At 67.5% G+C, this 113,414-nt stretch carries 109 protein-coding genes and 1 tRNA gene; 38 read left to right on the top strand and 72 right to left on the bottom strand.

The features are described 5' to 3' along the window. The first annotated feature begins 115 nt into the window (after positions 1–115). Both CH42_RS05220 and CH42_RS05215 read left to right on the top strand, forming a co-directional pair. Positions 116–1,972 carry a phospho-sugar mutase gene (locus CH42_RS05220; RefSeq protein ID WP_082309301.1) on the top strand — a complete coding sequence of 619 codons (1,857 nt, stop codon included), beginning with the start codon at positions 116–118 and terminating at the stop codon, positions 1,970–1,972. Next, complete coding sequence (locus CH42_RS05215; RefSeq protein ID WP_053352152.1) at positions 1,969–2,961, top strand: ADP-dependent NAD(P)H-hydrate dehydratase; 993 nt, start codon at positions 1,969–1,971, stop codon at positions 2,959–2,961. Before CH42_RS05220 ends, CH42_RS05215 begins: the two co-directional genes overlap by 4 nt. 32 nt (positions 2,962–2,993) lie before the next feature. On the opposite strand, the gene CH42_RS05210 is transcribed toward CH42_RS05215, so the two are convergent. Beyond that, positions 2,994–4,313, bottom strand: coding sequence for a thymidine phosphorylase (locus CH42_RS05210; protein WP_053352151.1), 1,320 nt, complete (start codon positions 4,311–4,313; stop codon positions 2,994–2,996). A 334-nt stretch (positions 4,314–4,647) separates the two neighbouring features. On the opposite strand from CH42_RS05210, the gene CH42_RS05205 reads away from it, so the two are divergent. Then, positions 4,648–6,798 carry an RNA polymerase sigma factor gene (locus tag CH42_RS05205; protein ID WP_053352150.1) on the top strand — a complete coding sequence of 717 codons (2,151 nt, stop codon included), beginning with the start codon at positions 4,648–4,650 and terminating at the stop codon, positions 6,796–6,798. A gap of 19 nt (positions 6,799–6,817) precedes the next feature. Here the strand turns inward: CH42_RS05205 and CH42_RS05200 are convergent, their stop codons facing one another. The 7 genes from CH42_RS05200 to kdgD all read right to left on the bottom strand — a co-directional run bounded on the left by CH42_RS05200 (position 6,818) and on the right by kdgD (position 13,168). Next, positions 6,818–7,327, bottom strand: coding sequence for a GNAT family N-acetyltransferase (locus CH42_RS05200; protein ID WP_156322471.1), 510 nt, complete (start codon positions 7,325–7,327; stop codon positions 6,818–6,820). Positions 7,328–7,403: 76 nt separating this feature from the next. Beyond that, on the bottom strand, positions 7,404–8,396 hold the full coding sequence (locus CH42_RS05195; RefSeq protein ID WP_053352148.1) for a YihY/virulence factor BrkB family protein: 993 nt from the start codon (positions 8,394–8,396) through the stop codon (positions 7,404–7,406). Between the two features lie 37 nt (positions 8,397–8,433). After that, the gene (locus CH42_RS05190; protein WP_053352147.1) at positions 8,434–9,207 is read right to left on the bottom strand and encodes a succinate dehydrogenase iron-sulfur subunit; all 774 of its coding nucleotides are present in this window, start codon (positions 9,205–9,207) and stop codon (positions 8,434–8,436) included. A gap of 3 nt (positions 9,208–9,210) precedes the next feature. Then, a complete protein-coding gene (gene sdhA / locus CH42_RS05185; RefSeq protein ID WP_053352146.1) occupies positions 9,211–11,043 on the bottom strand; it encodes a succinate dehydrogenase flavoprotein subunit in 1,833 nt (610 codons plus the stop codon). A gap of 43 nt (positions 11,044–11,086) precedes the next feature. Next, entirely contained in the window at positions 11,087–11,530 is a 444-nt protein-coding gene (locus CH42_RS05180; protein WP_053352145.1) for a succinate dehydrogenase hydrophobic membrane anchor subunit, read from the bottom strand. Between the two features lie 17 nt (positions 11,531–11,547). Next, on the bottom strand, positions 11,548–11,964 hold the full coding sequence (gene sdhC, locus CH42_RS05175) for a succinate dehydrogenase, cytochrome b556 subunit (protein WP_075205244.1): 417 nt from the start codon (positions 11,962–11,964) through the stop codon (positions 11,548–11,550). A 274-nt stretch (positions 11,965–12,238) separates the two neighbouring features. Next, entirely contained in the window at positions 12,239–13,168 is a 930-nt protein-coding gene (gene kdgD, locus CH42_RS05170) for a 5-dehydro-4-deoxyglucarate dehydratase (protein WP_053352144.1), read from the bottom strand. A gap of 189 nt (positions 13,169–13,357) precedes the next feature. Between kdgD and CH42_RS05165 the strand changes: the two genes are divergently transcribed. After that, entirely contained in the window at positions 13,358–14,251 is an 894-nt protein-coding gene (locus CH42_RS05165; RefSeq protein ID WP_053352143.1) for a LysR family transcriptional regulator, read from the top strand. A gap of 33 nt (positions 14,252–14,284) precedes the next feature. Here the strand turns inward: CH42_RS05165 and CH42_RS05160 are convergent, their stop codons facing one another. The 4 genes from CH42_RS05160 to CH42_RS05145 form a co-directional block, all read right to left on the bottom strand. Then, positions 14,285–15,937 carry a M24 family metallopeptidase gene (locus CH42_RS05160; RefSeq protein ID WP_053352142.1) on the bottom strand — a complete coding sequence of 551 codons (1,653 nt, stop codon included), beginning with the start codon at positions 15,935–15,937 and terminating at the stop codon, positions 14,285–14,287. Positions 15,938–16,011: 74 nt separating this feature from the next. Beyond that, a complete protein-coding gene (locus tag CH42_RS05155; protein WP_204374524.1) occupies positions 16,012–16,794 on the bottom strand; it encodes an ABC transporter ATP-binding protein in 783 nt (260 codons plus the stop codon). 26 nt (positions 16,795–16,820) lie between these two features. Then, the gene (locus CH42_RS05150; RefSeq protein WP_053352141.1) at positions 16,821–17,870 is read right to left on the bottom strand and encodes an ABC transporter substrate-binding protein; all 1,050 of its coding nucleotides are present in this window, start codon (positions 17,868–17,870) and stop codon (positions 16,821–16,823) included. 55 nt (positions 17,871–17,925) lie between these two features. Next, complete coding sequence (locus CH42_RS05145; RefSeq protein WP_204374523.1) at positions 17,926–18,795, bottom strand: ABC transporter permease; 870 nt, start codon at positions 18,793–18,795, stop codon at positions 17,926–17,928. Positions 18,796–19,126: 331 nt separating this feature from the next. Here CH42_RS05145 and CH42_RS05140 point away from each other — a divergent pair, with 331 nt between their 5' ends. Both CH42_RS05140 and CH42_RS05135 read left to right on the top strand, forming a co-directional pair. Beyond that, complete coding sequence (locus CH42_RS05140) at positions 19,127–21,166, top strand: aldehyde dehydrogenase family protein (RefSeq protein ID WP_162231062.1); 2,040 nt, start codon at positions 19,127–19,129, stop codon at positions 21,164–21,166. A gap of 5 nt (positions 21,167–21,171) precedes the next feature. Continuing rightward, positions 21,172–22,302: a mannose-1-phosphate guanylyltransferase gene (locus tag CH42_RS05135; protein WP_053352140.1), complete on the top strand. Its 1,131-nt coding sequence runs from the start codon at positions 21,172–21,174 to the stop codon at positions 22,300–22,302. A gap of 86 nt (positions 22,303–22,388) precedes the next feature. Here CH42_RS05135 and CH42_RS05130 read toward each other — a convergent pair whose 3' ends face one another. From CH42_RS05130 to CH42_RS05100, 7 genes are all read right to left on the bottom strand, one after another. After that, a complete protein-coding gene (locus CH42_RS05130; RefSeq protein ID WP_053352139.1) occupies positions 22,389–22,676 on the bottom strand; it encodes a WXG100 family type VII secretion target in 288 nt (95 codons plus the stop codon). 12 nt (positions 22,677–22,688) lie between these two features. After that, positions 22,689–23,093 (bottom strand): YbaB/EbfC family nucleoid-associated protein, encoded by a 405-nt coding sequence (locus tag CH42_RS05125; protein ID WP_053352138.1) that lies wholly within the window; start codon positions 23,091–23,093, stop codon positions 22,689–22,691. 3 nt (positions 23,094–23,096) lie between these two features. Continuing rightward, positions 23,097–23,729 (bottom strand): hypothetical protein, encoded by a 633-nt coding sequence (locus CH42_RS05120; RefSeq protein WP_156322470.1) that lies wholly within the window; start codon positions 23,727–23,729, stop codon positions 23,097–23,099. Between the two features lie 9 nt (positions 23,730–23,738). After that, entirely contained in the window at positions 23,739–25,037 is a 1,299-nt protein-coding gene (locus CH42_RS05115; RefSeq protein ID WP_053352136.1) for a hypothetical protein, read from the bottom strand. Continuing rightward, a complete protein-coding gene (locus CH42_RS05110) occupies positions 25,027–25,341 on the bottom strand; it encodes a hypothetical protein (protein ID WP_053352135.1) in 315 nt (104 codons plus the stop codon). Before CH42_RS05110 ends, CH42_RS05115 begins: the two co-directional genes overlap by 11 nt. Before the next feature lie 86 nt (positions 25,342–25,427). Next, positions 25,428–26,168 carry a PDC sensor domain-containing protein gene (locus CH42_RS05105; RefSeq protein WP_053352134.1) on the bottom strand — a complete coding sequence of 247 codons (741 nt, stop codon included), beginning with the start codon at positions 26,166–26,168 and terminating at the stop codon, positions 25,428–25,430. Between the two features lie 36 nt (positions 26,169–26,204). Next, positions 26,205–27,011, bottom strand: a complete 807-nt coding sequence (locus CH42_RS05100; RefSeq protein WP_053352133.1) for a FadR/GntR family transcriptional regulator — start codon at positions 27,009–27,011, stop codon at positions 26,205–26,207. Between the two features lie 196 nt (positions 27,012–27,207). On the opposite strand from CH42_RS05100, the gene CH42_RS05095 reads away from it, so the two are divergent. The 4 genes from CH42_RS05095 to CH42_RS05080 all read left to right on the top strand — a co-directional run bounded on the left by CH42_RS05095 (position 27,208) and on the right by CH42_RS05080 (position 31,331). Further along, positions 27,208–28,326: an ABC transporter ATP-binding protein gene (locus CH42_RS05095; protein WP_082309298.1), complete on the top strand. Its 1,119-nt coding sequence runs from the start codon at positions 27,208–27,210 to the stop codon at positions 28,324–28,326. Positions 28,327–28,359: 33 nt separating this feature from the next. Further along, the gene (locus CH42_RS05090) at positions 28,360–29,538 is read left to right on the top strand and encodes an extracellular solute-binding protein (protein ID WP_053352132.1); all 1,179 of its coding nucleotides are present in this window, start codon (positions 28,360–28,362) and stop codon (positions 29,536–29,538) included. A gap of 83 nt (positions 29,539–29,621) precedes the next feature. After that, positions 29,622–30,506, top strand: coding sequence for an ABC transporter permease (locus tag CH42_RS05085; RefSeq protein ID WP_053352131.1), 885 nt, complete (start codon positions 29,622–29,624; stop codon positions 30,504–30,506). A gap of 15 nt (positions 30,507–30,521) precedes the next feature. After that, on the top strand, positions 30,522–31,331 hold the full coding sequence (locus CH42_RS05080; RefSeq protein ID WP_053352130.1) for an ABC transporter permease: 810 nt from the start codon (positions 30,522–30,524) through the stop codon (positions 31,329–31,331). 51 nt (positions 31,332–31,382) lie between these two features. Here the strand turns inward: CH42_RS05080 and CH42_RS05075 are convergent, their stop codons facing one another. The 7 genes from CH42_RS05075 to CH42_RS05045 all read right to left on the bottom strand — a co-directional run bounded on the left by CH42_RS05075 (position 31,383) and on the right by CH42_RS05045 (position 38,760). Next, a complete protein-coding gene (locus CH42_RS05075) occupies positions 31,383–32,621 on the bottom strand; it encodes an iron-containing alcohol dehydrogenase family protein (protein WP_239683952.1) in 1,239 nt (412 codons plus the stop codon). Next, a complete protein-coding gene (locus CH42_RS05070) occupies positions 32,618–34,111 on the bottom strand; it encodes an aldehyde dehydrogenase family protein (RefSeq protein WP_053352129.1) in 1,494 nt (497 codons plus the stop codon). The genes CH42_RS05075 and CH42_RS05070 overlap by 4 nt, the downstream gene beginning before the upstream one ends. A 26-nt stretch (positions 34,112–34,137) precedes the next feature. Beyond that, complete coding sequence (locus tag CH42_RS05065; RefSeq protein ID WP_053352128.1) at positions 34,138–35,244, bottom strand: mandelate racemase/muconate lactonizing enzyme family protein; 1,107 nt, start codon at positions 35,242–35,244, stop codon at positions 34,138–34,140. A 9-nt stretch (positions 35,245–35,253) separates the two neighbouring features. After that, positions 35,254–36,195, bottom strand: a complete 942-nt coding sequence (locus CH42_RS05060) for a glycine betaine ABC transporter substrate-binding protein (RefSeq protein ID WP_053352127.1) — start codon at positions 36,193–36,195, stop codon at positions 35,254–35,256. 93 nt (positions 36,196–36,288) lie between these two features. Further along, positions 36,289–37,065, bottom strand: a complete 777-nt coding sequence (locus CH42_RS05055; RefSeq protein WP_053352126.1) for an ABC transporter permease — start codon at positions 37,063–37,065, stop codon at positions 36,289–36,291. Next, the gene (locus CH42_RS05050) at positions 37,062–38,102 is read right to left on the bottom strand and encodes an ABC transporter ATP-binding protein (RefSeq protein ID WP_239683951.1); all 1,041 of its coding nucleotides are present in this window, start codon (positions 38,100–38,102) and stop codon (positions 37,062–37,064) included. The genes CH42_RS05055 and CH42_RS05050 overlap by 4 nt, the downstream gene beginning before the upstream one ends. Continuing rightward, positions 38,095–38,760, bottom strand: coding sequence for an ABC transporter permease (locus tag CH42_RS05045; protein ID WP_239683950.1), 666 nt, complete (start codon positions 38,758–38,760; stop codon positions 38,095–38,097). The genes CH42_RS05050 and CH42_RS05045 overlap by 8 nt, the downstream gene beginning before the upstream one ends. 140 nt (positions 38,761–38,900) lie before the next feature. On the opposite strand from CH42_RS05045, the gene CH42_RS05040 reads away from it, so the two are divergent. Continuing rightward, positions 38,901–39,791 (top strand): IclR family transcriptional regulator, encoded by an 891-nt coding sequence (locus CH42_RS05040; RefSeq protein WP_053352125.1) that lies wholly within the window; start codon positions 38,901–38,903, stop codon positions 39,789–39,791. Between the two features lie 23 nt (positions 39,792–39,814). Here CH42_RS05040 and resB read toward each other — a convergent pair whose 3' ends face one another. The 6 genes from resB to CH42_RS05010 all read right to left on the bottom strand — a co-directional run bounded on the left by resB (position 39,815) and on the right by CH42_RS05010 (position 46,004). Continuing rightward, positions 39,815–41,479: a cytochrome c biogenesis protein ResB gene (resB, locus tag CH42_RS05035; RefSeq protein ID WP_053352124.1), complete on the bottom strand. Its 1,665-nt coding sequence runs from the start codon at positions 41,477–41,479 to the stop codon at positions 39,815–39,817. Continuing rightward, positions 41,463–42,206 (bottom strand): cytochrome c biogenesis CcdA family protein, encoded by a 744-nt coding sequence (locus CH42_RS05030; RefSeq protein WP_053352123.1) that lies wholly within the window; start codon positions 42,204–42,206, stop codon positions 41,463–41,465. Before CH42_RS05030 ends, resB begins: the two co-directional genes overlap by 17 nt. Positions 42,207–42,209: 3 nt before the next feature. Further along, positions 42,210–42,857 carry a TlpA family protein disulfide reductase gene (locus tag CH42_RS05025; protein WP_053352122.1) on the bottom strand — a complete coding sequence of 216 codons (648 nt, stop codon included), beginning with the start codon at positions 42,855–42,857 and terminating at the stop codon, positions 42,210–42,212. After that, positions 42,854–43,498: a histidine phosphatase family protein gene (locus CH42_RS05020; protein ID WP_053352121.1), complete on the bottom strand. Its 645-nt coding sequence runs from the start codon at positions 43,496–43,498 to the stop codon at positions 42,854–42,856. Before CH42_RS05020 ends, CH42_RS05025 begins: the two co-directional genes overlap by 4 nt. An 80-nt stretch (positions 43,499–43,578) precedes the next feature. Further along, the gene (locus CH42_RS05015) at positions 43,579–44,925 is read right to left on the bottom strand and encodes an LLM class flavin-dependent oxidoreductase (protein WP_053352120.1); all 1,347 of its coding nucleotides are present in this window, start codon (positions 44,923–44,925) and stop codon (positions 43,579–43,581) included. 2 nt (positions 44,926–44,927) lie between these two features. Then, on the bottom strand, positions 44,928–46,004 hold the full coding sequence (locus CH42_RS05010) for an LLM class flavin-dependent oxidoreductase (RefSeq protein ID WP_053352119.1): 1,077 nt from the start codon (positions 46,002–46,004) through the stop codon (positions 44,928–44,930). Positions 46,005–46,194: 190 nt separating this feature from the next. Here CH42_RS05010 and aspS point away from each other — a divergent pair, with 190 nt between their 5' ends. Beyond that, positions 46,195–47,538, top strand: coding sequence for an aspartate--tRNA(Asn) ligase (gene aspS / locus CH42_RS05005; RefSeq protein ID WP_075205243.1), 1,344 nt, complete (start codon positions 46,195–46,197; stop codon positions 47,536–47,538). 66 nt (positions 47,539–47,604) lie between these two features. Here aspS and CH42_RS05000 read toward each other — a convergent pair whose 3' ends face one another. From CH42_RS05000 to CH42_RS04970, 7 genes are all read right to left on the bottom strand, one after another. After that, positions 47,605–48,156 carry a hypothetical protein gene (locus CH42_RS05000; RefSeq protein WP_156322469.1) on the bottom strand — a complete coding sequence of 184 codons (552 nt, stop codon included), beginning with the start codon at positions 48,154–48,156 and terminating at the stop codon, positions 47,605–47,607. Then, a complete protein-coding gene (locus CH42_RS15915) occupies positions 48,153–49,421 on the bottom strand; it encodes a signal peptidase I (RefSeq protein ID WP_075205242.1) in 1,269 nt (422 codons plus the stop codon). Before CH42_RS15915 ends, CH42_RS05000 begins: the two co-directional genes overlap by 4 nt. A gap of 54 nt (positions 49,422–49,475) precedes the next feature. Then, on the bottom strand, positions 49,476–50,123 hold the full coding sequence (locus CH42_RS04990; protein WP_053352116.1) for a SipW-dependent-type signal peptide-containing protein: 648 nt from the start codon (positions 50,121–50,123) through the stop codon (positions 49,476–49,478). Positions 50,124–50,129: 6 nt separating this feature from the next. Continuing rightward, positions 50,130–50,711 (bottom strand): SipW-dependent-type signal peptide-containing protein, encoded by a 582-nt coding sequence (locus tag CH42_RS04985; protein ID WP_053352115.1) that lies wholly within the window; start codon positions 50,709–50,711, stop codon positions 50,130–50,132. Between the two features lie 176 nt (positions 50,712–50,887). Further along, positions 50,888–51,886, bottom strand: coding sequence for an NADP-dependent oxidoreductase (locus CH42_RS04980; protein ID WP_053352114.1), 999 nt, complete (start codon positions 51,884–51,886; stop codon positions 50,888–50,890). Positions 51,887–51,937: 51 nt separating this feature from the next. Then, positions 51,938–52,684, bottom strand: a complete 747-nt coding sequence (locus tag CH42_RS04975) for a class I SAM-dependent methyltransferase (RefSeq protein ID WP_239683948.1) — start codon at positions 52,682–52,684, stop codon at positions 51,938–51,940. Then, entirely contained in the window at positions 52,681–53,691 is a 1,011-nt protein-coding gene (locus CH42_RS04970; protein ID WP_053352113.1) for an NAD(P)/FAD-dependent oxidoreductase, read from the bottom strand. Before CH42_RS04970 ends, CH42_RS04975 begins: the two co-directional genes overlap by 4 nt. 66 nt (positions 53,692–53,757) lie before the next feature. On the opposite strand from CH42_RS04970, the gene CH42_RS04965 reads away from it, so the two are divergent. Further along, a complete protein-coding gene (locus tag CH42_RS04965) occupies positions 53,758–54,306 on the top strand; it encodes a helix-turn-helix domain-containing protein (RefSeq protein ID WP_053352112.1) in 549 nt (182 codons plus the stop codon). 53 nt (positions 54,307–54,359) lie between these two features. Here the strand turns inward: CH42_RS04965 and CH42_RS04960 are convergent, their stop codons facing one another. From CH42_RS04960 to CH42_RS04950, 3 genes are read right to left on the bottom strand one after another with little or no spacing between them, the layout of a single operon-like run. Then, a complete protein-coding gene (locus CH42_RS04960; RefSeq protein ID WP_053352111.1) occupies positions 54,360–54,701 on the bottom strand; it encodes a rhodanese-like domain-containing protein in 342 nt (113 codons plus the stop codon). Next, entirely contained in the window at positions 54,698–55,021 is a 324-nt protein-coding gene (locus tag CH42_RS04955; RefSeq protein ID WP_239683947.1) for a hypothetical protein, read from the bottom strand. The genes CH42_RS04960 and CH42_RS04955 overlap by 4 nt, the downstream gene beginning before the upstream one ends. Beyond that, positions 55,018–55,545, bottom strand: coding sequence for a DUF2269 family protein (locus tag CH42_RS04950; protein WP_239683946.1), 528 nt, complete (start codon positions 55,543–55,545; stop codon positions 55,018–55,020). The genes CH42_RS04955 and CH42_RS04950 overlap by 4 nt, the downstream gene beginning before the upstream one ends. A gap of 79 nt (positions 55,546–55,624) precedes the next feature. Here CH42_RS04950 and CH42_RS04945 point away from each other — a divergent pair, with 79 nt between their 5' ends. Continuing rightward, positions 55,625–56,569, top strand: a complete 945-nt coding sequence (locus tag CH42_RS04945) for a GlxA family transcriptional regulator (RefSeq protein ID WP_053352110.1) — start codon at positions 55,625–55,627, stop codon at positions 56,567–56,569. 151 nt (positions 56,570–56,720) lie between these two features. Here the strand turns inward: CH42_RS04945 and CH42_RS04940 are convergent, their stop codons facing one another. After that, positions 56,721–57,242, bottom strand: coding sequence for a VOC family protein (locus CH42_RS04940; protein ID WP_053352109.1), 522 nt, complete (start codon positions 57,240–57,242; stop codon positions 56,721–56,723). Between the two features lie 72 nt (positions 57,243–57,314). On the opposite strand from CH42_RS04940, the gene CH42_RS04935 reads away from it, so the two are divergent. Then, entirely contained in the window at positions 57,315–58,118 is an 804-nt protein-coding gene (locus CH42_RS04935) for a helix-turn-helix transcriptional regulator (protein WP_053352108.1), read from the top strand. Between the two features lie 154 nt (positions 58,119–58,272). On the opposite strand, the gene CH42_RS17065 is transcribed toward CH42_RS04935, so the two are convergent. From CH42_RS17065 to CH42_RS04910, 5 genes are read right to left on the bottom strand one after another with little or no spacing between them, the layout of a single operon-like run. Next, positions 58,273–59,583, bottom strand: coding sequence for an alkylhydroperoxidase domain protein (locus CH42_RS17065; RefSeq protein ID WP_053352107.1), 1,311 nt, complete (start codon positions 59,581–59,583; stop codon positions 58,273–58,275). Between the two features lie 17 nt (positions 59,584–59,600). Then, on the bottom strand, positions 59,601–61,313 hold the full coding sequence (locus CH42_RS04925) for a dipeptide ABC transporter ATP-binding protein (protein ID WP_053352106.1): 1,713 nt from the start codon (positions 61,311–61,313) through the stop codon (positions 59,601–59,603). Continuing rightward, positions 61,310–62,170 carry an ABC transporter permease gene (locus CH42_RS04920; RefSeq protein WP_053352105.1) on the bottom strand — a complete coding sequence of 287 codons (861 nt, stop codon included), beginning with the start codon at positions 62,168–62,170 and terminating at the stop codon, positions 61,310–61,312. The genes CH42_RS04925 and CH42_RS04920 overlap by 4 nt, the downstream gene beginning before the upstream one ends. Beyond that, entirely contained in the window at positions 62,167–63,129 is a 963-nt protein-coding gene (locus CH42_RS04915) for an ABC transporter permease (protein WP_053352104.1), read from the bottom strand. Before CH42_RS04915 ends, CH42_RS04920 begins: the two co-directional genes overlap by 4 nt. Continuing rightward, positions 63,126–64,769, bottom strand: coding sequence for a TIGR04028 family ABC transporter substrate-binding protein (locus CH42_RS04910; RefSeq protein ID WP_053352103.1), 1,644 nt, complete (start codon positions 64,767–64,769; stop codon positions 63,126–63,128). The genes CH42_RS04915 and CH42_RS04910 overlap by 4 nt, the downstream gene beginning before the upstream one ends. A gap of 112 nt (positions 64,770–64,881) precedes the next feature. Here CH42_RS04910 and CH42_RS04905 point away from each other — a divergent pair, with 112 nt between their 5' ends. Genes CH42_RS04905 through CH42_RS04895 form a run of 3 tightly spaced genes read left to right on the top strand, consistent with a single transcriptional unit; the run spans position 64,882 to position 68,856 of the window. Next, entirely contained in the window at positions 64,882–67,038 is a 2,157-nt protein-coding gene (locus CH42_RS04905) for an FAD/NAD(P)-binding protein (RefSeq protein WP_053352182.1), read from the top strand. After that, complete coding sequence (locus tag CH42_RS04900; protein ID WP_053352102.1) at positions 67,031–67,726, top strand: SDR family oxidoreductase; 696 nt, start codon at positions 67,031–67,033, stop codon at positions 67,724–67,726. The genes CH42_RS04905 and CH42_RS04900 overlap by 8 nt, the downstream gene beginning before the upstream one ends. Continuing rightward, positions 67,723–68,856: an FAD-dependent oxidoreductase gene (locus CH42_RS04895; RefSeq protein WP_075205241.1), complete on the top strand. Its 1,134-nt coding sequence runs from the start codon at positions 67,723–67,725 to the stop codon at positions 68,854–68,856. The genes CH42_RS04900 and CH42_RS04895 overlap by 4 nt, the downstream gene beginning before the upstream one ends. A gap of 69 nt (positions 68,857–68,925) precedes the next feature. Here the strand turns inward: CH42_RS04895 and CH42_RS04890 are convergent, their stop codons facing one another. The 4 genes from CH42_RS04890 to CH42_RS04880 all read right to left on the bottom strand — a co-directional run bounded on the left by CH42_RS04890 (position 68,926) and on the right by CH42_RS04880 (position 70,515). Next, positions 68,926–69,228, bottom strand: coding sequence for a Dabb family protein (locus tag CH42_RS04890; RefSeq protein ID WP_053352101.1), 303 nt, complete (start codon positions 69,226–69,228; stop codon positions 68,926–68,928). Positions 69,229–69,294: 66 nt separating this feature from the next. Continuing rightward, entirely contained in the window at positions 69,295–69,588 is a 294-nt protein-coding gene (locus tag CH42_RS04885; RefSeq protein ID WP_053352100.1) for a glutaredoxin family protein, read from the bottom strand. Between the two features lie 258 nt (positions 69,589–69,846). After that, entirely contained in the window at positions 69,847–69,945 is a 99-nt protein-coding gene (locus CH42_RS15910) for a 30S ribosomal protein bS22 (RefSeq protein WP_005504750.1), read from the bottom strand. A 105-nt stretch (positions 69,946–70,050) separates the two neighbouring features. After that, complete coding sequence (locus CH42_RS04880) at positions 70,051–70,515, bottom strand: ArsR/SmtB family transcription factor (RefSeq protein ID WP_053352099.1); 465 nt, start codon at positions 70,513–70,515, stop codon at positions 70,051–70,053. 226 nt (positions 70,516–70,741) lie between these two features. Between CH42_RS04880 and CH42_RS04875 the strand changes: the two genes are divergently transcribed. Continuing rightward, complete coding sequence (locus CH42_RS04875) at positions 70,742–72,115, top strand: TrkH family potassium uptake protein (RefSeq protein ID WP_053352180.1); 1,374 nt, start codon at positions 70,742–70,744, stop codon at positions 72,113–72,115. Then, positions 72,108–72,773 carry a potassium channel family protein gene (locus CH42_RS04870; protein ID WP_053352098.1) on the top strand — a complete coding sequence of 222 codons (666 nt, stop codon included), beginning with the start codon at positions 72,108–72,110 and terminating at the stop codon, positions 72,771–72,773. The genes CH42_RS04875 and CH42_RS04870 overlap by 8 nt, the downstream gene beginning before the upstream one ends. Before the next feature lie 49 nt (positions 72,774–72,822). Here CH42_RS04870 and proC read toward each other — a convergent pair whose 3' ends face one another. Further along, positions 72,823–73,686: a pyrroline-5-carboxylate reductase gene (gene proC / locus CH42_RS04865; protein ID WP_053352097.1), complete on the bottom strand. Its 864-nt coding sequence runs from the start codon at positions 73,684–73,686 to the stop codon at positions 72,823–72,825. 138 nt (positions 73,687–73,824) lie between these two features. Here proC and CH42_RS04860 point away from each other — a divergent pair, with 138 nt between their 5' ends. The 5 genes from CH42_RS04860 to CH42_RS04840 all read left to right on the top strand — a co-directional run bounded on the left by CH42_RS04860 (position 73,825) and on the right by CH42_RS04840 (position 79,012). Further along, positions 73,825–74,787, top strand: coding sequence for a cation diffusion facilitator family transporter (locus CH42_RS04860; protein WP_053352096.1), 963 nt, complete (start codon positions 73,825–73,827; stop codon positions 74,785–74,787). A gap of 199 nt (positions 74,788–74,986) precedes the next feature. Continuing rightward, a complete protein-coding gene (locus CH42_RS04855) occupies positions 74,987–76,123 on the top strand; it encodes an ABC transporter substrate-binding protein (RefSeq protein WP_193392072.1) in 1,137 nt (378 codons plus the stop codon). Between the two features lie 107 nt (positions 76,124–76,230). Next, on the top strand, positions 76,231–77,076 hold the full coding sequence (locus tag CH42_RS04850) for an ABC transporter permease (protein WP_053352095.1): 846 nt from the start codon (positions 76,231–76,233) through the stop codon (positions 77,074–77,076). After that, entirely contained in the window at positions 77,073–77,912 is an 840-nt protein-coding gene (locus CH42_RS04845; protein ID WP_053352178.1) for an ABC transporter permease, read from the top strand. The genes CH42_RS04850 and CH42_RS04845 overlap by 4 nt, the downstream gene beginning before the upstream one ends. Positions 77,913–77,914: 2 nt before the next feature. Beyond that, positions 77,915–79,012, top strand: a complete 1,098-nt coding sequence (locus CH42_RS04840) for an ABC transporter ATP-binding protein (protein ID WP_053352094.1) — start codon at positions 77,915–77,917, stop codon at positions 79,010–79,012. Positions 79,013–79,031: 19 nt separating this feature from the next. On the opposite strand, the gene CH42_RS04835 is transcribed toward CH42_RS04840, so the two are convergent. Next, a complete protein-coding gene (locus CH42_RS04835; protein WP_053352177.1) occupies positions 79,032–79,466 on the bottom strand; it encodes a nucleoside deaminase in 435 nt (144 codons plus the stop codon). Positions 79,467–79,522: 56 nt separating this feature from the next. Between CH42_RS04835 and upp the strand changes: the two genes are divergently transcribed. The 3 genes from upp (at position 79,523) to CH42_RS04820 (ending at position 82,172) form a co-directional block, all read left to right on the top strand. Then, a complete protein-coding gene (gene upp / locus CH42_RS04830; protein ID WP_053352093.1) occupies positions 79,523–80,161 on the top strand; it encodes a uracil phosphoribosyltransferase in 639 nt (212 codons plus the stop codon). Between the two features lie 454 nt (positions 80,162–80,615). Next, positions 80,616–81,311: a winged helix-turn-helix domain-containing protein gene (locus tag CH42_RS04825; protein WP_053352092.1), complete on the top strand. Its 696-nt coding sequence runs from the start codon at positions 80,616–80,618 to the stop codon at positions 81,309–81,311. Between the two features lie 174 nt (positions 81,312–81,485). Then, positions 81,486–82,172, top strand: coding sequence for a DUF4870 domain-containing protein (locus CH42_RS04820; RefSeq protein WP_053352091.1), 687 nt, complete (start codon positions 81,486–81,488; stop codon positions 82,170–82,172). 85 nt (positions 82,173–82,257) lie between these two features. On the opposite strand, the gene CH42_RS04815 is transcribed toward CH42_RS04820, so the two are convergent. The 4 genes from CH42_RS04815 to CH42_RS04800 form a co-directional block, all read right to left on the bottom strand. After that, positions 82,258–82,842 carry a 1,2-dihydroxy-3-keto-5-methylthiopentene dioxygenase gene (locus CH42_RS04815; RefSeq protein ID WP_053352090.1) on the bottom strand — a complete coding sequence of 195 codons (585 nt, stop codon included), beginning with the start codon at positions 82,840–82,842 and terminating at the stop codon, positions 82,258–82,260. 67 nt (positions 82,843–82,909) lie between these two features. Continuing rightward, positions 82,910–83,560: a methylthioribulose 1-phosphate dehydratase gene (gene mtnB / locus CH42_RS04810; protein ID WP_053352089.1), complete on the bottom strand. Its 651-nt coding sequence runs from the start codon at positions 83,558–83,560 to the stop codon at positions 82,910–82,912. Continuing rightward, positions 83,557–84,267: an acireductone synthase gene (gene mtnC / locus CH42_RS04805; RefSeq protein ID WP_053352088.1), complete on the bottom strand. Its 711-nt coding sequence runs from the start codon at positions 84,265–84,267 to the stop codon at positions 83,557–83,559. Before mtnC ends, mtnB begins: the two co-directional genes overlap by 4 nt. 103 nt (positions 84,268–84,370) lie before the next feature. Then, positions 84,371–84,712: a TIGR02611 family protein gene (locus CH42_RS04800; protein ID WP_053352087.1), complete on the bottom strand. Its 342-nt coding sequence runs from the start codon at positions 84,710–84,712 to the stop codon at positions 84,371–84,373. A gap of 69 nt (positions 84,713–84,781) precedes the next feature. On the opposite strand from CH42_RS04800, the gene CH42_RS04795 reads away from it, so the two are divergent. Beyond that, positions 84,782–86,032, top strand: coding sequence for an aminotransferase class I/II-fold pyridoxal phosphate-dependent enzyme (locus CH42_RS04795; RefSeq protein ID WP_053352086.1), 1,251 nt, complete (start codon positions 84,782–84,784; stop codon positions 86,030–86,032). Positions 86,033–86,296: 264 nt separating this feature from the next. Next, entirely contained in the window at positions 86,297–87,736 is a 1,440-nt protein-coding gene (locus CH42_RS04790) for an APC family permease (RefSeq protein ID WP_053352085.1), read from the top strand. A 26-nt stretch (positions 87,737–87,762) separates the two neighbouring features. Here the strand turns inward: CH42_RS04790 and CH42_RS04785 are convergent, their stop codons facing one another. Further along, on the bottom strand, positions 87,763–88,389 hold the full coding sequence (locus tag CH42_RS04785) for a TetR/AcrR family transcriptional regulator (RefSeq protein ID WP_162231061.1): 627 nt from the start codon (positions 88,387–88,389) through the stop codon (positions 87,763–87,765). A gap of 116 nt (positions 88,390–88,505) precedes the next feature. Between CH42_RS04785 and hisD the strand changes: the two genes are divergently transcribed. Beyond that, positions 88,506–89,816, top strand: a complete 1,311-nt coding sequence (gene hisD / locus CH42_RS04780) for a histidinol dehydrogenase (protein ID WP_156322467.1) — start codon at positions 88,506–88,508, stop codon at positions 89,814–89,816. A 316-nt stretch (positions 89,817–90,132) separates the two neighbouring features. On the opposite strand, the gene aceB is transcribed toward hisD, so the two are convergent. After that, on the bottom strand, positions 90,133–91,755 hold the full coding sequence (aceB, locus tag CH42_RS04775; RefSeq protein WP_053352082.1) for a malate synthase A: 1,623 nt from the start codon (positions 91,753–91,755) through the stop codon (positions 90,133–90,135). A gap of 325 nt (positions 91,756–92,080) precedes the next feature. Between aceB and CH42_RS04770 the strand changes: the two genes are divergently transcribed. After that, on the top strand, positions 92,081–93,676 hold the full coding sequence (locus CH42_RS04770) for an isocitrate lyase (RefSeq protein WP_053352081.1): 1,596 nt from the start codon (positions 92,081–92,083) through the stop codon (positions 93,674–93,676). A gap of 270 nt (positions 93,677–93,946) precedes the next feature. Here the strand turns inward: CH42_RS04770 and CH42_RS04765 are convergent, their stop codons facing one another. The 3 genes from CH42_RS04765 to CH42_RS04755 form a co-directional block, all read right to left on the bottom strand. After that, on the bottom strand, positions 93,947–98,200 hold the full coding sequence (locus CH42_RS04765) for an SdrD B-like domain-containing protein (RefSeq protein ID WP_204374522.1): 4,254 nt from the start codon (positions 98,198–98,200) through the stop codon (positions 93,947–93,949). Between the two features lie 147 nt (positions 98,201–98,347). After that, positions 98,348–98,572, bottom strand: a complete 225-nt coding sequence (locus tag CH42_RS04760) for a hypothetical protein (protein WP_053352079.1) — start codon at positions 98,570–98,572, stop codon at positions 98,348–98,350. A 154-nt stretch (positions 98,573–98,726) separates the two neighbouring features. Continuing rightward, a tRNA-Ser gene (locus CH42_RS04755) sits at positions 98,727–98,814 on the bottom strand. 257 nt (positions 98,815–99,071) lie between these two features. Here CH42_RS04755 and CH42_RS04750 point away from each other — a divergent pair. After that, a complete protein-coding gene (locus tag CH42_RS04750) occupies positions 99,072–99,710 on the top strand; it encodes a hypothetical protein (RefSeq protein ID WP_053352078.1) in 639 nt (212 codons plus the stop codon). Between the two features lie 110 nt (positions 99,711–99,820). On the opposite strand, the gene CH42_RS04745 is transcribed toward CH42_RS04750, so the two are convergent. From CH42_RS04745 to CH42_RS04735, 3 genes are all read right to left on the bottom strand, one after another. Beyond that, positions 99,821–101,041, bottom strand: coding sequence for a glycosyltransferase (locus CH42_RS04745; protein ID WP_053352077.1), 1,221 nt, complete (start codon positions 101,039–101,041; stop codon positions 99,821–99,823). A 2-nt stretch (positions 101,042–101,043) separates the two neighbouring features. Beyond that, positions 101,044–102,228, bottom strand: a complete 1,185-nt coding sequence (locus tag CH42_RS04740) for a glycosyltransferase (RefSeq protein WP_053352076.1) — start codon at positions 102,226–102,228, stop codon at positions 101,044–101,046. Positions 102,229–102,388: 160 nt separating this feature from the next. Beyond that, complete coding sequence (locus CH42_RS04735; protein WP_053352075.1) at positions 102,389–103,651, bottom strand: MFS transporter; 1,263 nt, start codon at positions 103,649–103,651, stop codon at positions 102,389–102,391. 122 nt (positions 103,652–103,773) lie between these two features. Between CH42_RS04735 and CH42_RS04730 the strand changes: the two genes are divergently transcribed. After that, positions 103,774–104,088, top strand: coding sequence for a helix-turn-helix domain-containing protein (locus tag CH42_RS04730; RefSeq protein WP_053352176.1), 315 nt, complete (start codon positions 103,774–103,776; stop codon positions 104,086–104,088). A 9-nt stretch (positions 104,089–104,097) separates the two neighbouring features. Here CH42_RS04730 and CH42_RS04725 read toward each other — a convergent pair whose 3' ends face one another. The 6 genes from CH42_RS04725 to CH42_RS04700 all read right to left on the bottom strand — a co-directional run bounded on the left by CH42_RS04725 (position 104,098) and on the right by CH42_RS04700 (position 109,731). Then, positions 104,098–105,249: a class I SAM-dependent methyltransferase gene (locus CH42_RS04725; RefSeq protein ID WP_053352175.1), complete on the bottom strand. Its 1,152-nt coding sequence runs from the start codon at positions 105,247–105,249 to the stop codon at positions 104,098–104,100. Positions 105,250–105,317: 68 nt separating this feature from the next. Then, on the bottom strand, positions 105,318–105,740 hold the full coding sequence (locus tag CH42_RS04720) for a heat shock protein transcriptional repressor HspR (RefSeq protein ID WP_239683945.1): 423 nt from the start codon (positions 105,738–105,740) through the stop codon (positions 105,318–105,320). 99 nt (positions 105,741–105,839) lie between these two features. Next, the gene (locus tag CH42_RS04715) at positions 105,840–106,793 is read right to left on the bottom strand and encodes a DnaJ C-terminal domain-containing protein (protein WP_053352073.1); all 954 of its coding nucleotides are present in this window, start codon (positions 106,791–106,793) and stop codon (positions 105,840–105,842) included. After that, positions 106,786–107,391 (bottom strand): nucleotide exchange factor GrpE, encoded by a 606-nt coding sequence (locus tag CH42_RS04710; RefSeq protein ID WP_053352072.1) that lies wholly within the window; start codon positions 107,389–107,391, stop codon positions 106,786–106,788. The genes CH42_RS04715 and CH42_RS04710 overlap by 8 nt, the downstream gene beginning before the upstream one ends. A gap of 2 nt (positions 107,392–107,393) precedes the next feature. Next, complete coding sequence (gene dnaK / locus CH42_RS04705; protein WP_053352071.1) at positions 107,394–109,244, bottom strand: molecular chaperone DnaK; 1,851 nt, start codon at positions 109,242–109,244, stop codon at positions 107,394–107,396. 166 nt (positions 109,245–109,410) lie between these two features. Then, complete coding sequence (locus CH42_RS04700) at positions 109,411–109,731, bottom strand: Dabb family protein (protein WP_053352070.1); 321 nt, start codon at positions 109,729–109,731, stop codon at positions 109,411–109,413. Between the two features lie 161 nt (positions 109,732–109,892). Between CH42_RS04700 and CH42_RS04695 the strand changes: the two genes are divergently transcribed. The 4 genes from CH42_RS04695 to CH42_RS04680 all read left to right on the top strand — a co-directional run. Then, positions 109,893–111,212, top strand: a complete 1,320-nt coding sequence (locus tag CH42_RS04695) for an MFS transporter (protein ID WP_053352069.1) — start codon at positions 109,893–109,895, stop codon at positions 111,210–111,212. A gap of 43 nt (positions 111,213–111,255) precedes the next feature. Then, on the top strand, positions 111,256–112,455 hold the full coding sequence (locus tag CH42_RS04690; RefSeq protein WP_053352068.1) for a sensor histidine kinase: 1,200 nt from the start codon (positions 111,256–111,258) through the stop codon (positions 112,453–112,455). Continuing rightward, a complete protein-coding gene (locus tag CH42_RS04685) occupies positions 112,452–113,072 on the top strand; it encodes a response regulator (RefSeq protein ID WP_053352067.1) in 621 nt (206 codons plus the stop codon). Before CH42_RS04690 ends, CH42_RS04685 begins: the two co-directional genes overlap by 4 nt. A gap of 105 nt (positions 113,073–113,177) precedes the next feature. Continuing rightward, positions 113,178–113,414: hypothetical protein (locus CH42_RS04680; RefSeq protein ID WP_394325238.1), on the top strand; the 237-nt coding region annotated here is incomplete at its 3' end.

Genomic DNA, 113,414 nt, shown 5'->3' with positions numbered 1-113,414 from the left:
CATGGGCGATTCCTTTCGTCGGTCACTGCGCCGCGCGGCGCCGTGATTCCATTTTCGCACGCGGAGCAGAGTGGTAGCTTGAACTCGGTATGCACCGGGTGAAGGGAGACGCCGCATGAGGCAGTCGGGGGCAGGATCGCGGCGCCGCGAGGCACGTGATGCCGAGGGCGCGACGCGCTCGTCGAACGAGACGAACGCCGCACTCGAGGCGCTGATCGCCGAGGCGACGACCTGGGCGGAGCACGACATCGACGCGGGCACACGGGCCGAGGCGCGCGGCCTCGTGGAGCGCGCATCCGCCGGTTCGGCCGAGGCCGCCGCCGAGCTCGAAGCCGCGTTCGGTGGTCGGCTTGCGTTCGGCACCGCGGGGCTCCGCGGGCCTCTCGGCGCCGGCCCCAAGCGCATGAATCGAGTCGTCGTCTCACAGACGAGCGCTGGGTTTGCCGCGTACCTCCGCGATGCGGCGGCTCGACGCGGCTCGGCCGACGCACCCTCCGTGGTCATCGGGTATGACGGTCGCGTGGGCTCCGCGATCTTTGCGCGCGACGCCGCAGAGGTCATGAGCGGTGCGGGTCTGCAAGTGTATCTGCTGCCCGAGGCCGGCCCGACGCCGCTCACCGCGTTCGCGGTGCGGCACCTCGATGTCTCGGCGGGCATCATGATCACCGCGAGCCACAATCCGCCGCGCGACAACGGCTACAAGGTGTATCTCGGAGATGATGACGCCGGATCGCAGATCGTGCCCCCGACCGACGCCGCGATCGCAGCGCACATCGATCGCATCGCGCGGCGCCCCGTCGGTGAGCTGCCGCGTTCGCTCGGGTATTCGACGCTGGGGCCGGGCGTCTCTGACGCTTACGTTTCAGAGACCGCGGCGGCAGTGCTCGCCGGGCTGCCTCAGCGCCCAGATGCCCCCGGCATCGCGCTGGGCTCCGACACCGATCTGCGCATCGTGTACACAGCGATGCACGGTGTCGGCGCCGCCGTCGCACAGCGGGTATTCACCGCGACCGGCCTTCCCCGTGTCATCCCGGTGATCGAGCAGTTGCACCCCGACGGCGCATTTCCGACCGTCGACTTCCCGAACCCCGAAGAGCCGGGCGCGCTCGATCTGGCGACGCGCACGGCACGTGCAGCGCAGGCCGACCTGATCGTCGCGCACGACCCCGACGCCGACCGTCTGGCGATCGCAGCACCGCGTTCCGATGATCCGTCGGGCTACCGCATGCTGACGGGCAACGAGCTCGGGCTGCTGCTCGGCTGGCGGGCGGCCGAACGCGCCACGACCGCTGCCGCGCAGCTCGGAACGACGGCGCAGGGCGCGCTCGCGTGCACGATCGTGTCGTCGCCCGCACTGCGCGCGGTCGCCCAGGCGTACGGGCTCGACTACGCAGAGACGCTGTCCGGGTTCAAATGGGTCTCACGCGTACCGGGCCTGATCTTCGGGTTCGAAGAGGCCCTCGGCTACCTCACCCACCCGCGCACGGTGCGCGACAAAGATGGGATCTCGGCGAGTGCCGACGCAATCGCCATGGCGCGCGAGCTCGCCGCCGCGAGTCGCACGATCTGGGATCTGCTCGACGACGCCAGCGAGCGGTTCGGTCACTTCGCCAGCGGGCAGGTCACGCTCCGACTGCCGTCGATGCCGGCGGCCTCCGCGCTCACCGCGCGCATCCGGCAGCACCCGCCGACGGCCTTCGGCGGCGTCGCCGTCACGGCGGCGCACGACCTCCTGACTCCCGGCGCGGCCGAGGTTCCCGCCGACGTGCTCCGCTACGATCTCGCCGACGGCTCGCGCGTCATGATCAGGCCGAGCGGCACGGAGCCGAAGCTCAAGGTGTATCTCGACACGTTCAACGAAACGGGGAGCGCACGCGAGCGCCGCGGCGCCGCCGAACGCTCACTCGCATCGCTCGAGGTGGCGGTACGCGAGCTGCTCGAGCAGTTGCAGTCGGAGCCGGCCGGATCATGATCGACCGCTGGGCCGATACCGACGCGGCAGCACTGCTGCGTTCGCCCGCCCCGAGCGACGACAAGTACCGCCGCGGTGTGCTCGGGATGCGCACGGGTGGCGCGCAGTACCCGGGTGCAGCGGTGCTCGGAGTATCTGCCGCCTGGCGAGCCGGGGCGGGCATGGTGCGCTACGCGCCTCCGGTCGATGAGGCATCCGCTCCCTGGGGTCTGCCATCGCCCGCGGCCGCCGTGCTCGCTGCACAACCCGAAACCGTGTTCGGTGCGGCGACCGGCCGACCATGCGACGCATGGGTGATCGGGTCGGGCACCGACGCACACACTCGGTCGGCGGCGGAAGACGACGAACTGCGTTCCCTGCTCGGTGGCGATGCGCCGCTCGTCATCGACGCCGGCGCGCTCGACCTCGTGCCCGGCGTCGAGTCAGGTTTCGAGCCAGACCTCGCGCCAGATCTCGTGCCAGATCTCGTGCCAAAGACGCGCGGCACTCGCGCTGCGGCGATCCTGACCCCGCACGGAGGCGAATTCGAGCGCCTCTGGCGCGCGAGCGACGTGGGAGCACTCCCCGATGCGTGGGACGCTCGCGGGCTCGATCTCGCGCTGCGCAGCGAGCTTGCCGCGCGGCTCGCTTCCGCGCTCCGGGCGACCGTGCTGCTCAAGGGATCGGTGACGATCTGCGCGACTCCGGGCGGCTGGGTGCGCCGCATCGGCCCCGCCACCCCGTGGCTCGCCACGGCGGGTACCGGAGATGTGCTCGCGGGCGCGCTCGGGGCCCTGGTCGCGGGTCACGCATCGGCGGTGCGGGCGAACCCCGAGCTCTTGGGGCCGGTGGGGGCCACCGCCGCGCTGCTCCACGATCGCGCCGCGCGTATCGCCGCGTCTGATCGAGGCGAATCGGGCGTCGGCGCGGGTCGCCCCATTACCGCCTCCGACGTCGCGGCGGCTCTCCCCGACGCGTGGACGGAACTCGCACACCCCCAGAGCCGCTAACGGCCCGCACCGCACGCCCTCCGGAGGGGGCGTCAGTCGTCGATGGCGATGCGGCCGGCGATGAGCGGGCGCACCGGCGACGCCGAGGCACCGAGTTCGACCGCGGAACCGAGCGATTCGAGCCCGCGCGCCAGGCGCCCAGCGTTGTCGCAGGCGGCGATGAACAGCGGGTCGCCGGCACGCACTCGGTCGCCGGGGCGCACGAGTACCTCGACGCCGGCCGCATGGTCGACCGGGTCGCCGGGACGGGCTCGCCCGGCGCCGAGGCGCCACGCACCGACCCCGACCGCGCGCGCGTCGACGCGCTGCACCACCCCGTCGGCCTCAGCACGAACCACGTGCTGCTCCTGCGCTGCGGGCAAGGGCGCATCGGGGTCGCCGCCCTGGCCGGCGATGAGTGCTCGCCACGCGTCCATCGCACGACCGTCGGCGAGGGCCGGCGCCGGGTCGACATCGGGCATCCCCGCGAGGTCGAGCATCTCGCGAGCCAGCGCCAGCGTGAGTTCGACCACATCGGCCGGGCCACCGCCCGCGAGCACCTCGACCGACTCACGCACTTCGTTCGCATTGCCGACGGCCCGGCCGAGCGGGGTATCCATGTCGGTGAGCAGCGCCACGGTGCGCAACCCGGAGTCTTCGCCGAGCCGCACCATGGTCGTCGCCAATTCGCGTGCGTCAGGCACGTCCGGAAGAAACGCACCCGAACCGAACTTCACGTCGAGCACCAGCCCGCCGGCCCCCTCGGCGATCTTCTTGCTCATGATCGACGAGGCGATGAGCGGCACCGCCGCGACGGTGCCCGTGACGTCGCGCAGGGCGTACATCTTGCGATCCGCCGGTGCCAGCCCCGAGCCCGCAGCGCAGATCACGCCTCCGACGTCCGTGAGCATCCGCAGCATCTCTTCGTTCGAGAGTGCCGCCTGCCAGCCGGCAATCGATTCGAGCTTGTCGAGGGTGCCGCCCGTATGCCCCAGCCCACGACCCGAGAGCTGCGGCACCGCCACCCCGAGCGATGCGAGCAGGGGCACCAGCGGCAGCGTGATCTTGTCGCCGACACCGCCCGTCGAATGCTTGTCGATCGCCGGTCGGCCAAGACCCGTGAAATCCATGCGCTCACCGCTCGCGATCATGGCGGCCGTCAGCGAGCGGATCTCGTCGCGCTCCATGCCCTGAATCACGATGGCCATCAGCAGCGCGCTCATCTGCTCGGGCGCAACAGCTCCGCGCGTGAACGCATCGACCACCCAGTCGATCTCGTCGGTCGCGAGTGCCCGACCGAACCGCTTCGCGGTGATCAGGTCAACGACGTCATGCGGCTCGACCGCACGCTGAGCAGAGGCGAGTTCAGTCATGTTTCCAGGGTAATCGCGGGGCCCGGCGACGCGCCCGAGGTCGTTGCGACGCGATGCCCCGCAACGACCCGCACTCCCCCGAGCAATCGAGCCCGGTTCCCGCACTGGGGTATGGGGGGGGACAGGCGGGAACCGGGCTCGGAAGTAACACGCGGAAGGGCACGAAACGTGACGCGCGCATACGAAACTTTTTTGGAGGAATCTGCAGCGGCATGTGGAACGCACAGAAAGAGCGCATACTAGTGAGTGGGGGTTCGCCGCGCATGGGGCGCGGCGATATGGAGCAGTGCGTCGAACGCGCGCTTCGATAGGGGATGAACAGCGAAGGACCCCGATGCCCCGATCAGCGCACACTGGTCGCTCCGATGCGGAGCTGCTCGACGCGACACGCGCCGGCGATACCTCGGCCTTCTCCGTGCTCTGGGAACGGCACAGCCGCGCCGGGCTCGTCGCAGCGCGACACTTGGGCACCCCCTCGAATGCGGACGACGTCGTTTCCGAGGCGTACCTCCGCATCATGGAGCTCACGCTCGACGGGCGCGGCCCCCGCGGCTCCTTCCGCCCGTATCTCTACCGCACCATCCAGTCGATCGCCGTCGACCACTGGCGGCGCCCCGAAGACGCCGCCGAGAACCTTGATGTCATTCCCGATCTCACGGAAGCCGGCCCGTGGGAAGACGGCGCGTTTGACCGCAACGCCGCCGCACGCGCATTCGCCTCGCTCTCGGAACGCTGGCAGTCGGTGCTCTGGTACACCGAGGTCGAAGGGTTGCCGCCGCGCGAAGCGGCGAAACTGATCGGCATCTCGCCCAACGGCGTCTCCGCGCTCGCCAAGCGGGCGCGCGAGGCGCTCCAGTCGGCCTGGGTCGACGAGCACATCAATCGCGAACTCGCCGAGGCGGCCTGCCAATCGACGCTGTCGCACCTGCAGCGCTACCAGCGCGGCAAGCTCACTGCCGCGCTGAGCCGCGAGGTCGAAGCGCACCTCGACACCTGCGCTGCCTGCGCGGGAGCGGCGGCAGAACTCAGCGGCCTCAATCGTCAGCTCGCACTCGTGCTGGCCGGGGCCGTGCTCGGCGGCGGCTCCGTCGTCACATTCTTGGGCGGTGTCGGATCAACGGCCCCCGCGGGCGCCACCGCGCTGATCGATGGTGCCAACGGAGTCGCTCCGATCGACCCGGGCTCGGGCAGCGCTGCGGGTTCGGGGTCGGGGAGCGCTGCAGGATCAAGTTCGGGTGCGGCCGCAGGCTCAGGCTCGGCGGCTGCCGGAGGCGGTGCCGCAGCTGCGGCCGCCGGAGCCGCGGGCGGGGTGCTCGGCGGAGTTTCAGGGATGGTGCTCGCCGCAGCCGTCGCGGGTGCGCTCGTGATCGGTGGCGGCGCGATCTGGATCACGAATGCCGTGCAGAGTGGATCGGTGTCGACCGAGGTCGCCGCGTCTGCAGCCGAGCCTGCGCCTCCCTCAGATACGGCGCCGAACAACAGCGACTCGTCGAAGCCCACGCGCGACTCCGTCACCACGAAACCGGTCAAGCCAGCCCAGGAGCAACCTGCGACGCCCGTTCCGGTACAGTCGGCAGAGGAGCGCCAGCAGTCCATCCCGACGCGCACTTCAGACGGTTCAGAAAACACGGGCAGCTCCGGAAGCGCGAGTGCGAACGGCAACGACGCATCGGTCACTGCGAATACCTCAGCCGCAGCGTCAGCTGCAGCATCGGCATCGGGCGCTGCACACGGCAACGCTGATGGGTCTGACTCAGGTGCGGGTGCAGCGAGCGGAAGCGGGAGCGACGCCCGCAGCTCGGGCAACGCGAACGCAAGCGGTGCATCCGCGAATTCCACGGCAAACGCATCCGCTTCATCTCACTCAACGGCAGACACACGGGCAAACGCCACGTCCGCAGCGAGCTCGACCGCGCAGGCGAACGCTGCGGCTGACGCCAGCGCGGACGCGAACGGCACGGGTACTTCCGGAAGCGACGGGGCAAGCGCCGACACCGAAGCCGACAGTTCAGGCGACGCCGCGAGCGACGGTGCCGCCGTCGACGCCGATGCGAACGCTCAGGCGGAAGTCGAAGCCAATGCCGACGCTCAAGCTGAGGTCGACTCCGATGCTGAGACCAATGCTTCGGGTACTGAAATTCCCGGAGGCGCCACGATCGCTCCAGAAGTGCAGAGTTGGTCCTTCTGCGGCACCACCAATCACATCTCTGTCTCCGGGTACTCCGCACAAGCGGGAACACTCCGCGTCATCTATCCGCTGATTCCCGAGGCCGAATTTGGGTTCTACCTCGATCCTCCGGTTCCGACCGCAGCAGCGTCTCAGTGGAGCTCGCCGCCGCTCGCATACGAATTCACACCTTCGGTTCGAGACTCTCTCACGTTGTATGTGCAGCTCTTCAGAGACAACGCAGCTCCCTCAGCTTGGGTGCCGATCGACCTCTCGCAGAACGAAGTCGAAACCGCACCGTACTGCCCCGTGCCGTAACTTCCTCACCCGGAACGGGTCACTTCAGGGCGAGATCCTTCGCGAAGCAGCGGCTGACCACGGCGTCATCGTCGTACGGACCGAACCGTTCGACGGCGCGCCATCCTTCGCGCTCGTAGAGCGCAATCGCGTCGGGCTGCCGAAACCCGGTCTGCAGATGCACGACTCGGTAGCCGAGGGCGGCGGCGTGATCCTCCACAGCACGCAGTAGGCGACTCGCGAACCCGAGCCGTCGCCCGTGCGCGTGCACGAACACCCGCTTCACCTCGGCGAACTCGCCCGTGCACTTGAGCGCCGCCGTACCCACTGGCTCGCCGTTGCGCAGGGCGAGTACCGTGGCGACGATGTCAGCGGCATCGACCGGAACTGGGGCGCGCTGGCCGATGGACTCCGCGTAGCGTGGGCCGACCTCGGCACTCATAGCCTCGTGCAGCGCCACGACTCGGGGGTCTGCCCACTCGACATCGATCAGTTCGATGCGCGGCTCATCGAACTCCGCAGTACTCGGCTGCACGGTTGACAGGGTCACAATCACTCCTCACGCTCGCGTGAAGCCCAGCGTAGGCCGACCTGCCGCGACACTTCGTCGCGCTCGCAACGCGACGTCACACGTCGACGGAGTGCGCGGGGAACCCCTCCGGCGGCAGGCCGAGCTCATGGTCGAGCCCGGTCGCGATCCACGACGACGTAAGCAGCAGGGTGCGGCAGATCAGATTGAACCAGATGAGCAGACCGACGAAGACCGCAAAGGTGGCGAGCAGCGGATTGCTGGTCGTGCCCCCGATCGCAACGCCGCCCACGATCTTGAGCGCCAGCAGCACCAGCGCTCCGAGGGCGCAGCCAGCGATCAGGCGCCACCGGGGCACCCGCACCTCGGCCAGGTAGCGGTGCATCGCGAGCAGCAGAATCACATCGAACACGTAGACCGCCCCGAAACGTGCGAGCGTGCCGAGGGTGCCGAGCAACCAGTTGTCAGCGCCGGCTCCGATCCAGGTAAAGAACTGGTCGGCAAGATTCGAGCTCAGCACAGCGAGCGCGGCCGAGACGAGGATCGCCAGGAAGAAGATGATCGCCAGCACGAAATCGCGCAGCTTGAGCAGCACCGGGTTGCGGTACTGCCGCACCTCGAGCCCGAAGATGATGCGTATGGAGCGGCGCGTACCCGTGAACCAGTTCAGCGCGACCCAGAGCAGCACCGCCCCGGCGATCGCGCTCGCCCAATCGAGCGTGCGCGCGCTCATGAGCTCGGTGATCGGTACGACGCCGACACCGTCTTCGCCGACGAGACCGGGAATGAACAGGTTGATCTGCTCGATGACCGAGTCGAGCAGCTCTGGTCGGCTGCGCAGCGTGATGCCGAAGACGCCGAAGCCGAGCCACAGCGCGGCGAACACGGCGAACAGCGCCTGGTAGCTCATGCCGCCGGAAAGCACGACGCCGCCGACATCGGAGAAATGCAGATAGGTGCGCACGGGCCGCAATCGCTGCACCCAGCCCCAGCGCGCACTCCACTGTCGACGCCCGCGCCCAACGGCTGCGGAAACGCGAGACGCCCCGCTCTCCTCCGTGACGTCGGAGGAGTTGCGGGGCGTCGTCATGCAGCCACTGTATCCAAGGCGCAGGCCTCGGCGCGGGTTACGCGACCTTGCCGGTGCGGATCGCGGCCTTGACCTCGGCGATCGCCTTGGTGACCTGGATGCCGCGGGGGCACGCGTCGGTGCAGTTGAAGGTGGTGCGGCAGCGCCACACGCCCTCGGTGTCGTTGAGAATGTCGAGACGCACCTCGGCGTTCTCGTCACGCGAATCGAAGATGAAGCGGTGCGCGTTGACGATGGCGGCAGGGCCGAAGTACTGGCCATCGGTCCAGAACACGGGGCAGCTCGTCGTGCACGCGGCGCACAGGATGCACTTCGTGGTGTCGTCGAAGCGCTCGCGATCCTCAATCGTCTGGATGCGCTCCTTGCCACCCGCGGGTGCAGTGCCCGAGACGAGGAACGGCTGCACCTCGCGGTACGCCGCGAAGAAGGGCTCCATGTCGACGATGAGGTCCTTCTCGAGGGGCAGGCCCTTGATCGCCTCGACGTAGATCGGCTTCGAGATATCGAGATCCTTGATCAGCGTCTTGCAGGCGAGGCGGTTGCGGCCGTTGATGCGCATCGCATCCGAGCCGCAGATGCCGTGCGCGCAGGAGCGGCGGAAGGCGAGCGAGCCGTCTTGATCCCACTTGATGCGGTGCAGCGCATCAAGGATACGGTCGGTCGGGTACATCTCGACGTCGAAGTCCTCCCAGTACGCCTCACGACCCGACTCGGGGTTGTAGCGGCGTACCAGCAGGGTGACGGTGAACGGCTTCGGCGCTTCGGGAGCGTCGGTCGTCGCGGCCTCGGCGGGTGCGGTAGCAGTGCTCATGACCTAGTACTTCCTCTCCAGCGGCGGGTACCTCAACTCGCCCTGCTCATTCTTCGTCACCACGACGGGCTTCCAATCCAGGCGGATGTGGTCTTCCGCATCGGCCGAGTGAGGATCACCCGACAGGTACGCCATCGTGTGCTGCATGTACTTCTCGTCGTCGCGCTTGGGGTAATCATCGCGCATGTGGCCGCCGCGGCTCTCCTTGCGGTTGCGCGCCGTGTAGGTGAGCACCTCCGCGAGGTCGAGCAGGAAGCCGAGTTCGATGGCCTCGAGCAGGTCGGTGTTGTACCGCCTGCCGCGATCCTGCACCCCGACGTTGAGGTAGCGCACGCGCAGGTTGTGAATCACGCCGAGCACCTCGGTGAGCGATTCCTCGGTGCGGAACACCTGAGCGCCACGGTCCATGGCCTCCTGCAGTTCGCGACGCAGGTCGGCGACGCGCTCCGTGCCGGTGCCGTGGCGGAAGCCCTCGACCATGTCGCGCACCATCTTGGCGGGATCTTCGGGCAGAGGAACGAACTCGGCCGTGAGGGCGTAGTCGGCCGCATTGTTGCCCGAGCGCTTGCCGAAGACGTTGATGTCGAGCAGCGAGTTCGTGCCCAGACGGTTCGAGCCGTGCACGGAGACGCAGGCGCACTCGCCGGCGGCGTAGAGACCGGGCACCACGGTGGTGTTGTCGGAGAGCACCTCGGCGTTATTGTTCGTCGGGATGCCGCCCATCGCGTAGTGCGCCGTGGGGAACACCGGTACGGGCTCGGTCACCGGGTCGACACCCAGGTACGTGCGCGCGAACTCGGTGATGTCGGGGAGCTTGGTCTCGAGCACCTCGGCACCGAGGTGGGTGCAGTCGAGGTAGACGTAGTCCTTGTGCGGGCCCGCGCCGCGGCCGTCGAGCACCTCCTGCACCATGGAGCGCGCGACGATGTCGCGGGGTGCGAGGTCCTTGATGGTCGGGGCGTAGCGCTCCATGAAGCGCTCGCCCGAGGCGTTGCGCAGGATCGCGCCTTCGCCTCGCGCACCCTCCGTCAGCAGAATGCCCAGGCCTGCGAGGCCCGTCGGGTGGAACTGGTAGAACTCCATGTCTTCGAGGGGCAGGCCCTGACGCCACACGATGCCGACGCCGTCACCGGTGAGGGTGTGCGCGTTCGAGGTGGTCTTGAAGATCTTGCCGAAGCCGCCGGTCGCGAAGACGATCGACTTCGCATGGAAGACGTGCAGGTCGCCGGTCGAGAGCTCGTAGGCGACGACGCCGGAGGGCTTGCGCACCCCGTCGACCTCGGTCATGACGAGGTCAAGCACGTAGTACTCGTTGAAGAAGTTGACGCCGAGCTTCACGCAGTTCTGGAACAGCGTCTGCAGAATCATGTGACCGGTGCGGTCAGCCGCGTAGCAGGCGCGGCGCACAGCCGCCTTGCCGTGATCGCGGGTGTGCCCGCCGAAGCGGCGCTGGTCGATCTTGCCCTCGGGCGTGCGGTTGAACGGCAGGCCCATGTTCTCGAGGTCGATGACCGCGTCGATGGCTTCCTTCGCGAGGATCTCGGCCGCGTCTTGGTCGACGAGGTAGTCGCCGCCCTTGACGGTGTCGAAGGTGTGCCACTCCCAGTTGTCTTCCTCGACGTTCGCGAGCGCTGCGGCCATGCCGCCCTGCGCCGCACCCGTGTGAGAGCGCGTGGGGTAGAGCTTCGTGATGACCGCGGTCTTGGCCTTGGGGCCCGCCTCGATCGCGGCGCGCATACCGGCGCCGCCGGCGCCGACGATGACGACGTCGAACTGGTGATAGGTGACGCCGTCCTTGACGGTGATGTCCTCGCCCTGGTGGGTGTTGGTGGTCACGTGTGTCCTATTCTTCGATGCGAAATCCGGTGCTGCGCGGGGCCTACGGCACCGGGCAGAACGATGCGACGAGTGCCGGGTCGGCGCCCGGGGGGCACGGATCGAGCGTGTAGATCACGATGGTGCCGAGCAGGATCAGCAGCGCTGCGGAAAGGAAGAGCGAGACTTTGAAGGCCTTAGCGAGACCGGGGCGAACGACGTAATCGTTCACGATGGTGCGCATGCCGTTGGCGCCGTGGATCAGCGCGAGCCAGAGCAGCAGCGTGTCCCAGACCTTCCAGAACGGCTGCGAGAGCTTGCCGCCCACGAAGCCGAAGTCGATGGCGTGCACGCCGTCGCCGATCATGAGGTTCGAGAACAGGTGTCCGAAGACCAGCACGACCAGCAGCACGCCCGAGACGCGCATGTAGATCCAGCCCCACTTTTCCCAGTTCGTGCGCTTCTTGGCCGGCGCCTGCGAGCGCGGGGCGTCAATCGTCAATGACATAGCGTTTCTCCTCGCCCTCAGTGCCCGAATACGTTCATCAGGTGGCGCGGCAGGAAGCCGGCCATCGTGACCGCCCAGAGCGCCATGACGACCCAGAACATGGTGCGCTGATACTTCGCGCCCTTGCTCCAGTAGTCGACCAGGATGATGCGGATGCCGTTGAACGCGTGGAAGACGATGGCGGCGACGAGCACCGCTTCGCCCAAGCCCATCACCGGGGTCTTGTAGGTGCTCATGACGGCGTTGTACGCCTCGGGGCTGACCCGCACGAGGGCGGTATCGAGCACGTGCACGAGCAGGAAGAAGAAGATTGAGACACCCGTGATGCGGTGCAGCACCCAGGACCACATTCCCTCGTTCCCGCGGTAGAGGGTGCCGCCGGGGCGGACCTTCTTTTTGACCGCGGGTGCGGCTGCTGCCGTTTGGGCTGACACGGGCTTCCTCCTTCGTCCGGCTGCGCCGAGAGGCGTCCCGGCGGCTGACATCGCCATCTCGCCACGCGCGGGTTTCCCCGTCACAGAGCATGGCTGAGAATCCACTGCGCACCCATTATGTCACCAATCGGGAGCGCCTCCGGCACCCTCCGGATGCCTGCTGTGGCCTTACTTTCATCTGATGATTCGGCCCGAGTGACGCGCACGTGGCCGGTGCGGAAACAGCTCGGGGTTGAACACCTCCCGGTGTTCAACCCCGCACCGCTGCCGGTGACTAAACCAGCGCGGGCACGACCGCTCGCTCAACGACCCGCACGAGGTCCGCTCGATCCTGCGCCGTCAGCTCCTGCAGCGGCGGCCGCACGGGCCCGCCACTGCGGCCGACGGCGTCGAGCCCGGCCTTCACGATCGACACCGCGTACCCGGGCACACGGTTGCGCACCTCGAGGTACGGCTGCACGAAGTCGCGCAGCGCGGTGAACACCGTCGCGTGATCACGGCGGCGCACCGCATTGTAGAAGTCGATTGCGAACTCCGGCACGAAGTTGAACATCGCCGACGAGTACGTGGTGACGCCGAGCTCCAGGTAGGGCAGGGCAAAGGTTTCTGCGGTCGGCAACCCGCCGACGTAGGTCAGGCGATCCCCCAGCGTCGAGTAGATCTGAGTCATCTGCTCGATCGAACCGACGCCGTCCTTGAACCCGATGAAGTTGGGCAGTCGGTCGGCGAGGCGCACGAGGGTCTCGGCCGAGTACTGGGCGTTCGCGCGGTGGTAGACGATGACCCCGAGCTTCGTGGCGCGGCAGACACCCTCGACGTAGGCGGCCAGCCCATCTTGGCCCGCCTCGGTGAGGTACGGGGGGAAGAGCAGGATGCCGTCGCCGCCGGCCGCCTCCACGGCTTGAACGTGCGCGATGGCCGTGGCGAGCGAGCCACCGGCCGGCCCGAGTACGGCGGTGCGTCCGCCGACCTGGTGCACCGCGGCGGCCACGACCTGCGCGACCTCTTCGACGGTGAGCGAGAAGAACTCACCCGTGCCGCCGGCGGCGAACAGGCCGGCGACGGGGTAGGCGCTCAGCCACTCGACGTGCTCGCGGTACTGCGATTCGTCGAATCGCAGTTGTGCATCGAAGTGGGTGACGGGGAATGAGAGCAGCCCGGAGCCGATCTGGCTCGCGAGTTCGGCGGGTTCCAAGTGGGGCACGGCGGTCAACCTCCTGTGGGTGTGGGTCACGCACCGCGAGCGGTGGCGATCGGGCTTCAGGTATCCGATGCCTTCACGCTAAGTTCCCCCATGCATACCTGTCCAACATCCCTTCTAGATCATTTCATGCATAGAAGGTATCGTTGTGAGAGAGCCGGATCACCCGGCCGCAGCGCAACGGAGGGCCGCATGTCGTACACCCTGGATCAGGTTCGAGCACTCGTCGCCGTGGCGGAGGAGCTGCACTTCGGGCGAGCCGCCGAACGGCTACAGATGACGCAGCCACCGCTCAGCAGGCAGATTCAGCGACTCGAGGCGACGGTCGGTGTGCAACTGCTGCGCCGCAGCAACCGCCGCGTGGAGCTCACCGACGCTGGGCGCGCATTTCTCGACGAGGCCAGGCGCATCCTCGCCATCGCCGATGGCGCCCCGCAAGTCGCCCGCACGGTCGCCGCCGGGCTCTCGGGCATCGTGCGCATCGGCTTCACGGCGTCGAGCGCCTTCACCCTGCTCGGCCCGATGCTCGCCCGCATCTCGCAGGTACTGCCCGATGTGACGATCGAGCTGCAGGAAATGGTGACGAAGCATCAACTCGAGGCGCTCACGAAGAGCGAGATCGACGTCGCGATCGGACGCCCTCCGTTCGACCCGGCCCGGTTCGATTCAAAGCGCATCCACCGCGAGCGCCTGCTCGTCGCCCTGCCCGAGGGGCACCTGCTGGCCCGCCGCACCAGTCCGATCGGGGTTGAAGATCTCGTCAACGAAGACATCATCATGCACTCGCCGATCGAGGCGAGATACTTCTACGACATCGCGACGCGCATGATGCCGATCTCGCGGTGGAAGCACCGCTTCACCGTGAGCCAGGTGTCGACGATGGTCGCGCTCGTCTCGGCCGGCACGGGTGTCGCGCTCGTTCCCGAATCGGCCGAGACCCTCGGCATCCGCGGCGTGACCTACGCCCCGCTCGTCACCGTCGAACCGCGTCCGGTCGAACTCCACGCGGTCTGGCGCGAAGACGATACGCGTCCGCTGACGCGCCGCATCGTGCACGAACTGCGCGCGGCGGCCGCCGACGCCTAGTGGCCGGCGACCGCCGCGCGGGTCAAACGGGACTCAGTGCTCCCGGAGCGTCAGGTTGTACGTGCGGTCGGCGCCGATGTACCAGAGATCCTCGGTACCGATCGCGTGCCGGTCGTAGCGCCACGGAATCTCGGCGGCGCCGTACGAGCCTGCACGGAGCACGAAGCGGTAGCCGGGGCGCAGCTCGTTCGCGAACGACTCCTGCTTGCCCATGAGGTGCCCCACGTTGCGCTTGCTGTATTCGACTTCGAAGTCGACCTCGTTGCCGAGCAACCCGATCTCTCGCATACGCGGGAGTACCGTCACGAGATGTTCAAGCGTCTTCGCGTGCACGTCCTCGCAGACGACACCGGCGCGCAGCTGCGGAATGATCACCTCGCGCACCGCGGTCGTGAGGATGCCGTAGGCCTCGCGCCCCTCGGGGGTGCGCAGCACGGATCGCGCCATATCGGAGGTCGCGACAACCACGCCATCGATGACCACGCGCACCCCGGCATCGAGCTGGATGCACGTGGTGCTGGCATCAAGCGGGAAGTCGGTCGGCGGGCCCGGGAACAGCATGCGCTGCGATGAGTGCAGGTTCGTGAAGTAGGGCTCCACCGTGAACGGGATCTCCGATTCGCTGACGAACCGCTCCAAGAACTCGAGGTATCGCGCGTACATGATGTTCTCGGTGAACGTCTCCCCTGCGTCGAGCTGCGCGTGCGCCCAGTCAACGGTCTGTTCGATCGCGGTCGTCGAGGCACGCGCCGCGATGAGCTGGAACGGGAGATCCTCGAAGTCGCGCTCGTCGCGCCACGAGCCGAGTGCCCGCGATGCCGATACGAGCACCGCACCCGCGTCGGTGAGGCGGAGGCCGAGCTGACTCTGCTCCCACTGCTCCTCGAAGGCGATGCGCGGGCCGGCGGCGAGCGCCGTAATCGCTTCGGCCGCCGAACCGTACTGGCCGGTCTCGGCACCGACGACCCCGGGCACGGCGTGCTCGGAGACGACGTACAGCGATCCGCCCGCCCAGAGCGCGGCGGCACCCGGCTGCCAGACGGTGCCCGTCACCTCGCTGAAGTTCGGTGCCGACGAGAGCAGGATCGCATCGACCCCGAGCGCCTCGGCGGCCTCGGGCAGAGCCGAGAACCGGGTGTCGGCGTCGGCGCGCAGCTCGCGCTCGAGGCCGGCGAGATGGTCGACCTCACCGATCAGTCGCTCGGCGACGGGCACGCCGGCAGCGCGCCAGCCGGCGAACTTCTGGAGCACGGCGGCCTGGTCGACTTCGACGACGACGACCGGGCGCTGCTCGGGCAGTTCGACGCGCACATCGACCTCGCCCGTGAGCTTGAGGTAGTGCGTGTAGGGCGCCCGGGGGTCGAGGTCGACCGGGCGGTCTCCCACCAGCTCTTTAACGAGCGCCGGCAGATTCGCGGCTGCCGGGTAGTCGGCGACGGGTCGCGGATCGATCGTGACCCACGGCTCGTAGAAGCGGATCTTCGCGGGGTCCACGCCGCCGCCCGTCACGATGTTGCCTTGCTCTTGCTGGCGAGCCAGCATCACTTCAGCGCCGCCGTCCTCGAAGATGAGCGGGGTCACGAACGGGAACGAATCGAGACGGATCGCCGAGAACAGCAGGCGTTCGTTGGGCACGAAACCATAGCGCTCGGTGACGGCCTGGGGGTCGCAGATGATCTTCGCCATAGTGGTGGTCTTCTTCCTCTTCTCTTCGGTGCGCGGTGCCGGTGCGAATGCGGGTGCAGGTGCCGATGCGGTGCTCAACTGATGCCTGCCTCGACGCCGAGCAGCCCCTCGACCTGCGCGACAAGCTCGGCGAACTCGTCGGCGTACCGGGTGTCCTTCGACCGGGGGCGAGCCAGGTTGACGTTGATGTCCGCGATGATGCGCCCGGGGCGATCGCCGACGACGAGCACGCGATCCGCCAACCACACAGCCTCCGGGATGCTGTGCGTCACGAACAGCACACTGCGCTTCGTCTCTTGCCAGATGCGCTGCAGCTCGAAGTTCATCGAGTCGCGAGTCATCGCGTCAAGGGCGCCGAAGGGTTCGTCCATGAGCAGGATCTCGGGGTGCGAGACGAGAGCGCGGCAGATGGAGACGCGCTGCTGCATGCCGCCGCTCAACTCGTACGAGTAGTTCTTCGCCTTGTCGCCGAGGCCGACCATCTCGAGCAGCTCTTGCGCGAGGGCCTTCGCTTCCTTCGTCGAGCGCTTGCGGAACTCCATGGGGAGCAGCACGTTGGCAAGGTTGTTGCGCCACGGCAGCAGCGTGGGGCTCTGGAACACCATCGCGATGTCGCGCAGGGCCTCCTTCACGCCGCGACCGCGCACGAGCACCTCGCCCTCGGTGTTCTCGAGCAGGCCCGAGATGATCTTGAGCAGCGTGGTCTTGCCGCCGCCCGACTGCCCCACGATGGAGACGAACTCGCCCGGGGCGATATCGAACTCGCAACCGCGCAGCACCGTGTTCGTCGCGCCGTCGCGGGCGGTGTAGGTCATGCCCACGTCGCGAACGCTGATGACCGGTTCACTGGTCGTCATGATGACGGTCCTTTCTGCCGCGCCGCTTACGCGGACGGCTGCTCGATCGTGTCGTCGGGCCCGAGGGGCTCGAGGAATTCGTTGGTGTAGATGTCGGCCGGCGACACCTCTTCGGGGTGCTCGAGGCCGAGGTACTCGGCGGCGAGGTCGATCTGCTTCTGCACGCCGGCGTCGCTCATGGTGCCGAAGCCGGCCTCGGTGTTCTCGTCGTCCCACATCAGGTCGCACTGGCCCTGCACGGCGTCGTCGATGGCGTCGGCGTCGAAGCCGGGCACCTGCTCGTCGAAGATCTTCGCCGTCTCGTCCTGGCTCTGGCACGCCCACGCGAATCCGCGCTGCATGGCGGTGCTGAAGCGCTTCACGAGGTCGGGGTTCTGCTCGATGGTCTGGTCGGAGGCAATGACGCCGTTGCCGTAGTAAAGCAGACCGAGGTCGGCCCAGTTCAGAATCACGGGATCGTACCCCTCGGCGATGAGCGTCGGGCCGTCCGAGACCGAGAGCGCCAGGTTCGCGTCCCACTGCTTGGCGATGAGCCCGGGAATCTTCGCCTCGCCGGCCGCCGAGACGATGCTCACGTCGCCCTCCTGCCACCCGAGCTTGTCGAGCACCGCGGGCCACATCGCGACCATGGCACCGTTGCCCTCGGTCGCGACGGTCTTGCCCTTGAGGTCGTCCCAATCCTTGATGCCGGAGTCGGGCAGCGCGAGGGCGGCGTACGCTGACTTGCCCTGCACCAGGTTGATCTGGCGAATCGAGGCGCCCTGGGCGCGGTTGAGAATCGACACGTTGTAGTCGGCCCAGCCGAAGTCGACGCGCCCCGTGTCGACCGATGCCACGGTGTTGGCCGATCCCGAACCCGGCATGATTTCGACGTCGATGCCCTGATCCTTGAAGAACCCGGCTTCGACCGCGGCGTAGAAGGGGGCGTGCTTCGGCAAGACCGCGACGTCGAGCATGAAGTTGACCTGGTCGGTGCCGCCGTCAGCGGAGGCACCCGATCCGGATCCCGAGCAACCGGTGGCGAGGAGCGCGGTCGCGGCGATCATTGCCGCAACCACTGTTTTCTGTGCGCGCATGTGCGTGCTTCCTTTCTGGCAGGGAGGTACTGCAGTTCGTGGAGGATCGCCTGGACTACTTGACGTGGTTGCGCCAGGGCAGCAGGCGCTGCGCGATCACCGTGATGAGGTAGAAGAGCAGGAGCGAGATCGCCGCGAGCACCATGAACGCCGCGAACATCGTGGCGAGGTCGCTCTGGGCGTTCGCACGCAGAATCACCTGGCCGAGGCCGTCGGTGCCCGCGATGAACTCGCCGACCACCGCGCCGCCGACGGCGAGCGAGATCGAGATCTTCGCGCCCGAGAAGATCGAGGGCAGCGCGTACCAGAACTCGATCTTGCGCATCCGCATCCAGGTGCTCGCGTTGTTGATGCGCGCCAGTTCTTTGAGCTCGTTCGGCACGGCCGAGAGTCCATCGAACGTGTTGATGACGAGCGGGAAGAACGCGATCGCCATTGCGACGAACGCCTTCGATTCGAACCCGAACCCGAACCACACGATGAAGAGCGGCGCGAGCGCGACCTTCGGAATCGTGTCGACGGCGATCAGCGCGGGGTAGAGGAAGTGCCGCACCGCAGGAATGTAGAAGAGCGTCGCGCCGCAGAGCACCCCGAGACCCGTGCCAAGAGCGAAGCCGGCGAGGGCCTCCGTGATGGTCACCCAGGCGTGGTGGGCGAAGTAGTCGGGCTGAGTGAACAGCTTCTCGAACGCTGCAATCGGCCCGACGAGCAGAAAGGCCGGGATCTGAAAGACGCGGACGATGATTTCCCAGACCGCGAGGATGCCGAGCATGCCGACGACGGCCTTGATGGCTTTGTCGACGCCGCTCGGCAGCACGCGGCGTTTGCGAGCCGGTGCGATGGCGATGGTCTCGGTGAGGCTCGTCGGAGCGGCGATGCTCTGAGGATCCCTGACCGCAGTGGGGTGCGAGGTATCGATGTTCATGACCTTCCCAAGTTCGAAGTGTGGCGACGTGCACGAGTGCAGGTCTGGTGGGTCGCGCATCCACTCTCGACGAGTCCTCGACGATGAGGCGGACGAAGCATGGTCCTCAGTATTGAAGCCGGTGAAGATACCTGTCTAACACCCTTTCGGCATTCATTGAGTCCCTCACGGTATGACCCTGTCGCTCGTTGCGTCACCACGCTCGCGATACCCAGGGGGCATTGTTCGAGACCGAATCAATACTGGACGCAGGAGCAACGACTCGCTTCACTGGCTGCATCGGGCTCCCCGCGCGGGCGCCCGTGCTTCCGCCGAAGAAAGGACTCCCACGATGGCAGCATCCTCCGCACTCGACCGACTTGCCGCACTCGGCCTCGAGCTGCCCGCCCCTTCGCAGGGCCAGTACTCGTATACGCCGTTCGTCGCCGCTCGTGGCGTCGGGCACGTCTCCGGCCAGATTCCGAAGCGCGACGGCGCCGTCGCCTACACCGGCGCCGTGCACGACAACGACGGCGTGCCGCGCGCCCAAGATGCAGCGCAGCTGGCAGCCCTGGGAGCGCTGGCACAGATCGAGCACGCTGTCGGTCTCGACCGTGTCGCGCAGCTGCTCAAACTCACCGTCTACGTCGCCAGCGGGCCAGAGTTCGACGATCAGCCCGCCGTCGCCGAGGGCGCTTCCCGATTGCTGCGCGACGTCCTCGGCGAATCGGGCGCGCATGCGCGCACCGCATTCGGCGTCCCCCGACTCCCGAAGAACGCTACCGTCGAACTCGATCTCGTCGTCGGGCTGCACGACGAGACGGGCGCCTCTCGCGGGCCCGGCACCGCGCCTGCGGCAACGTCTGCCGACGGGCCTAGCTCGCCCGACGCAGATCTCGAGGCGGTACTGGCCGCAGCCGACGCGGCCGCCCCCGAGCTCGCCGCGCTGCCCCCGCGCCGTCGCGCCGAACTGCTGGTCGCCCTCGCCGACGCGCTCGACTCGGAGCGCGAATCACTCGTCGCGATCGCCGAGCGCGAGACCGGCCTCACGAGCGCGCGGCTCACCGGCGAGGTCACCCGCACCGCCGTGCAACTGCGGCTGTTCGCCGAGGCCGTCGTGTCGGGTGCGCACCTCGACGCCCGCATCGATGAAGCCGACGCCGACTTCGCCCTCGGCGCGCGACCCGACCTGCGCCGCACCCACATCCCGGTCGGCCCCGTACTGAACTTCTCGGCGTCGAACTTCCCCTTCGCCTTCTCGGTGCTCGGCGGCGACTCCGCCTCGATCCTCGCGGCGGGCTGCCCCCTGATCATCAAGGCGCACTCGGGTCACCCCGACCTCTCCGACGCGACCGCCGCACTCGCCCAGCGCGTCATCGCCGCCGCCGGGCTCCCCGGCGGCACTCTCCAGGTGATCCACGGTCAGGAGACCGGCGTGGCAGCACTGCGCGATCCGCGCGTGCGCGCCGCATCGTTCACCGGCTCGACGCACGGCGGGCGCCTCCTGGCCGACATCGCGGCCGCGCGCCCAGCACCGATCCCGTTCTACGGCGAACTCGGCAGCATCAACCCGGTGTTCATCACCGATGCGGCGATCACGGAGCGCGGCAGTGCGCTCGCAGGCGACTATCTCGCAAGTGTCGGCGGATCAGCCGGCCAGCTCTGCACGAAGCCCGGGCTGGTGTTCGTGCCCGAGGGCTCCGGCTTCGCCGAGGCAGTCCGCGCCGCGGCCGGTGCGGCGCCGGCGTCCGAGCACCGACTGCTCGGCCCCCGCATCGCCGCGGCATACGCGACCGGGCTCGATGCGGTGCGCGCCCTCGCGGGCGTGGAGGAGCTCGCGTCGGGCGCGATCCGCATCGACACCGACGGCCAGGGGTGGGTCACCCCGACCATCGTGCGCGTCTCCCTCGACACGCTCCGCGCGCACCGCGAGCTGCTCGCCGAGGAGCTGTTCGGTCCGTTCTCGGTGGTGATCGATGTGCCTGCCGACGCAGCACTCGCGCCACTCGTCAGCGAGTTCGTCGAGGGCAGCCTCACCGGCACCGTGCACCTCGGCGAGGCCGAGGGATCCGCAGCCGCTCCCCCAGCCGCCCTGCAGCAGCTCGTCGCCGAACTGGCCGCGCACGCCGGTCGCGTACTCTTCAACGGCTGGCCCACAGGCGTCGCAGTCACGCCCGCGCAGCAGCACGGCGGCCCGTGGCCTGCGACCACGAATGATGCCAGCACCTCGGTGGGCACCGCAGCGCTCGGCCGTTTTCTCCGCCCGGTCGCCTACCAGAACGCCCCCACAGCATTCCTCCCGGAGGCACTGCGCGATGCGAACCCGCTGAGCGTGCCGCAGTCGCGGAGCGCCGCCGGTCAGTCCCTTTCCTGGGGGCGCACAGTAGGCTGATTGCCATGACCGAGCAGACCTCGACCACGCCCGCCATCGAGCGGTTCACCTGCGTCATTCCGGCGGGCGGGGTCGGGTCGCGCTTGTGGCCGCTGTCGCGCGCGAACGCGCCGAAATTCCTCCTCGATCTCACGGGGTCAGGAGACTCTCTGCTGCGCGCGACCTGGGATCGACTCTCACCGCTCGTTCCGGCCGAGCGCACCATGGTCGTGACCGGCATCTCGCACCGCGACTCCGTCGCCGAACAGCTCCCCGAGCTGCTCTCCGAAAACCTCGTCACCGAGAGCGAGCCCAAAGATTCGTCGGCTGCCATCGGGCTCGCCGCCGCCATCCTTGAGCTGCGCGACCCCGACGCGATCCTCGGCTCGTTCGCGGCCGACCATGTCATTCGCGGCGACGTCCTCTTCCAGCGCGCCGTCACAACGGCCGTGCAGGCCGCCGACCTCGGGTACATCGCCACCATCGGCATTCACCCGTCGCACCCCGCCACCGGCTTCGGCTACATCGCCGCGGGCGCAGCACGGCGCGATATTGCGCCGTTCGACGTCTACGACGTGACCTCGTTCGTCGAGAAGCCCGACGCCGAGCAGGCCGAAGCGTACATCGCCGACGGCGGGTATCTCTGGAACGCGGGCATGTTCATCGCGCGCGCCACCGTGCTGCTGGAGCAGATGGCACTGCACCAGCCCGCACTCGTCGAGGCGCTGCGCGAGATCGCCGCGGCCTGGGATACCGAGCGCGGTGCGGAGGTGCGCGAGCGCCTCTGGCCGACGCTTCCGAAGATCGCGGTCGACTACACCGTCGCCGAGCCCGCCGCCGCGGCCGGCAAAATGGTCTGCGTCGCCGCCCACTTCGACTGGGACGACGTCGGCGATTTCGCCTCGGTCGCGAACCTGCTCACCCGCGGACGCGGCAGCGACCTCGCCGTGCTCGGCGATGGTGCGCAAGTGCTCTCTGATGCGTCGAGCGGCATCGTCGTCTCCGAGAGCGATCGCCTCGTCGCGCTCGTCGGCGTCGAAGACATCGTCGTGGTCGACACCGCAGACGTGCTGCTCGTCACCACGAAGAACCGCGCACAAGATGTGAAGAACCTGGTCAGCCGCATGAAGGTGACCGGAGGCGGGCACCTGCTGTAACCGGGTCGGCTCAACTCTCGCGGGGTCGCCTCCGCACTCGCGGGTTGCCCCACGCTCGCGAGTCGCCACGAGCGAGATGCGACGCGTCAGGCCGAGATCGCGTCAGCCGCGTCGGCGTCGAGTTGCGCGTAATGCTCGGCGATGTCGCGCACTGCCGCACCCGATCGTCGCAGCTCATCCGCTCGCTCAAGCATTCGGCGCTGCGTCTCGGCGTACTGGGCGAGAAATGCAGCTTGCGCGGCCCCGCTCCACTGCCCGGCGAGCAGCTGCACGCGGTCGCGCAGGGCTTCCTGCTGCTGCACGATCACCTCAGAGGCCGCCACCCAGTCATCACCGAGCGCGGTGAGCTCGTCGGGGTGCACTTCCAGTTCCATCGTCCGCTCCCCCTACCGGTACGTGATGCCGTCGCCCGAGGCCGCGCCCCAGCGATCGGCCGTGGCGCTGATCTGGGTCGAAATCTCTGCGTCGCTGCCGAAGAGGTCTGCGCTCTGTTGCGCGAGGGCCTGCATCGCCCGCTGCTGCGCCTGCTCGATCGTGCGCAGTGTTACCGCGGCGAGTTCGGTGAGCGGCAACTGCTCGGCCCGGGCGCCGAAGCTCAGCGCACTGACGCGACCCCCGGCATCGGCCTGCACTCGCACTTCGCCGCCCCCGGAGACCGCCTCAGCCGTCGTGTCGCGCGCGCTGTCGCGGAGCTGCTCGGCGTGACGCAGGTTCGTCGCCGCCTCCTCGTGCAAGGCGGCGACGCGTGCGGCAACTGCGTCGAATGGGTCATTCGATTCACGAGTGTCCATCGTCTATTCCCCCTCAGTGGTTGCTTGGTCAGACGTCGCGCTGCCGGGCGCAGCCGCAGCGCCGTCGATCTCGCGCGTGATTCCCGAGGATGCCTCGGGGACGTCACCGGGCCACGCACCGAGTCGCTCCAGATTCCGCGCACCCGCATCGGACTGGGAGTTCGACGAGAGCGTGATCGATGCGCGGCTCGTGCCGCCGTCGAAGGCACGAGACGTATCGAGCCACCCCGAAGCCACCGCGGCTGCGCCGAGATCGAACGAGTTCGCCGTGTCAGTGGTGACCGACAGGTAAAGGCGCGATGTCGGCTGGTACCCGTCGCGCACCGACCACGCCGTGCGCGCCAGCAGGTCGACGAACGCATCGGGATCGGCGACGACGAAGTCGTCTGCGACGGTCACGGCGAGTTCCGCCGAGGTGCTGTTCTTCGCGTTCGGCGCCTGCGAGATCGAGAGCCGGTCGACCGAGACCCCGGAAATGCGCTCGAGCTGCTCGATCGCTTCGGCCGTCGTCTGCCCGCCTGAATCCGGAAAGCTCGGAATGGTCTCGCGAGCAACCGGCGCGCACGCAGTGGCTGCCAGGGCCGCACTGAGCGCGAGGCCACTGACGACCAGCGTTCCCCAACGTTGTCTCCGCACCATGCGTTCCTACTCCCCGTATCGCAGATTGTCTCGGATGCGCGAGGCCATATCGCTCCAGAGCGACGCGTCGACGAATCCGGCGTAGGCCGGGTTGGTCTCGTCGAGTATGCCCAGGGCGTCATAGCGGTCGAGCACCGTCTGGTCGTAGCCGCTGGTGACCTGCAGCCTGGCGTGCCCGTTCTCGTCGCGCGTGATGCGGAACGCGACCTCGCCGGGCTCCTCCGGGTGGCCTTCCATGGCCCGAATGACGAAGCCGTCTTCAGTGACCTGGGTCACGAGGATGTTGCCCTGCGTCACACCCGGGATGTCGACTCCGAGCAGCGAGGCATCGATGACCTGGTCTTCCTCGAGCCCGCTCAGGTTCAGCTGCGAATTGTCTCCGACCCGAGACGGCACGAACAGGTGCCCGAAGTTCTCGCTGAAGCGCGCCATCAATTCTTCGGTCGTGAGGTCGGTCGGGCCCAGGTCGTACTCGTGCGTGTACCCGCGATCGTATTCGCCCTCGAACTCGAGGTCGGAGCCGGGGTAGGGGTGCCCGCTCACGTTGTAGATGTCGCCGAGACCTCCGCCTTGCTGACCGGGCGCCACATCGACTGGAGCATCTCCGGGCGGCACGTACTGGAACAGGACGGCGAGCAGGGCCTCGATCTGCGCGTGCGCCGGCACCATGGCGCGCATCAGATCGAGCAGCAGGCGCAGCAGGTCGCGGAAGCACTGCAGCACACGATCGATCTGTTCGCGGCATCGGGCGACGAGATCATCGACCGCGCGGGTGAACTCGAAGATCGCTTCGGCTTTCTTTTCGATCTCCCAGGGCCAGGAGAACACGAAGTCGCCGAGACTCTGGCCGAATTGCCCGGCGAGGTCGAGCGCGTCCATCACGAGGGCACGCAGCCCCTCGCAGATGCGCAGCGCCACCTGCAGCGCCTGGGCACCGACTTTGCCCCAGTCGGCCACGGAATGAGCAGCGGCAGCGGCATCTCGCAGCGCAGCCGCAATCGCGTCGATGAAGAGTCCCTGCTGCCCGTTCTCGAGGGCCGCGGCCGTGCGCGTGAGCCCGTCGGACGCCTCTTGCAAGTGTCCGGTGCCCGTCTCCCACTCAATCGACACGCGATAGATCTCGCCCGGCTGCGCGAGCACGAGATCGAGCAGCCCGGTCAGCGGGGCGATGAACGGGGCCAAGAACGCCGGGACCGTGGGTACGGCAGCGGTGGCAGACGCGCTCCCCACGCTGACTCCCTGCGCCCACGACTGACTGGCGATCTGGGCGGCGATCGCGTCGGCCGGCGCGGTATTAATCGGCATCTTCGAGTCCGATCGATTCGAGGAAGGGAGCGATCGAGGTCTCGTAGGCCTCGAATCGGTCGTGTGTCGCCCCGATGTGATCGCCGTACCCGTCGATCAGCTCCGCGATCGATTTCGCCTGGGTCTGCAGCGCTGCGCCCAGCGTGCCAAAGGTGGCCGTCAACCCGAGCCCGATGGTCCCGAGGCCGGCGCCCAGGCTGATCGGAAACTTCTCGGCCCCTTCGCGAGCCGTCTCCGCTGCCGTCGCACAGGCCGTGCGGCCTTTCGTTAACTCGTCAGTGCTCAGCTTGATGACTTGTGCCACGATTCCCCCGATACGTGCGCTCGTTCCCTGCCAACAACATTACCCGGGAACGGCCCCACATCATCGGGTCGTGCACCGTCGTCAGGTCACGCGGCGACGAGCGAGAACGGGTACCGCCGCGACGAGACGATCTGCGGCCCCACACCCGTGTGCACCAGACCGGCGAGGCCGCTTTCGGGGTCGGCGCCGGCGTAGCGATCGCCCGTTTCGAAATCGGGGTTGTTCGAGAGCACGACGCGGCCGTTCGCGTTCACCAGGGTCGTTCCCGATCGGCCCGCGAGCACGGGCATCAGCGCGTCTTCGAGCGAGGAAACGAGTACGTCGGCGCACACGACGCCCCAGAAGTCGCCGTCGACGAGTACCGGCACGGCTGAGGTGATGGTGATCTCGTTCGAGCAGAGGTAGTCGACGAAAGGCCCGGCGACGTGTCGATCGCCCGTTGCCTCCGGAACCCGGTACCACTCGAGACGCATCAGATCGATCGCGGCCTGCCCGGGGCCGAACGTCGATGAGGCGAGCAGACTGCGGTCACGACCCTGCCACCAGGCCAGCGGATTCCCCTCGGTGACCAGATCGCTACTGGCGCAGAATCCTGCGCCGTACAGCGGCCGGTCCACCGTATCCAGCACCTTGTGCGCACCGTCTTCGACGAGCACCGCGAGCTGCGCCCCAGTCAGGTGCGCGTCGTCTTCCCGTCGACGCCGGAGCGCCGAGACGAGCCGGGGCAGCCAGGTATCGAGGGGAGCGAACACGCCATCGAAGAAGTCGTCGACGCACTGCAGCGCTGATTGGAGTGGCGCTTCGGCAGTGTCAGGCGCGGCAGTCACGGCTCTCTCTTCCTCTTCTTTGAGGTCGCGAGAAAGTCAGACGCCCCCACGACGCGATTCCAGTGTGCCACGAACCCCGCCATCGTGTGGAGCGGCGATGAGTTCGTTGCGAAACTGTACCAGCCAGCGGGCCGACGTGCGCACGGTCTCGCGAACGGCGGATCGCGCGGCGTCGGCATCGCCCAGCCGCGTCGAGCGGATCTGCGCCGCCAGCGCCTCATGCGTCTGCAGGCGAGCCGCACGGTCAATGTCTTGCAGTGCGAGCAGCGGGGTGAATTCCGTCTGCACGCGCACGTGCTCATTCGTCAGGCGGACGGATTGGCTGAGCGCCGCGAGTTCGAGCTGCACCTCGGTGACGCGCCGGCGCCAGGTCACGGCGTCGAGGCCTCTTGCGCGTTCGAGCACGAGGGCGACGATGTCGAGTTCGTCGGGAGTCGCTCGCTGGCAGGCGTATTCGGCGCACGCGCACGCGATCGCCTCGTAGAGCACGGCGAGGTCGGCGAGGGCGACACGGGGCATCGCCATCAGCGAGCGCGCGTTCACCTCTTCGACGGCGCCGTGGCTGGGGCGCACGAAGCTGCCGCCGTTGCGCCCGCGGCGGGTCTCGATGAGTTCGCGGTGACGAAGGCCGCTCAACGCCTCGCGCACGGTGACGACGGCCACTCCGAGCAATGCCGAAAGCTCAGTCTCGCTCGGGAGTCGCTCACCCTCGGTGAATGCGCCGACCGAAATGGCCTGCACGATGCGCGATTCGACTAGCTCGATGCGCCCCTCGTCTCCGATGGGGGCGAGCGCCGCAGTGCGCAATCGGCTCGGAGGCGCGGACGGAATCAGACTGACCACCGTATCTCCTCCGATTCTCGCGGGCTCATCGAGTTTCCCATGCCCCGCGGTGAGTTTTCCCTGCGCCACTCCGTGCCGGGGCCTCCGCGCCGTGACCGAACCGTGATCGCGCCGAACCCACTCCGAAACAAATCCTATAAAAACATATGTTATGGTTTCTGGCATCGGTTCGACAACGACGTTGAGGAGCACTCGCATGACCCGAGACACCCCGGGCACGGCCCCCGGCACGACCCCCGGCACCGCCTCAAGCGACATCGCGGTGTCCGTGCGCGGCGTGCGCAAGCAGTTCGGCGATCTCGTCGCCGTGAACGATCTCGACATCGAGATCCGCGCCGGCGAGTTCTTCTCCATGCTCGGCCCGTCGGGTTCGGGCAAGACGACAGTGCTGCGCATGATCGCGGGGTTCGAAGCCCCGACCGCCGGGCGCATTCTGCTGGGCGGCACCGATGTGACCGATGCCGCACCGTTCGACCGTGAGGTGAACACCGTCTTCCAGGATTACGCGCTCTTTCCGCACCTCACGATCGCCGAGAACGTCGCGTACGGACTCCGGGTGCGGGGAGTTTCGGGCCAGGAGCGCCGGCGCTTGGTCGGCGAAGCCCTCGAACAGGTGCAACTCGCGCACGTCGCCGACCGCTCGCCGGCCCAGCTCTCGGGGGGTCAGCGGCAGCGCATCGCGCTGGCTCGGGCGCTCATCTTGCGCCCGCAAGTGCTGCTGCTCGACGAGCCGCTCGGCGCGCTCGACAAGCAGCTGCGCGAGCAGATGCAGTTCGAGCTCAAGCAGATTCAGCGCGACGCCGGCATCACCTTCGTCTTCGTCACCCACGATCAAGAGGAGGCGCTGACGCTGTCGGATCGCGTGGCCGTCTTCAACAACGGCAAGATCGAGCAGGTCGGCAGCCCACGCGAGGTCTACGAGTTTCCGCAGACGGAGTTCGTGGCGACGTTCCTCGGCATCACGAATCTGTTGACGGGATCGTCCGCCGAGCGCATTCTCGGCGTCAGCACACCGCACAGCGTGCGCCCGGAGCGGGTGCGTCTCGTCGACCCGACCACCCCGCTCGAACCCGATCAGATCGCGATCGCCGGCTCGGTGCTCGAAACCGTCTACGCCGGCGCGCACACGCGGTACCTCGTCGAGACCGAGAGCGGCACGCGTTTCATCTCGGAGCAGCAGAACACGCACACTCCGCGCACCGACCCCAGCGTGCGACGCGGCGACGCGGTGAGCGTGCGCTTCGCCCGTGACCACGCCGTCGAGGTGCCGGGCGCCACGGCCCCGACCCCGGTCGCCGAACCCATTCCAGCCTGAACCACCCGATCCACCGTCTACGAAGGAGTAACGATGCACACCAAACTGCTCGCCCCCGCGGCCCTCATCGCCGCGGTCGGCCTCGCCCTGTCGGGCTGCGCCAGCACCGGAGGCGGAGACGCCGAAGCCGGAGGGCTCTCGATCGATGTTCCGGAGGTGCCGATGATCGACACCCTCGGCGATACCGAATCCGAGCTCAACATCGTCGCCTGGTCGGGGTTCGTCGAGCCCGCGTGGACCGACCAGTTCACCGCCGACACCGGCTGCACGGTCAACCGCAAGGTTGCCGCGACCAGTGATGAGATGGTGCAGCTGATGCGCACCGGCGAATACGACCTCGTCTCGGCGTCGGGCGACGCCAGCCTGCGACTCATCGTCGACGGCAACGTGCAGCCACTCAACACCGAGCTGATCCCGAACTTCGGCGACGACATCGTCGAGGGCATGAAGGGACAGCTGTACGACACGCTGAACGGCAATGTCTACGGCATTCCGATCGGCCGAGGCGCGAACATTCTCGAGTACAACTCCGAGGTCGTCACGCAGGAGCCCACGAGCTGGGACGTGGTGTGGGAGGCCGACAGCCCCTACGCTGGCGAGATCGCCGCGTACGACAGCCCGATCTACATCGCCGACGCCGCGATTTATCTCATGGCGACCCAGCCTGACCTCGGCATCGAGAACCCCTACGCGCTCGACGACGAGCAGTTGGCCGCCGCAACCGAACTGCTGAAGCAGCAGAACGGCATGGTGTCCGAGTACTGGTCGCCCGCGACCAACGTGACCTCGTTCACCGGCGGCAATTCGGTGGTCGGCACCTCGTGGGAGGTGCTGCGCAAGGCGACGCAGGAGGACAAGTTCAAGAGTGTGCTGCCTGAAGAGGGCTCGACCGGGTGGTCGGATGCGTGGATGCTCGCGACCGATTCCGAGAGCCCGAACTGCGCGTACGCGTGGATGGACTACACGAGCAGCCCCGAGGTCAACGGGCAGATCGCGATGAACTTCGGCATGGCCCCGGCCAACGCCGCATTCTGCGAGACCAGCGATGAGGCGCGCGAGCACTGCGAGTACTACAACGCGACCGACGAGGAGTACTTCAAGAAGGTGTGGTTCTGGACCACCCCCATCGATCAGTGCCTCGACGGCCGCACCGACGTGCAGTGCACGAACTACCAGGACTGGACCAACGCCTGGGCCACGGTGAAGGGCTAACCCGCCCCGCCGCGGGTGGTCGGGGCGCACGCCGGCCCGACCACCCGCTCTTTCCGATCCACGACCGTCAGCGAGGACCCATCGTGTCGCACACGCCCACTCTTGAGCGCCGCTCCAAGCCCGTCTCCACTGCTCTGCACCGCCACCCGCGCGGCCGGCTCGCCGCGCTCCTCACGCTGCCGATGGCCTGGCTCGTCGGCGTCTACATCCTGTCGCTGGCGCTGCTGCTGCTCACCGCGTTCTGGACCACCGACCCCTTCACCTCGCGCGTGAAGCCGGGCTTCACCCTCGACAACTTTCAGCAGCTGATCACCGTGCCGGCGTATCTCGCCACGGCGCTTCGCACCCTCGGCATCGCCCTCGCGGTGACGGTGATCTGCGCGGCGGTGGCGATCCCACTCGCCGTCTTCATGGCGAAGGTCGCCGGCCCCCGCCTCCGCGCCGTGCTCGCGGTGCTCGTCACGCTGCCGCTGTGGGCCGGGTACCTGGTCAAGATCATCGCGATGCGCCTCGTCTGGACCGACGAGGGCTTCTTCAATTGGGCGCTGTCGCCGTTCGGCATCGAGGGGCCCGGGTTCGGGGTGCTCACGGTCGTGCTGACCCTGGTCTATCTCTGGTTCCCGTACATGGCGATTCCGGTGTACGCCGCGGTGTCGCAGATTCCCGCGAACCTGTTCGACGCCTCGTCCGACCTCGGCGCGAGCGGCGCCCGCACAATTCGCACGGTCGTCGCCCCGTTGCTGCTGCCCGCACTCGTCGCGGGCTCCATCTTCACGTTCTCGCTGAGCCTCGGCGACTACATCGCCGCCATGTACGTCGGCGGTTCGACGCAGATGATCGGCAGCATCATCGCGCAGAACATCAACTTGAACCCGCCGCTTGCCGCCGCGTTCTCGTTCGTGCCAATCGTGCTCGTCGTGATCTACCTCGGCCTCGTGCGCCGCACCGGCGCGATCAACAATCTCTGACCCGGGAGCCCAGCCATGCTTCGACTCAATCGTTCGACCCGCGTCGCGCTCACCGTCATCACGGTCATCGCGCTGGGGTTCATGTACATCCCGCTGTTCGTGATCGTCATGAACTCGTTCAACTCCGGCCGCGTCTCGGGCTGGCCAATTCCCGGGTTCTCGCTCGAGTGGTGGGGCAAGGCGCTCACCAACCCGGCGGTGCACGCCGCCCTGCTCAACTCGGTGATCGTCGCCGCGGTCGCCACCGCATTTGCCCTGCTGCTCGGCACCCTCGCCGCCTTCGCGTTGCAGCGATTCCGCTTCTTCGGGCAGCAGACGGTGAACCTGCTCATCGTGCTGCCGATCACGCTCCCCGGCATCGTCACCGGTGTCGCCCTCTCGAACACGTACTTCCAGGTGCTCAAGCCCATGGGCATCAACGTCGGCTACTGGGGCATGATCATCGCGCACGCCACGTTCTGCGTGGTCATGGTGTTCAACAACGTGATCGCGCGTCTGCGTCGCATGCACCCGAACCTCGAGGAGGCGTCGATGGATCTCGGGGCCGGCATCGGCCAGACCTTCCGGCTCGTCACGTTTCCGCAGTTCCGGAGTGCCTTCATTGCGGGCGGTCTGCTCGCCTTCGCCCTGTCGTTCGACGAGATCGTCGTCACCATCTTCACGGCACCGCCCGGCGTCGAGACGCTGCCGCTATGGATCATGAACCAGATGGCGCGCCCCAACGAGGTCAACCAGGTGAACGTGGTCGCTACGGTGATGATTCTGCTGTCGCTGATTCCCGTCTACTTCTCGCAGAAGATGTCGGCCGTCGGCGACGCGAAGTAGCGACGAGCCCGGGCTCGGTCGCGGTGACGACTCGGGCCCGGGCCGAACCCCTCAGCTGTGCAATGCGGCGCGCAGGATCGCCACCACGTCATCCGCGGTCGGCTGCACGGGCGCATTCACCGTGACCGCGTCCGCGAGCGTGTCGACCGCGAGCGAGGGCAGGTCGGCCTCGGTCACCCCGAACTGCGCGAGCGGGGCCTGCAGCCCGATCTCGCGGGCAAAGCCGACAATGCGATCAACGGCGGCGGCCGCGTTCGCCGCGGTGTCGACGTCGGTACGCCCGACGCCGAGCGCAAATGCGACGCGGGCGAGCCGCTCGGTGCGTGCGGGCAGCGTGAAGGCGAGCACGCCCTCGATCACGAGCGCGAGTGCGAGGCCGTGCGGAATGTTGAAGCGCCCGCCCAGGGGGTGCGCGATGCCGTGCACCAGGCCGAGTCCGGTGTGCGAGAACCCGACGCCGGCGACGTGGCTCGCGAGCAGCAGCTCGGAGCGCGCTTCGAGATCGGAGCCGTCGCTCACCGCGCGGGGCAGGTACGTCGACACCGTCGAGATGATCTGCAGCGCGATGCCGTCGGAGTAGGGGTTCGCGCGCACCGAGAGATACGACTCGAGCGCGTGCGTCAGGGCATCGAACCCGGTCGCTGCTGTCGCGCCCGCGGGGAGCCCGATCGTGAGTTCGGGGTCGAGTACGGCGGCCCGGGCCAGCGCGCTCTCGTGCCCGACGTAGAACTTGCGGTGAGCGTCGACATCGGTAATCACGCCGAACGCGTTCACCTCGGCACCAGTGCCAGCGGTGGTCGGCACTGCGACAATCGGCAGGGCGGATGCCGCGAACGGCGTCGCGTAGTCGAGTGCGATGCCGCGCTCCGGATTCACCGCGCCGAGCGCGATGCCCTTCGCCGCGTCGAGCGACGAGCCCCCACCCACGGACACGATCGCCTGCGCCCCGATTGCGGTAGCGAGATCGCTGCCCGCGTCGAGATTGAGCGTGGTCGGGTTGGGCGTGACTTCGCCGTAGACCTCGATGGCGACGCCCGCGGCGTCGAGCGACGCACGCACCCGCGCGACGATGTCGGATGCGGCGAGATATGGATCGGTCACGATCAGCGCCGACCGGGCGCCGAGCCCGGCAACGATTGCGCCGATCTCAACGACTCGCCCGCGCCCGAAGTAGGCGATGGGCTTCGGGTCGAGGGTGAGTTCGGTCTCGACGAGAGGCCGAGGCAGTGGCGCCAACCGGCTGGCATCGGTGATCACGGGCGTCGAAGGCGCCGAATTCGAGGTGGTCACAGGTCTCCTCCGAGGTCGATCCAGGTGGTCTTGAGTGCGGTGTAGCTGTCGAGCGCGTGGAGTGAGCGGTCGCGGCCTGATCCGGAACCGCCGAAGCCCCCGAACGGCGTGATTACGTCGGCGACGTCGAAGGTGTTCACCCAGACGGTGCCGGCGCGCAAGCCGCGCGCGATGCGATGCGCCGTGGTGAGATCGCGGGTCCAGACGCTGGCCGCGAGCCCGTACTCCGAGTCGTTGGCGACCCGCAGCGCTTCGGCGGCGTCGGCGACGCGGATGACGGTGAGGGCCGGCCCGAAAATCTCTTCGCGGGCGACTCGACTGGCGTTGTCGACTCCGGTGAAGACGGTTGGGCTGACGTAGTAGCCGCCGTCGAGCCCATCGAGACGCACGCGATCGCCGCCCCACACCTCGGCTCCCTCGCCGCGCGCCACATCGACGTACTCGAGCACGCGCTGCAACTGCGTCTCGCTGGCGATCGTGCCGATCTGCGTCGATTCGAGCAGTGGGTCTCCCTGCACGAGCTCCGACCCGATGCGCTGCACCGCCGCGACGAGTGCGTCGGCCACCCCATCTTGCACGATGAGCCGACTGCCACCGTGACAGGTCTGCCCGGCGTTGTAGAAGATGCCCCAGGCCACCGCGCTCGCACAGGCCTCGAGGTCGGCCACGTCGTCGAGCACGATCTGGGGCGACTTGCCCCCGAGCTCGAGCGACACCTGCTTGCCGTTCGACTCCCCCGAGTAGCGCATGAATTCCAGGCCCACCCGGGGTGACCCGGTGAACGCGATTTTGTCGACGCGGGGGTGGCGGCCGAGCGCTTGGCCGGCCACCGCGCCCAGGCCCGGAACGACGTTCAGCACGCCGGCCGGCACCCCCGCGTCGTGCGCCAACTCCGCGAGCTTCAGCGCCGAAAGGCTCGTGAGCTCCGCCGGTTTCAGCACCACCGAGTTGCCTGCGGCGAGCGCGGGCGCAAGCTTCCACGACGAGATGATGAGCGGGTAGTTCCATGGCACGACGGCACCGACCACGCCGAGCGCCTCGCGGGTGACGAGCGCGAGCGCCTGCTCGGGGGCCGGGGCGATCTCGTCTGAGACCTTGTCGAGCGCCTCGGCGTACCAGCGGAACACCCGAGCCGCGTTCGGCACGTCGACCCGCAGCGAGTCACCGATCGGGTGCCCAGAGTCGAGCGACTCGAGCAGCGCGAGCTCGTCCAGGTGCTCGAGCATCAGGTCGGAGAGCCTGACGAGCACGCGCTGACGCTCACGACGATCGGCTCGCGACCACACCCCGGAGGCGAACGCGCGCGCGGCCGCCTGCACGGCGTCGTCGACATCGGCCGCGCTCGCGCTGCTCACCTCGGCGATCGTCGATCCGTCGCGCGGGGCGACGGTGGCGAAGACGGCGTCGCCCTCAGCGGCGCGGAACTCGCCGTTGATGAACAGGCGAGTCTCGGGTCGCAGGGCGGCGACGGCCGCGATCCAATCGGTCATTGCAGTGGGCTCCTTCGTCAGGTGGGTCAGGCAATGGTGAAGCGGGCGACGGCGTCGTGATCGATTTTCGCGCCGAGACCCGGGGTCTGCGGCACGAGCAGATCACCCGAGCGGTCGATCATGAGCGGCTCCATGAAGAAGTCTCGCCGCTCAGGGGTCCATCCGGGCGGATCGAACGGGAACTCGAGATACGGGCCGGCATCGACGCCGGCGGCGACGTGCAGGTTCGCGAGCAGACCGAGCCCGTTCGACCAGGTGTGCGGGGTGAAGAACCGGTGCCGCAGGTTCGCCGATTCGGCGACCTGCCGCGCCCGGTACATGCCCACGGCGAGCGCGACATCGGGCTGGTAGATGTCGTACGCATCGGCCTCGATCAGCGCGACCATCTCGGGCATGCTGCGCACCATCTCGCCACCACTGACCTGAATGCCGGTTTCGGCGCGCACGCGGCGCGCCCCGGTCACATCGACCTGCGGCAACGGCTCTTCGAGCCACAGCACCCCGAGCTCGTGCAGTTCCGCAGCGAGGCGCTGCACCTTCGCGAGCGGCAGCGCAGCGTCGATGTCGCCCGACATGCGCCACATCTGGTTGAGGTCGACCATGAGATCGAAGTCGTCGCCGACAGCCTCGCGGGCTGCCCGCACCGAGGCGACGCCCTCGGCGAGGCGATCCCGAGCAATGCGAATCTTCATCGCGCGGAAGCCCAACTCGCGTGCGGCCAGCGCCGATTCGGCGCGCGCCTCGGGGGCCTTCAGCTCACCGCTCGAGGCATACGCCGGGAGGCGATCCCGCGCACCGCCGAACAGCACGCTGACCGGAAGCCCGGCGACCTGGCCGATGATGTCCCAGAGCGCCGCCTCCAGCGGCCAGTACCGCCCGCCATGGAAGTTGATCGTCTCGATGCGGCGCACCTGGTTGAGGATCTGCAGCGGATCGGTGCCGATGAACAGGTGCTCGAAGGCTTCGAAGCCGTCCATGGTGTCGCCCGACCCGTACCCGACGAGCCCATCGTCGGTGCGCACGGTTACGAGCGTGGCGGTGAACTCGGTGCGGGGGTCCGGATCCCACGCCGCGTTGAAGGGCGGGTCCAGGGGCTGGACCATCCGGGTGAGGGTGATGGAGGTGATTTTCATCGATGCGCCTTAGATGAGTCCCTGGTCGGTGAGGAAGTCGATCGCGACATCCTGCGGATCTTCGCCGTCGACATCGACCTGCGCGTTGAGCTTCTGCATCTCTTCGGTGGTGAGCAGCGGCGTCAGCTCGCCCACGATGTCGGCGATCTCGGGGTACTCGTCGAGTGTCGACTGCTTCAGCGTGAACGCGCCCTGGTAGGCGGGGAAGAACTGCAGATCGTCTTCCATCACCACGAGATCGAGCCCCGGGATGCGCCCGTCGGTCTGGAACACCTCGCCGAAGTTGCAGTCATCGCCCTTCGCCGTGGCCGAGTAGATCACGCCGGTGTCGAGCAGTGCGACATTCGAGTCAGGCACGTCGAAGCCGTAGGCGGCTTTGAGCCCCGGCCAGCCGTCATCGCGCGTCGAGAACTCGCTCTCCACGCAGAATGTCTGCTCGGAGACGGGCAGCTTGGCGACGTCGCTCAGCGTCTTGACACCGAGCTCCTTCGCCTTGTCCGCGCGAATCGCGAAGGCGTACGTGTTATTGAGCGCTGCCGGGTCGAGCCAGGCGATGCCCTTCGCCGCGTCGGCCTCCTTCGTGGCCTCGAACTGCGCCTCGGCGCCCTTCACCGGTTCGGTGTTGCCGTTGTAGGTGATCCACGACGTGCCCGAGTACTCCCAGTACCCGAGGAACTCGTCGTTCTCGAGCGCTTGGCGCACGTTGGCCGACCCGACGAGCTTCGTGTTGGCCTCGACGTCGGCGCCGTGCGCGTTGAGCAGCTCGGTGGTGAGGTGGGCGAGAATGAACTGCTCAGCGAAGTCTTTCGCGCCGATCTCGCCGGTCAGGCCCTCCAATTCAGTGCCCTGGGAGCCGGCACCGCCGCCTCCCCCGCTCGAGCAGCCCGTGAGCGCGAGCGCTCCGGCCGCGGTGAGGGCGAGTGCTGAGAGCAGTGCGCGTGAGGTCTTCATCTGTTTTCTCCTTCGAAAGCGATTGCGTGCGGGGTGCGACGGTGGGTGCCGTCGCAGGTGGGTGGAAGCGAGTGGGGGCGATCCCGGGCGGAATCACACGCCCTTGGGAGTGAAGAGGTCTTCGGCGATGCCGGCGACCCAGTCGATGAGCAGCGCGATGCAGGCGACGAGCACCGCACCCACCGCGAGCACGGGGTAGCGCTGCAGCTTCAGGCCGTTGACGACCATGTCGCCGAGCCCGCCCGCGTTGATGAACGTCGCGATCGTCGCGACGCCGACGCAGAAGACGAGCGCGGTGCGCAGGCCCGAGAGAATCACGGGCACCGCGAGCGGCAGCTCGACGCGCCAGAGCACCTGGAAGCTGGTCATGCCCATACCGCGCGCCGACTCGCGCACGCTGGCGTCGACCTGCTGAATGCCGATCATCGTATTGCGCAGCGCCGGCAAGAAGGCGTAGATCACGAGGGCGACGAGCGCGGTGGTGTAACCGGTCTGCCAGACGATGGCGAGCAGGATCACCACGCCGACCGCGGGCACGGCCTGCCCGATGTTCGCGAGGCCGAGCACGATCGAACGAAACACCTTCGACGGCGACTTCGCGAGCAGCACGCCGAGCGGAATCGCGAGGAGAGCGACGAGTGCCGAGGCGACCACCGTCAGGCTGAGATGCTCACCGACCCGCAGCATGATGTAGTTCCAGTTGAGCGTGCGCTGCTCGATCGAGTCGAGCTCGAGCGACGACACCCAGAGCAGCAGGAGACCGAGGATCACGGCGACGACGAGCGGCGTCGTGAACCGTCGCAGCGAGATTCGGCGGCGCACCGGCTTGGGTGCGAGGCCGATCACCTGCGTCGCGGATGCCACGCTCATGACGACGCTCCCGCAGTGCGCCCGACACCGCCGGGCAGTTCTCCGCCGAGCGCAAGCGAGATGCGCTCGACGGTCAACGACCCCGCGATGCCGCCGCGCTCGTCGACCACGTTGACCGCGTCGCGGCCCGAAAGCACCAGCGCATCGATCGCGTCGCGCAGGTTGCCGGCGATCGGCACCTCCAGGGCTCCCGCCACCGCGGGGGCGAACCCGGTCTCGTGAATCGGAATCAGGGCGAGTCGCTTGAGCGCCGCCCCCTGGCCGATGAACGAACCGACGTATTCGTTTGCGGGCTGCGCGAGGATGCGGGCCGGGGTGTCGAACTGCTGAATCTGGGATCGTTCGGAGAGCACCGCGATGCGGTCGCCCAGCTTGATCGCCTCGTCGAAGTCGTGCGTGACGAAGATGATCGTCTTGCCGATCGACTCCTGCAAGCGCAGGAACTCGGCCTGCAAGCGCTCGCGTGTGATGGGGTCGGTGGCACCGAACGGCTCGTCCATGAGCATCACGGGCGGATCTGCGGCCAGAGCGCGCGCGACGCCCACGCGCTGCTGCTGCCCGCCCGAGAGCTGCTTCGGGTAGCGGCCCGCGAAGATCGACGGGTCGAGCTGCACGGTGTCGAGCAATTCGTCGACCCGATTCGCGATGCGCTTCTTGTCCCAGCCTAAGAGCTTCGGCACCACCGCGATGTTTTCGGCGATCGTCATGTGCGGAAACAGGCCGATCTGCTGGATCACGTAGCCGATGTGACGCCGCAGCTCATTCGGGTCGAGCGACAGCACGTCGCGCCCGTCGATGCTGATCGACCCCGACGTGGGTTCGATGATGCGGTTGATCATCTTCATCGTGGTGGTCTTGCCGCAGCCCGAGGGGCCGACGAAGACGATGAGTTCGCCCGGATCGATGCGCATCGAGAACTGGTCGACGGCCGCGACCTCCTGGCCGGGGTACTTCTTGACGACGTTGTCGAGTACGATCTCGACGCCCGAGGCGTTCGAGGCGATCTGCGTGATGCCGGTGGCGGTCGATTCAGGCACGGAGCCCCCTTGAAGTCGTGTACTTGGTGACGATGACGAAGATGCCGTCGACGATGAGCGCGAGCGCGGCGACACCGACGGTGCCGGTGAGCGCGAAGTTGAGTGCGTTCTTCGAGCCGAGGCTCGAAAGCCCCTGGAAGATGAGCTGACCGAGGCCGGGCCCGGCCACGTAGGCGGCGATCGCGGCGATGCCGATGGTGAGTTGGGCGGCGACGCGCACCCCGGTCAAGATGATGGGCCAGGCGAGGGGCAGCTGCACGCTGATCAAGATCTTCATGGGCGACATGCCCATGCCCTTCGCCGACTCCATGATCGCTGGTGGCACCTCGCGCAGCCCGACCGCCGTGTTGCGCACGATCGGCAGGAGCGAGTAGAAGACCAGCGAGAACACGGTCGGCGTCCACCCGAGCCCGAAGACCGGGGTGAGCAGTGCGAGGAGCGCTAGCGACGGAATCGTGATCGCGACGCCCGCGGCGGCGATGACCAGCGCACGCGGCATCGGGCGGTTCCACACGGCGACGCCGAGGAGCACCCCGAGCACGGTCGCGATCAGCAGGGACATCCCGACCACGGCGAGATGCTCTCCCACGAGTTCGAGCACGTCGTCCCACCGGCGACTCCAGAATGTGAGCAGCCCGTCGAAAGTGAATGCGTCCACGTACGCCACTCCTCTCTCTCATCGTTGAGTTGGTTTCGAGCACGTTACGGCGGTACCTGGACTGTAATCGCGATGATGTCGTTTCGACAAGTTGGGTTGTGCATATGGCAACATTCGCGAAATCGTTCTAGTCTGTCGCCATGACCGAGTCATCCGTACCGCGCCGCAACGCCTCAGGCCTGCGCCGCGATCTCGACCTCCTGGAAGCGCTCACGAGCAGCGAGGCCCGCAACGGCCTCGGGGTCACTCGCCTTGCCGAACTCACCGGCCGAGACAAGGGTCAGGTCTCACGCACCCTCGCCACGCTCGATGAGGCTGGGTTCGTCGACCGAGATGCCGAGACCCTCGTCTACACGCTGGGGTCACGCATCTTCTCGCTCGCCGCGCAGACGGCCGAGGCTCGACTCGTCAAGACGAGCGCCCCGTACCTGCGCCGGGTCGTCGCCGCCACCCACGAGACCACCCACCTCTGCGCCCTGCGCGGAGGCAGCGTACTCACTCTCGCCAGCGAGATCAGTGAGCACGCTTTCCGGGGGCTCGGATGGGAGGGCGTGCGAACATCAGCCTGGCGCACCTCATCGGGGCGCGCCCTGATGAGCGATTGGAGCGACGAGGAGCTGGGACGTTGGTACCACGCCCACATCGCCGACGAGGTCGAGCGAACCCGAAACCTCGCGAACGCAGACGACTTCGGGGCCGAGCCGGCCGACCCGGCGGCACAGGTGCCGCTCATGCAGGCACCCGCACCTCCACCCGAGAAGTTGCGGGTGACCGACCTGCGCAGCTTTTTGACCGAGATTCATCGCGTGCAGCAGCAGGGCTTCGCCACCGTTGATGAGGAGTTCGAAGCGGGAGTGGTCGGTGTCTCAGCGCCCGTGACTGACTTTCGCGGCAAGGTCGTGGCCGCAATCAACATCAGCGCACCGAAGAGCCGCCTCGGTACCAACCTGCAGCGGGCCGGCGCCTACTCGGCGCACGTCGCCGCAGAACTCTCGCGCGCGCTCGGGGCGGGTGATCCGACCGCGGGATAAACGGCGCCGGATCACCCGGCCCGTTACAAGCGGTCGCGGTGCCGGTCGCGCAGGTCTTCGACCGCGCGCTCGAGTGCAGGATCGTCGCCGCGAGCGAGCGCTGCGTACTGCAGCACCACGCCATCGTCGCTCTGCACGGCTTTCACCCACATGCGTCGGCGCGGCACGAAGAGCGACCACACGAGACCGCCGAGCGCGAGGAGCGCGAAGACGAGCACGTACGTCTGAGCCGGATTGCGCATGACGTCGAACGAGGCGTAGCGCGGCACGTCGTCGAGCGTGATCGTGCCCATGCCGTTGGGCAGATCGGTCGTCTTGCCCGGAGTGAGCTCGATCGAATCCTTGTCGACGGCACGGCCGGTCAACTGCTGCATATCGGTCGTGTCGAGCGAATATACCGATCGCGGAATGCCACCGTCAATGCCCAGGTCGCCCTCGAAGACGTCGAGCGTGAGCACGGGGTTCTCAAGATCGGGATAGTTCGACGTGTACGCGCCCGTGTCGAGGTCGGCCTTCGTCGGGTAGAAGAACCCGCGCAAACCGATCTGCACGTTCTTGCCGTCGTCTTGCAGCCCGAACGGCACCTTCACTACGCCGAGCGAGAGCATCGTCATGTTGTTCTGGGGAATGAACGGCATCGCCTCGCTGTAGACGACCGTGCCCTCGGCGTTCTTGATCGTGATGCGCGGGGCGTACCCGTTGGCGATCAGGTAGATCGGCGATCCGTGCACGCGCAGCGGGTGGTTCACGCGGATCGTCTCGGGCGACTCGTCACCGGTCTCGGGATCGATGAGCTGCAGGTTCGCGGTGTAATCGCGTACCTGTCCGATGGCGTGCGTATTGCCGTCGTCGGGAGTGACGTAGGTCACGTCGAGCGAATCCAGCGTGAGACCGAACGGATCGAGGCTGGAGGAGTCGAACCCGCGGCCGGTGTTCACGGTGTCGTAGTCGATGAGCTGGTTCACCATCGTCTCACCCTCGACGAGCACTTTCTGTCCGTTGAAGGTGAAGACCCCGCCGACGCCGACAGCGATCAGCACGCCAAGCAGCGAGATGTGGAAGATCAGGTTGCCCGTCTCGCGCAGGTAGCCGCGCTCGGCCGACACCGAAACGGTCTCGACACCGCGGCGCGAGGTTCGCTGAATCTCGGTGCGATACCGCGCCTTTCGCAGCACGCGCGAGGCCTCCTCGATCGCACGCTCGGCGAAGGCGGCGCGATCTTCGGCGCTCGCTTCGGGGTTCGAAACCCGCACTTCGGAGAACCCGGCCATGCGCTGCAACCGGGCCGGCGTCTTGGGCGGGGTGCCCCGCCACGCCTTCCAGTGGTGGAAGATGCGGGGCAGCACGCAGCCGATGAGCGAGATGAAGAGCAGCAGATAGATGGCCGAGAACCAGACCGACCCGTAGACGTCGAACGCCTGAATCGGGAAGGCATCGAGCACGGGGAAGAGCTTCGGGTGATCGGACTGATACTGGATCACGCCGTTGGGGTCGGCGCTGCGCTGAGGCAGCAGCGAACCCGGAATGGCGGCGACCGCCAGCATGAGCAGCAGCACAAGTGCCACGCGCATGCTCGTGAGCTGACGCCAGAACCAGCGCGCCCAGCCCTTCACGCCCAGTTCAGGCGACTCGATGCGGCCGGCCCCCCCGGCCCCGGTGCCGTCGTCGTAATCAGATGGGCGTGACATAGCCGCCAATCACCGCCTGCAGTGCGTACATCATTTGGCTCCAGAGGCCGGTCACCATGAGGAGACCGATGAGGATCAGCAGCCCGCCGCCGATCAGGTTCACGGCACGGATATGCCGTTTGAAGAATGTCATCGTCTGCGTCAACCAGGTGAAGCCGAATGCCGCAAGGATGAAGGGCAGGCCCAGGCCGATGCAGTACGCAATCGCGAGCACGACGGATCGACTCACCGACGCCTGCTGCAGGCTCAGGCCCATGATCACCGCGAGCGTGGGCCCCATACAGGGGGTCCAACCGATCGCGAATACCGCGCCGAGCAGGGGCGCTCCGGCGAGACCGAACTTCGGTTTCACGCGCATCTTGCGCGTGGTCTGCATCTTCGTGAACAGACCGATGAACACGAGCCCCATGACGATGATGACCACGCCCATCACGCGCGTGATGACCGGTTCCCACTGAGTGATGAACACTCCGACGGTGCCGGCTGCCGCCAGGATCGCGACAAAGACCGCCGTGAAGCCGAGCACAAACAGCACGGAGCCGAGCAGCACGCGGCCGCGCGGTGACTTCTCGCCCGGTGCCGAGCCGGCCGTCGAGCCGACGTATGCGAGGTACCCGGGTACGAGCGGCAGCACGCACGGCGAGAGGAACGAGAGCAGCCCGGCCGCGATTGCGATGAGCGAAGCGACGAGCAGCTGCCCGTCGGCGACGATTCCCTGCAGATCCACCGGCTACTGCTCGGTACTACCGGAATCGGCGGCAGCCGCGTCGTCGCCCGATTCGGCGAGGGTCTCGTCGATCAGGGTGCGCAGTTGGGATTCGCCGGCGATCTGCCCGAGTACGCGGTGCGCGACGCGCCCCTCGCGATCCAGCACCAGCGTGGTCGGCACGGCGTTCAGCGGGACCTGGCCCGCGAAGGCGCGCTGCACGGAACGGCCGCCCGCATTGTCCATGATCGAGGGGTACTCGATGCCGAATTCGAGCGAGAACTGCTGAGCCTGGGCCACCTGATCGCGCGTGTTCACTCCAACGAACTTCACGCCCTGCGACGAGAACTCGTCGTAGTTGGTGACGAGGTCGGGAGCCTCGACGCGGCAGGGCGCGCACCCGGCGTACCAGAAGTTCACGACGGTGACCTCGCCGAGCGTGTCCGCGGAGCCGTAGGTCGCACCGCTCTCGTCGACTCCCGAATACTCCACGGCCTCAGCGCGCTCAGACACGGGAATACTGAGCGTCGAACCGTCGCCCTCGATGTAGCCCTTGCCGCTGCCCTCGCGGTACTGAGAGGCGAGGTCGCTGCCCTCGGTGCTGCACCCGACGAGGGTGAACGCGACGGCGGCGGTCAGTGCGAGTGCGGTTGCGGTGCGTCGCAGGCTCATACGGCTCCTACATCTACGGCGTCGTCGAGCAGGCCGGCGGCGGGGGTGCGGTACTCCACCTCGAACCAGCGCTCGCCGCGCCGTTCGAAGGTGGTGATGCTCGACAGGTCGCACCGTCGCGACGCGGGATTGTGGAAGAGCGGCTTGCCAGCGATATCGAGGTGGGCCATCCAGATCGGCGACTGGTGCGACACCATCACGATGTCGCCGTCGCGGGTCGAATCCCATGCCGCATCCATCGCTTCGCGCACGCGCGCGGCGACCTGGCGGTAGGGCTCGCCCCAGCTCGGGCGGAACGGGTTCCAGAACCGGTGCCAGTAGCGCGGCTGCTTGAATGCCGCATCGGGGCCGGAGTTGACGAGCCCCTCGAACGCGTTGGTCGGCTCGATGATGCGGTCTTCGGTCGCGATCTCGAGGCTGAGCGCGCTCGCGATGGGGCGCGCCGACTGCTGTGCTCGTTCGAGCGGCGAGGCGTACAGCTTCGACACCTTGCGGTCGCTGCCGGCGAGTTCGAGCGCGGCCGCTTCGGCCATCTGGTGCCCGCGTTCAGACAGGCGGAAGCCCGGAATGCGTCCGTAGAGCACCCGGTCGGGGTTATGGACCTCGCCATGGCGCACCAAATGCAGCAGTTTGTCGCTCACGGGTCCATTCTACGTTCGCCGTATCTGGGAGTTCGGGGCGGCGGATCACCGGGCGCCCGGGCGCCCCGAACTCCGACGGGTCAGGGCAGTTCGGGATCGAGCCCGAGGTGCTCGCGCAACGAGGCGCCCGCGTATTCGCTCGGGTAGACGCCGCGGCTCTGCAGTTCGGGCACGAGTCGGTTCACGATGTCGTCGAGACCGGTCGGGCTGAGGTAGGGCGTGATGTTGAAGCCCGCCACGACGCGTCGCTCGGCGTAGCGCTGCAGGTGGTCGGCGACGGTCTGCGCGCTGCCGACGAATCCCGTGAGGTCGTTGCCGCGCGCGGCGTGCTCGATCACGAAGTCGCGGATGCTGAGGCCTCGGTCGGCAGACTCGGCGCGCCACTCGTCGGCCAATTGCTTGGCCTTCGCGTTTTGGAAGGCGCTGCCGCGGGTCACGCTGGAGGTCTGCTGCACGGGATCGATATCGGGCAGGGGGCCGTCGGGGTCGTACGCGCTGAGGTCGGTGCCCCAGAACTGCTCGAGGTACGCGAGCGCCGTCTGTTCGGTGACCTGGGCTCGCCGAATCTCGTGCAGCTTCTCGTGCGCCTCCGCATCGCTGTCGCCGATCACGATCGTGACGCCGGGGAAGGGCAGCACCGAGCCCGAGCGGCGCCCGCGCGCGACCGCGCGACGATCGATGTCTGCGCCAAACTCGACTGCTCGCTCGTACTGCGTCGCGCCGGTGAAGACGAGGTCGGCGTGCTTTGCGGCGAAATCCCGACCCTCCGCGGAGTCGCCCGCCTGAATGAGCACCGGTCGCCCGCCGGGCACGAGCGGCAGGGCGCGTTCCAAGTCGAGGTCGAAGAACTCGTTGCGCACCTGCAGCGGCAGGCCCCCCTCGGTCTCTGCCGCGCGCCAGATCGCTTTCACCGCCGTCACGAACGCGTCAGCGTTGCGATAGCGGTCGGCATCGGCGACGAACCCTCCGCGCCTGAAGTTCTCGCCCGTCCAGGCGTTGTGGGTCGTCACGATGTTCCACGCAGCGCGACCCCCGCTGAGATGACTCAGGCTCGCGAGTCGATAGGCGAGGTCGGCGGGGTCATTGAAGGTGGTGCTCTGCGTGGCCGCGAGGCCGATGCGCGAGGTCACCGCGGCGAGCGCGGCGAGCTGCGTTTGCGCGTCCGGGCGGCCGACGACGTCGAGATCGTGCAGGTGACCGAGGTGCTCGCGCAGGCGCAGCCCCTCCCCCAGGAAGAACGCAGCGAACACCCCGCGCTCGGCGGTCTGCACGACGCGGCGGAACGATTCGAACGCGACGTGATCACCCGACTCGGGCCAGTGCCAGATCGTCGAGAAATTCACCCCCTGGAAGAAGACGCCGAATTGAATCTGCCCGGGTGTCGCGGCTTCGTGGGGTGCCGCGGCGGTGTCGTGTGTGGTGGTCATGCTCAGTAGTTCCCCTCGTTCGCGAAGGCGTTCTGCGCCGCGGGGAGGCCGAAGACCTCTCGGGCGGTGGTGTGGAGCGGGAGCTGAGGTATGCCGACCCCGGCCGCGATCAGCGCAGGCACGACCTGGTGCTGCACCTCGTCGAGCTCGTCTGCAGTGACCGCCGGAATGAGCCGCACGCCGTCGACGTGCGCGGCGAGCGCAACGAGACGCTGCACGAGCTCGTCGGCCGTGCCGACGAAACGCTCAGCGGGGCCTGCCGCCCACGGGCGTGCGGTGTCGAGACGGGCGAGGCGATCCCGCGCCGATTCACCTCGGGTGTCGAGCACGATCTCGAGGTCAACGATCACCCGTGCGGCGCCGTGAGCCCGGGCGGTCGCGGCGTCGGCGGCCACCGTATCGCCGCCGGGAATGAGGATCGCATCAGCATCGACCCCGGTGGAGGATGCGAGCGGTGCGAGCACCGGAAGCTGCCCCTGCGGCGGTCGCGGCGTGATCGCGGGGCCTTTCACCGAGAACGAGCGGCCGGTGAAGTCGGCGTAGTGCAGCTTGTCACGGTCGATGTACCGGCCTGTCGGGAAGTCCGTGATGACCGCGTCGGCCTCCCAGGTGTCCCAAATGACACGCACCGCGGCGACCACGTCGACGAGCTCGTCCGCGAGTTCGTCTTCGGCAAGCGCGTCACGGCCGAATTGCCGCGCAGCACGCTGCGAGTTCTCGCCCGAGACCAGCCAGCCGCCGCGGCCGCCCGCCGCGTAGTCGAGGCTCGCGAGCTGGGTCGCGGTGTGAAACGGCTCGACGAAGGTGACCGGGATTTCCGGGATCAGAGCGATCCGCGACGTGCGCGGCCCGGTGAAGGCGGCGAGCTGCACGGGGTCGAGTCGGGCGCCGGCTCCCGTCGGCGGCAGGTGCGCGCCGGCGAGCGTGGCGAAGGCGAGCCCCGCCGTTTCGGCGCGGCCGATCGCGTCGGGCACCCGCGTGGCGTCGTCGTGCGCTGCGACGGCGGAACTCGGGTCTGCGGCTGCCGGGTGAGACCCCCGGCCGTCGATATGGATGCCGACGATGAACGGTTGCCCCACTGCGATCCTCCTGCGCTCGATGCTCAGTACGCGCGGGTGCGCGTCGCATGCCCCATCACATTACTGATCTCTATGGGTGGCATTCACGAATGTTGCGCACCTTGACGCGTGCGAGGATCACCGAGCGCCCCCGGGCGAATGCGAAACCGGGGGTACAGGTGCGTGTGGGCGCGACGGCTAGACTGTCGGGGTGACTGAGCGTGTATTGATCAAGGATCTGGCCGCCCGCGAAGACGGCACCGTCCGCGTTTCGGGGTGGGTCGAGAAGGTGCGCGACCAGCGGTACGTGCAGTTCGTCGTGCTTCGCGACGAAACCGGCGCCGTGCAGCTGGTGAATGGCGGCGTGCTGCGCGAGCCCGACCCCGAGAATCCGCGCTCCGACATTCTGGTGCCGCGCACCACCACCATCTCCGAGCTGACGCAGGGCACCTTCGTCACGGTCGTGGGTCAGCTCGAGCACAACGAGCGCGTGAAGCTCGGCGGCGTCGAGATCCAGATCGATGAGATCGAGGTCGTCGCCGCATCGCTCCCCGACAACCCCGTCGCCGGCGACTCGGGCATCGACGTGCGCCTCGACTGGCGCTTCCTCGATCTGCGCCGCCCCGAGCAGAACCTCGTGTTCCGCGTGCAGACCGCGTTCTTGCACGCACTGCGCCAGGTCTGGGTCGACCGCGGCTTCATCGAGATCCAGACCCCGAAGCTCATGGCCAGCGCTTCCGAGTCGCGCGCCGAACTCTTCGAGGTCGAGTACTTCGAGGGCAAGGCGTTCCTCGCCCAGAGCCCGCAGTTCTTCAAGCAGATGGCTCAGGCGGCCGGTTTCGGCGGCATCTTCGAGGTCGGCCCGGCGTTCCGTGCCGACCCCTCGTTCACCTCGCGTCACGCGACCGAGTTCACCTCGGTCGACACCGAGCTGAGCTGGATCGACTCGCACGAAGACGTCATGGAGCTCCACGAGGAGCTCATCGTTGCCGGCCTGACCGCAGTCAAGGAGAAGCACGGCGAGGAGATCCAGAAGCTCTTCGGCATCGAGGTCGAGGTGCCGTCGCGCCCGTTCCCGCGCATCCCGCTGGCCAAGGCCAAAGAGATCGTCAAGGCGGAGGGCTACGAGGTGCCGCGCGCCGACGCCGACATGGACCCGGAGGGCGAGCGCCGCATCGCCGCGCACGTGCAGAAGAAGTATGGCCACGACTTCGTCTTCCTCACCGACTACGACGCGTCGATTCGCCCGTTCTACCACATGCGCAACGCCGAGAACCCGCAGCTCACACAGAGCTACGACCTCATCTACCGCGGCACCGAGATCTCGACGGGCGCTCAGCGCGAGCACCGCATCGAGGTGCTCGAGGCGCAGGCCGTCGAAAAGGGCATGGACCCGGCAGAGCTCGGCTTCTACCTCGACTTCTTCCGCTACGGTGTGCCGCCCCACGGCGGCTTCGGTATGGGCCTCAACCGCGTGCTGATGCTGCTGCTCAAGCAGCAGTCGATCCGCGAGGTCACGTACCTGTTCCGCGGCCCGAACCGCCTGCTGCCGTAATCGCGCAGCACCGGTGCACGGCGCCACTCCGCTTCGGCGGGCGGGCGCCGTTCGCGTTTACGGGGATTATGTTGCCGGAGTCATCGTGCAGGTTGCCTGGAACAAGCCGAGTACGACCCATTGCCCGGTGACAGCGCGAGTTCCAGACGTCCACCCGCTCGCGTGACGGGTCTGCACCTGTATGGTGCGACTCGCTCCGAGCGTCACACTCAGTAGTCCGCCTGAGATCGTCGTTTCATACACTCCCCCCGCGGCAGCGACCGTGCGTAGTTCACTTCCCACGGGAGTGAATGTGGACGATGCCGCAACCGGGTTCGCCGCGCCGGTGTAATTCACCAGCACGTCGGTCAGAGCGTATCCCGCGGGCAATCGCCATCGGATTGTGAGTGTCGACGCTCCAAGGTTGAGCAGAGATCCAGTCACCCCACACTCGCCACCATAGGGCGGCATCGGAACGGTCAACGCGGTGAACGTGCCCGATGCGACTTCCGGGTCACTCCAGGTCGCCTCGGTCGCTTGCGGTTTCGGGGCGAGTACGAGCGCCCCGAGGGCGAGCGCAACGACCCCTGCGGCGATGCGGGTGCGCATCGCCCGGTGCCGGATCCCCTCGCCGCTCACGAGCCACCCGCCGATCGGCGTCGGCGCATGAACGCCGCAACGCCCGCGACCCCGAGCCCGGCGGCCACCCCGCCGACGCCGAGCAACCACATCGGCGACGCATCCGCACCGGTGACCGGAATGGTGCCGATGGGGCCGGGCGACGTGGAGACGACGTCGCTTCCGCCTGACGCCCGCATCGTCAGTGCGACGGCACCGCGAGCGGCCTTCGGAATCGACGCCGTCACGAGGTACCACTGCTCTTCGGCGCTCTCGAGTTCGGCGACGGGTACCGCGGGCGCCGCGATCTCGACCCGACCATCGCCGCCGACCGGGGTTTCGACCCCGGAGCAGGCGTCGCCGCTCCACTGCACGCTGCAGCCGCGTACGTTCAGCTCCAGCCCGAGCTCCTGAGACCCCGCCGATTCGAGCGACACCTGCACCGCGCCGGGGTCGAGCGAATCCACCCGCACACCGATCTGCCACAGCACCGGAACCCCGGGTCGCATCGAGGCCATCTCATCGGCGTCCCCGATGGAGGTGAGTGTGATGTGCGCGCCGCGCTTCACGACCGGCACGGGTGAGGGGTCAGCCGCCGACTCGGCATGCGCCGGCACCGTCGGCGCGAATGCGAGGGCACCAACGACCAGCACCGCACCGATGACGGGGGCCGCTGCTGCGCTCACGCGATCCGGCACCCGCGACGGGGATGCTTTGGCGTCGGCGACGGGCTGCTCGGGCTCGCCGTGACGCGGCGCTCCGCCACCCTCACCGCGGCCACGCTTCGCACGCTTCGACTCGCGTGGCCAGAACGCCCAGGTCACCAGCACCGACGCGCCCACCGTCAGCCCGCCGAGTACCCACGGGTTCGCGAACCAAACGACGACGTGCGCCAGATACGGCACCGAGGCGATCACTCGGCGCACCTCGGTCACGGTGTACGGCGACGGATCCTCCGCATCATTCGCGTCGCCCTTCATGGTGATCGTGCGCCCGTCACCGTCCCCTTCGACCGAAGTGACGCGGTGCGTCACCGGCAACATGCCGGGACGATCGACCGTGAGTACGTCGCCGACCTCGATCTCGCTCGCGGGAATTTCGCGCACGACGGCCAGCGAACCCGCCGGAATCGTCGGCGACATCGACCCTGTCTTGAACATGATCAGCGTCACGTGGAAGAAAGTCGCGAGGAGCACCAGCACGATGCAGACGAGCCCCGCGAACGCCGCGATGTTCAGCAGCATGCTGCCGATCACTCCCCCTGCGGTGCGCTTCGTGCCGGTCATCTCCCCCTCCTTCACCTGGTCGTCCCCGGTACCGCCCCGGTCACTCTGTTTCGACTACGAGGTCGACGTGGCGGTGATCGTCCACGCGAGCGTTGCGTTCAGCCCCTGTGCGGCATTGGCGGTGCCCGCGGGCAGCGTGACCGCGATGCAATATGCAGCGGCATTCGCTCCACCCGCAGACAGCGCCTGAGTTGCGGTCGGCGCAGTGGTCAGCGCACTGTTCGCCGCGACGATGTTCCCCGTTCCGAACGTCGTCGCGTTGCAGGCGGTGCCCGCGGCCGGGTCGATGGTGCTCACCCCGTAGCGCAGGTATGTGCCGAGCCCGCTGCCCGTCACCGTCGGCGCGGCCATGAGTGCCGTGCCGCCCACGTTTGTCGCGGTCGTCGTCTTCACCGTGTACTTGGCGTAGGTCGTGACCCCCGGCGACATGCCGGTGGGCGTTGCCACGAACGTCAACGCGGCTGCGGTTGCTCCCGTTGCATGCTCGGAGAAGTTCGTGCCATCAGTGGATCCGATAATGCCGAAAGTACTCGCGGTGAACGTAGCTTGCGCGTACTCGCTGTCTGTCCAGGCGGCGAGGGTCAGCGTGCTGCCCACCCCGAGCACGAGCGCTCCGGCGAGGAGCGCCCGTACCCGAGTGAACCAGTTCGCGGATGCCCTCCGCCGACCCCGAACTCGCGTTCGCTGGTTTCGGCGGAACACGATGACCTACAAGACAGCGCCGGAGGTGGCGTTGAACGTCCAGGTGAACGATCCGGTCGAGGCGGGCGCCAGCGTCGGGCCCGCCGTCACCTGGAAGCACAGGTAGGTCGGCGTCGTCACCGCGGCGAGCGAAAACGATGCACCATTCGAGTTCGTACCGGCGGCGTAGGTCGTCGCGTTGCACGTTGCGCTGGTCGTGTAGACGTACGAGGCCGTAGTGCCCACGATTGCGCTCGAATTGTCTTGTACCACCGCGACCGTTGCCGCGTTCGTCGAACCGGTCTTCAACTGCACCGCGAACGGCGCGTAGACGACACTGCCCGGAGCGAGCTTGTCGGCGCCGACCTGGAAACTCAGGGTCGCCGGGGTGCCCGACGTCGGATGATCCGCCCACGTCGTGCCGTTCGTCGATCCCTCAATACCGAACTGTCCGCTGGCAAAGATGCCGCGCGCCCATTCATTGTCGGTCCAAGCCGCCAGCGTGATCGCCGCCCCGACTCCGAGCACCAGGCCGCCGGCGAGAACGGCACGAACTTTTGTCCATCCCCGGCGCGGCTTCGTCGTCGCTTCCACGTGTTCAACAGACATCTGCACTACCCCCTTGTACGCGCGCCGACATCCTTCCTATGTCAGCACTATGTTCCGAGCGTACTGCGAAGCCATGAAATACAAAAGGGCTTGCCAAAATTCGGAGAATCGTCTGAAATAACGCTCCGCACTTCGGCAAGCCCGATCGGTGTGACGGCGCAGGGTGCGCCGTCCGGCTACTGCCCGAGAGCGTCGGTGACGAGCACGAGCTTGCCCGTGGTGCGGTCCGTCTCGCCGGCCGCGTGCGCCCGCGCCGCTTCCACCAGCGGGTAGGTCTCAGCGATCGTCGCGCGCAGCGCCCCCGATCGCACGAGCTCCGCAATGCGTTCGAGATCGTGGTGCGACGAGTCGACGAGCATGCGCGTCGCGCGAACCCCGAGTCGCTCGGCCTCGGTGAAGAACTCGTCGGAGCCCGCCGGCAGCGTCGACACGACGATGCCCCCGGGGCGCAGCACCCGCAGCGAACGCAACGACGTGTTGCCCCCGATGGTGTCGAGCACCACATCGACGCCTGAGGCCACCTCATCGAACTCCTGGGTGCGATAGTCGATCACCTCATCCGCACCGAGACTCCGGAGAAACTCGTGCTTGGCCGCACTCGCCGTGCCGATAACGTGCGCGCCGGCAGCCTTCGCGATCTGCACCGCGACATGGCCGACCCCACCTGCGGCGGCGTGCACGAGCACACGCTGCCCCTCTTCGAGGTGCGCGTAGTCGTGCAGCGCCTGCCACGCGGTCAGTGAGACAAGCGGCAACGCCCCAGCCTGCACGTGGTCAATCTCGGCAGGCTTGTGCGCGAGCACCCGCGCGGGCACCGCGACCACCTCCGCATGCGTGCCATGCCCGAACGGGTACGACACCATGCCGAACACTTCGTCGCCGACGGCGAAGCGCGCGACGCCGATCCCGGTCGCAATCACCACGCCCGACACGTCCCAGCCAAGCACGAAGGGCGGGTCGCCCAGAAAGCCGCCGGTGCGGCGATGCTTCCAGTCGGTCGGGTTCACTCCGGCCGCGTGCACGCGCACCAGCACCTCGTTGGGGCGGGCCACCGGCACTGCGACCCGCTCCGGGGTGAGCACATCGGGATCACCGAGCGCCGCCTGTGTGATCGCGATCATGGTGGGGTGCTCAGTTGTGGCTGCGTGCCGGGACTGCGTCGATTCAGAGGCCATGCCCCAACGATCGCGCAGACCCGGCCGCGAGGCAACGGGGGCGCGGTCCGTTCACCGACGGCGTACCGAGACGACCGAATCCAAAAAGTTCGACGGAGTGCCATCGGGTGCGCGACCTTCGCGTTCGCGCACCTCCGCGACCTCGATCTCCCAGTCGCTCGAATCGAGCGCCAGTGCCGCGAGATCCTGTTCGGGGGTCGGGAAGTCGCCGCCGTGCCCCGGAGCCCAGTCGGGGGCCGAGGCGTGCGCGATAGTCACCACCCGCCCACCGGGGGCCACGCTGCGCGCCGCCGCCCGCAAGATGCGCTCGCGCGGCAGCTCCACCGGCGACTGGAAGAAGCTCGCCGTCACCAGGTCATACCCCTCGCGATCGCGCGCGTCGTCGAGACCATCGATGCGTGCGGGATCATCAGCCCACTCCCCGAGGTCCGCGGCGATGAATCGCGCAGCATCGAGGCCACGCTCGCGTGCAGCGGCCCGTGCTCGCGCCACCGCGTACTCCGAGAGGTCGATGCCGGTCGCGTTCCACCCGTGCTCGGCGAGCCACAGCACGTCGCCGCCCTCGCCGCACCCGAGGTCGAGCGAGCGACCCGGGCGCCAATCGGCGGCCAACTCACCCAGGGCGTGATTCACGTGCCCCGACCAGATACGGTCGTCACCGCCGTAGCGCTGCTGCCAGAATGCGACGGGGTCAGTCGGGGCATCGGTGTCGGCGCCAGGTACCCCGTGCGCCCCCGCACCTTGCACGTGATGACGGTGGCCGTGTTGGTGATCCGGCGCCGACTGCTGCTGCGTCACTGCGCGATCTCCGCTGCGGCGAGCGCGAAGTCTTCGTCGACCAGGATCGCGTTGACGGCGGCACCGGCCATCACTCCGGCTGCCATCGACGCCGGTACCGTGGCCATCGGATTCGTCACGTTGCCGGCCGCCCAGATGCGCGGGTGGCTCGTGCGCTGCATCATGTCGATCTCCAAGAACGACCCGACGATCGTGTCGGTGCGTGCGAGGTCGAGGTGCGCGACGAGGCCGTCGTGGGGACGCAAGGTGCCCGCAGTAAACGCTGCGTCGAGCGGGTACTCGCGGCCGTCGGCGGTGCGCACGGCCGTGAGCTGCGCACCGTCGCCGATCACCTCGACCACCGGCTCGGCGACGAGCTGCACGCCGCGGCCGCGCAGCGCGCGCTCCGTATCGGCGTCGAGCACACTCGTACCCGTCTCGTCGACGAGCCCGGCCGTGAAGACGGTGACGTCGTCACTCCACTGGCGGATCAGCTTGGCCTGGTGCAGCCCCAGCGGCGACGTCGTAATGACCCCGAGGCGCTGCCCGCGCACCTCCCAACCGTGGCAGTACGGGCAGTGCAGCACCGACGTGCCCCAGCGCTCGGCGAGACCCGGGATCGCGGGCAGCTCGTCGGTGACGCCGGTCGCGAGCACGATGCCGCGGGCGCGCACCGTCTCGCCGCCGTCGAGCTCGAGTTCGAGCAGGGCTCCGGGGATGGCGGGGTCTGCGGCCGCTGCTGCTGCGCTTCCGACTCCCGGGGCGTCGATGTTGCGCACCGCATGCACCGTGGCCTCGCGAAACTCCACGCCGTAGGCCTCGGCCTCGGCACGGCCGCGGGCGACGAGCTCGCGCGGCGGCGTGCCGTCGAGCCCGAGCACGTTGTGCATCTGGTGGGCAAAGCGGTTGCGGGGTTGAGCGGCGTCGATCACCAGGGTGCGTCGCAGGGAGCGGCCAAGGGCCTGGGCGGAGCTGAGGCCGGCGGCGCTGCCGCCGATGACGATGGCGTCGTAGAGTTCGTGGGTCATGCTGACAGTGTGCGGGGCAATGTGCGATACTTGCAATCTCGTTTGCGGAAATGGCAAGGTGTGAGCATGGATGAATTGGAACGTCTCGGCCCGCGACTGCGATCCGCGCGGCAAGATCGCGGCTGGACGCTCGACGAGCTCGCCGATCGCGCGGGCATGTCGGCGAGCACCCTGTCGCGCCTCGAATCGGGCAAACGGCAGGCCAGCCTCGAGCTGCTGCTGCCGCTGACCCGGCAACTCGGCATCCGCGTCGACGACCTGCTCGACGCGCCCACCCGAGACCCGCGCGTGCACCGTGCCGCGCTGCGCCGCGAGGGCCTCACGATCGCTCCGCTCACTCGCGAGGCCTCTGACGTGCGCGCGTTCAAGATCACGTACCACCCTGATGCCCCCGAACGGGAGTTGCAGGTGCACGAGGGGCACGATTGGCTCTTCGTACTCTCGGGCAAGCTGCGCCTCACCCTCGACGACCGCGAGCACGTGCTCGGTCGCGGCGAGGCCGCCGAATTCGACACGTCGGTGCCGCATCGCCTGCGCGCCGACGGCGGCAAGCCCTGCGAGGTCATCAGCATCTTTAACGCGGCCGGCGAGCGCTTGCACCTGCACGGCGCGTAGGCGCGGGCCGCGACGGGCGGGCACGCATCACGGAGCGGCGAGCGCAGCGGGCGTCAGCCGGCGGGCTCCGATTCGAGGGGGCCGCCCGCCGCGCGCCAGCCGACGAGGCCGCGTGAGAGGTTCACCGCCGGGAACCCGAGTTCGACCAGCAGATTCGCCGCCCACGCCGAAACAAAACCGCCAGTGCAGAAGGTGATGAGGGTGCGGTGCTCCGGCAGCTCTTCCCAGCGCGCTTCGATCTGCGCGAGCGGCAGGTGCAACGCCCCGGGAATATGCGCGCGCCGCCACTCCGGGACACCTCGCACGTCGACAACCAGCGCGCCGGCCTCGATGAGCGCGCGAGCTTCACCGACCGACACCGCGTCTGGACGCCGCACGTACCGCGCGAGACTCACGAGCGAGCCCCCGAATGCTCAGAGAGCTCAGAGTGCTCCGCGTGCCCTAGTTCCCCTGCCATCGAGGATCGAGCCGCCCGAGCCGCCAGCAGTCCCCCGATCCCCGGAATCAGCGCGAGCACCCACACGCGGTGGCGCCCCCGCATTGCGAGCACGGCGCAGACCACGGTCGCCGTGTAGGCCAATCCGTGCACCGGCCCAAGCGTGCTGGTCACCACCGGGTGGTGCACCGTCACCAGGTTGATGAGCATGAGCACCAGGGTCGCGAACTCGATGCCGCCGACGATGCCGAGCAGCCGCTCGGCCGAACGCGCGTTCACAGACCCGCGCCCGTCGTCGAGCCGGGCCGCACGATCATCAGTACGACGACGATGGCCCAGAGCAGGTTGAAGATGCCTGCGTGCATCGCCAGCCGCGAGGCCGCCGGAGCGGGCGTCTGGAGCGCCTGCCCGACAGGCGTCGCACGTGCCGCGAGCGCCCGGCGTTGGCCGGGCAGCACGAGTCCGATCAGCACTGCCGCGGCGGCGGCCGTCAACACCATCGAGATGATCAGCCACGCATCTCCCAGTACGCCGAGGCTCACCGCGGTGGCGATCCCGAACACCGGCACGATGACGCCGATCACGGCGTACACCCGCGAGATCCGGTGCAAGATGCCCAGCACTGCCGTCGACCCTGGCGGCGCTCCCCCCGCTCGTACTGTGGCGGGAAACATGCTGGCCGCAATCGCGACCGGGCCGATGGCGAGAATTGCGGCGAGCACATGGACGGAGAGCAGAAACGCAGTCATGATGTGCCCATCGTCGCGGTTCGCGCGTGAGCGCGGGAGTGACTTTTGTGACATACTTCTCCGAATTCTCGCCACATGACAAAATCCGCGCACTTCGCCCCTGAAATGCCGTCGCTGCGAGTACCGTGGTCGCATGCACACCGTCGCCGTTCTCGCCGTCCCCGATGTGATCGGCTTCGATCTCGCCACTCCGATCGAGACATTCCGGTTCGTGCGCCTGCCCGATGGTCGGCCCGGCTATCGCGTGATCGTTGCCGGAGATGACCCCTGGGTTGAGGCGGGCCCCATGCGCATCGCTCCCGGGGCGGGCTTGGAGGCCCTTGAGCGCGCCGACATCGTCATCGTGCCCGGCCGCAATGACTTCTCGACTCCGTTGCCCGAGTCCCAGCAATGGGCACTCCAAGCGGCGGCGGATCGCGGCGCCACCGTGGCCTCCATCTGCGTGGGCGCATTCTCACTCGCGCAAGCCGGCCTGCTCGACGGACGACGTGCCACAACGCACTGGTTGGCGGCCGACGAGCTCGCGCGACGTTACCCCGCAGTCGTGGTCGACCCCGACGCGCTCTACATCGACGAGGGGCCGATCCTCACCTCTGCCGGAGCATCGGCCGGGCTCGACCTGTGCCTGCATCTCGTGCAGCGCAATTACGGAGTGGCCGTCGCCGCCGATGCCGCTCGCCTGGCGGTCGCTCCGCTGCAGCGATCCGGGGGCCAAGCGCAGTTCATGCTGCGCAACCGACCCACCGACCGCACCGCAACCCTCGAACGCGTGCTCGAGTGGATCGATGCGCACACGCACCAGGCCCTGACGCTCGAAGCGATTGCCGAGTTCGCGGGGTTGAGCCCGCGCACCCTGACACGCCGCTTCCACGCTGAGACGGGGCAGAGCCCGATGCAGTGGGTGGGCGGGGCGCGAGTCAGGCAGGCGCAAGAGCTGCTCGAAACCACGGACCGCACAGTCGACGGCATCAGCGCCCAGGTGGGGTTCCCGTCGCCCAGCAGCTTCCGCGTGCAATTCGCTCGCGCTGTGGGCGTCACCCCCGGCGCTTATCGGTCGACGTTCCGCCCGGCGGCGTAGGCGGCTGGGCAGCGAAGGCAGCGAAGGCAGCGAATGCGCGTAGGCAGCGTCGGCGAATCGGGGTCAAAAATTGTCGTGCTGAGGCGCGAAAGCGGCGCTTCGGCAGCAATTATTGACACCGATTCGGAGGCGCGCGGGCGCGGGCGTGGCCTCAGCCTGCGAAGGATTCAGCCCACCTGCGCACGCGGGCCGCGCTCTCCTCTTCCGAGAGATCTTCGATGCGCGTGAGCACCGACCAGCGCACCCCGAACGGATCGCGGATGCTCGCGAAGCGGTCGCCCGACACGAAGTCGGTCGCGGGCTCGCGCACGGTCGCGCCCGCCGCGACGGCCCGCGCGACCGTGTCGTCGACGTCGGGCACGTAGATGCCCATCGAGTAGCAATCGTCTTCGCCCTCGGGGCCGGCGACCAGGTGGTAGTCGGGCATCGGCTCGCCGAGCTGCAGATGTCCGTTGCCGAAGTCGAGTTCGGCGTGCGCGACCACACCGCCGAACTCGGTGACATCGACCACGCGCGCGCCGAAGATGTCGCGGTAGAACTCGATGGCGCCGGCGGCGTTCGGAATGGCCAGGAACGGCGTCAGGCTGGTCGAGCCGTGCGGGCGGCCGTTCGTGGTGTGGGTGCCGGTCGCCGCGCGCGAGGGGGTCGAATTCGAGGGAGATTCAGCATTCATGGCTTCATCGTAAGATCAAACTCGCGGCGCCGTCTTGCAGATTTGCGCCAGGTTTGGGTGAGCGGGGAGTGCATGGATCAGGATCGTCGCGGCGTACTTTTCCCCGCGCGTTTGCCCGAGTTTCACCGACTGGCGCCCGCCCCCGAGGTCGCGCACGCGGTGCGGTGGATCTGGATCCCCGAGTGGCAGCTCCCCGAGGGCACGGAGTCGCGCCAAGAGGTGCTGCCGTTTCCGGCGTGCAATGTCGTGGTCGAGGGCCACGGCATCGAGCTCGTCGGGCCGTCGACGCGCCGATCGGAGCGCGTACTCACGGGCAGCGGCTGGGCGGTTGGCGCGCTGCTGCTGCCCGCAGCCGCACTCGCGTTGACGACCGGCGCACCCGCTGCGCTCCGCGATACGGCGCAACCGCTCGCCGACGTCGAATTGCACCGCGCGATCGACGCGGCGATGACCGACACGCACACGTCGGGCGATGCGCGGCGCGAGCACGCGGCTCGGCTGTTGTCGGGGTGGATCGCAGCGCGCGTGCCGATGCCTCACCCCGGCAGCGATGCGGCGCTCGCGAACGCCCTCGGCGCACTGCTCGAACTCCCCGAGATCACCCGCGTCGACCAGCTCGCGGAGCGTCTGCACGCGTCGACGCGCACGCTGCAGCGCCTCGCTGACCGCGCATTCGGCATCTCGCTCCACGCGATGATTCGACGCCGGCGGCTGCAAGAGGCGGCGGCGATGCTGCGGGATCGCCCCGACCTCAGCATCGCCGCGCTCTCAGCGCAGCTCGGCTACACCGATCAGGCCCACTTCTCGACCGACTTCAAGTCGGTGCTGGGGGTCACCCCGACGGCGTTCCGCGCGTCGGCGGCATCTCCCGACTGACGCAGCCGACCCCGCCGACCTCACCAACCCTTCCGGATCGGGGTAATTTTGGACCGGTGTGTGGGCGGTTTTCACGGCGCGCACTGGTCGAAAGTTACCCCGATCCGGAAGGGTGGTGGGGCAGCAGCCGCGGCAGACACGCGGCAGCGGCGACCTAGACCGTGGGCTCGCCGATCGACAGCATGAGGCGGTTCGCCCAGTTGAAGAACGCACCGGCCTGAATCGCGTCGAGCAGTTCGAGTTCGTCGAGCCCCGCGGTGCGCAGCGCGGCGAGCTCGGCCGCACCGAAGCGCGGCGGGGTCGCCGTGAGAGCCACCGTCGCGTCCACGATAGCGTCGATGCGCGGGTTGACGCGCGCGCTCACGCCCTCGTCGAGGAGGCGCTGCACCTCGTCGCGATCCGCCCCCTGCTCGGTCGCGAAGCGCGAGTGCACCGACGCGCAGAATACGCAGCCGTTGTAGCGCGACGCGGCTGCGGCGGCGAGCTCGCGCTCCGCGCGCGGCAGGCCGGCGTCGGTGTTGTAAAAGATGTCGAGGTCGGTGAGCGTGCGTTCGCGCAGTGCGTCGGGGTCACGCGCCAGCAGGCGGAAGTACGGCATGTGCACGCGGTCGCGCTGCACGAGCGCCTCGTAGTGGTGTTCGGTGAATTCGGCGACGGGCAGGGGCTCGATCCAGGGCTTCCAGCCGAGCGAATCCTGAGTGAAGCGCGGCGGCTCGTCGACCTTCGGGGCGGCGGGCAGGGACTCGGACGCGGGGACTGGAGCCGCGGAAGCCGATGCGCCGGCGCGTGCTCGAGCCGCGGTCGCGACGTCGGCGGCGAGCTCGGTGAGCGAGGCACCGGCTGCCGCCGCACCCCCGATGCTCTCGCGCAGTTCGCGCAGGCCGTGCGCGACGCGCAGCTGGAACGCGAGGAACGAGACGAGCTGCGACAGGGTCACGATGCCGGTGGAGCTCCACCCGGCTTCGAGCAGGCGGCCCAAGCGCTCGCGGTCGGCGTCGCGCGGGTGCAGCACGAGCATGTGCGCGTGCTCAAGCGCGGCCGACAGGCGGTCGCCGAGCGCGTAGGCGGCCTCCACCGACGCGACCGTGTACTCGGGCCCGGCAACGCTCTCGGGTGCGTTCTCGGCACGGAACGCACCGTACGGCCCCTGGCCGGCGGCCCGCTCGGCCTCGGCGACGATCAACGGCTCGAGGCCCGCACCGCCACCCGTCTCGCGCAGCAGCGCACCGTAGAACTCGACCGCCTCGGCTTCCTCGTGCAGTCGTGCGACGAAGAGTGCCACCGCGGCGCGCTCGGGCAGCGACACCTGCGACGCGTCGGTCGGCACGAAGATCGCTTCGAAACTGCCCTGGGCGTGATCGCGCGATTCGGGGCGACGACTGCGCGCCTGATCGAGCAGATCGCCGGGGGCGATGCCGGTGAGGGCCGCGATGAGGTCGGAGGTTCCGGTCGCGTGGCGGGTCATGGGTGGTGCTCCTTCGGTCAGATCTCCCAGTGCCCGGACGACAGCGATGCGCCGGGAATCGCCTCGAGCAGGCGCTGGGTGTAGGGGTGCTGGGCGTTCGTGAAGACGTCTTCGGTGCGGCCGTGTTCGACCTGCTGGCCGCGCTGCAGCACGGTCACCGTGTCTGAGATCTGGCGCACCACGGCGAGGTCGTGCGAGATGAAGACGTAGGTGAGCCCGAGATCGTGCTGCAGGCGTGCGAGCAGGCGCAGAATCTGGGCCTGCACGGTCACGTCGAGCGCCGAGACCGCCTCGTCGAGCACGACCAACTCTGGCTCGACGATCAACGCGCGGGCGATGGCGACGCGCTGTCGCTGCCCGCCCGAGAGCTCTCGAGGTCGCCGAGCCGCGAATTCGGCCGGCAACGAGACGACCTCGAGCGCGTTCGCGACGCGTTCGGCACGGTCGGCTCGGGTGCCGATGCGGAAGTTCTTCAGGGGCTCGGCGAGGGTCTGCCCAATGCTCAGTCGAGGATCGAGGGAGCCGTACGGGTTCTGGTAGACCATCTGCGTGGTGCGCCGGAACTCGCGCAGCGCCGACCCCCGCAGCTGCGTCACCTCGGCATCGCCGACGCGCACGCTGCCCGAGGTGGGCACCGAGAAGCCTGCGATCGCGCGGCCCGTCGTCGTCTTGCCCGACCCCGACTCGCCGACGAGCGCGTGCGTAGTGCCGCGCGCCACCGTGAACGAGAGGTCGTCGACGGCGACAAAGGCGTCGTCGCCTCGACCGAACTCCTGACGCAGCGATGTGACGGTGACGAGCGGGCCGGCGGCTCCTGTCGATCCGGCGCCCTCGCCCGCGATCGCCTCGGCGCCGGCACCGTCACCGGCAGCTCCGGTATCGAGCGACACGACGACCCGCTCGCGCTCCACGAACGTGCCGAATGACGGCGCGTCGGCCATGAGTTGCTTCGTGTACTCCGACGACGGCTGGGCGAGCACCTGTGCGGCGGGGCCCGACTCCTGCACCTCGCCCCCGCGCATCACCACGACACTGTCGGCGCGATCCGCCGCCACCGCCAGGTCGTGCGTGATAAACAGCACGCCCGTGCCGGTCTCTTCGCGCAACCGATCGATCAGGTCGAGCACGGTGCGCTGCACGGTCACGTCGAGCGCGGAGGTCGGCTCGTCGGCGATGATCAGTTCGGGGTCGTTCGCGAGGGCCGCGGCGATGAGCACGCGCTGCCGCATGCCGCCCGAGAACTCGTGCGGGTACTGCTTCGCGCGGCGAATCGGGTCGTCGATGCCGACCTGTTCGAGCAAGGCGTGCACGCGGTCCTGCACCTCGGCCCGGCTCGGTCGGCCGTGGATGCGCAGCGACTCGCTGATGCTCTTGCCGATGGGCTGCACCGGGTTCAACGAGTTGCCGGGGTCTTGCGGAATGAGCCCGATGCACCGCCCGCGCAGGTCGCGCCACCGACGTTCGGGCAGACCGACCAGCTCGGTCGTGCCGAGGCGGCGCTCGTTCAGCGTGACGCTCCCCGCCGTGATGCTGCCGTTCGACGCGAGCAGGCCGATGACCGACTGGGCGACGGTGGTCTTGCCCGATCCCGACTCGCCCACGACGGCCGTGACCTCGCCTGCGCGCACGTCAAAGCTGACGCCGCGCACGGCGTCGACGGACCCCTGCTTCGTGCGGTACTGCACCGCGAGGTCGCGGATGCTCAGGAGCGGCACGGTGTCGGCGCTCATGCGTTGCCTCCCTCGCTGATGGCGCGGCTGAGTCGGTTGCTCGCGATGACGACGAGCACGACGACGAGACCGGGCAGGGTCGTCAGCCACCACGAGGTGGCGATGTAGTTGCGCCCTTCAGAGATGAGCAGGCCCCACTCCGGGGTGGGCGGCGGTGCACCGTAGCCGAGGAAGCCGAGGGTCGAGATCTGCAGAATCGCGGAGCCAAGCTGCAGCGCCGCGAGTGCGATCACGGCCGTAACCGAGTTCGGCAGGATGTGGCGCCACAGCACCCCGAAGAACGTGCCGCCCGAGCCGTACGCCGACTCGACGAACTCGCTCGCGCGCACGCTCACGACCTGCGAGCGCGACAATCGTGCGAACACCGCGACCGAGGTGACACCGACGGCGATTGCCGCGTTCGCCGTGCCGAAGCCGAGCAAGATCACGACGCTGAGCGAGAGCAGCAGGGTCGGGATCGCCAGCAGCACATCGACGAATCGCATCAGGGCCTCATCGACCCAGCCGCCCACCGCGCCAGCAGAGACGCCGATCAGCGACCCGAAGACGAGGCCGACGAGCACGGCGATGAGGGCTGCCGTGATCGACTGTGATGCACCGTAGACGACGCGCGCGTAGAGGTCGCGGCCCGTCGCGTCGGTGCCGAACCAGTGCTCGGCGCTCGGCGCCTGCAGCGACAGACCGACGCTCTCGTTTGGGCTCACCGATGTGAACAGGCCGGGCGCGACCGCCCAGGCGAGCGCGATGAGCAGCACGATTGCCGGCACGAGCACGCCGGGGCGCAGCAGCGATTTCCAGGCGAACGGGCGCTTGCCGCCCGGCACTGCGCGAGCGGCCGAGACGTCGATGGCGGTCATGCCGTCACTCCTGCCGACTTGCGGGCCGTACGCTGCCGCAGCCGCGCATCGAGCACGGGGTACAGCAGATCGACCACGAGGTTGATGGTGACGTAGACGACGGTCGCGATCACCACGACGGCGAGCAGCACCGGGGTATCGCGATTCGCGACGGCCTGCGCGGTGAGCGCGCCGATGCCGACGCGGCCGAACACCGCCTCGGTCACGATGGCGCCACCGACGAGCTCGCCGAACAGCAGTCCGGCCATCGTCAATGCGGGCAGCAGCGCGTTCGGGGCGACGTTGCGCCACAGCAGCCACGAGGTGCTCGCACCCCGAGCGCGCACCACCTGCACGAAGGGCTGCTCGCTCACCTCGTCGATGCTGCGCAGCAGCACCTGAGCGAGGGGCGCCGCGATCGGAAACGCCAGGGTGATGGCGGGGAGGATCAGTGACTGCAGTTCGGTCGCACCGATCGTGGGCACGAGGCCGAGCTGAAACGAGAAGATCTGGATGAGCACGATGCCGATCCAGAACACCGGCAGCGAGACGAAGAGCGGCGGCAGATTGCGGAAGATGCGGCGCAGCCAGGTGCCCGCGCCGTAGCTCGCGGTGAACGCGATGACGACGGCCAGGAAGACGGCGAGCACCAGCGCGACAACCGCGAGCGTCAGCGTCGAGGGCAGTGCCTCGGCGAGCAGCGTCGAGACGGCTGCGCCGCTCTGCACCGAGTACCCGAGGTCACCGCGGAGGAACGCGCCGACGGAGTCGAAGAACCGCACGAAGAACGGTCGATCGACACCGTAGCTGGCGCGGATCTCAGCGAGCTGCTCGGGTGAGAGCCCCAGGTCGGGGTTGCCGAACCGCGCCATGACCGCGTCGCCCGGAAGCGCCGCGAGCAGAATGTACGCGGCGGTGTACGCGAGCGCGAGGACCAGGATCGCCTGGCCCACGCGCCGCAGCAGCGCCGCTCCCGTCACTTGGTGAGCTGCACGTCGTAGAACGAGGGCCGGCCGATGGACTCGGTGCTGAAGCCCTGCACGGACGAGAGCAGGCCGAAGACCTGGGGCTCCTCGAAGAGGGGCAGCACGTAGGCCTGCTCGGCCAGACGCTGCTGCGCCTTCGCGGAGGCGGCGGCGCGCTCATCGGAGGTCGGCACCGAGGCGATCTCGGCGAGATCGGCGTCGAGCTCGGGATCGGCGATGGTGTCGGTCGCAGTGTCGAGGTTGAGCAGCGCGTTGCGGTTCGTGGAGAACAGCTGCGACTTCAGCACGTCGTAGTCGGCGCGGCCGACCATGGAGTGGTAGACCTGGATCTCGTCGGCGCTGAGTCGGGCCTCATCTTGCGCAGCCTGGTCGCCCGGGAAGAGCTTGACCTCGACGCCGAGCTTCGCGAGCTGCTCCTGAATGAGCGTGACGACGTCCTTCGAGCGCGGCTGCGGCAGCGCCTCGTTGAAGGTGATCGAGAGTCGCTCGCCGTCCTTCTCGCGGATCCCGTCCGATCCCGCCTTCCAGCCGGCCTCGTCGAGCAGCTTCTCGGCCTGCTCCGGATCGTACTCGTAGAACTTCGACGTATCGGTGTAGCCCAGCGCCGACTTCGCGAGGATGCCGGTGGCCAGCGGGTAGTTCTCGGTGAAGAGCGTGTCGACGATCGCCTGGCGATCGATGCCCGCGATGATCGCCTGGCGCACCTTGATGTCGTTCAACGGTGCGTGCGAGAAGCGGAAGCTCAGGCTGTTGTTCACACCGTTCGTCGCGGCGTGCACGAGCTGCAGGTTGTCACCGGCGAACTGCGCCTCGTCGGGCGCCGGAATCTGGCGTGCGACCTGGGCCTGGCCCGAGGTCACGGTGCCGACGCGCACGCTCGACTCGGCGGCGACGATGAAGTTCACGCCGTCGAGGTGCGCACGACCCTGGTGCTCGCGCGACTCGGGTGCCCAGTCGTAGTCTTCACGCACCGTGAGGTCGGTCTCCTTGCCGATCTGCTCATCGGCGATGACGAACGGGCCACTGCCGATGATGTCGGTCGCGTTGCCGGGGCCGAACTCCTCGTTCGTGCGATCGAGCGTGGCGTTGGCGAGCAGACCCGAGTTGATCGTGGAAGTCGCCTGCGCGAAACCGGGTGAGGGCGCCGAGAAGACGAACTTCACGGTGTGGTCGTCAACAACCTCGCCGTGGTCGTAGTTGTTGATCGCCTCAGAGATCGAGAGCGCCCGGTCGGTGTCGCCCTTGCCGTAGAGATCGAAGTTCTTGACCACGTTCTCGGCGTCGAGCGGGGTGCCGTCCGAGTAGGTCACGTCGTCGCGGAGCGTGAAGGTGTACTCCGTCGCATCGGCGTTGACCTCGGGCAGCGCGGTCGCGATCCACGGCTCGAGCTCGAGGGTCTCGGGGTTCTGCCAGAGCAGGCGATCCGTCACCTGATTGATGATGCCGCCGTTCGGGTAAAAGCCCGCGGCCGGCGGGTACAGGGTGTTCCAGGTCTGCGGCTCGAGGTAGCTCAGCGTGCCACCCTCCTGCGCCTCGCCCGATCCGCTCCCGGAGCCACCGCTCGCGGAGCATCCGGTCAGCGCAATCGCGGCAACAGCGAGGCCGGCGATCCAGGCGATCCGACGCTTGTTCATGAGGCTCCTTTGAGATCCTGGCCGGCCGAGGGTCGGCGGCCATCACGAATGACAATGCCACTTATCTTATGATTCTTATAACCAGAGACGAAGCCGAGTGTCACAGAACTTCATGAATCACCTTCCCCAGCAGTCCCCCTCCACAGCGCCCACGAGCGCACCGAGCTCCATTGTCATCATCGGCGCCGGCCCGCGCGGTGCCTCACTGCTCGAACGCCTCGGCGCGCACCTGAGCGACCCGCAATCGCCCCTGCACGCGCACCGCCTCGAGATTCACGTCGTCGACGACACCCCGCGCGGCGCCGGGCGCATCTGGCGCACCGATCAGACCCGCGAACTCTGCATGAACACGCTCGCCGACGCCGTCACCCTGTTCACCGAACCCGGCAGCACGGTGCGCGGTGCGGTGCGACCCGGGCCAACGCTCTACGAATGGTGCGTGCTCGCGCTCACCGGCGCCGACGCTGCCGATGCGCCCGGCGATCCGGCCACCCGGATCGCGGCGATACCCGATGCGCACCGCGCCGTCGTTCGCACGTACCCGCACCGCCCGGGTCTCGCCGAGGAGTACCGCGACGAACTGCTCGCCATGCGCCCCGAATCGCACCCGAGCCGCGCCCTCTACGGCGAGTACCTGACCTGGTGCTTCGACCGCGCCGTTGCCGAGCTCCCTGACGGCGTCACGGTGGTGCAGCACCGGGCCCGCGCGATCGGCATCGCGAGCGTCGACGAGGATGCCGGGCTGGATCTCGGCACGGGCACTGTCTCCGGCGATGCGGTGCGACTCGACACCGGAGAGCAACTGCCCGCCGACGCCATCGTGCTCGCCACCGGGTGGATGCCGCGCGCAGAGACGTCGGGCGAGCGCGAACTCAGCAGCGTTCTCGCGTCTCGCCCCGAACTCACGTGGGTGCGCCCCGGCAGCCCGGTCGAGCAAGACCTCAGCGCGATCGGAGCGCGCGAGCACGTGATCGTGCGTGGGCTCGGCATGGGGTTCTTCGACACCATGGCGCTGCTCACGATCGGTCGCGGAGGCAGATTCGAAGCGGCGCCGGATCAGCCCGGCGGTCTGCGCTACCGCTTCTCGGGGCAAGAGCCCGTCATGCACGTCACCTCGGGCCGCGGCGTGCCGTTCCGCGCGAAGACGCTGTACGGGTCGCTACCGCCGCGCGCCGAGCAGCGCTTCCTCACCGGCGTCGACTGGTCGGCACTCCCCCGGCCGATCGACTTCGACCGGCAACTCTGGCCGCGCATCGTCGCCGACGCGTACTTCGACCACGCCCGCACGCTGCGTCGTGTGCGCCCTGCAGCGGTCATCGTCGACGAGCGCGAACTCGAGACGCTCATCGCGCACGCCATCGCCCCGCACCTCGGCAATGCCGACGACCCGCACCCGCTCGATACCGTGGAGGCAAGCGTCGCCGACGCGATGGGCCGCGTCATCCCCGACCCGAGCGACCGCTTCGATCTCGCGGGCGAAATGCATCCGGTGCGCCGGCCCTTCGCCGATCGCGAGACGTACAACGACTGGATCGCCGAGCGCGTCGCACGAGATCTCGCCGAAGCCGAACTCGGGCACGACAGCGCGATGAAGGCGGGGTTGTGGTCGGTGAGCTCCGCGCGCGGCGTCGCGAATCGACTCGGAGCGCTCGGCGGCTTTGACGCGGAGTCGCGGGCGTCGGGATTCGCGATGCTGCAGGCCGTCGGCGGCATGGCCGGTTCGGGCCCGCCCGCGTTCCGCAATCGGCAGCTGCTCGCACTCATGCGCGTCGGGCTTGTGCAGCTGACTGGCCCCCGCGCGAACCTCTCCGTCACCGATGCCGGGTTCGCATCGGAGTCGCCGATGGTGACCCCGTCACGCGTGACCGCCCCGCACCTCATCGACGCCTGGATGCACTTCCACGACCTCTCGGAGACCGCAGACCCACTCGCGCGGAGCCTGCTCGACGCCGGCCGCGCGCGGGCCTTTGAGGTCAGCGCTCGTGACGGCAGCCCCCGGCGCACCGGTGCATTCGATCTCGACCCGGCAACCGGGCGGCTGCGCGGCGCCGACGGCGCGATCGATCCACGGGTGCACATCGCCGGTATTCCGGTCGACGAGGCGCTACACGACACCATCATCAGCCCGATGCCGGGCACCGACCCGCAGATGCTGCGTGAGACGGATCGTGTCGCCGCGAGCCTGATCGCCGTCGCGGCATCGGTACGCTCGAAGCACCACGCCTCCGGCATCGCCGACCGCCCTCTCGAAGGAGCCCACCATGACTGAATCGCTGCCCATCGCCATCGTCACCGGAGCATCGAGCGGCATGGGCCGCGAAATCGCTCGCGATCTCGCCCGCACCCATCGGGTCATCGCCGTGGGCCGCAACGCCGAGCGGCTCGACGCCGTTGCGGCCGAGACCGGAGCGACCGCGTGGCAACTCGACGTCACCGACGGCGACGCGTTCGCCGCGCGCATCGCCGAGCTCGATCGCCTCGACGTGCTGGTGCACGCCGCGGCTATCGGCGAGCATCTCTCCGTCGCCGACGCCGACGCCGATGCTTGGGGACGCCACTTCGACATCAACGTGACCGGCCCCGCCGTGATCACGCGCGCCGCGCTGCCGCTGCTGCGCGCCGCAGCCGGCACCGTCGTGTTCATCGGTTCGGGTGCGAGCACTCGCGCGGTGCCCGGCAGCGCGGTGTACACCGCGACGAAGCACGCCCTGCGCGGCGTGGCCGACGTGCTGCGCATCGACGAAGAGCCGCACCGCGTGCGCGTCGTCACCGTGGCCCCCGGCCAGACCGACACCGAGATGCTGCGCGGGCAGGTCGCCGCCGAGAAGTACACCCCCGAGCGGTACATTCGCCCCGAATCGGTCGCCCAGACCGTGCGCTTCGTCGTCGACGCCCCCGCCGACGTGCAGCTCACCGATATCGCCGTGCGCCCGCGCCAAGAAATCGCGCGCCTGTGAGCGCTCCGCTGCACACCGAGCACCTCGTCATCGGCGGTGGCGCCATGGGCCTCGCCACGACCTGGCATCTCGCCGCGCGCGGCCACCAGGTGCGCCTCCTCGAACGCTTCGAGCCGCACCACACTCGCGGTGCGTCGCACGGTTCGACCCGCAACCTGAACAACGCCTACGACGAAGCCGCGTACCTCGACCTCTTCGACGAAGCCGTCACCTTGTGGCGCCGGCTCGAAGCCGAGTCGGGGCAGCAGTTACTCGGGCTGCATGGTCTCGTCACCCACGGCGACGACCACGTCGTGGCATCCGCGCACGACGCCCTCGTCGCCCGGGGTGCCGCGGTGTCGCTGCTGAGCGCGAGCGACGCCGCCGAACGCTGGTCGGGCATGCGCTTCGCCGGCGACGTGCTGCACAGTCGCGAGGCGGGGATTGTGCACGCCGCCCGCGCGCTCGCGGCGCTCGAAGACGGGGCGATCCGGCACGGTGCGATCGTCGAGCGCGGCGAACGCGTGCTCGACATCGCACCGTTCGCCGACGGCTCGGGTGCGCGCGTGCGCACCGAGGGGGCCGGCGGCGTGCGCGAACTGACCGCCGACCGGGTCACCGTGACCGCCGGAGCCTGGGCGCACGCACTGCTCGACGGCGTCATCGAACTGCCGCCGCTCACCGTCACCGAAGAGCACCCGGCGCACTTCGCCGCCCATTCGGCAGCGCTCGTGTGGCCGTCGTTCAACCACATGCTGCCCGACTCGCTGCTCGCGGAGTACCCGGCCCCCGTCTACGGCATGCCAAGCCCGGGAGAGGGCGTCAAAGTCGGGTTCCACGCGGTCGGCGACATCGTCGACCCCGACGCGCGACGGTTCCGCGCGAGCGATTCGCAGCGCGACACCCTGCGCGCCTACGTCGCCGAGTGGTTCCCGGGGCTCGACCCCGAGACGCCCGCCGAGATCAGCTGCACCTACACGTCGACCGCGTCGAGCCGCTTCGTGCTCGATACCGTCGGGCCGATCACCGTGGGCGCCGGGTTCTCGGGCCACGGCTTCAAGTTCGTGCCCGCCATCGGCAGGGTGCTCGCCGATGCGGCGTCGAGCCGGCAGGCGCCCCCGGAGTTCTTCCGGCTGAGCGCCCACCGCTGACGCGGTCGGCCGCCGATCGGCTCGTGAACGTGCCGGTGCCGATTGCCGGTGCGCCGACACCGCCGTGCGCTAGACCGTGAAGTCGGTCGCCGCGCGAGCGACGGTCATGCCCTTCACGAGGTCGATCACCGGCAGGTGCTCGGGGTGCGTCGCGTAGACCGCGAGCCCCTCGGCGTCATCGAACTCGGAAACAAGCGTCAGATCGAAGTTCGTACCGTCGTGCAGCTCATTGCGATGCACCGTGAGCGACCGCACGGTCGGAATGAGATCACGGAGTGCTTCGATGGCCGGGATCGCCTGAGCGGCCTGAGCATCGCGCTCTTCGCGGGTCTCTCCCGACAACTTCCAGCTGACGATATGGCGCAGGGTCATGAGTACTCCTTGTGACTGTGGTGGGCGGGGCGAAGCTGGGGTACGGAACCGGGTTGCGAAGCCGGGTTATGAACGGCGCAGAACGCGCAGCGGGTTGCGCGCGGATTTCTCGATGGCCGCGGTCAGGCGACCCGGATCAACCCGCAACGTCGCATGCCGACGCCCCTCGATCTGCACGACCGGGATGTGCTCGGAGTGCTTGCGCGCGAGCGCCGCGTCTTGCAAGATGTCGAGCTCCTCGAGCCTCGTCTCGACGCCCGCATTGGCGAGGTTTCGTCGCACGTCGTCGATCACCTGACGCGCGTCGTCGCAGAGGTGACAGCCGGGCTTGCCGATGAGGGTGAGACGCACTGCAGACATGGTGCGTTCAGTTTACGACCGCCGAGCCCGTACTCACCCGATCGGTGTCACGATCGGTGTCACAATCTGCGCGAAAGCCGGTGCCGTTCGCGCAGATATCGACACCTATCCGTATCGGCAGGCGCCATCCGCGCGCGGCAGCGGCAGCACAGCAGCGGCGCGGCGCAGCAGCGGCAATAACAGCCCCGCACATACGACAAACGCCGAGCCCATCGGGCCCGGCGTGTGTCAGCAATCACCGTCTCGCGGCGGCGTCGCTTACTTCTTGTTGCGGCGCTGGTGACGCGTCTTCCGAAGCAATTTACGGTGCTTCTTCTTCGACATGCGCTTGCGACGCTTCTTGATAACTGAACCCACGATTAACCTCACAACGTCTCTCGGGCCGCTGGGAGTCGGGGCCCATAAAACATAGATCTTAGCCGTTCATGCCGTTCGATGCGAACCGAGCGACGAAACGACGTCTCAGCCGCGCAATTTGAAGCGCGCGACGAGCTCTTTCACCCGGTGCTCGGCACGAGCCGCAGCGCGACCGATGCGCTCGGCCGCGGCCGTCGCCTCTTCGGGCAGCACTTCGCCGAATTCATCCGCCTCGTCGGGACCGGCCACGCGCTCACCGTCTTCAGAGAGGTACTCGACGGTGACCTCGGTATCGAATCCGGCCGAGAGAAACGGGATCACGAAGTCTTCAACCATCTCGAGCGGTTCGGGGTCCAACGAGTAGAACCGGTGCTGGCCCTCTTCGCGCACCGTAACCAGCTCTGCCTCGCGCAGCACCTTGAGATGCTTCGACACGGTCGGCTGACTGATCTCCAGTTGCCCGACGATCTCGGACACGCTCATCTCGGCGTCCTGCGCGTGCTTCTCGAGCAGTGCCTGCAGAATGTCGCGCCGCGTCGCATCGGCGATGACTCCGAAAATATCTGGCATAGGCACCAGAGTAGCCGGAGCGAGCGGCTCTGTCCCGGTATCACGCGTCGTCCCGCCTCGCACGGTGCGCGCGAAGCCTCGCCCGCGTGTGTAGCATGGGCGCAGTGAGTCGCGACCCTGGCAGGCCTCGACGCCCCATCAACGCCAGAAAGCAGGAGTCGTGAGGACACGCGCTGTGAGCGGTCGGTTCGCCGATCTGCTCTCGCCGAAGTCGTGGATCGGCGGCATGATCCACTCGTCACCCGCACGCTTCGCGCTGCTGGTGTTCACCGGCCTGATCCTGCTCTGGACCGCGCTCCTCTCGCTCCCGATCGCGAGCCGCTCGAACGAGGTGACCCCGCTCGCCGACGCCCTGTTCACCGCGGTATCGGCGATCTGCGTCACGGGGCTCTCGACCGTCGACATGGCGACGCACTGGTCACTCTTCGGCGATCTACTCATTCTGGGCGGTCTGCAGATCGGCGGCATCGGCGTGCTCACGCTCGCCAGCATCCTGGGTCTGACGGTGACGCGACGACTCGGCCTTCGCACGCGCCTGCTCGCGGCAGGCGACACGAACCCGATGCGCATGGCCAAGGGCGCGTCCGAGAGCCAGGCGGTCGGTCTCGGCGAAATCGGCGGGCTGCTCGGCGCCGTCGCGACGAGCCTCGTCGTCATCGAGGTCGCGCTGACGGCGTTCATCACGCCGCGCCTCATGATGGAGGGCTATAACTTCTGGCACGCCCTCTGGAACGGCTTCTACCTCGCGGCCTCCGCCTTCACGAACACCGGCTTCGTACCGCTGCCGGGAGGCCTGGCGCCGTTCGAGACCGACACGTATCTGCTTTCCGTGCTCGCCGTCGGCGTCTTTCTCGGCAGCATCGGGTTCCCGGTGATCTTCGCGCTCTACCGCTACGTGGTCGGTGGCGGCTGGCGCGCGCACAAGCGACTCGGGCTTCATGCGAAGCTCACGCTCACGACGACGCTACTGTTCGTCATTTTCGGCTGGATCGCCATCGCCGGCCTCGAATTCAACAACACCCGCACGCTCGGGTCGCAGGGGCTCGGCGACACCCTCTTCAGCTCGGCGTACATGTCGGTGATGACCCGTTCGGGCGGTCTCGGCATCATGGACCCGACCGAGATGCATGGCTCGACGCTGCTCGTCATGGACATGCTGATGTTCGTCGGCGGCGGCTCCGCTTCGACCGCGGGCGGCATCAAGGTGACGACGATTGCCGTGCTCTTCCTCGCCGCGTACGCCGAGGCTCGCGGGTACCACGACATGCAGGCGTTTGGTCGTCGTATTCCGAATGAGGTACTGCGCGTCGCGGTGTCGATCCTGATCTGGGGCGCGACCATCGTGCTTGCCGCGTCCGTCGCCATCATGCAGATGACCGGCGAGCCGCTCGACATCGTGCTGTTCGAGGTGATCTCCGCGTTTGGCACGTGCGGTCTCACAACCGGCCTATCGGCGTCGATTGACGACCCCGGCAAGTACATTCTCGCCGCCACGATGTGGGCGGGTCGCGTCGGCACGGTTACGCTTGCCGCAGCGGTCGCGGCGACCAGTCGCTCCCGTATGTTCCGCCTCCCCGAAGAAAGGCCGATCGTTGGTTGATATTCGCAGTGATGCACCGGTGATCGTGATCGGTCTCGGTCGGTTCGGCGCCGCGACAGCGGGCCAGCTTGATCGTCAGGATCGCGAAGTGCTCGTGGTCGACACCGATTCGGGGCTCGTGCAGAAGTGGGCGGATCGCGTGACGCACGCGGTGCAGGCCGACGCCCGCTCGATGGAGGCGTTGAAGCAGATCGGTGCCGACGAATTTCAGATCGCGGTCGTCGCGACGGGCGCCTCGATCGAGTCGAGCGTGCTCATCGCCGCAAACCTCGTGGATCTCGGGGTGCCCCAGATCTGGGCGAAGGCCATCTCGCTGTCGCACGGCAAGATCTTGGAGCGCATCGGCGTGCACCACGTGATCTACCCCGAGCGTGAAGCGGGCGAACGCGTCGCCCACCTGCTGAGCGGCAGCATGCTCGACTTCATTCAGTTCGACGACAACTACGTCATCGCGAAGATGTACCCGCCGCGATCGATTCGCAATCGCACGCTCACCGAGAGCGGGGTGCGCACGCGCTACCGCGTGACGGTGGTCGGCGTGAAAACCCCGGGTCAGCCGTTCACGCACGCGACGCAAGACACCGTCGTGTCGACGCACGACCTCATCATCGTCAGCGGCACCGCCGCCGACGTGGAGCGCTTCGCTGCGATCGGATAGGCGCTCCGGGCACGCTTCGGCCGACGTTCACGCTGGCCGAAGCCCCGCGCTACTCCCCGCGCTCGAGCTCTTCCGAGCGACGCACGTTCGCGGCGAGCGCGCGATCGAAGAGGTCGGCGAGGCCGCCCTGCTGCAGCACCAGGATGGCCTGCTCGGTGGTTCCTTTGGGGCTCGTTACATTGCGTCGCAAGGTTTCGGGCAGCTCGCCGCTGGTCGCCCAGAGCTGCGCGGAGCCGACAATGGTCTGCTGCACGAGCAGGCGCGCCTGCGCCTCGTCGAAACCCGCGCGCTGCGCTGCCGCCGTCATCTCTTCGGCGTAGAGGTAGAGGTAGGCAGGCCCCGACCCCGAAACCGCGGCGACGGCGTTGATCTGGTCTTCGCGCACGATGAGCGCTTCGCCCACCGTGGCGAACAACCGCTGCACGAGTGCGATCTGCGCGTCGGTCGCCGTCGCGCCGCCGGCGATGCCGGTTGCACCGAGACCGATAGTCGATGGCGTGTTGGGCATGGCCCGCACCACCGCGGTGCCCGCGGGCAGCACGGCTTCGATCGCGGCGCACGGCACGCCGGCTGCCACGCTCACGACGATCGCGTCGAGTTCGAGGTCTGCGGCGATCTCGCGCGCGACGTCGACGAGCGCCCAGGGCTTCACCCCGAGCACGACGATCTGCGCTCCGCGCACCGCTGCGCGATTCGCCTCGGGGTCGGTCTCAGATGCCACTGCGGTGACGTCGCTCGCCGCCGCATAGGCGTCGGCGCTCCGCTGCGAGTGCGTCGTCACGACGATGGGCCGCTCGATATCGACCTCGGGCGCGCGCAGCCCGGCGAGGATCGCGCCCCCCATCGAACCGACGCCGATCATGGCGGTGCGCGGCAAACGGGCGTCGGTGCGGGGATTCGTCGATTCGCTCATGATCCCAGTGTATGGAGCACCGCCGACAGAATCGGGGGCGCGGTCTTGTCCGTTTTCATACCGCTGCGACTTCGGGTGGGGTCATAGACTTGGCGCATCGCGCGGACACTCGACGTTCGCGATGGGGAGGCATCTGGAATGAGCGCGTCAGGCGGCAGCAAGGCGATCATCGCGGCACTACTCGCGAATCTCGGCATCGCCGTGACGAAGTTCATCGCCTGGGCGTTCTCCGGTTCGTCGTCGATGCTGGCCGAGGGCGTGCACTCGCTCGCCGACTCGGGCAATCAGGTGCTGCTGCTCGTCGGCGGCAAGCGCGCGCAGAAGCGAGCCGACAAAGAGCACCCGTTCGGGTACGGTCGCGTGCGCTACGTCTACGCGTTCGTCGTCGCGATCGTGCTCTTCTCCATCGGTGGCGTCTTCTCGGTGTACGAGGGCGTTTCGAAGGTGCAGCACCCGCACGCCCTCGAGGTGTGGTGGCTGCCGCTGCTCGTGCTGGCCGTCGCCATCGTGCTCGAGGGGTTCTCGTTGCGCACCGCGATCCGAGAAAGCCGACCGCACAAGGGCAAGTCGAGCTGGCTGCAGTTCATTCGCCGCTCCAAGGCTCCCGAGTTGCCCGTCGTGCTGCTCGAAGACTTCGCGGCGATCACGGGCCTCGTGATCGCGTTCATCGGCGTCGGGCTCACGGTACTGACCGGCAACGGCCTCTTCGACGGTATCGCGACCATCGCGATCGGCGTGCTGCTGGTCGCCGTGGCGATCATCCTGGGCATCGAGGTGAAGAGCCTGCTCGTCGGCGAGGGCGCCTCTGATGAAGACGTCGAGAAGATCGAGGCCGCACTGCTGAAGTCGCAAGACATCGGTCGCATCATCCACATGAAGACCCTGTACCTCGGCCCCGACGAGTTCATGATCGGCGCGAAGGTCGACATCGCCCCTACGAAGACAATGAACGAGGTCTCGGTGATCATCAACCTCGCCGAGCGCCGCGTGCGCGAGGCCGTGCCAGCGGCGCGCGTCATCTACATCGAACCCGACGTGTACCTCGACCCGAACGCAGATACGCCGTCGACGAGCTCCATCGTGATGCTCTCGAGCGACTGACGCCCGATGATCCGGCGCCGCACCGCACGGTGAACGACGCACCGTCCGCGCGCCACGCACCGTTCACTCCGAGGCTATCGATCAGTTCCTTCCCCGACACCGCGCCCTCCTAGCGTTGGGTCACGGATCGGCTGCCGCTGCAGGCAGGCCGCACGCGCCCCTCTGGGCGATCCGTCTCCCTGTATCGGAAGGAACTCCCGTGACCTCACGCGCTTTCGTGCGCTCCGCCGCCGTGCTCACCGCACTGCTCATGGCCGGCTCGCTCGCCGCATGCTCGACCGCGAGCAACGCTGAAGGCGACGCAGGCTCGTCGACCGACGCCGCCACCGCGACCAGTGCCGCAGACTTCGGCGGCCTCGATGCGCTGATCGCCGCCGCTCAGGAAGAGGGCGAACTCAACGTCGTCGCACTCCCCGAGACGTGGGCCAACTACGGCAAGATCATCAGCGGCTTCGAAGACAAGTACGGCATCACCGTCAACTCGGCTTCGCCCGACGCGTCGAGCGCCGAAGAGATCCAGGCCGCTGACAACCTCAAGGGCCAGGACACCGCTCCCGACGTCTTCGACCTCGGTGCGGCCGTCGCACTCACCAACACCGACAAGTTCGCGCCGTACCAGGTCGAGAACTGGGACGACATCCCCGAGGGCAACAAGGAGGCCACCGGCCTCTGGGTGAACAACTACTCGGGCGTCATGTCGGTCGGCTACGACTCCGACAAGCTGCCGGAGCCCAAGGAGCTGAAGGATCTGCTCGGCGCCGACTACAAGGGCGCGGTCGTGCTCAACGGCGACCCGACGCAGGCGGGCGCGGCGTTCGCTGCCGTCGGCTCGATCTCCGCGCTCAACGGCGGCGGTGTCGACGACTTCGGCCCCGGTGTCGATTTCATCACCGAGCTGCGTCAGGCGGGCAACCTGCTGACCGTCGACCCGACCCCCGCGACGATCGCCTCGGGCGAGACCCCGCTGGTCTTCGACTGGTCGTTCAACAACATCGCGGCTGCGGCCGACAAGCCGAGCTGGAAGACCACCGTGCTTGACGGACCGGCCTACGTCTCCTTCTACAACGAGGCGATCAACGCCGACGCGCCGAACCCGGCCGCCGCTCGCCTGTGGCAGGAGTGGATCTTCTCGGACGAGGTGCAGTCGCTCTTCCTCGAGGCGAACGCCGTGCCCGTGCGCGTCGACGCGCTGAAGGAGGCCGGTTCGGCCGACGAGAAGCTCATCGAGGCCGCCACCTTCGGCACCTCGAGCGAAGACTGGATCACGCCTGACATGGATCAGACCGACGCCGCGAACACGCTCCTCTCCGAGCGCTGGGCTGCAGCGATCAAGTAAGTCCACTCGTGCGGTGGGGGCGTAGTCAGCCCCCACCGCACAGTTGTGTCCACCGCACCGTTCTGCGCCCCGCACGCCACACTCCTCCACCCCTGCTCGGAGCTTCAGTGAAACGCTTCCTCTCCACCCTCGGGCTCGCCCCGTTCACCGTCTACATCTTCTTCTTCCTCGCCGTTCCGACCGTGTTGGCCATCGGCAGCGGATTCTCGAACGAGAACGGCTTCACACTCGCGAACCTCGGCGTGCTGACGACCCCCGCGACGCTCGGCGCATTCGGCGCGAGCATCTGGGTGAGCGTCATCACCGCGCTCGTCGGCGCCATGATCGGCGCGATTCTCTGCTGGGCGCTCGCGGCACTGCCCGAAAGCGGCCCGCTGCGTCGCGTCTTCGACGCAGCCAGCTCGGTGCTCGCCCAGTTCGGTGGCGTCATGTTGGCGTTCGCGTTCGTCGCGACGATCGGCATCCAGGGCCTCATCACCGTGATGCTGCGCGAGCGGCTCGGCGTCGATATGTATGCCGACGGCGTGTGGCTCTACGAGCTGCCGGGCCTGATCCTGCCCTACGTCTACTTCCAGGTTCCCCTCATGGTCATCACCTTCCTCCCCGCGGTCATCGCGTTGAAGCCCGGCTGGGCCGAGGCGGTCGCGACGCTCGGCGGCACGAGCTTCAGCTACTGGACGCGCGTCGGCCTGCCGGTGCTCGCCCCCGCGTTTCTCGGCTCGCTGCTGCTGCTCTTCGCAAACGCGTTCTCGTCGTACGCGACCGCGGCAGCGCTCATCAGTCAGGGGTCGCAGATCGTGCCGCTGCAGATTCGCGCCGCACTTATCGGTGAGACCGGTGGATCCAACTCCGCGTCGGCCGGTGTGCTCGCGCTCGGCATGATCATTGTCATGACCGTCGTGATGCTGGCGTACGGCCGGCTCATGGCGCGTGCGGGGCGGTGGCAGCGATGAGCGCGCGCGTTCCCGGGCGCCCGTCGCGCCCCGTCGCCTACACCGTGATCACGGTGATCGGGCTCATCTTCATGGTCCCGCTCATCGCGATGCTCGAGTTCACGCTGCGCCAGACCGCGGGCGGCTACGGTGCGGAGCACTGGCTCGCACTGTTCGATCCCGAGAACGCGCGCGCCTACCGCCCACTGTTCCAGGGTCTCGGCAATTCCTTCTTGCTGTCCGCGCTGACGCTCGCGATCGTGCTCGTCGTGTTCTTCCCGACGATCGTGCTCGTGCACCTGCGATTCCCGAAGCTCGAGCGCGCCCTCGACCTGCTGACCGTGCTGCCGATCGCGATCCCGGCGATCGTGCTTGTGGTGGGCTTCGCACCGATCTACCGCGGCATCGGCACCGTGTTCGGTTCGGGCGTGTGGTCGCTCTGCCTCGCCTACGGCGTGCTGGTACTGCCGTTCGCGTACCGGTCGATCAACTCCGATCTGCAGGGCATGGATGCGCGCACACGCACCGAGGCCGCGCGTTCGCTCGGCGCGGGGTGGATCACCGTGCTGGTGCGCATCATCACCCCCGGGGTGCGTCGCGGCCTGCTCGCCGCCTCACTGCTGACGATCGCAATCGTGCTCGGCGAGTTCACCGTGTCGTCGCTGCTCAACCGTGTGACCCTCCAGACCGCGCTGCTGCAGATCTCGAAGTCCGACCCGTTCGTCGCGGTGGCGGTATCGTTGCTCTCACTGGTCGGCGCATTCCTCGTACTTCTGCTCGTGAGCAGCACCGGTGGCGCCCCGCGACGTCGGCGCCCGCGACGCAGCTCCCGCTCGAACCCCTCCCAGGAGTCTTGAACATGACCGAAACGCTGACCCAGACCCGTGCGGGCGCCGCGGTGCGCCTCGAGCAGGTCACCAAGGCCTACGGCTCGACCACCGTGCTGCACGGCATCGATCTCGCGCTTGAGCCCGGAGAACTCATCTGCTTGCTCGGCCCGTCGGGCTGCGGCAAGACCACCGCGCTGCGCTGCATCGCCGGCCTCGAAGAGGTCACTTCGGGGCACGTGCGCATCGGCGACGACGATGTGACGCACGTGCCGGTGAACCGCCGCGACATCGGCATGGTGTTCCAGCAGTACTCGCTCTTTCCCCACCTCACCGTCGCCCGCAACGTGGAGTTCGGGCTGGGCATGCGCAAGGTGCCGAAGGCCGAGCGCGTCACCCGCATCGGCGAGATGCTTGAGATCGTGGGCCTCGCGCACCTCGCCGAGCGCTTTCCGCATGAGCTCTCGGGCGGGCAGCAGCAGCGCGTCGCCTTGGCGCGCGCGCTCGTCACCCGCCCGCGGGCGCTGCTGCTCGACGAGCCGCTCTCGGCTCTCGACGCGAAGGTGCGCGTGCGCCTGCGCGAGCAGATCCGCGCGATCCAGACGGAGCTCGGCATCACGACCGTCTTCGTGACGCACGACCAGGAGGAGGCGCTTGCGATCTCTGACCGGGTCGCGGTCATGGAGGGCGGCCGGATCGCTCAACTCGGCACCCCCGAAGACCTGTACCAGCGGCCCGCGTCGCCCTTCGTCGCTGACTTCGTCGGACTGTCGAACCAGCTCGAGGCGACACTCGAGGGCGATCGCGTGAACCTGCGCGGCACGTGGCTGCCGGTGATCAGCTCCGCAGATCACGGCACGACCGGCGTGACGGGCGCCCGGGTCACGGCGTATGTACGCCCCGAGCACGTGCGTCTTGCGGGTGCCGCTGCAGGTTCGGGATCAGCCGGCGAGCTCGCGGCCACCGTGGTCTCGAGCGGGTTCCTCGGGCCGATCCGCCGCACCGTCGTGCAGTTCGCGGATGGTACAGAGCTCGCCTCGCAGCACCCCGCCGACGCACAGTTCCGCGCCGGCGACCGCGTCGAGGTGGCGTTCGCCCCGGAGCCGGTCACGGTGGCGCCCCGCCCATAGCGGCGGCGCGGCGGCGGGGCTAGCGGCGCTCGGCGAAGAACGCGCGCAGCAGGGCCGTCGCCTCGTTGGCGCGCACCCCGGCGACGACCTCGGGCACCGCGTGCGGCAGGCGCCCGTCGCGCAGCAGGTCGTAGACGCTGCCGACGGCGCCCGCCTTCTCGTCCCAGGCCCCGAAGATGACGCGCGGCAGTCGGGCGGCGAGAATCGCGCCCGCGCACATCACGCACGGCTCCAGCGTCACGACCAGCGTGCAGTCGGCGAGCACGCGATCATCGAGCGCTTCGGCGGCCTGCCGGATCGCCAGCACTTCGGCGTGCCCCGTCGGGTCGGGCACGTGCACTCGCGTGTTGCGACCGACGCCCACTACCTCGCCGGCAGCGTTCAGCACGACGGCGCCGACCGGAATATCACCGGCTCGCGCCGCGTCAACGGCGGCCTCGAGCGCGACGCCCATGGCGGCGTGCTCGGCCGGCGATGGAGGGATCAGCGTCACGCCAATAGAATAGGACCATGCGAGTCTTCGTTGCGGATCATCCCCTCATCACCCACAAGCTCACGGTGCTCCGCGACGCGAAAACCCCGCAGCCGACGTTCCGTCTGCTGATCGAAGAGCTGATGACGCTGCTCGCCTACGAGGCCACGCGCGAGGTGCGCGTCGAGCCGCACGAGATCGAGACCCCGGTCGCTCCGACCACGGGTGTGCGCCTGAGCGAACCGCTGCCGCTAATCGTGCCGATCCTGCGCGCCGGTCTCGGCATGCTCGAGGGCATGGTGAAGCTCGTTCCCACCGCCGAGGTCGGCTTCCTCGGCATGGCGCGCGACGAAGAGACGCTGCAGCCGACCACGTACGCCGAACGCCTGCCCGATTCGCTCGCCGGTCGCCAGTGCTTCGTGCTCGATCCGATGCTCGCGACGGGCGGGTCGCTCGCGGCAGCGATCAAGTTCTTGTTCGACCGCGGGGCCGACGACGTGACCGCGATCTGCGTGCTCGGCACTCCCGAGGGCGTCGAAGCGATTCGCGAGGCCGCCGGCGACCGCCAAGTCACCCTGGTGCTCGGGGCACTCGATCAGGGGCTCGACGAGAACGCCTACATCGTGCCGGGTCTCGGTGACGCCGGTGACCGTCTCTACGGCACCGTCGGCCACTAACCGTCGGCCATCGAGCTTCGACGACGAGCCCTGCTGGGGCGCCCTCGTGAGGGGGCGATCCATCGGCTCAGGGGTGCCGCGCAACGGCGCGCCGCACCCCCACAGATTTTCTCCTCGCTCCGCTTGACACGCGAAGCAATAGTTTGCTTAACTTGCGGTTATGCATGAGACCAATCGTCCCCAGTCCGCCTTCGAGGTGAACATTGGGCAGACCGGCATGATGATGGCCGGTCAGGGTGTCATGCGCTGTCGAATGTGCATGTGAACGTTTCCCGAATCTGATTCTGCGTCCACGCCGGTGATCTGAACGAGATCACCACTCTGCGGAACTTCCGGTATCTCGTATCTGATCGAGACCGGTTCCGCTCCCCACGCACTCCCGGCCGACATCGGCCATCCGGGTCCGCGCACTGCTGCGTCGCACCCGAACGACAGCCTCGTTAGGAACATCATCATGAACGCCACCACCCAGACCCTTCGCGCCGCCCGCCCCGACCTCGCTGCAGATCTCGCGCCGGCTCCGACCGCCGAGCGCCGCGTGCCCGACGGCACCGAGGTGCGCGGCTTCGCGCTCTACGTCGGCCTCGCCGATGACAAGATCGCCGACGGCGACCCGAAGCTCGGCGCCATCGTGACCCGCATCAAGCAGCTCGTCGCAGAGTTGGCCCCGGCTGCCGAGACGTACGCCGCCGTGGCGCTCGCCCCCGAGCACACCGGTGGTCGCGACGTCGACGTGGTGCGTCTGGCGCTCGGCGATCCCGCCGCCCATGCACGTCAGAAGCAGCACGAAGCCGACGAGCAGGATCGCGCGGCGAGCGGCGTGATCCTCGACCTTTCGCGCAAGCGGGTACTGCTCGACAACGTGACCGCCGCACTCACGTTCCGCGAATTCGAACTGCTGCAGTACCTCGTGCTGCGCGAGGGCCGCACCATCAGCCGTGAAGAACTGATCACCGCGCTCTGGAGCGAGGGCAGCGACGAAGAGGCGCCGAGCGAGCGCACCATTGACGTGCACATTCGCCGCCTGCGCGTGAAGCTCGCGCAGTACCAGGACATCGTGCGCACCGTGCGCGGCACGGGCTACCGCTTCGACCGCCACGCTGACGTGTCGATCCTGCACACCGCGGCCCCGAGCCCCGACGCGTTCTGAGCCTTCCGCTCGGTCGCGCTCCGCGCTCCGACCCGCCCGACATCACATGAAGCGGCCCGCCCCCTCCGGGAGGCGGGCCGCTTCATTTCCCGTCACGCACGCGCAAGCATCTACCGCTCGCCCGCGCGCTGCAGTAGCCTCATAAGCGAAAATGACCGGTCGAAGGAGAACACCATGACGACGTTGCCACCAGAAGGTCAGCACGGACAGGGGACTGGCGGCGAGCCGACGAGCGATCCCTCAACCGCGGCGCCCGCCGCACCGACGGCGCCGCCTGCTGCACCGCAGCCGCCGCAGGCTCCCCCGGTGCAGCAGCACCAGGCGCCCGCAGCACCCCCCGTGCCGCCGCAGCAGCCCGCACAGCCGCAGTTCCAGGCTCCGCAGGCCCCTCCCGTTCCGCCGCAGCAGCCGCAGCAGCCGGGTCAGCCCCAGTACGCGGCGCCCCAGTACGGCGCCCCGCAGGCCGGCCAGACGCCGCCCCCCGGCGGCTACGCGCAGCCCGGCTACGCACAGCCGGTCGCCGACCCGACCAGCAACGTCACGCTGAACTACTGGCTGTCGGTCTTCTTCACGTGGATTCCGGCGCTCATCTTCTTCTTCGTCGACAAAGACAAGGGTGACCAGCGCCTTTACCTGTACCAGCGCGAGAACCTGAACTTCTCGCTGCTGCGCACGGGCGTGTACCTCGCGATTGTCATCGCGTCGTTCATTCCCTACGTGAACCTCGTGCTCGTGCCGCTGCTCTGGATCGCGCAGATCGTGGGCTTCGTGTTCCACATCATCGCTGCGGTCAAGGCGAGCGACGGGTTCCGCCGTGGCGAGCAGCCCGGCTTCATCTTCAACATTCCGCTGGTCAAGTAGTTTCGACCGGCACGAGCAACGCCCCCGGCCCGCTGACGCGGATCGGGGGCGTTGCTCGTTTCCGGGAAGCGGCGTGGGTGACGCCCTATGCGGCCAGCTCGGCGCGGCGCGCGTGCAGCTGATCGAAGGTCGCGAACGTGCTCGCGATGGGGCTGCCGGTGAAGTGGCCGACCCAGCCGTCATCGTCGTGGAAGAAACGGATCGAGGTGAACTCGGGCGCGGTACCCATGTCGAACCAGTGCGTGGTGTTCGCCGGCACCGACACGAGGTCACCGGGCTCGCAGTAGAGCGCGTGCACCTTGCCTTCGACGTGCAGGTAGAAGACGCCGGCGCCCTTGGCGAAGAAGCGGTCTTCGTCGTCGTCGTGACGGTGCTCCGAGAGGAACTTCTCGCGCGACGGCCCCTTGACCTCGTCGTAGTTGGCCTGCGCCGGGCTCAAGCCGACGATGTCGACGAGCGTGTAGCCCTCGCTCTGCTTCACGGCTTCGACCTCATCGGTGTAGAGCGCGAGAATCTCTTCGAGCGTGGCGTCGTCGGCGAAGTCTTTCACCTCCCAGTGCGAGAAGCGAGCGCCGAGGCCGGTCAGCACGGCGCCAATTTCTGCGTCGTCGATGGTCTCGATGATGGGGGTGGTCGGGTCGGTCTCGTTCCAGACGGTGAGGAGTGTCATCAGGTCCTACTCTCGGGTTCGGTGCGCAAACGGGGTGGTTCTGGGGGTCTGGTGGCGTGCGGCCGGCTCAGCGCACCGCGACGCGGTAGCGCAGGAGCCATTCGGCGATCTCGAGGCGGTGCCGCGCCTGCTGCGCGGTCGCGCCCCAGGCGTACATGCCGTGCCCGGCGACGACGAGCACCGGCACCTCGGGCACGCCGTCGGCGGCGCCCGCGTACACCGCGTCGAAGCGCTCGGCTTCGACCGCCATGTCTTGGTGGTTCTGGATCACCGGGATGGTGACGGTGACATCGTGGGCGGGGTGGCCGATCCCCTTCAGCATTTCCAGATCTCGAATCTCGATGCCGTCGGGCCAGTACTCGCCGGCGAGCACGGCATCGAGGGCGTGCACGTGGAAGATCGCGTTCGCGCCGGTGCGGGCGGCGATGTGGGCGTGCAGGCCGGATTCGGCCGAGGGGCGCCGGGGGTCATCGGTGTCGGCAGACCGCCCGTCACCGTCGACGAGTACGACGTCGGCCTCGGTGAGCTCCGACTTGTCGAGGCCCGATGCCGTCACCGCGAGACGCAGCGGCTCACGGGCGAGCACGAGCGAGAGGTTGCCCGCGGTGCCCCGCATCCACCCGAGGTCGGCGAACCTCGCGGCCTCGTGCGCCAGGGTCGCACCGGCCTCGCGCAGGTGCACGGCCGTGACGGTGGTGGGAGCGGTGACGGTGCTCATCGGGTGACCTCGATCTCGGTGAAGGCGGAGACGGATGGAGCGGCGAAATCGCTGCCGGCCCAGGGCTCGCCCGCCCGGTCGAGCGCGATGACCTGCCACCCGGCGGCGAGCGCCGCGCTCACCTCGTCGGGGTGATCGGTAAGAAACAGTGCGCGCTCAGGGGCGACGTCGAGCGCCTCGGCGATGCGGTGATACGACGCGACGTCTTTCTTCAGGCCTGCGTTCACCGTGTCGAACCACCCGGAGACCAGGCCCGAGAGGTCGCCGCCCGGCGCGTGACGGAACCAGGGCTGCTGCGAGGCGACCGACCCTGACGAGTAGACGGCCAGACGTACTCCACCGTCCACCCACGCGCGCAACTGCGGCGGTACGTCGTCGAAGAAGTGCGACGTGATCTCACCGGCGGCGAAGCCCTCGGCCCAGATGATGCCCTGGATGGTCTTGAGCGGCGTCGATTTCACGTCGGAGGCCATGAGGCCGCGCAGCGCCTCGGCGACAGTCGCATCATCGGCATCCGCGTCGAGGCCGATCTCGACGATCGCCTGCGCCCGAGCCTCGCGCACGGTCGCGTCGTCGCGCCCGAGCACCTCGTCGAGGCGCGGGCGGGCGTAATCGTAAAGGTCACCGAGTATGAAACCTGCGGCACTCGTGGTGCCTTCGAGGTCGACCACCACCACATCGGCGGTCAGAGTGAACGGCGTCGTCATGCGGCCTCCGAGTGCGGGAACAATTCGCCTGATCCTATCGCGCACCAGTGACATCTCCGTGCCGTGCGACGCCCCGCGTCACTGCCCGCTCCGCCTCCGCCGTTCAGGTGCCGTACGCCCGCCGGGCGGCGCGCCACGACCGCCAGCGTTCGGCGCCTCGCGCGACTGTCGCCCGGGCCCACCCGAGCAGGCGGCGCGCCCAATGGAATTCGCTGCCGAGGATCGCGAGGCCGAAGAACACGATCAGCCAGCCGGGGCCGGGCAGCGGCACCAGAATCAGCCCGATGAGCACCACCAGCGCACCGACCACGGTCACGGTGACACGGTATGCGGCGTCGAGCCAGGGACGGGTGCGGATTGCGGCGCGCAGCCGCGCGGCTCCGGCCGCAAGCCGTCGCCGGCGACGCCTGCCGAGCTCGCGGCGAGGAGTGGTCGGTGCAGACATGCGGCGAGTGTATGTCGCTTCGCTGGCAGCACGCCGCGAGGCCGGTGTGCACCCGCCTAGACTGGCCGCATGACTGAGCGATGGCGATCCGTGGCGACCGCAGCAGGCCTGGCCGCCGCCGATGGGTCCACCCGCCCGACGATCTTCGCCGAGATGACTGCGCTCGCGACGGCGACCGGTTCGGCGAACCTCGGCCAGGGGTTTCCCGACGCCGACGGCCCCGAATGGATTCGCCGAGTGGCGGCTGAGGCGATCCTGAACGGTGCGAATCAGTACCCGCCCGGCCGCGGCATTCCCGCGCTGCGCGAAGCCATCGCCGCGCATCAGGAACGGCACTATGGCGTGGCGGTTGACCCCGCCACCGAGGTGCTCGTGACGGCGGGAGCGACCGAGGCGCTCTCCGCCGCGCTGCTCGCATTCGCCGGCCCCGGTGACGAGGTCGTCACGCTCGAGCCCTACTACGACGCCTACGCGGCTGCCGTCGCGTTGGCCGGCGCAACGCACGTGACCGTGCCGCTGCGTCCGGTCGACGGCGGGTTCCGCGTCGATCTCGACGCCTTCGATGCGGCGGTCGGCGCGCGCACGCGCGTGATCCTGATCAACACCCCGCACAACCCGACCGGCACCGTGCTCACGGCCGACGAGCTCGCCCGCATCGCCGCCACCGCGCAGCGCACTGACGCCGTCGTGGTGACCGACGAGGTCTACGAGCACCTCACGTTCGGCGGGCAGCAGCACCGCTCGCTGGCTGCGCTGCCCGGCATGGCCGAGCGCACCGTCACCATCTCGTCGTCGGGCAAGACGTTTTCGCTGACCGGGTGGAAGATCGGGTGGGCCGTGGGGCCCGCGGCACTGATCGAGGCGATCACCGCGGTGAAGCAGTTTCTCACGTACACCGGAGGCGCACCGTTTCAACCCGCGATCGCGCGAGCGCTGGCCGAGGGCGACGCCGACATCGCCGAATTGCGCGGTGCGCTGGCGGATCGCAAGGACTTCTTGGTCGCCGGCCTGCGCGAGGCAGGGTTCGATGTCGTGGTGCCCGGCGGCACCTACTTCGTCTGCGCCGATGCGACGCCGTTTCTCAGCGAAGAGGTGCCCGACGGCGCCGCCTTCGCCCGAGCCCTTCCGCACGCGGCCGGGGTGGCGTGCGTGCCGATCGCCGCGTTCTGTCGCGATGGCTCCCCTACCGCGCGCGAACTGGCGCCCTGGGTGCGCTTCACCTTCGTGAAAGATACGGAGACGCTGCAGACCGCGGTGTCGCGTCTCGCCGGGCTGACCGCCGAGCGCATCGCGGAGGCCTCGCGCGCACACGGCGCCTGAGCATATACAGCGCCTGAGCGCCGGTTTCGTCAGGGCCCGAACGAGGCGCGGTCTACGACGGCCGACCGAGGCGCACACTCGTGTCGTGGTATCGTCTGGGATACCGGAAACCATTTAACGGATGTTCAGGAATTCGTGGCGCGGTGAATCGTACATTGAGACGGAACAGAAATTCTCTGCTGTGTCGCACGACGAAACCGGCATCGCTGACGGCCCGCGTCGTGATGCGCACAGCACAGAACACCCGCCAATGAAGGAGGAGCTGTGCAAACCACGCTCGAACGACGACTCGGAGTCACCGGAATCGTCTTCATGGTGATCGCCGCCGCGGCGCCGATCACCGTTGTCGCCGCGAACTTCCCGATCATCATCTCGATCTCGGGGTCGATCGGTGCACCGACGATGATTCTCGCGGCGACCGCTATTCTGCTGCTCTTCTCCGTGGGGTACGCCTGGATGACGCCGCGCGTGCCCGACGCCGGCGCGTTCTACTCGTACGTGCACCGCGGCCTCGGGCGCCGCGCGGGCCTCGGCACCGCAGCGATCGCCGTGCTGTCGTACGTGCTGCTTACCGTCTCGATGACCTGCTACCTCGGCGTGCAGGCCGGCAACCTGATCGAGCTCTGGCTCGGCGTCACTCCCCCCTGGTGGGCGATCTCGGCCGTGATGCTGCTCATCGTCGGGCTGCTCGGCTACCGCGACATCGAGCTGTCGGCGAAGGTGCTCGGCGTCGTGCTCGTGCTCGAGGTCATCGCCGTGCTCGCGATCGACCTCGGCGTGCTGTTCTCGGGAGCTGAGCTCTCGACGTCCCCGCTGAACCCCGTGGAAGCGTTGCAGGGCGCCCCGGGTCTCGGCCTGCTGTTCGCGTTCCTCGGCTTCTTCGGGTTCGAGGCCACGGCCGTGTTCCGCAACGAGGCGAAGGATCCGAATCGCACCGTGCCCCGCGCCACCTACGTCGCGGTGATCTCGATCGGTGCGCTCTACTTCATCTCGTCCTGGCTCGTCATCGTCGGCATCGGACCCGATGACGCCGTGGCCGCCTCGACCGACGCGCCAGACCGCGTCGTCATCGGCCTCGCCGCGAACGTTATCGCGCCGATCGTCGGCGACATCGTGCAGGTGCTCGTCGTGACCAGCATGTTCGCCTGCATGCTGTCGTTCCACAACATCGTGACCCGCTACCTGTTCACGCTGGGCCAGCGCGGCGTGCTCCCGGCATCGCTCGCGGTCGTGCACATGCGGCACCGCGCCCCGTCGGCCGCGTCGCTCTGGGTGAGCATCGTCACCTCAGTCGTCGTGCTGGTGTCGGCGCTCGCGCAGCTCGATCCGGTGCTCGAAATCTACACCTGGTACTCGGGTGCCGGTGCGCTCGGCGTCATCTGGATGATGACGCTGACGAGTGTCGCGGTGCTCGCCTTCCTGCGGCGCGAACGCGGGCGCGCACCGGCGTCGCCCTGGGTCGCCATCGCGGCAGCACTCGGCGGCCTCGGGCTCGTCGGGGTGCTGGCGATCTCGATCAGCAACTTCCCCGTGCTCGTCGGCAGCAACGTCTCGGCGTTCGTCTGGGGTGCGATCCTGCTCGTTGCCTTCATCATCGGACTCTTCCTGCCGCATCGCGCCGGCACCCTCACGACCCCCGTCGAGGTGCTTCGCGACGGGGCGCACGATGCGGCGCGCGACACCGCTCGCGACACCACGGTGTAGGTCTGAGCGATGCCTTCGAGCCAGGCTCAGTCGGCGAGCTCGAGCTGCGCGCAGTCGAGCTCGAGGGCCGCGACGCGCAGCAGGTTGCGCAGCGGCCACGACTCATCGATCGCCGAGTTGCGGCCGATGATGTGCAGCGCGAGACCGTCTTCGAGCGCGAGCAGCGATGCCGCCACCCGCTCGGCGTCGGCGTCGGCGGCGAAGACCCCCGCGCGCTGGCCCGCCGAAATGATGCGCGCGTATAGGGCGTGCTCCGAGATCCAGAGGTTGCTCATGATCTCCGCGTGCGCCGCATCGCGTCGGGCCAGGCCGTGGAGTTCGAAAAGGGGTGCGATCAGTTCAGGATCGACCCCGGGCGGCAGGCCCGCTCGCGCGCAGGCGCGGAGCTGCTCGATCGCGTCTTCCGCTTCGCGCACCAGGGCAGCACGATGCCCGAAGTAGTCGTCGACCAGATCGCGATGCACGTGGAGCACCAGATCCGCCTGATCGGGGTAGTGATACGAGACCAACGGCGCCGAGACGCCCGCAGTCGCCGCCAGACGGCGCACCCGAATGCCCTCCACGCCGTGCTCGGCGATCACGAGCCGGGCCGCAGCCAGCAGCCTCGCCTTGCCCAGACCCGGGCGTCCGGGCCCTCCTTCGGGTGTCGCCACGCGCACTCCTTTTCGCACCATTCGCACCTACTCAATCACACCGCCGCGCCGCGCGTTCGGCACGACTCGCGTCGCACGCTTCGCGGCGACGCGCTCCCCCGATGAAAGGACCCCTGATGGCACACCTCCGCATCACCGATCTGCGCGGCACCGACAGCGCGCACCGCTATGCCATTCCTCGTGCCGCGGCGAGCTTCGCGAGCGCCACCGATGCCGCGGCCCGGATCATCGCCGATGTGCGCGCCCGCGGCATCGACGCAGTACGCGAGATCACCGCGCGCTTCGATCGCGTCGAGATCGATCGTTTCCGCGTACCCCAGGCAGCGATCGATCGCGCCTGGGCCGAGGCCTCCGACGACGTGCGCGGCGCGATCTCGCTGGCGATCGAGCGCGTCACCGCCGGGCACCGCGCCCAGCTGCCCACGTCGGTCACGACCGAACTCGCGACGGGTGCCCTGGTGCACCAGCGCTACCTGCCCGTGCGCCGTGTCGGCCTCTACGCCCCCGGTGGGCTCGCCGCCTACGCGTCGAGCGTCATCATGAACGTGATTCCCGCACAGGTCGCGGGAGTGACGTCGATCGCCGTCGTATCACCGCCGAATGCTGAGACGGGTCTGCCCGCCGACGCCGTGCTCGCGGCCTGCGCGGCACTGGGCGTCACCGAGGTCTACGGCATGGGCGGGGCACAGGCGATCGCCGCGCTCGCTTACGGCCTTCCCGATGCCGGTGACGGCACCCCGCTCGAAGCTGTCGACGTGATCACCGGCCCGGGCAACGTCTTCGTCGCCGCGGCGAAGAATCTCGTGCGCGCCGACGTGGGCATCGACGCCGTCGCGGGGCCGACCGAGATCATGATCGTCGCCGATGCGCACGCCAACCCGCGATTCGTCGCCGCAGACCTGCTGAGCCAAGCCGAACACGACCCCAACGCGGCCAGCGTGCTCGTCACCGATTCCGCAGAGCTCGCGGAGTCCGTGCAGGCGGAGCTCGCTCAGTTGCTCCCCCGCACCGCGCACGCGGAGCGCGCCGGGATCGCGCTGGAGGCCCCGCAGTCGGGCATCGTGCTCGTCGACACCATCGACGACGCAGTGGTGATCGCGAACCGCTACGGCGCCGAGCACCTCGAGATTCACACCGAGCGCGCCGCAGATGTGGCCGCTACGGTGACGAATGCCGGCGCGGTCTTCGTCGGCGAGTGGTCGCCGGTCTCGCTCGGCGACTATTGCGCCGGGTCGAACCACGTGCTGCCGACCTCGGGCACCTCCCGCTTCACCTCGGGGCTCAGCGCGCTGACCTTCCTGCGCCCGGTGCAGTTCATCGAGTACACGCGCGATGCTCTAGCCGTGGTGTCGACGCGCGCCGTGCACTTCGCGGAGGCCGAAGGGCTCCCGGCCCACGGCGAGGCTGTGAGCGCGCGCTTCGCCTGACGCGGCGGCCGCAGAGTCGCAACAGCCCGAGCACGTGTGCGGACTGTTCTCGGGCGAGTGGCTGATCGCCCAAGCAGTCAGACGTTTCTCCCACCAAGTGCTCGGGTGTGGAGTCGTTCGCGTCGGCCTGGGGCTGGGGCTGTCATAGGGGTGCAGTACTGCAGACGATGGGGTCGACGCCTCCATGCAGGCCTCCGGACTACGTGCAATCGAGAATAGGACCCTAGTATTCTAGGGCTTTTCCCGAAAGGTAAGATCGCCTCGAGCCGCACCCTGCCCGAAGGCAGAGTCGGCTCGAGGCGTCACCGAGCCCGAGTTACGCGTCGACGAGGTAGCGGCTGTACGCCGGAACGGTGAGGAAGGTCGGGAAGTCGTCACCGAGTGCGACATCGGCGAACAGCGTCGCCGCATCGGCGAACCGATCGCCGTCGCTGCGCGCGAACCCCGCAACCGCCTCGTCCACGAGTTCGGCGACCCACTCGCGCGTGATGCGGGTGCCCTCGGCGGTCTGCTGATCCTGGTGGATCCACTGCCAGATCTGCGACCGGCTGATCTCGGCCGTCGCCGCGTCTTCCATCAGGTTGTCGATCGCGACGGCTCCGAGTCCGCGCAACCAGGCCTCGATGTAGCGCAGACCGATCGACACGTTCTCGCGCACGCCGGCGTCGGTGATCTCACGGCCGATGTGCACGTCGAGCAGCTGCGCCGCGGTCACCGAGACATCGTCGCGCTGGCGATCCACCTGATTGGGGCGATCACCGAGCACCGCGTCGAACTCCGCCCGGGCCACCGGAATGAGATCGGGGTGCGCGACCCAGGTGCCATCGAAGCCGTCACCCGCCTCGCGTCGCTTGTCGGCCTGCACCTTCTCTTCGGCGCGCGCGGTGACCTCGGGGTCGCGACGGTTCGGAATGAACGCGCTCATACCACCGATCGCGTGCGCGCCGCGCTTGTGGCAGGTCTGCACCAGCAGCTCCGTGTACGCCCGCATGAACGGCACCGTCATGGTGACCTCGCTGCGATCCGGGAGCACGAAACGAGCGCCGCGGCCGCGGTAGTTCTTGATGATCGAGAAGATGTAATCCCAGCGGCCCGCATTCAGACCGGCGATATGATCCCGCATCACGTAGAGAATCTCGTCCATCTCGAACGCCGCCGGGAGCGTCTCGATCAGCACCGTCGCGCGGATCGTGCCGTGGGGCAGGCCGAGGGCCTCCTCCGTGTAGGTGAACACGTCGTCCCAGAGCTTCGCCTCCTCGCTCGACTCGAGCTTGGCGATGTAGAAGTAGGGCCCGCGGCCGCGCGCGACGAGCTCCTGCGCGTTGTGGAACGCGTACAGACCGAAGTCGACGAGGCTGCCCGATGCCGCACCGGCGCGACCGTACGCGTCGGTGAAGCGCAGGTGCTTCTCGACCAAATGCCAGCCGCGCGGGCGCATCACGATGGTCGGCGTGCGCTCCGCCGTGACCCGGTACTCCTTGCCCTCCGGGCTCGTGTACGCGAGCTGCTCGCGAATCGCGTCGAAGAGCGACAGCTGGCCGCCGATGACGTTGTGCCAGGTCGGGCTCGTCGCGTCCTCCTGATCGGCGAGCCAGACGCGCGCCCCCGAGTTCATGGCGTTGATGGTCATCTTCGGATCAGTCGGGCCAGTAATCTCGACTCGGCGGTCTTCCAGGCCCGGGCCGGCTCCGGCCACGCGCCACGACGCGTCTTCACGAATCGCGCGGGTATCGGCGCGGAACTTCGGGTCACGACCGTTGCCGATCTCGTACCGGCGGCGCTGCCGATCTGCGAGACGCTCATGGCGGATGCTGGCGAAGCGCGCGTGGAGCTGCGTGACGAAATCCAGCGCTTCGGGGGTGAGGATCTCTTCGCTGCGGGCGAAGGGGCGGCCCAGCACCTCGATGCGGGCGTCAATGGCGAGTGCGGTTTGGCTCACGATGCTTCATCTCCTGCTTCGGTGCGGTGGGGATCCACCGGCGAATGTGTGGCTACATCACTCATCGTGCGCCTCGCTCGAACGACCGCGCCGAGAAAGTCTCCCGGAAGTTGCCGTGTACTTCTCGCGAAGAGAAGAGCCGGGGTTGTTCACGCTGCTTTCGCCCCGCTCGCGGTTTTCGCCGCACTCGAGCCCCCTGAGGGTGCGATCCTTCTGAATCGCAGAAATAGTGCGTGATTTTCAGCACGATTCGCGCTCACTGGCTGCTCCGCGGCAGCGATGGTGGAACTACATCACGCATTTCACAGGCAAAGAAGGTTGTACCGTGACTCATTTCCAAGACACCGTCGCTGCGATCGAAGCGCTCAAGAGCCAGACCGGCGGCACCTGGGACGCCATCAATCCAGAGCACGTCGCCCGCATGCGCGCGCAGAACATCTTCACCACCGGGCTGCAGATCGCGCAGTACACGGCCGACATCATGCGTCGCGACATGGCCGAGTACGACGCCGATGCGAACGTCTACACCCAGTCGCTCGGCGTGTGGCACGGCTTCATCGGCCAGCAGAAGCTGATCTCGATCAAGAAGCACCTGCAGAGCACCAACAAGCGCTACCTCTACCTGTCGGGGTGGATGGTCGCCGCACTGCGCTCCGAGTTCGGCCCCCTGCCCGACCAGTCGATGCACGAGAAGACGGCCGTGCCGGCACTCATCGAAGAGCTCTACACCTTCCTGCGCCAGGCCGATGCCCGCGAGCTCGACCTGCTCTTCACGCAGCTCGACGACGCGCGCCGGGCCGGCGACGACACCGCCACCGACTTCATCCAGTCGCAGATCGACAACTTCGAAACGCACGTCGTGCCGATCATCGCCGACATCGACGCCGGATTCGGCAACCCCGAGGCGACCTACCTGCTCGCGAAGAAGATGATCGAGGCAGGCGCCTGCGCGATCCAAATCGAAAATCAGGTCTCTGACGAGAAGCAGTGCGGTCACCAAGACGGCAAGGTCACCGTGCCGCACGAGGACTTCATCGCGAAGATCAACGCCGTGCGCTACGCCTTCCTCGAGCTCGGCATCGACAACGGCATCATCGTCGCCCGCACCGACTCGCTCGGTGCCGGGCTCACCCAGAAGCTCGCCGTCTCGCACGAGCCCGGCGACCTCGGCGACCAGTACAACTCGTTCCTCGACACCGAAGACGTCGCCGATATTCAGCTCAGCGCCGGCGACGTCGTCATCGAACGCGACGGCAAGCTCGTGCGCCCGAAGCGCCTGGCGAGCAACCTCTACCAGTTCCGTGCCGGCACCGGTGAGGATCGCGTGGTGCTCGACTGCATCACCTCGCTGCAGCACGGCGCCGACCTGCTGTGGATCGAGACCGAGAAGCCGCACGTCGAGCAGATCGCCAGCATGGTCGATCGCATTCGCGAAGCCGTGCCCAATGCGAAGCTCGTGTACAACAACAGCCCGTCGTTCAACTGGACGCTCAGCTTCCGCAAGCAGGCCTACGAGGCGCTCGTCGCGGCGGGCGAAGACGTCTCGGCCTACAACTTCGACAACCTGATGAACGCCGAATACGACGGCACCGAACTCGGCCGCCTCGCCGACGAGAAGATTCGCACCTTCCAGCGCGACGGCTCGCAGCGGGCCGGCATCTTCCACCACCTCATCACGCTGCCGACCTACCACACCGCGGCGCTGTCGACCGATAACCTCGCGAAGGGCTACTTCGGCGACGAGGGCATGCTCACCTACGTGCGCGACGTGCAGCGCGAAGAGATTCGTCAGGGGATCGCCACCGTCAAGCACCAGAACATGGCCGGCAGCGACATCGGCGACAACCACAAGGAGTACTTCGCCGGCGACGCAGCGCTCAAGGCCGGCGGTGCCGAGAACACGATGAACCAGTTCAGCTGATTGCTGCTGCGCTCACTTCGAGCGGAATGCATGTGAGGCCCTTCGCCAGATTCGGCGGAGGGCCTCACATGTGTGGTGCAGGGCACCACTGAGTGAACCGGATTACGAGCTCAGGGTGGGGGTGGGGTGAGAGTTCGCAAGCCGGCCACAGCGCGGCGCTCTGCGGCGGGTGGTGGAGTTTACCCGCCACCCGCCGCAGAGCGATCGGGTTCACCAGGGTGCGCCCAATACGTGAATCTCAGGAATCACTGATTCGACGCACCCCGGCAATCATGCGGATCGCTTGCGACGGATGATCAGTACCGTGCCCGCTCCCGCGATGAGCAGCATCGCAATCCCGAACGTGGCAACCAGTTGCCCACCGGTTACGGCGAGCCCCGGAATCGGCTTGACGGTTGCCGGTTTCTCTGGCGGCGTCGTGGGCGTCGGCGGATCCGTCGGCGTAGGCGGCTCACCGCACACTTTGTCGGTGACCGTGACGTCGTCCATCGACAGTTCGGCCTCGTTCAAGAAACCGCTGCCCGACTCCGTCGACGTGATGTCGCACTCCGTCTCTACATTCGTGACTTCGGTGTTCACCGTCGCCAACACGGTGACGACGTACGTGTGCGTCGCGCGACCGGCGAGTTCGATGCCAGAGACAACGGTTGTGTTGGTCTGGCCGTCGAAGTCAGGATTCGTCATCACGCCAGTGCCCGATTCGCTGCGCACGCTCACGTCGTTGATCTCGACGTCACCGCCGAACCTAAGGGTGTCCGAAAGGTCGTAGGTTCCTTCGGCCGTGCCCAGGTTCGAGGCGTGGAGCGCGTACGAAACCGTTGTCTGGTTCTGCTCATCGAGCTCCGAAGCTCCGAGGAACTCCTTGTCGAGCAGGATGTCGACGTCGCGGTCAATGATCAGACCGGCGTCGAGTGTCAGATCTTCACTGTCTCGTGCAAGCGTGAACTCCTGAGTCGCACCCGTCTGCGTATCTGCGTCAGAGTCAACCGCAGGATCCTCCCCCTGATGCTGCGATGTGAACCGGGTGTTCGAGTTCAACCCATTGGGGTCGAAGACCACGCGATACGTACCCGAAGCGAGGTTGTCAAATCGATAGTTTCCGCTCTCATCGCTGGTTGTCGTGAGATTCATCACATTTCCATCGACATCGGTACCTTCCAGTCGAACCGGGAAACCGGCTACCCCTGGCTCGCCCTCGTCTTGGATGCCGTTCGCATTCACGTCTTCCCAGACCCGATCCCCGACACTCGATGACACCACTTCAACCCGCCGAACCGCCGGACCGACCGGTTGCGTCACCCCATCGACGCGACCCGATGCACGGTTCACATACACATCGCCATCAATGTTTCCAAAGGGTGTCATGGCAACCTGCACCGTCAGCTCATCGGTCGGTGTGAACTCTCCGTCGCGCGAGAACCGCAGTCCTGTGACATCGCCCATCGAAGCCGGGCACGCGGAGGCCGTTCCGACGCCACTCACGACGGATCCGCCGACTGAAGCGTCGCACCAGACCGTCGAACCAGTCGGCTGATTCGTCGAATCGCTGGGATCGACAACCAGAGATGCGGGATCGGCGCTCGTGTATCGCACGTTGATCCCTGAACCGGCCGCAATCGAGACACCCGAGAGATTAAACCCTCCGGTGAATTCGCTCCCGAGAAGACCACTTTCTGGCAGCACATCGATGAGATCGACGTTCGAAACCTGCGTCGGCGAATCGATATTCACGAAATCGATCGTCCACACGAACGATCGGGGGTTCTGCAGCCCCTCTCGATTCGACTCGACGCTGGGCTTATCGACGGTCTTCGCAATCTTGATACCGGTGGGCACCACGAGCTGAATCTGGGCGGTCGACGTACGCGCGGCGACCGCCGACGGGTCACCGGGAGCCGCCACGACCGCAGTATTCGTGTACACACCATTGCGCGCGGTTGCTGCGACCTCGACCTCATAGACGATGGGATCGATCGCGACGTTGATCTCTTGCGCTCCCAGATCCCACTTCACATAGGTCTGATTGTCAGCACACGAGATTTCTGCGCCTGCAGGCGCACCGGCCTGCAGGATGATCGGAGCGATTGCCGCTCCGCTCTCGCGTTGCGAGGAGACAAACGACTGATACCTCGGCAGACAATCTTCGATGGTCACGTTCTGCGTCAGACCAGTGACCGAGGCATCAGCCGTCAGTGACGGATTGAGCCGGTAAGAGACCGTGGACCCGGCCGTGTACTGCGGCGTCGCGGACTCCGTGAACTCTTCGGTCGTAGGATTCTTCACGAATTTCTTGATGCGCGCAGACGCTTGGCCCACGATCAGGCGGTCGCCGTACTCGCCGAAGTTCGTGTCTGCGGCGTAGGTCGACACGCGGATGTTGTCCGGTTCAGCGAGAACGCCGTCGAGATCATGCACTCCTGCGCGCGACTGCATGCTCGCCCAGTTCGGAATCACCGTCCCGGTTGCGCCAGCAGATTCGAGAACCCGCATCGCGATCGAGAGGTTCACTCCGTAACGAGGTGATGTACGACCCGCCTCCGTACTGAACGAAAAGCGCACACGGTTGACGCCCTGCCATACACCGTCAACAACGGACGCACCTGCGACCTCGCCAGGACTTGACGCCCATTCACCGGCACCGCAATCCGCATTCGACCCATTTCCTGGCTGAGCGGTGTAACTGTACTCGATACTTAGATTGTTCAAGTCATCGGTGTCGAGCCGCCAGGTGTCGTGGTCAATGCTGGAGATCCAGGCTGGCGCCCCAGCGGAAGGAATCTGCACCCGAGTGTAGGCGGCTCCGGCAAACTCAAACGATTCAGGCATTGCTAGCTTCGTGTTGTCCCACACGTCACAGGCCACGAAGCTCCGGGACTGCTGAGTTCCGGTCAGCGGAACGATGTCCTGGTTGACCAGCACGTTACTGAGCAGCGTTTGGCCAGGAAGGACCACGGTGTTTCCGTCGTGCCATCGCGACGCGCCCGGTGAGCCTTCGTACTCCCAGTTGGTGTAGACGTTGCTCAACGTGTTCCCTGATTGCCCCGTGACACCACTGAATGCTTTTGACATGTTGAAGCCCGAAGCGCCGACTTCGAACCGTGTTGTGCCAGTTCTCACGTTGTTTTCGGGCTTTTCGCCTAAGTTCGGGCTGCCGTCAATCGCGGTGGCTTGCACGTCTGAGTATGTGTTCTTCCAGGCGAGCGTGTAGGAGTCACCAATATGCTCACCGAGGTCCTGAACAGCGTCCATCGGCACTTCAATCGCTACCGCCGTTGACAATACGTACCCGGTATTCGCCGGCAAAGGAGTGCCGTCGAGCGTGGTGGAAGGCACGGTGTAACCCGTTGTATCCGTGTTGGTGAAAGTGATGTCGACGGGAGTTCCCAGTTCGGCCTGCGAGCACGTTGCGACACCGCTATCTCGAACTGAGTTCACCGTGGTGCCCAGCTTCATGCCGGGAATCGAACCGTAGATGTTCTGAATTCCAGAGCAGGTGCGAATTCTCGGCGCGTACTTGTCCAGAGCTTCGGTTCCTGCAGAAAGCCATGCAGCTGACGTCGTCGTACCGGCACCAAAGAATGAATCAGGACGCAGATCTTCGGTCACGACGATGGGCGAAGCCAGCGGACTAATACCTTTTCCACCTGCAGGAGCCTCCATCGTCAATGGGAATTCCAAATATGCGCACAATCGGTCTGCATCCCAGGAGCACGGAAGAAAGTACTGTACGAGCGGCCCGCTGTTATCGACGGAGCTTCCCGTACGCTTCGAGACGTCGAAGTTCGCCGCCGCGGAAACGGAGTGGGAGACCGCGTTGGAAACCGCCGGAGCTGCGACTTCCGCTGACGTTGCCGTCGCGGTTACCGAGTCCAGTACCGTGCCATTCGGCACCTCCGGTCGGACCTTCGAGACGAATCGATAGTCAAGCGATGTGCCCTGGGTCTGATCGTCGACCACGCAGGTGACCGATTGCACCGGCAGAGTTGTCCAACTGGTCGATGTCACCGGCACGGAGGGTGCGGGGAGCGACGCAGGTGTGACTCCTGACCCGGCCAAGCAGAACGGTGGCAGAGAGACGAGCTCTTCACCCCGCGGAAGATCGAAGGAAATCGTCGGGTTGGTGTGGTCAGATCCTTCAAAGCGCACGCTGACGTTGTACGTCACCGAGTCATTCGTGCGAACGATGTCATTATTCGGACCCGAGTCGTTGCCGGGGTTGTCGTTGTCTTGGAACGGTTCGGTTCCCGTCGCTTGTGAGAGCACGACATTGAGCACGCCATCCCCGATCGCAAGAGGGGTCGCCTCTGCACGTGCCGCCGGAGCGTACTCTGCAACCTCCGAGGCGTTCGTCGCTGCGTCGGAGGAACCAGACGCGTCTGCCTCGCCGCCCGACGCATTCGATGTTTCGGAAAGAGCGGCATCGGAGTCGGTCGTCGTGGGGTTGCTCGAGTCGAGCTCCGAGACCTGAGCATCTGGCTTGCTGAGGTCATCGGCAAGAGCCGGAGCGGGAGAGAGCAGCCCCACAACGAGCACTCCCGCACTTATCAAGGCAGTGGGCAATAGGCCCCAAGCTTTGCTACGAACGGGTGGTTTCTTCAATCTCGACATCGCATGCTCCTTACCAAATCACCATTGAGATGTTTCTCTAACCTGGAACTTCCGTAGCTAACACTAAGAATCGGGAGAATCGTGACGCGTGAATGCGAAAATTTTCATCTGAATTTTCACCTCGTCGCGGATGCATGACGAGTCACTACTGCACAGCACGGAATCGGTGTCAAAAAGTGCAGTCAAAATGCCCGATTCGGGCCCGCAGGCAGCATTTTTTGACACCGATTCGCCGTGGCTCAGCGCCATCGCGGCGGCAGAGCGGCGTCGCGGCAGCAACGCCGGCATGCGCGACGAATCGGTGTCACTTTCTGCGGCAAATCGTCGCTTGTTGCCACAGAAAGTGACACCGATTCCGCGAGGGCGGGGGTCTGAAAGCCCGCCGGCTTCCAGCCGCAGAAACCCTGAAGGGCCCGTCGCATTGCGACGAGCCCTTCAGTTGTGGCGGAGGATAGGGGATTTGAACCCCTGAGGGCGTGAACCCAACACGCGTTCCAGGCGTGCGCCATAGGCCGCTAGGCGAATCCTCCTTACTGGCCGAAGCCAGCGCGATCCAGTCTAGCGTGTTCTCGCCAGTGGTCAGAACCGAGGCGATTACGCGGTCGCGATCGACGCGCCCGCGCCACAGAGGGGCGCCTCATCCAGGGCGGATGTGATCCCGTGAGAACCCTGAGCAGATCTGAGAAAACGTGGCCGAACTTGAAAGTAACAGAAAGGTAACGCATACTGGTTGAGGCGCACGGGCCACCGCCCGGCGCTTTTTGTTGGAAAGTCCGGAGTTTTACGAGTGAATTTATCTGCCAAGGCGTTCGTTGTCGGCCTGGTATCTACGGTTACCTTCGCCCTCGGCGCAGCACCCGCGGTAGCCGACGCGCCTCTTGAGGACTTCTCCTCCCCCGCCGCTTCCGTCCAGCCCGCCACCGCAGTGTCGCAGCAACTCGACACCACCGCTGAGGCACTGGCCGGCACCTCGATCGATTCGGTCCTCGAGATCGAAGAGGTCTCGAAGGTTCCCCACAACTACGACGTCAAGGCCGCCATCGCGCTCGCCAAGAGCGAGGTCGGCACGAGCCGCCCCACCGGCTGGAGCGCTCCGGGAGAGTGCATCATGTCGGCACAGCGCTGGCTGCTCGCCGGCGGTGCCGCATGGACCGGCAGCGGCGACCCCGTCAACAACTACAAGGGCGCCACCCGCATGACGCTCGCCGACGCTGACGCGGGCGACATCATCCAGTACGAGTACACCTCATCCCCCACCTCGTGGGTCACCGGCGTGCACACCGTGCTGATCACCGCGGTAAACGACGACGGCACGTTCGATATCGTGCAGTCGAACAGCCCCGGCGGCTCCGGTCTCGTGACCGAAGAGACCAACTGGACCCCGGCTCCCCCGGCAGGCTTCACCGCCGCCGTGTGGCGCTTCTAAGTCGGCAGAACACCACCGACGATTTCGCGAGAGGCCCGCGCCCATGAGGGAGCGGGCCTCTCGCGTGTGTGCGTGACGTCGGCCAGTGGCGAAGCGCGCAGAGCTGCGCCTCAGCCCCGCTGATCGAGCGCGTCTGCATACACCGCGAGCATCTCCTCGCTCCGCGCCGACTGCACGAAGCGCGCCGACGTCTCGACCGAGACCCGGAGCGTCTCTCCGTCGATCGCGTCGGCGAGTGCCGCAACCGCCTCGCGCAGTGTCGCGGCCAGCGCGTTCACGCTGCGGTCGGCCACCAACCACTGCGGAATCACCGCGACATCCTGCGCGATGTTGGGGTCGCAGAAGATCGTGGGCGTACCGAGCGCCGCGGCTTCATAGGGGGTGAGCCCCTGAGTTTCAAAGCCGACCGAGGTTTGCACCAACGCGTCCGCATCACGGATCGCAGCGAGCGCCTCTGCATACGGCACGGGCCCGGGAATCGTGACGCGATCGGCAAGCCCCAGATCGGCGATGCGCTGCTGCACGCGCGGCAGCAGCAATCCGGCACCGTGCAAGGCGATATCAGCGTCAATCGCTGAGGCCGCGATCGCTTCGATGAACTCGAGCACACGCTTCTCGTGGCTCATGCGTCCGAGCCACACGAGCTTCGGTCTGCTGCGCAGCGAACGCGACCGTTCCCGGGTCTCCGCGATCACGTCATCGTCGACACCGCCCGCCGTCACCCGCACGGTCTCGGCAACGCCGTGTGCAACGAGTTCGTCGGCGAAGTGCTGCGACGGCGCCGTGACGATCGCGGCCTCGGCGGCGATCTCGGCAAGGTAGCGCCAGGCGCCTCGAGACGCCGGCGAAACGGCCCCTCGGGGCCGCCCGAGTGCGAGCGCACGCCACCCGCGCAGTCCGGCGAACGCCACGGGTGCGAGCGGCGTCACCGCGCGCGTGCCTGCGTCGACGTGGTTGTGCATGGTGTGCACGATCGGTACTCCGAGCCCGCGCGCCGCACGGATACCGATCAGAGCGCCCCAGAAGTCACCCTGAACGTGCACGAGATCGACCGGAGGCAACGCTGCGAGTGCCCGCGCCAGAAACCGATCCGTGCGACGCCCGGGCCACGAGATGCCGTATTCGCGATCTGCGGTGATCGCCCGCGACGGCAAGTCGATGTAGGCCCGGCGATCCTGCGCCGATGTCACATAGCCCGCGCGATGCAGCGCCGGAGCCGCGATCGTGACCCGGTGCCCCTGCCGCTCGAGCGCGCGCCGCTGCAACCGAATCGCCACCTGCACCCCACCGAGCGACTCGGCGTGCTGGTCGGTGACGATAAGTACGTGCACGGTTAGGCCCGAGCGTCGCCGCGGTACAGGCCCTCGAACGTGTCGAGGGTGCGATCGATGTCGTGCACCTGCACGGCGTCGAGCGAGGCCTGCTGCATCGTGCGGTAGTCGTCGGGTGAGAGCGCCAGAATGCGGCGGATGCGACTCGCGAGCTCACGATCATTGCCCGGCTGGAAGAGATAGCCGTTCTCTCCATCGTGCACGAGGTGCGGCAGCGCCATCGCGTTGGCCGCGACAATGGGTAGACCAGAAGCCATCGCTTCCATCGTCGCGATCGACTGCAATTCGGCGATCGATGCGATGGTGAAGATGCTGGCGTGGGTGAGGTGCGCTCGCAACTGCTCATCGGTGACACGACCGGTGAACTCCACCCGATCGGCGATCCCCAAATCGGCCGCGAGCTTTTCGAGATTCTTCCGCTGATCGCCGTCTCCGACGACAGTGAAGTGCACGTCGAGCTCGGCATCGAGGCGCGGGATCGCGCGGAGAATCACATCGATCTCCTTCTCGAGCGTGACGCGCCCCACGAACACGAGTCGGTTGGCGGTGCGCGGGGTGAGATCCGCTGTGTAGTTCGAAGCGCGCAGCCCGCAGCTCACCGGCAGCACCCCGCGGCGGTGCGTGCTGCGCTCGAGGAAGTCGGCAGCGCGGCGGGTCGGCGTCGTCACTGCCGAGGCGAGGCGCAGCACACGGTCGGCGGCGTTCCAGCCCCAGCGCACGAACAGGCGCTTCGCCTTCTCGGGCAGCAGGGTGAAGTCGAGCACGTTTTCGGGCATGACATGGTTCGTCGCTACGATGCGGATGCCGCGCTTCGACCCCTCGATGGCGAGCGCGCGCCCGATCACAATGTGCGACTGAATGTGGATCACGTCGGGACGCACCCGGTCAAGCAGTTTGCGAGCGTAGCCGCGTGCCCGCCACGGCAGCACGAAGCGCAGCCAGTCGTGCGGGTACCACCGCCAGCTCGCCCAGCGATGCACCGTCATCTGCTCGCCCTCGATGGTCTCGGCGAACGATCCCGTGCGATTGTGGCGTTTCGAGGGAGCGACGACGTGCACATCGTGCCCCCGCTGCACGAGGCCGGCCGCGAGGCGCTCGGCGAAGCGGGCCGCGCCGTTCACATCGGGCAGGAAGGTATCGCAGCCGATGAGGATGCGAAGCGGTGCCGGGCCTTCTGGGGTACTCACGGTGCGCGTGGTTCCTTCGGTCGATGCTGGGACGAGCCCGCACGGCACGCCGCGCGGGAGCCGCGCGATGATGCGCGACGAGCTGCGCCCAGTCTACAAAGCGCGCATCCGAGCAGTCCTCAGGCGCGGCGTGGTCATCGACCCCCACCGCGCCTGAGCGTCACTTGCCGGTGGGCTCGCTCTGGCCGCGCCCGCCGCGCGTGTGCGGAATATAGCGCGGGATCCACCTCGCGAATCCCATCGCTCCGAGTACCGCAAGCACTCCGGCAGCGCCACTCGCGAGCGGCAGCGACGCGACCGCGATACCCGAGATCGCGAGCGGCGCGACCGCACCGCCGAAATCGGTGAGGGTGCGCCAGGCAGCGAGAAACGGGGCGGGATTCCCCTGCGGAGCGAGGTCGGCGCCGAGCGTCATATTGATACCGCTGGAAAGCCCGTTACCGAGCCCGACAACGATGGCAACCGCGAGCAGCCAGTATCCAGCACCCGGCAAGTCGTGGCTAATCGACAGCACACCGAACCCGACGGCCATCACGATCATGGCGGGCAAGCTCGCCCACAGACGCCCGTAGCGATCCATGACCTGGCCGCTCGTGTAAAACAGTGCGAAGTCGACCGTGCCCGAGATGCCCACGACGAGCGCCACCTGCGTGGCGTCGAGCCCGATCGAAACACCCCACAGCGGCAGCAGCACGTCGCGGATCGAACGCATGCCCGCAAGAATCGCGGAGGCGCCTCCCACACGCAGCAGCCCTGCCCCGCCGTCGCGCATTGCTCCCCACACGCCATCACGCGGAGGCGCCGGCAGAGATCCCGTATCCGTGAACTGGGGCGGCGTCGCGACGACGATGCGTTCGGGGTCGGGCGCGAAAGCGACGAGCGCGGCAGCGAGGATCAGGCAGCCGACGAATGCCCACACCGGCGATTCATGATCAGTCGTGAGCGCGATCAGCCCCGCGGCGGCGAACGGCCCGGCGAATCGACCGAGGCGGTTGGTGCCACCGAGCAGCGAGAGCGCGCGGGCCCGAAACGCGATCGGCACCCGGTTCGTCATGAACGAGTGGCGGGCGAGCCCGAACGCAGCACCGGCGAAGCCGATGATGAACACAGCCAGCCCCAGCACGGCGGGGCTGGGCGCGAAGGCGATCCCGAGCGCTCCGAGCAGCGCGACGCCCGCGGCGATCAGCATCGCGGTGCGCTCCCCCGCTCGCGCGACCACCCAGCTCGCGGGCAGGTTGCCGAGCACCTGGCCCACGACCGCGGCTGATGCGATCACGCCCGCGAGCCCAATGCCGGCACCCATCTGCACGGCGATGACGGGCACGAGCGGCAGGATCGCGTACTCGCCGAGCGAGAACAGCACTGATGGCCCGTAGATGCTCGGGGCCAATTTCCGGAGAAATGCCGGTGCTGAGTTCGTCATATGGGTTCCAGCGTAACGTCGGCAGTGGTCGCCGAATGCGGCCTCGTCTTTCATCTTGATGCGTTTGCACCCAGGGTGTTTGCTTTCTGGTGCTGATCGCCTGGGTCTTGGACGATGGTGCGGTGCCCCAGACCCACTCAGATGCTGCCGTGAAGATCGGCCGGCGCGTGCGCGAGGTGCGCCATCAGCTGGGTATTTCGCTCGAAGACTTGGGTGAACTGGCGCAGATCAGTTGGACCAGTATCGGCAAAATCGAGCGGGGCGTATCGAGCCCGACCGCGGAGTCGCTGGTGCGTATCGCTACCGCACTCGAGGTTGATCCCGGCGCTTTTCTCACCGGCATCACCGCTGACGACTACGGCACCCGGGCCCACCAGGTCACGGTGCGCGATTTGATTCGGGCACGGGCGGGCGACGATCGCCGCCGCGGAGCCTGAGACGCCCCGTCACCGACGCCGTGCCGCCAGCACCGTGAAGGTTGCTGTACGCGCGAGCTGCTGCGCGGGACCAATCTCGCGCTCAACGATCGATCGATAGGGCAGGTGCGAGTTGAAGACGAGCCGCAGCTCGCCGCCCGGCGCCAATGCGCGACGACAGGCTCTGATGAGTCGCTGACCGACTCCGGCGTGCACCGTGGCTCCCGTGTGGAACGGAGGGTTCAGCAGGATCAGGTCTGCCCATGCGTCGGGCACCGCCTCGAGCGCGTCGGCCCGCCGAACGTCAATGCGATCTTCGACCCCGGCGGCTTCAGCGGTCGCATAAGTCGCTGCGACGGCCGCCATCGATTGGTCCGTTGCAATCACGCGTGCTGTCGGAAACGTTCGCGCCGCCGTCACCGCGAGCACCCCGTTGCCGCACCCAAGATCGACAATCTGCGTCGCCTCGGGCGGCGCAGTCACGAGTGTGTCGAGCAGCAGACGGCTGCCGTGGTCGAGCACCGGGCCGCCGAAGGTCGCCCCGAAGGCGGCGAGCCGGAAGTCGAGCGCCGCATCGTCGCCCCAGCGCGGCGAGATCGCATCGGAGTCGCGTGCGACGACCGGACGTGGAGAGCTCGCCGTAAGCACTCGTGATTTGCGCCAGCCGAGGCCGGCAGAGACGTCGACGAACGAGCGGGCCAGCACGTCGTTCATGGTGCGCGTCATGTGTTTCACCCGGCCGCCAGCGAAGACGCGTACGTCAGGAGCAGCCCACCGCGCGATCGCGGTCGCGATCTCATCGAGCGCGTCGAGCCCTCGGGGCAGTTGCAGCAACACGAGGCGCGCCCCTGAGAGCAGTTCTGCGTTGAGCTCGTGAGAACTGAATCGGGCGGAGAGCCCGAGTCGATCGGCGTTCTGCGCGAGCGCGCGCTCGCCGAGCAGCGGGTCTTGGTGGGTGCGGATCGCCGTCGCCCCGAGCGTGGCGAGTCCCAGTGTGAGCGCGCCGTGCCGATCACCGATGATGACGGTGTTGCCGGGCGCGGCGATGAGGTCAGGGACCGCAGTCGCGGCGGTGCGCACGATGAGGTGGTCTGCGGCGTCGAATGCCTGGAGCTCTTCGGCGTCGAAGTCGGGATCACGGCTAAGTTGCGCGAACACCTCGGTGAGCCGGTCGTCGATCAGCGGGTGGTGCTCGCTCGGAGCCTCAGCGCCTGAGGCAGCCGCCGGATCGGGCAGGGAATCGGCACCGATCACGGGTGCCACACGACGACTTCCGCGTTGCGTCGCATACGCGTACCGCGCTTCAGCGTCACCACTTCGCCTCCGGCCGAGCCGGCCGCGAAGACGCGTCGGTCGGGGCGCTGCAGACGTTCTTCCGTCAGGGCCCGCTCGAGGTCGCGCACGCGCCCTTCGAGCTCGCGTACACGGTCTTCCAACTGCAGCACGCGACGGATGCCTTCGAGGCTCAGCCCCTCGGCTGAGAGTCGAGCCACTTCGCGCAGTCGAGCGACATCGTGCAGGGAGTAGCGACGCGTGTTGCCACGGGTGCGCTGCGGCGACACCAGGCCGATGCGGTCGTACTGCCGCAGGGTCTGCGGATGCATTTCCGCGAGCTCTGCGGCTGCGGCGATCGCGAAGACCGGCGTGAAGCGGTCCATCTGCGGAAGGGCCATGACGCTCACCTGCTTTCTGTACGACGATGTTGCGCGCGGCGCGAAGCGCGGCACGAGTGCATGACTCGGTACCGCGCCTCGCCCGATCGCATGTTCGGGTTACCCCTTCGCCCGCGCGAGCAGATCCTCGCGCGGGTTCTCCTGCGGTTCGACGGCACGAAACGCTTCAAGCGCCTCGGTAGCCTCGGCCGACAGGTGCGACGGCACCACGATCTGCACTTCGGCAAGCAGGTCGCCGGTTCCCTTGGAACTCGAGACTCCGCGACCCTTCACGCGCAGCACCCGACCGCTCGGGGTTCCGGGCTGCACCTTGAGCTTCACCGGGGCCCCACCGAGCGTCGGCACCTCGACGGTCGCGCCGAGCGCGGCCTCCGAGAACGTCACCGGCAGCTTGAGCCGCAGGTTCTGACCGTCGCGCTCGAACACGGGGTGCTTGCGCACGCTCACTGTCAGGATGATGTCGCCCGCCGGCCCACCGGTCGGGCTCGGCTCACCCTTGCCGCGCACCTTGATCTTCTGACCGTCGGCAACGCCCGCGGGAATCTTGACCTTGACGGAGCCCGTGGACGCCTGCAGCGTCACGGTCTTGCCCTGCACGGCCGTTTCGAAATCGAGCGTCGTCGTGGCCTGAATATCGCGACCGGGCTGCGGACCCCGAGGGGCCCCGCCGCCGAACATACCGCCGAAGAGGTCTTCAAAGCCCTGCGGACCGCCCGATTGGAAGTGGGTATTGCGCCCACCCGCGCCGCCGAAACGACCGCCGAACATGTCTTCAAAGCCCTGCGCGCCGCCGCCAGAGGTGAAACGGGCACCGCCGGCGCCCATTGCGCGGATCTGATCGTACTCGGCCCGCTGCTCGGAGTCCGAGAGCACCGAGTACGCCTCGCTGATCTCTTTGAACTTCGCTTCGGCTGCGGCATCGCCCGGGTTGGAATCCGGGTGATACTTGCGAGCGAGCTTGCGGTACGACTTCTTCAGGTCAGCGTCGCTGACGCTCTTCGAAACGCCGAGCAGCTGGTAGAAGTCTTTGTCGAGCCAATCCTGACTAGCCATCCGCTCCCACCGCCACCGCTACCTTGGCGGGGCGCAGCTCGACATCGCCGATGCGATAGCCCCGTTCGACCACGTCAAGCACGGTCTGCTGCTCGGTGCCGGGCACCGGCACCTGGGCGATCGCTTCGTGAAGCTGCGGGTCGAACACTTCGCCCGCTTCACCGAAGCTTTGCACCCCGAGCCGCTCGAATGTGCCGCGAATCTTCTGAGCGATCGTCGCGAACGCGGTGCCTTCGGTGAGGTCGCCGTGCTTCTCGGCCCGATCAAGATCGTCGAGCACGGTGAGCATCGGCGTCACGGCCGCGGCGATCGCGCGCTGCTTTTCGAGCAGCGCGTTCGCCTCGGTACGCTTGCGATAGTTCGCGTACTCGGCGGTCAGGCGACGCAGATCGTCGAGATACGGGTTGTTGGCGTCATCCGCCGCCGCCGCGTCCTCGCTCTGCTCGGCACCGAGAATATCGTCGACCGTGAGATCGGCCTGCGCGTCTTCGTCGGATGCCTGGCCGGCGGAGCCGGAGTCCTGCGACTCCGGCTCCTGAGCGGGAACCTCGTCAGCGTTCGGGTCTTGCCCGGGCGTGCGCTGTTCCTCGTTCGCCATGGTTACTTCTTCTCCTCGTCGTCTTCAACGACCTCGGCGTCAACCACGTCGTCATCGTTCGACTCGCCCTCAGTAGCCCCCTCGGCGGGTGCTTCGGCCTGAGCTGCGGCGTAGATTGCCTCGCCGAGCTTGGTCTGGCTCTGGCCCAGCTTCTCGGAGGCGTTCTTGACCGCCTCGTCCTCTTCACCGGCCAGCGCCTGCTTCAGCGCATCGAGATCGCCCTGCACCTCGGTCTTGACGTCTTCGGGCAGCTTGTCTTCGTTCTCGGTGATGAGCTTCTCAACCGAGTACGCGAGCTGCTCGGCGTTATTGCGCACCTCTGCGGCTTCGCGGCGCTGCTTGTCTTCCGCAGCGTGCTCTTCCGCCTCGCGCACCATGCGCTCGATGTCTTCCTTCGAGAGCGTTGAGCCACCCGAGATGGTGATGGTCTGCTCCTTACCGGTGCCCTTGTCCTTCGCCGACACCTGCACGATGCCGTTGGCATCGATGTCGAAGGTGACCTCGATCTGCGGAATGCCGCGCGGAGCCGGCGCGATGCCGGTCAGCTCGAACGTGCCGAGATTCTTGTTGTCGCGGGTGAACTCGCGCTCGCCCTGGAACACCTGAATAGCAACCGAAGGCTGGTTGTCTTCCGCGGTCGTGAAGGTCTCGCTGCGCTTCGTCGGAATCGCCGTGTTGCGCTCGATGAGCTTCGTCATGATGCCACCCTTGGTCTCGATGCCGAGAGAGAGCGGAGTCACGTCGATGAGCAGCACGTCCTTGCGCTCACCCTTCAGCACGCCTGCCTGCAAGGCAGCGCCCACAGCGACGACCTCATCGGGGTTGACGCCCTTGTTGGGCTCGCGGCCGCCGGTGAGCGACTTCACGAGTTCAGTGACGGCGGGCATGCGGGTCGAACCACCGACGAGCACGACGTGAGCGATGTCACCCACCTTCACGCCGGCCTCTGCGATAACGTCCTGGAACGGCTTGCGCGTGCGCTCGAGCAGGTCCTTGGTGAGCTCCTCGAACTTTGCGCGGGTCAGCGTCGCGTCAAGGTTCGCAGGGCCGTTCTCCGTGAGCGACAGGTAGGGCAGTTGGATCTGGGTGCTCATCGAGTTCGAGAGCTCCTTCTTTGCCTGCTCAGCTGCTTCCTTCAGACGCTGCAGCGCGATCTTGTCATTCGCGACGTCGACACCGGTCGAGGTCTTGAACTGCTCGATGAGCCACTGCACGACGCGCTGATCCCAGTCATCGCCGCCGAGGCGGTTGTCGCCCGCGGTCGAACGCACCTGAATGGTCGAGAAGTCGTCATCCTTGCCCACCTCGAGCAGCGAGACGTCGAAGGTGCCGCCGCCGAGGTCGAAGACCAGGATGAGCTCGTCTTCCTTGCCTTTGTCGAGGCCGTAAGCCAGGGCAGCAGCCGTCGGCTCGTTGATGATGCGCAGCACGTTGAGGCCCGCGATCTCACCGGCCTCCTTAGTCGCCTGACGCTCGGCGTCGTTGAAGTACGCCGGAACGGTGATCACGGCGTCGGTGACCTTATCGCCCAAGTAGGTCTCGGCATCGCGCTTCAGCTTCTGGAGCGTGCGAGCAGAGATCTCCTGAGGGGTGTAGCGCTTGCCGTCGATCTCATCGGTCTTCCAGTCCGTGCCCATGTGGCGCTTGACCGAAGCAAGGGTGCGATCGACGTTGGTGACCGCCTGGCGCTTTGCGGTCTCGCCGACGAGCACCTCGCCGTCCTTCGTGAAGGCGACGATCGAGGGGGTGGTGCGCAGGCCCTCTGCGTTCGCAATGACCGTGGGCTCGCCACCTTCGAGCACTGAGACCACCGAGTTGGTGGTGCCGAGGTCGATGCCGACTGCACGTGACATGTGTTCTCCTTCGTTCGTTGAGTTCGGGAGACTGATCGCCACCCGGAGCCTGTACTCGTCCTCGACCCCGCGAAATCACGAATTCGAGGTTGAGCCCGATGGACTCAAGTTTACTCGGACCCGCATGAAGGTCAAGTTCACAATCGCAAACTTGAGTCGATCTCACTCAACTCTCAGAATCACCCGCGAGAGGATGCGATTCGAAGTCGTACTCCTGATGCGACTCCACCTCTGTGACCCAACGGGTCGCAACGAACTCCTGGTGCACGGGGTGGTCGTTGTACGCCTCGTACGCTGCCTGATCGACGAACACCATGCTGAACTGCCACGCAAGATCGCTCTTCGAGCTCACCTGCCGATTCACCGCGAACTCAGTCACCCCGGGAATGCTCGGAAGTAAGCGATGAGCGGTTTCAAGAAATTCCTGCTCCTGCATCGACCCGGCAGGATGCACGAGACGAAAGACGACGGTGTGTTGCAGCGACATGGGATCTCCTGACGGTAATCGAACGTGGATTCCGAGCATACGCAGCACCTCTGACATCGATGAGGTCGGATGCTCCACCTCGGAGAACGAGTGGTGTCTCGACCCTGAACTCCACACAAATCGCCCGTGCTCCGGTGCTTGCACACAGCTACGCTGTCCCTATGACCAAGCACGTCCTGCCGGCCCCCTCCTCGCCGGGCCCCGCAGACATCGAATCCGTGAAGAAGCGCACCGTGTTCGCCTGGTCGCTGTGGGATTGGGGCTCGGCGTCGTTCAATGCCGTTGTCACGACGTTCGTCTTCAGCGTTTACATCACGAGCGCCCCGTTCGGCCCGGAGGAGCAAGTTTCCGCGCAACTGGGCGTCGCGCTGCTCATCGCCGGCGTGGTCGTCGCACTCTTCGCGCCGGTGATCGGTCGACTCACCGACCAGGCCGGGCGCCGCAAATTCTGGCTCGGCGTCAACACTGCCATCGTGGTTGCAAGCACCGTGCTCATGGTGTTCGTCGCCCCGAACCAGCAGTTCCTCATCTTCGGACTCTTCCTGCTCGCCGTGGGCAATGTCGCATTCGAATTCGCGAGCGTGAGCTATAATGCGATGCTCGGCCAAATCGCCAACAACCGCAATGTCGGCAAGATCTCGGGCATCGGCTGGGGCATGGGCTACCTCGGCGGCATCGTGCTCCTCGCAATCATCCTGGTCGGCTTCATCTTCCCGGATGTCGGGTGGTTCGGGGTCACGGCCGAAGGCTCTTGGAACGTGCGCATCGCGATGCTCCTGTCGGCCGCCTGGTTCGCGGTGTTCGCGATCCCGGTCTTCTTCGCCGTTCCTGAGATCGAAGCCGCACACCACCCGAAGAGCGTCGGGCGCTGGTTCTTCAGCGCGTACGCAGATGTGTTCCGGAGCATTGCTGACCTGTGGCGCAATGCGCGCCAGACGCTCTACTTCCTGTTCGCAAGCGCCGTGTTCCGCGACGGGCTGGCCGGTGTCTTCACGTTCGGCGGCGTAATCGCCGCTCGCAGCTTCGGGTTCGACAACACGACGGTGATCCTGTTCGCTATTGCCGCGAACGTGGTCGCCGGCCTCGCCACGATCGGCGTCGGCATTTTCGAGGATCGACTCGGCGCGAAGCGCGTCATGATCTGGTCGATTCTCCTCATGGTGGTCTGCGCATTGCTCGTTTTCGCGCTGCACTCCTTCGGCACCTGGGTGTTCTGGGTCTTCGGGCTCCTCCTGTGCATCTTCGTCGGCCCGGTGCAGTCGGCAAGCCGATCGTTCCTCGCACGACTCATTCCAGCCGGGCGGGAAGGCGAGATCTTCGGCCTCTATGCGACCACGGGCCGAGCCGTTTCGTTCCTCGCCCCGCTCGGTTTCACCGTGGCCATCGCCATTGGCGGTTCGACGATCTTCGGCATCATCGGCATCGGCATCGTGCTCCTCATCGGACTGTTACTCCTCCTGCCCGTCAAAGCGCGCGGCTAGGTTTCCAACCGCAGTGTCGGCGGCTCCGCGTAGTCTCGGAGGCATGACCGACGCCCGCACGGATGCCGACCGCAGCCCGGCCCTCGACCTGACCGTTGACGCCGGCTTTGCGATCCTGCTCGCTGTCTGCACGTGGCGCTATTTCGTGTACCACCCGCTCGAGGGCACCGGAATACTCGCTCTGGTGCTCGCGATCGGCACGGGAATCGCCTACGGCATCGCGGTTGCGCGCCCGCTCGTTCGCGATACGGCGCTCGCGCAGCAGCGCGTAGGCATTCTGCTCGCGACGGCACTCTGGCTCCCACTCACCGTGCTCGCCCCGTCGTTTGGCTGGTGCGCCTTCGCGCTCGTCTTCGCGGTGCACCGGGTGCTCTCGACGCGCACGGCTCTGATCATCTCGACGATCATCGTCGTCGCCGTCAGTCTGGGGTTGCTCATCATGTCGCGGGGGCAAGATCTGGGTCTCGTGCTCGGCCCGTTCTTCGGCGGCCTCGTCCTTTCTTACGCCTACGCCGCATTGACGCAGACGATCGCGGCAAAACGCGCGGTCATCACCGAACTCACCGATACCCGGGCGCAACTCGCGAGATTCGAACGTGAGGCCGGCGCACTCGCCGAACGTAATCGATTCGCGAGTGAGCTGCACGACACCGTGGTGCAACGCACGGCAAGTGCGCTCCTCCTCCTCGAGTCAGTGGACCAGCGAGGCGACCGAGCCGAGGCCGACGGCACCGTCGCCGATGCCCGTGAGGCCCTCCGAGAAACACTCGTCGAAACTCGACGGCTCGTGCACGGCCTTGCAGACCCCCGCACGACGGGAGTCACGCTCACCAGCGCGCTACGAGCCGAGGCCGACGCGGCCGGAGCGCACTTTGTGATCTCAGGCACCGAAACCGACGTGCCAGACCCCGTCGTACATGCGTTGCAACGGGTCACCAGAGAAGCACTGCTCAATGCTGCTGCGCATGCACAAGCCGACACCGTCAGAGTCACCGTGACCTTCTTTCCCACCTCCATCGGCGTCGATATCGTCGACAACGGGTGCGGGTTCGACGCCGAGAATGCTTCTGAACCAGTCACGGAGCCTCGAGTCGATGGTGGTGGGTACGGGCTCCGGGCAATGCGTTGGCGCCTGCGCGATCTCGGGGGCGAGCTCGCCATCGAATCCCAGCTCGGGCAGGGTACGGTGATCGCGGCCAGCGTGCCACTGCAGTGCACGGACGAAGGGACGATCACTCCATGATTCGAATTCTGCTGGTCGACGACCACCCGGTCGTGCGACACGGAATGCGCGCTCTGCTCGAGACGCAGAGCGACCTCGAGGTGAGCGCTGAGGCCGGCAGTCTCGACGAAGCGAGTGCGCGTCTGGAATCGCATACGTTTGACGTCGCGCTCGTCGACCTCGATCTGGGTGAAGGGCTTCCCAACGGCTTCGACGTGACCCGCGCGATCCGATCGAACCCAGACGCCGCCCGCGTCATCGTTTTTACCGCATTCGATTCGGATGCGGACGTCGTGCGAGCGGCAGACGCCGGAGCCGCAGGGTACCTCGTCAAAGACAGCCGACCAGAAGAGGTCTTCCGCGCCATCAGAGCAGCCGCGTCCGGCGGTCGCGCGGGCAATATAGCCGAGCGCTTGGGTCGCAGATCAGAGCACCCCGACGACGCGTTGACGGCACGTGAACTCGAAGTACTCACCTTGGCGGCAACGGGTCTGTCGAACCGCGATCTTGCACGTCAGCTCGTCGTCAGCGAGGCAACCGTGAAGACCCACCTGCACCACGCCTTCATCAAGCTCGGCGCAGACAATCGTCAGGCCGCAATCGCAGCAGCGGTGAAGCGGGGAGTGATTCGCATCTGAGGTGCAACTCCGCGATATATCGCAGGTTCAACCAATCGGTTGATTCCCCCGTTCTGCATCGTTCGTAGCGTGGAAACACACGATCGCCGAAGAACAGGAACCCCGATGTCTGATCGCAACACCCCCTCCGCAGCCACCACGCCTCGGCGCGCTCGCCGACCGCTGCTGGTTGCTACTGCCGTGGCCGCAGCGACGCTCTGCGTGCTGCCGGCAGGCGCCGCGTTTGCTGCTTCCGCCCCGGCTGCCCCTGCAGCATCAACGAGCGCGTTCGGCGCCGCAGCGGAGACCGCAGCACTGACACCCTCAGAGACGCTCGCTTCGACCCCGTGGGAGACCACCAGC

It is taken from the genome of Leucobacter musarum subsp. musarum (genome assembly GCF_001273845.1).
GTDB classification, from domain to species: domain Bacteria; phylum Actinomycetota; class Actinomycetes; order Actinomycetales; family Microbacteriaceae; genus Leucobacter; species Leucobacter musarum.
The sequence above is the reverse complement of the archived record's forward strand: the minus strand, read 5'-3'. Positions and strand labels throughout refer to the sequence as shown.

What these genes read in the sequence shown, in the direction of transcription:
- CH42_RS05220 (WP_082309301.1), top strand. Translation starts at nt 116, where the DNA reads ATGAGGCAGTCGGGGGCAGGATCGCGGCGCCGCGAGGCACGTGATGCC.
- CH42_RS05215 (WP_053352152.1), top strand. Translation starts at nt 1,969, where the DNA reads ATGATCGACCGCTGGGCCGATACCGACGCGGCAGCACTGCTGCGTTCG.
- CH42_RS05210 (WP_053352151.1), bottom strand. Translation starts at nt 4,313, where the DNA reads ATGACTGAACTCGCCTCTGCTCAGCGTGCGGTCGAGCCGCATGACGTC.
- CH42_RS05205 (WP_053352150.1), top strand. Translation starts at nt 4,648, where the DNA reads ATGCCCCGATCAGCGCACACTGGTCGCTCCGATGCGGAGCTGCTCGAC.
- CH42_RS05195 (WP_053352148.1), bottom strand. Translation starts at nt 8,396, where the DNA reads ATGACGACGCCCCGCAACTCCTCCGACGTCACGGAGGAGAGCGGGGCG.
- CH42_RS05190 (WP_053352147.1), bottom strand. Translation starts at nt 9,207, where the DNA reads ATGAGCACTGCTACCGCACCCGCCGAGGCCGCGACGACCGACGCTCCC.
- CH42_RS05180 (WP_053352145.1), bottom strand. Translation starts at nt 11,530, where the DNA reads ATGTCATTGACGATTGACGCCCCGCGCTCGCAGGCGCCGGCCAAGAAG.
- CH42_RS05165 (WP_053352143.1), top strand. Translation starts at nt 13,358, where the DNA reads ATGTCGTACACCCTGGATCAGGTTCGAGCACTCGTCGCCGTGGCGGAG.
- CH42_RS05160 (WP_053352142.1), bottom strand. Translation starts at nt 15,937, where the DNA reads ATGGCGAAGATCATCTGCGACCCCCAGGCCGTCACCGAGCGCTATGGT.
- CH42_RS05155 (WP_204374524.1), bottom strand. Translation starts at nt 16,794, where the DNA reads ATGACGACCAGTGAACCGGTCATCAGCGTTCGCGACGTGGGCATGACC.
- CH42_RS05150 (WP_053352141.1), bottom strand. Translation starts at nt 17,870, where the DNA reads ATGCGCGCACAGAAAACAGTGGTTGCGGCAATGATCGCCGCGACCGCG.
- CH42_RS05145 (WP_204374523.1), bottom strand. Translation starts at nt 18,795, where the DNA reads ATGAACATCGATACCTCGCACCCCACTGCGGTCAGGGATCCTCAGAGC.
- CH42_RS05140 (WP_162231062.1), top strand. Translation starts at nt 19,127, where the DNA reads ATGGCAGCATCCTCCGCACTCGACCGACTTGCCGCACTCGGCCTCGAG.
- CH42_RS05135 (WP_053352140.1), top strand. Translation starts at nt 21,172, where the DNA reads ATGACCGAGCAGACCTCGACCACGCCCGCCATCGAGCGGTTCACCTGC.
- CH42_RS05130 (WP_053352139.1), bottom strand. Translation starts at nt 22,676, where the DNA reads ATGGAACTGGAAGTGCACCCCGACGAGCTCACCGCGCTCGGTGATGAC.
- CH42_RS05125 (WP_053352138.1), bottom strand. Translation starts at nt 23,093, where the DNA reads ATGGACACTCGTGAATCGAATGACCCATTCGACGCAGTTGCCGCACGC.
- CH42_RS05115 (WP_053352136.1), bottom strand. Translation starts at nt 25,037, where the DNA reads ATGCCGATTAATACCGCGCCGGCCGACGCGATCGCCGCCCAGATCGCC.
- CH42_RS05095 (WP_082309298.1), top strand. Translation starts at nt 27,208, where the DNA reads ATGACCCGAGACACCCCGGGCACGGCCCCCGGCACGACCCCCGGCACC.
- CH42_RS05090 (WP_053352132.1), top strand. Translation starts at nt 28,360, where the DNA reads ATGCACACCAAACTGCTCGCCCCCGCGGCCCTCATCGCCGCGGTCGGC.
- CH42_RS05080 (WP_053352130.1), top strand. Translation starts at nt 30,522, where the DNA reads ATGCTTCGACTCAATCGTTCGACCCGCGTCGCGCTCACCGTCATCACG.
- CH42_RS05070 (WP_053352129.1), bottom strand. Translation starts at nt 34,111, where the DNA reads ATGACCGATTGGATCGCGGCCGTCGCCGCCCTGCGACCCGAGACTCGC.
- CH42_RS05065 (WP_053352128.1), bottom strand. Translation starts at nt 35,244, where the DNA reads ATGAAAATCACCTCCATCACCCTCACCCGGATGGTCCAGCCCCTGGAC.
- CH42_RS05060 (WP_053352127.1), bottom strand. Translation starts at nt 36,195, where the DNA reads ATGAAGACCTCACGCGCACTGCTCTCAGCACTCGCCCTCACCGCGGCC.
- CH42_RS05055 (WP_053352126.1), bottom strand. Translation starts at nt 37,065, where the DNA reads ATGAGCGTGGCATCCGCGACGCAGGTGATCGGCCTCGCACCCAAGCCG.
- CH42_RS05040 (WP_053352125.1), top strand. Translation starts at nt 38,901, where the DNA reads ATGACCGAGTCATCCGTACCGCGCCGCAACGCCTCAGGCCTGCGCCGC.
- resB (WP_053352124.1), bottom strand. Translation starts at nt 41,479, where the DNA reads ATGTCACGCCCATCTGATTACGACGACGGCACCGGGGCCGGGGGGGCC.
- CH42_RS05025 (WP_053352122.1), bottom strand. Translation starts at nt 42,857, where the DNA reads ATGAGCCTGCGACGCACCGCAACCGCACTCGCACTGACCGCCGCCGTC.
- CH42_RS05015 (WP_053352120.1), bottom strand. Translation starts at nt 44,925, where the DNA reads ATGACCACCACACACGACACCGCCGCGGCACCCCACGAAGCCGCGACA.
- CH42_RS15915 (WP_075205242.1), bottom strand. Translation starts at nt 49,421, where the DNA reads ATGACCGGCACGAAGCGCACCGCAGGGGGAGTGATCGGCAGCATGCTG.
- CH42_RS04985 (WP_053352115.1), bottom strand. Translation starts at nt 50,711, where the DNA reads ATGTCTGTTGAACACGTGGAAGCGACGACGAAGCCGCGCCGGGGATGG.
- CH42_RS04980 (WP_053352114.1), bottom strand. Translation starts at nt 51,886, where the DNA reads ATGGCCTCTGAATCGACGCAGTCCCGGCACGCAGCCACAACTGAGCAC.
- CH42_RS04970 (WP_053352113.1), bottom strand. Translation starts at nt 53,691, where the DNA reads ATGACCCACGAACTCTACGACGCCATCGTCATCGGCGGCAGCGCCGCC.
- CH42_RS04965 (WP_053352112.1), top strand. Translation starts at nt 53,758, where the DNA reads ATGGATGAATTGGAACGTCTCGGCCCGCGACTGCGATCCGCGCGGCAA.
- CH42_RS04950 (WP_239683946.1), bottom strand. Translation starts at nt 55,545, where the DNA reads ATGTCACAAAAGTCACTCCCGCGCTCACGCGCGAACCGCGACGATGGG.
- CH42_RS04945 (WP_053352110.1), top strand. Translation starts at nt 55,625, where the DNA reads ATGCACACCGTCGCCGTTCTCGCCGTCCCCGATGTGATCGGCTTCGAT.
- CH42_RS04940 (WP_053352109.1), bottom strand. Translation starts at nt 57,242, where the DNA reads ATGAATGCTGAATCTCCCTCGAATTCGACCCCCTCGCGCGCGGCGACC.
- CH42_RS04935 (WP_053352108.1), top strand. Translation starts at nt 57,315, where the DNA reads ATGGATCAGGATCGTCGCGGCGTACTTTTCCCCGCGCGTTTGCCCGAG.
- CH42_RS17065 (WP_053352107.1), bottom strand. Translation starts at nt 59,583, where the DNA reads ATGACCCGCCACGCGACCGGAACCTCCGACCTCATCGCGGCCCTCACC.
- CH42_RS04925 (WP_053352106.1), bottom strand. Translation starts at nt 61,313, where the DNA reads ATGAGCGCCGACACCGTGCCGCTCCTGAGCATCCGCGACCTCGCGGTG.
- CH42_RS04920 (WP_053352105.1), bottom strand. Translation starts at nt 62,170, where the DNA reads ATGACCGCCATCGACGTCTCGGCCGCTCGCGCAGTGCCGGGCGGCAAG.
- CH42_RS04910 (WP_053352103.1), bottom strand. Translation starts at nt 64,769, where the DNA reads ATGAACAAGCGTCGGATCGCCTGGATCGCCGGCCTCGCTGTTGCCGCG.
- CH42_RS04905 (WP_053352182.1), top strand. Translation starts at nt 64,882, where the DNA reads ATGAATCACCTTCCCCAGCAGTCCCCCTCCACAGCGCCCACGAGCGCA.
- CH42_RS04900 (WP_053352102.1), top strand. Translation starts at nt 67,031, where the DNA reads ATGACTGAATCGCTGCCCATCGCCATCGTCACCGGAGCATCGAGCGGC.
- CH42_RS04890 (WP_053352101.1), bottom strand. Translation starts at nt 69,228, where the DNA reads ATGACCCTGCGCCATATCGTCAGCTGGAAGTTGTCGGGAGAGACCCGC.
- CH42_RS04885 (WP_053352100.1), bottom strand. Translation starts at nt 69,588, where the DNA reads ATGTCTGCAGTGCGTCTCACCCTCATCGGCAAGCCCGGCTGTCACCTC.
- CH42_RS04880 (WP_053352099.1), bottom strand. Translation starts at nt 70,515, where the DNA reads ATGCCAGATATTTTCGGAGTCATCGCCGATGCGACGCGGCGCGACATT.
- CH42_RS04875 (WP_053352180.1), top strand. Translation starts at nt 70,742, where the DNA reads ATGATCCACTCGTCACCCGCACGCTTCGCGCTGCTGGTGTTCACCGGC.
- proC (WP_053352097.1), bottom strand. Translation starts at nt 73,686, where the DNA reads ATGAGCGAATCGACGAATCCCCGCACCGACGCCCGTTTGCCGCGCACC.
- CH42_RS04860 (WP_053352096.1), top strand. Translation starts at nt 73,825, where the DNA reads ATGAGCGCGTCAGGCGGCAGCAAGGCGATCATCGCGGCACTACTCGCG.
- CH42_RS04845 (WP_053352178.1), top strand. Translation starts at nt 77,073, where the DNA reads ATGAGCGCGCGCGTTCCCGGGCGCCCGTCGCGCCCCGTCGCCTACACC.
- CH42_RS04840 (WP_053352094.1), top strand. Translation starts at nt 77,915, where the DNA reads ATGACCGAAACGCTGACCCAGACCCGTGCGGGCGCCGCGGTGCGCCTC.
- CH42_RS04835 (WP_053352177.1), bottom strand. Translation starts at nt 79,466, where the DNA reads ATGGGCGTCGCGCTCGAGGCCGCCGTTGACGCGGCGCGAGCCGGTGAT.
- upp (WP_053352093.1), top strand. Translation starts at nt 79,523, where the DNA reads ATGCGAGTCTTCGTTGCGGATCATCCCCTCATCACCCACAAGCTCACG.
- CH42_RS04825 (WP_053352092.1), top strand. Translation starts at nt 80,616, where the DNA reads ATGAACGCCACCACCCAGACCCTTCGCGCCGCCCGCCCCGACCTCGCT.
- CH42_RS04820 (WP_053352091.1), top strand. Translation starts at nt 81,486, where the DNA reads ATGACGACGTTGCCACCAGAAGGTCAGCACGGACAGGGGACTGGCGGC.
- CH42_RS04815 (WP_053352090.1), bottom strand. Translation starts at nt 82,842, where the DNA reads ATGACACTCCTCACCGTCTGGAACGAGACCGACCCGACCACCCCCATC.
- mtnB (WP_053352089.1), bottom strand. Translation starts at nt 83,560, where the DNA reads ATGAGCACCGTCACCGCTCCCACCACCGTCACGGCCGTGCACCTGCGC.
- mtnC (WP_053352088.1), bottom strand. Translation starts at nt 84,267, where the DNA reads ATGACGACGCCGTTCACTCTGACCGCCGATGTGGTGGTGGTCGACCTC.
- CH42_RS04800 (WP_053352087.1), bottom strand. Translation starts at nt 84,712, where the DNA reads ATGTCTGCACCGACCACTCCTCGCCGCGAGCTCGGCAGGCGTCGCCGG.
- CH42_RS04795 (WP_053352086.1), top strand. Translation starts at nt 84,782, where the DNA reads ATGACTGAGCGATGGCGATCCGTGGCGACCGCAGCAGGCCTGGCCGCC.
- hisD (WP_156322467.1), top strand. Translation starts at nt 88,506, where the DNA reads ATGGCACACCTCCGCATCACCGATCTGCGCGGCACCGACAGCGCGCAC.
- CH42_RS04760 (WP_053352079.1), bottom strand. Translation starts at nt 98,572, where the DNA reads ATGCCGGCGTTGCTGCCGCGACGCCGCTCTGCCGCCGCGATGGCGCTG.
- CH42_RS04735 (WP_053352075.1), bottom strand. Translation starts at nt 103,651, where the DNA reads ATGACGAACTCAGCACCGGCATTTCTCCGGAAATTGGCCCCGAGCATC.
- CH42_RS04720 (WP_239683945.1), bottom strand. Translation starts at nt 105,740, where the DNA reads ATGGCCCTTCCGCAGATGGACCGCTTCACGCCGGTCTTCGCGATCGCC.
- CH42_RS04715 (WP_053352073.1), bottom strand. Translation starts at nt 106,793, where the DNA reads ATGGCTAGTCAGGATTGGCTCGACAAAGACTTCTACCAGCTGCTCGGC.
- CH42_RS04710 (WP_053352072.1), bottom strand. Translation starts at nt 107,391, where the DNA reads ATGGCGAACGAGGAACAGCGCACGCCCGGGCAAGACCCGAACGCTGAC.
- dnaK (WP_053352071.1), bottom strand. Translation starts at nt 109,244, where the DNA reads ATGTCACGTGCAGTCGGCATCGACCTCGGCACCACCAACTCGGTGGTC.
- CH42_RS04700 (WP_053352070.1), bottom strand. Translation starts at nt 109,731, where the DNA reads ATGTCGCTGCAACACACCGTCGTCTTTCGTCTCGTGCATCCTGCCGGG.
- CH42_RS04695 (WP_053352069.1), top strand. Translation starts at nt 109,893, where the DNA reads ATGACCAAGCACGTCCTGCCGGCCCCCTCCTCGCCGGGCCCCGCAGAC.
- CH42_RS04690 (WP_053352068.1), top strand. Translation starts at nt 111,256, where the DNA reads ATGACCGACGCCCGCACGGATGCCGACCGCAGCCCGGCCCTCGACCTG.
- CH42_RS04685 (WP_053352067.1), top strand. Translation starts at nt 112,452, where the DNA reads ATGATTCGAATTCTGCTGGTCGACGACCACCCGGTCGTGCGACACGGA.